This is a genomic window from Mesobacillus foraminis (genome assembly GCF_004340465.1).
GTDB classification, from domain to species: domain Bacteria; phylum Bacillota; class Bacilli; order Bacillales; family Cytobacillaceae; genus Mesobacillus_B; species Mesobacillus_B foraminis.
The window spans coordinates 1-115,343 of record NZ_SLVV01000011.1 but is presented as its reverse complement, the minus strand read 5'-3'; the positions used below and the strand labels follow the sequence as shown (position 1 = coordinate 115,343).

The window sequence follows — 115,343 nt, the reverse complement described above, 5'->3', positions numbered from 1 at the left end:
AGGATACCGCTGCATAAAGGCCGAATATCAAAACGGCAAAATAATATCCCTTTTCGTTCAGTTGCATGGTTGCATTAAATAGGCCAATGAGGTAAGCTGCAACACCTACCAGCAGCGCTGCCCAGGAAGCCCCTTTGAAAGCTGAAGTCGGCTCCCCTTCTCTCCTTTCTTCCTTCATTTTCGAATCATTCTGTTTTCCATTATCTAATAAAACCTCAGGATCATTAGACATTTAAATTGTTCCCCCCATCTTTTTATCAAATACAAATGGAGCACCGCAAAATCACCGTAGTGCCCCTGCTCAAGATTTATTATATAGAAATTTATGACAAATAGTAGCTACTTTATTCTAAATTTTCAATTAGATATCAATACTCCATTTGCTAAAGAGTTGAAAATTGATTTAAGTCATTTTCGTTTAATGAAAAAGCAGTGTGAATCCCTATCGAAACACACTGCTTCTCTGAATTGTTTTAAAATCTTTTACAGAACCGGCTGCTTACCCAAAAGCCCAAGATTTAGTGATAGCCATTTGACTTATTTGATGAACTTGATGTTTTGCTTTTAGGACTGGATTTTCCTTTTTGTTTTGTCCCTCCGCCTTTGTTTTTGGACATCCAAATACCCCCTCCATGATAAATGAGGTTTCCCTCCGGTCTATTTTTTACAGATTCCCACTTATTATTTCAAGGTAAGATAAGGCAGGCAACATAAGCTAGCAGTTCTCTTTTTTACTCGAGAAATAAGCGTTGATTTCTCCACCCAGTATGGTGATGAAGCCGGCAAGGTACAGCCAGATCAACAGGACTATAACCCCGCCAATTGGACCGTAAATAACAGCATACTGCCCAAAATTGCTTACATAGTAGGAAAATCCCAGCGAGACAACAACCCATCCCAAAGTAGAAAAGACCGCGCCAGGGAGGGCACTGATGCACTTTAACTTTTTATTTGGAGCAATCCAATACAGCCCTGTAAAGACTGTAAATAAAACAAAAAAGGAGAGAAACCAGCGCAAAGCATTCCAGAATGAGAGGAACTCACTCTTTAGCCCAAATTGGGCAAACAAAAATTCACCAAGTTCACGGCCAAAGACTGGAAGCAGCAGTGCCACAATGAAGACAAAGATCATGGCAATGGTGAGAATGATTGACATTAATCTTGCGAGCAAAAAAGGCCGTGTCTCACTAACGCGATAAGCCTTATTGAATGCCCGGACTACGGCATTAATCCCATTTGAAGCCGACCAAAGTGTTGCCAGGATTCCAAAAGACAGGAGGGCCCCGTCCTTCCTCAGGACATCTTCAATACTGTTGGAAAGAAAATGGGCAGTCTCCCCGGGAGCATAATCGTGCAGCAGTGTAATCAAATCCTCTTTTGTAATCGGCAAATACGGCAAAAGGGATACGAGAAAAATGAGGAGCGGAAACAGAGAAAGCAAAAAGAAATAGGCCAGCTGGGCAGCCAGGGCCGGTACATCGTCTTCATTAATCCTGTTCCAGATGCCTCTGAAAAAAGTTAAATCAATCATTCCAGGCTCCCCCCTCGCCCCGCCGGCTTGCAGCCGCTCAATCTAGTAATGGCATACACCATTACTGCATGAGATTACTTTTTCCATCTTCACCCATTTTCATAAACGTCTCCTTCGTATCATGAACGAGCTCTGTCAGCTGTGGCGGTACATCCCTGATTTCCTCAACCTTTTCAGCAATAAATGCGACATCTTCCGTGACCTGCTCAACAGTAGTCGTGACTTTTGCTACTGTCTCCCTTACATCATTGACAAATTCATCAGGATGTTTGGCAATATAGCTGACGCTTCCTGACACTTTGCGCAAATCCTCTTTAACGGACATCCTCGTCGATCTGTCAAAAAGACTTAATGCTCCTCCTGCCACTGCCCCCAATACCATTCCAAGCCAAAACTTTCTCGAACTTCCCATCCATGCTCACCCTTTCAATCTGCTGTGTTACTTTATTAATACCCTTGAAGACTAAAGATGATGTGCTGCTTTTATATGATCCAGCAATGCCTGGCAGCCTGCTTTTACAAGATCGTAGGTCTCGTCAAAATTGCCCGTAAAATAAGGGTCTGGAACATCCTTATTGCCTTGGCCGACAGTAAAATCGAGCAGCCTCTTAACTACCGGGCCATCTCCATCGGAAAGCTGTTTGATGTTCTTGATATTTTCCGAGTCCATGCCGATTACATAATCAAACTGGTCAAGATCATCTGCTGTAATCTGCCGGGCTTTTAAGCCTTCTGAGTTTATGCTGTACCTCTCAAGGATTCCTCTGGTCCCTTCATGCGGAGGCTTTCCCACATGCCAGTCCCCGGTGCCCGCCGAATCAACGGAGATTTTTTGTTCAAACCCTTCCCGTTTTACTAAATCACGAAACATGGCTTCAGCCATCGGTGACCGGCAGATATTCCCCAGACACACGAATAAAACATTTATCATTCTTGCAACTCCTCCTCCCTAACATTTTCGTCGATTTTCGGTGACATATGCAAGTTTTGCCTGATTTCTTTTTGGCCGACAGCTGGAATCTGCCCACCAAGCACAATAGATACGGAACCTGAAGGGTCAGAACTTTTCAGGTTAAAATTTGGTTGACTTTTACAAGGGAAAATGGAAAGATGATGGTACATAAAAGCGGGAGGTTGAACACAGTGGACCTATCAGTTAAATCGGTTGAAAATGTAGAGTTTATGATTGAAAAAATTAAAGAGAAGCTCAATGTTTTAAATATGGGCGCAATTAAACCGTCGCACTTTAATGAAGAAATGTACGAAGAGCTAAGGGACATTTATGAAATGATTATAAAAAAGGACTCTTTCAGCATCAATGAAATGCAGGCGATTGCCGAGGAACTGGGAAGCCTTCGAAAATAATCCAAGTTTAAACCGGCAAGTAAAGCCGGTTTTTTACTTTTCTGGTCAAATAGAAGAAAAAAAGACAGCCAGATTCCGGCTGCCTCGCGTGCTTATTCTCCCTGATCCGTTAGGATGACAGGGCCGTCCTTGGTAATGGCGATTGTATGTTCATACTGGGCTGAAAGCTTGCCGTCAATGGTGCGGGCAGTCCAGTGATTAGAATCCATTTTTGTTTTCCATTCCCCGATATTAACCATAGGTTCAATCGTAAAAACCATTCCTTCTTTAATTCTCGCACCTTTCCCTGGCAGTCCAAAGTGTGGGATATCGGGCTTTTCGTGAATAACATTCCCGATTCCATGGCCGATGAACTCTCTCACAACCGAGAATCCTGCTTCCTCCACATACGTCTGGATCGCGTGGCCAATATCACCAATACGATTTCCGGGGACCGATTTTTCGATTCCAATATAGAGGGCTTCTTTTGTTACCTTCAGGAGTTTTTTAGCCTCGGCTGATACATTACCCACTGGATAGGACCAGGCTGAGTCCGCTAGTCCGCCGTTCAGATTTACGACCATATCTATGGTGACAAGATCTCCATCTTTCAATGGCTCTTTTCTGGGAAAGCCGTGGCAAACTTCATCATTTATACTGGCACATGTGGCATACTCGTAGCCGCGGTATCCCTTTTGCTCGGCTGTTGCACCGTGCCGGCTTAAAAAGGCATCGACAAACTGGTCGATTTCCCAAGTCGTTATGCCTGGTTTTATCATCTTGGCAATCTCTTTATGAACAGCAGCAAGCAGTTTTCCCGCTTCATGCATTTTTTCTATCTCTCTGGCTGATTTTAAAACAATCATTCCTTCATCTCCCTGAATTTGTTCTTTCCTCTTCTATATTAGCTTATACAGGAAATGGTGTAAAAAATACTACGATCCCAAAATAAGAAAGCCCTTTTGCACAAAGGCAAAAGGGCTTTCTAGAATTGATTCCTATTTTAACAAGTTTAATGCTTCACGGTTAAATGCCGGGATGTCGTTTGGAGTGCGGCTTGTTACCAGCTGGCCTCCGCAAACTACAACTTCCTCATCCTTATAGTCTACTCCCGCATACTCCATATCTACCTGGATGGACTTATAGCCTGTGGCTTTTCTTCCTTCCAGGGATTTAGCGGTGATAAGCAGCTGAGGCCCATGGCAGATAGCGAAGACTGGTTTCTTATCATCCATGAATGCTTTCGCAAACTGAACGAAGCGGTCGTCAGCTCGGAGCTGGTCCGGAGAAAATCCGCCTGGTATGAACAAGGCATCAAAATCGGATGGACTTACATCATCGATGCCTTTATCTATGGTCGTCTTGATTTCGCCCTGCTTGCCAGTGACGTTCTTTCCCTGTTCTTTTTCAATCGATACTACCTCATGGCCTGCATCCATAAAAGCACGTGTTGGCTCTATATATTCTGAGTCCTCAAACATATCCGTAATGACGCATGCAATTTTTTTACCCATATGGTGTCACTCCTTTCAAAAACTTACCATTATAATGCTTCCCTGTCCTCAAAGAATAAAACCACTTCTTGTAGTATAATGGAGTCTAAACCTCAAGAGCGAAAGAAGGATCCCATGGATAAAGGCTATATGAACGTTATGGAAGAACTTGTTGCTACCCTGGTGAATGTACTGATGATGAGCCCTGACTACCAGACATTCTGCCACTGCCAAAAATGCCGGACCGATATCATTGCCATCAGTCTGAACAATCTCCCCAGCCATTACGTTACGACTGAGGAAGGACGGAAAATGGTATTCGAACAGCTTAATACCAATGAAAACCGGGCCTGGATCAACAAGCGGATTATCAGTGCTATTCATCTCGTCGGAAAATATCCTAAGCATTAAGGTGAGATTATAATAAAAAGCTGCCAGTCCATTTGATCTGGCAGCTCTTTTTGAAAATTTCTTGTTAAAATAACCCTGAAATGGTCGATACTATAAATAGAATATAGGCTGAAAGGATTATTTTTTGTTCTCTCAACGTTCTTAATATGGAACCGCAAACAAAAATTTGTTATGATGAAACTATATGATGTATAAGGTGTGTGAATTTTGTGATTGGTGAAAGAGTTAAAAAGTATCGGCTTGAAAAAAAGATGTCTTTATCTGAACTGGCCGAACAAGCTGGTGTAGCCAAATCTTATTTGAGTTCCCTTGAAAGGAATCTTCAAAAAAACCCTTCTATACAATTCCTAGAAAAAATTGCCTCCGTTTTAAATATCCCCGTCGATCGTTTAATACATGACGAACCAAGCAAAGAATCCGTTGATTCCGACTGGATAGGACTGGTTCGGGAAGCTATGGATTCCGGGATTTCCAAGGAACAATTTAAGGAATTTCTCGAATTCAACAAGTGGAGAAGCAACCAGGGCAAATAGACAATTTTTACTGAAAGGAAAAGCCACCTGATGAGGTGGCTTTTTCACAGAAAAAAAGCAACCCTTATAGAGCTACTCAGCCTTTTGCATATGTACCAAATGGACTTAGCTGCCCACTGCCACTGCGTCAGCTTTGTCACTGTTAAGGAAATCCCTGATCTCTTCTTTATTGATTCCCAATTCTAAAGCTTCCTTGATCAACTTCACCCATTCGGCATCCAATTCACTATGCAATGCTTTTTCCATGTCTCTTTTCCCCCTAAAATACGTTTCGTATTCCAGGCAGTCCGGCTATCATAGCACCATCCCACACCTTAGACCCGTGACTTTGCGCCCTTGACTTTCGACAAGTTTGCCTTTTTCTGTGACAAGCTGCTTACTTTTATTAACAAATCCTATTTTATATGGTTCTTAATAAGGATTTTGTTGAAAATTGTCATAAAGATTTAAAATTCCTAATTTATTTTATGGCAAAAGCTGACATGGTGCATGGAAACAATTCAATCTTTGCTTATATATACACTTCAATTCCCCGTGTGCCTGTCGAATGCTTGTTCTAGTGGAAGAAGTTATAACTATATTTTCCCTCAAATATCCTTGAACAGAGTCGAACTTATTTCAGCACTCTATGATTCTTATCATATACCTGGGTTCTCCATTTCTGGAGAATAATCAATTTCTCAAGAGTTTCTGCGTCAAAGAATGGATAGTTTGTGAGATCATTCCCGCAAACCGGGCAATGCCAGGTCCCTGCCTCACTGCTGCTAAAGGAAGGCCTGCCGCAACGCTCGCAATTTTTCCTGTACATCGTTTATCCTCCCTGCAACTTCCCAATACCTTCTAATAAATGCTTCAAGATTTAATTTGAGTATAGTGCATTGGAACTAATTATGAAAAAGTCCAAAAACCGTCATTTTTTCTTTAAAAAGAACAGTTTTCGTTCTTTATCTAGGTATATCTTGTAATTGCTTACTTTTTGTGTTTTTTACAGAACTGATTTGTTCGTTATAATGAAATTGTATGGACAGCTAAAATAAGGAGAATAAAAAATGGGGGTAGGTCAGCAAATTAAAAGGCTCAGGATCCAAAAAGAATATTCCATCACCGAGCTTGCCGAAAAAGCGGGGGTTTCCAAATCATACTTAAGCTATATTGAACGAGGGATCCAGGAAAATCCATCCCTTCATGTTCTGTCACGCCTTGCAAACACACTCGGAGTATCTCCGGAAGAATTAATGTGCGAAGCCAGCACTGCAGAACATCTGCCTCCCGTAGATCCAGAGTGGCTCGAAATGATTGATGAAGCAATCAAGAATGGAATTCGCAAGGAAGACTTTGCTTTTTATCTCGACTTTGTAAAATTCAAAAACAAGCAAGGAAACTAGGAGAATATGCAGTAAAAAAAGCATCTGAAGAAGACTCAGCCGTAGGGCTGATTTTTTTCAGATGCTTTTATTAGCCGTTTATTAATTTATCGATAATTCTGTTAATAATTGTGTCTAATCTGTGAAAATTAACTTATATTAATACTATCAGGAAGCCCCCTATTATAAGGAGGAGTTGAAAATGACCTTAGTCCATATATTAAATTTCTCAATTCCAATTGCATGCATACTCTTAATTGGAGCAGGGCTAGATAAAATGTGCAAACCAGATGTACCGAAGCAGGAAGGAAAGGACTAGATTCTTTTTATAAATAAAGACACTCTTAGATTTGGAGGTAGCTTGTAATCCAATACCTGAATCATAATAGTTTATATATGTTTCTCCACCCTCAGACTTATCATAGTTTTTAAGAAGGTAGAACCCACGCCCCTGCAATTAATTCAATTGGTTTATTAGAATAAGTTTGCCTAAGTCCTCTCTGCTTTCCACCCGTAGTATTAATCGGAAATACCGTAGAACCTCTTATGTTTTCCCATCTAGTTATAGGCTCATCTTGTGTTCCCTCCCCCCTTGCTTTCCTCTGCTCTCTGGCACGCATTTGCTTTTTGCGTTCCCTCCACCCCATTTTCCACGAGCACGGGCAAACCCCCTTAGCTCCAACAGGGTTCATCTATCATTAAAGATTCTGCCATTAGCATAGGTACCTTCTTCGAAATACTCCTTATTAGTACAAAAAAAAAACAGCCGACAACATTAGGTCCGGCTGCACTTTTACCATATGAAAATAAATCAACCTGCACTCCTTGGCAGAATCAGGATTTCAACCCTTCTGTTTCGGGCTTTTCCCTGGGCTGTGTCATTTGATGCTGCCGGCTGGAATTCGCCAAAGCCTTTGGCGCTGAACCAGCGGGGATTAAGCTCGTCATTTTTCAGGAGAATTTTCATAAACTCTACTGCCCGCATGACACTGAGTTCCCAGTTTGACTCGAAATTGGCATTTTTAATTGGGACATTATCGGTATGACCGCTGATGATGATGTTCCGCGGGGGATTCATTACAAGCAGATCAGAAATCTCTTTTGCTGTTTGCACATCCTCTTGCCGGATGGTTGCCTTTCCCGAAGCAAAAAGAACATTGTCCCGGATGGTGACCAGCAAGCCTTCATCGGTAAGCGAGGTATTGAGTTTATTCTTTAAATCCTTCTCTTTGATATAGGCATTCACCTTGTCCTGAAGCTGCTTAAGCTCTTCCTTGTCCCTGGCCTTCAGGAGTGCCTCAATTTCCTTGGCTTGGTCCTGATCCAGACTGTTCTGCTCGTTTTCTGATAAAGCCGCGACAGCATCCTTTTCCTTGTCCTCGTTCTTCTGATCCTGCAATTCCGTATTTTCTTCTTGTATCGGACTTTGGTATTCCATTATGCCTGTCCCGCCCGTAAAAACTTCGTTGAACGTTTTTGATAATTGCTGGAATTTTACAGCGTCAACGGAGCTCATCGCAAACAACACGATGAAAAGCGCCAGGAGCAAGGTCAGTAAATCCGCATAGGGGAGCAGCCATGATTCATCGACATGATGCTCCTCCTGATGCTTCTTTTTTCTTTTACTCATTATTTCCCACAACGCTTTCTTCCAGGATCTGCTTCCTCTCACCCGCTGGCAAGTAGGCGGCAAGCTTCTGCTCAATCACCCTTGGGGCCTCTCCCTCCAGGATGGAAAGGATTCCTTCAACCATCAGGTATTTAACCTTGGCTTCCTGTTTAGATTTACGTTTGAGTTTATTAGAAAATGGATGCCACAATACATATCCTGTAAAAATTCCCATCAGCGTTGCCACGAATGCAGCACTGATTGCATGTCCAAGCGCTTCACTGTCATTCATGTAACCCAGTGCGGCAATCAGTCCGATAACAGCACCGAGCACTCCCAGTGTAGGGGCATAAGTGCCGGCCTGCGAAAAAATCGCCGCTCCAACGGAATGCCGCTCTTCCATTGCCTCAATCTCCTCCGATAAGATATCACGGATATAATCGGCACTCTGGCCGTCAACTGCAAGGGAAAGACCATTCTTTAAAAATTCATCCTCGATTTCACCGGTTTTAGCCTCCAGTGCCAGAAGCCCTTCCTTCCTGGCAAGCTGTGCCCAATCGGAAAACATCCGGATTAATTCACCCATATCTGCTTCTTCCTGCTCCTTAAAAATAACGCCAAAGAGCTTCGGCACCTTTTTAATTTCATTGGTTGGGAAAGCAATTGTCACGGTTGCCATTGTACCGACCAGTATGATTAATATGGCGGCAGGATTGGCCAGCGCGACAACACTTACTCCTTTAAGGACCATTCCAACCCCAACCGCAATTATGCCAAGGATTATTCCTATAATCGATGTTTTATCCATGCCCGACTCCCCTGTCATCTTTCCTTGCTACCTCAGATAGCCTTTTCTCTTTTTATTTCGACAGAAACCATGAAATATTTAGGAGCTGACCAAAAATTTAAGGAAAATTTCCTTCCTATTAGAAATAGGCATTCACAAGAAGAATCAATATTCACCCTTTTTTTCCCAGATAGACAGAAGAGTATTTTAAAAGGAAGCTGACCAACAGAGAAAGTAAAAATACTCTGCCGGTCGGATACAAAGTGCAAAATATCTTGATGCTGGCAACAACCGAATTAAAAATTGGTAAAAATTCGTTTCATTCAAATGAACTTGCACTCTGATCCTATTTTTGCTATTATCGTTTCATAGCTAACGATTTACCGACTATAAGGTGAGGTGGTTTTTATTCACTCATTTAATGAAGATGGAGAATTGCTCCCTGAAGAGAGGGACACCATCAATGTCTTAGCAAAACTTCCGATGGATTCTATAAACCTGGACGCAATTGCAGTTGTATCAAATATATATCGAATAGCGCAGGGTTTAAGGAACAAAATGGAAAGAGAAGTTTTATCAGAGTATGGCCTATCTTGGACTGCTTTTTCCATTATTTATGATTTATGGATTTGGGAATCAATTGAAACAAAGAAATTGGCTGAATTAAGTGGTGTCAGTAAAGCAACTGTCAGCAATATCACTAAAACCCTTGAAAAAAAAGAGCTTTGTTATCGAAAAGGAGATCAAAGGGATAAGAGAATCACCTATGTTGTTTTAACGGAAAAGGGAAAAAGAGTGATGGAAGAACTGTACCCCCGCTTTCATAAAGGCGAGGTTGAAATCGTTTCTAGTCTGAATGGAGACGAACATAAAAAGATCTCCAGACTGCTGAGAAGAGTCATTAGGGATAATAATTTCTAATGGAAACAACCGAATATTAAAAAGCATTGATGGGAAACTCAGTAGTCGTTATCTCCCTGTTACCCAGAGAGTCGATGGTTGGTGCGAATCGATACAAAGATAACACGAAATACATTCCTGGAGCTTTCTTTGTGAACCCGAAGTAGCAAAGGACGGACGAGCCGTTATTCGTTGAGTGGAAGAACAATGCTGTTCTTCAATAAGGGTGGTACCGCGTGCAAGAGTTAAACCACGTCCCTTTTTTAGGGATGTGGTTTTTTTATATTTATTTTAGGAGGAATACGGAATGAAAACACTAATGGAACAGTTAACAAAGGATCAACTAGCTGAAGTTCAAAGGCAGATCGCCATATACAGCCAAGGCGTGCATGATATAATTCCCGTCGAAGAATTGGAACTCAAAGTGGCAAAGTCGATTGTAGAGAACACCCCGCTAAAGATCAAGCTTGGATTAGATCCTTCCGCCCCGGATGTCCACCTAGGGCATACGGTCGTCTTAAACAAGATGAGGCAATTCCAGGAAAATGGCCATATTATCCAACTTATCATTGGGGATTTTACCGGAAAAATCGGGGATCCAACAGGAAAGTCCGTAGCTAGAAAACAACTGACGGATGAAGAGGTAAAGCATAATGCTAAAACATACTTTGAACAATTTGCAAAAGTAATTGATATGGAAAAGGTTGAGCTGCATTATAATTCCAAATGGCTGTCTGAATTGAAATTCGAGGATGTTATTCAACTGGCCGGCAAAATAACGGTAGCAAGGCTGATGGAAAGGGATGACTTCGAAGAAAGAATTGCTTTTGGCAAACCAATATCCCTGCACGAATTCTTCTACCCGCTTATGCAGGGCTATGATTCGGTTGTCTTAGAATCCGATGTTGAACTTGGCGGGACAGATCAGCATTTCAATGTTCTTATGGGAAGACACTTTCAAGAAAAGTTTAGGAAAGAAAAGCAGGTTGCCTTATTAATGCCTTTATTAGAAGGCCTTGATGGTGTTGAGAAGATGTCCAAATCCAAGAACAACTACATCGGCATAGATGAAAGCCCGCAGGAAATGTACGGCAAATCAATGTCCATTCCTGACGAATTGATGATTAAATACTTTGAGCTGATAACCGATTTTACCCCTGACCAAATTAAAACAATTAAGGATGATCTTGAAACAGGTGTTTTACACCCCAGGGACGCAAAAATGTTGCTCGGCAAGACCATTGTGAAAATATACCATGGAACCGAGGCAGCAGAAAAGGCAGAGCAGCACTTCATCACCGTCTTCCAGCAAGGTTCCATGCCTGAGGAAATCCCTGCAATTGAATGGAAAGGGGAAACGGTAACATCCGTCATAAATTTGCTTGTAGATTTACAATTGTTAAAGTCCAAGAGTGAAGCACGGAGAATGATTGAAAATAGAGGAATTAAAATTAACGGAAACAAGGTTGAAGACTCCCAATTCCAGATTAATGTGACAGATGGTTTAATTATACAGGTTGGCAAACGCAAATTTGCAAAGATCAGGATTTAGCCAGGGAATACTGCACCCGGCACGGTATGTTAATTGCCAGGTGCAGATTTTTAATCAGAAAAGGTGGAAACATGCAGAAAATTATCTTTATGGATGTTGATGGCACGCTTGTAAATGATCATGGGGTGGTCCCGGATTCAGCTAAACTTGCGGTTCAAAAGGCCCGGCAAAACGGCCATCTAGTTTTCATATGTACAGGAAGATCCAAAGCAGAGCTCTTTAAAGATATAATCGACATAGGATTTGATGGCATCATTGGTGCAGCTGGGGGCTATATTGAAGCAGGAGAAGAGGTATTGTTGCATGAACGGGTTAAAGTAGAGGATGTTCAACATCTGGTACAGTTTTTTAACAAACATGGGATCGACTTTTATTTAGAGTCCAATGGGGGTTTATTTGCAAGCAAGAACTGCAAAAAGCATATCCGTGGGATTATTGAACAATTGCTGATTGATAATCCTGGGGCCAGAGAGGAAATCGAGAAAGGATTGCAGCCTTTTCATGATTGTTTAATCGAGGGAGAAGATCTAATACGAGATGATATTAATAAAATCTCCTTTTTAGGGTCAAATCTCGCTATAGAAACCATAAATCAGGAGTTCTCATCAAAGTTCACCGTGATTCCAAGCACTGTACCCTTTTTCGGTGAAAATAGCGGAGAGTTATCAGTGCCCGGTATCCATAAGGCCACAGCCGTTGAAAAGCTCATACGGGATTTGAACATTAAGAAAGAAAATACTTTTGCATACGGCGATGGACTGAACGATATGGAAATGCTTCAATATGTACAATATGGCATTGCCATGGGAAATGCCAAGGAAACCTTAAAGGCGGCGGCCGACGATATCACAGATACACATGACGAACATGGGATCTATAATAGTTTCAAGAAGTATGGGTTGATCCAGGACTAAGTTGTACCCCTGAAAACCAGTGTGAGAGAACCTTTACAACCAACGATTGTTGGGCCAAAATAGGCGGTAATAAACGCCGGATTATAAGAATGCATTTAAAATAAACAAGCAACGTCCCAACGAAAGTGGAAACGTTGCTTGTTTAATTTTTTTAATCTATTTAACCAGCTTCCTTCACATTCTCTTTGCTCTGCTTATCCACCGTTGGCTTTCGGTTCATTCGAAACTGATCAAGTCCAAACTCTTTTGCCTCCTGATTCAGTGATTTAAGCAAGCTGACGACCATTAACACCATAATGGCTGAAAAGGGTAGAGCTGCAATGACCATGGTGTTTTGAAGAGCCTGCAGGCCCCCGGAATAAAGGAGTGCAAGTGAAGTAATCGAGAGTAAGACTCCCCAAGTAACTTTAATTGAACGACTTGGATTTTGTGAGCCATTGGTTGTCATCATCCCTAAAACAAATGTACCAGAGTCAGCCGATGTCACAAAGAACAAAACAATGACCAAAATGGCTAGAAGGGATAAAACCAAGCTCATCGGAAACCCTTCTAACACGCCGAACAGGGATTCCTCGGCAGCTAATGAGGAAATCGAAAGCAGCCCTGAAGTTTCAGTGACAATGGCTGCACTACCAAACGTTGAAAACCAAAGGAATCCAATAAGTGATGGAACGAGCAGCACACACACAACAAACTCACGAATCGTTCGGCCCTTAGAGACTCTGGCAATAAACACACCCACAAATGGAGCCCATGCAATCCACCATGCCCAATAAAAGATCGTCCATCCATTAATCCAGCTGCGTCCCTCTTCGTCCAGGGGTGCAATCCGAAAACTCATGTTAATGAAGTTTTGCATATAAGCCCCAACCGTATCTGTAAATAAGTTAAGGGTGAAAAGGGTGGGTCCAAGAATAAAGACAATCAAGAAGAGGACAGCCGAAAGACCCATATTCCAATTACTAAGGATCTTAATTCCTTTACTTAGACCCGTCAAAGCCGAAATCATAAATAAGACCGTAACAACGAGAATAATGACGGTTTGGCTTGTCATTGTACTAGGCATGTCAAAAAGGTAGGTCAGTCCCCCGTTAATTTGCATGGCACCAAATCCCAAAGTGGTAGCAATCCCTATCACCGTAGAAATGACCGCAATGACATCAATCGCTTTCCCGACAGCCCCATCAGCATGTTTCCCAATCAGCGGTCTTAATGTTCGGCTGATTAGGCTCAGCTCCCCTTTTCTAAAGGTAAAATAAGCCAGAACCATTGCGACGGAACCATAGATTGCCCATGCGTGGATTCCCCAATGAAAGAAAGTAAACCTCATGGCATCCTTAATGCCCTGATCCGTGCCCTCTTGGCCTGTAGGAGAACTAACAATGTAATGGCTGATCGGTTCTGCTGTACCGTAAAAAATCAACCCAATACCCACACCTGCACTAAAAAGCATGGCAAGCCAAGTTGGACGGGAAAACTCAGGCTTGTCCTCCTGTTTCCCGAGCTTAATCCGGCCAATTGGACTTACTAATAAATAAAAACACACAAACACAAACATGGAAACAACCAAAAGGTAATACCAACCAAATGAATCCGTAATCACCGCTTGTGTACTGCTCGTGATCTTTTCTAACGATGCGGGCATTGTGATTCCCATAAAAACAAGACCAGCAACGATTATTAATGATACATAAAAAACAGTTGAAGCATTTTTCATATTAAATTTTAACTCCCATCTTTGATAGATTCGCAGAGGGTCTTACTTCGATTGGTGACCATAAGAATGCAAAGCCACATAGTCAAAGTATTTTTAGTGATGTTTTCCTAACGAAACAAACCCTTATAAATTTCGCCATTTTATTTCCTTTTAGCTACGACCTCCTAAATAACGCAAGACTACCATTTTCCATCTGTTTGGGTATTGGGTAATAGATAAATTGAAAAAGCAGAGGTATTTTAGGGTGAATCAGTTTTACAGGCTTTATGGGGAATGGTTTAACTATAACAAAAAGCGCTAAACCAATCACATGCGAAATACGAGCCTATTTAGGGCTCTCGTCTTCTTATCCTTTCACAGAAGGAATTATCAAGACCTATTCTTAATATCCCTCTCGGATCCTCTCTATACTTCCGATATTCATAAGGAAGCTGTTCATGAAGGATGAAGTTCCTCCTCACTTTAAAGTTTGGTATAGGAGGTTTTGGGAATATTACCCCATTAAGTGACCTTTTTACAAAAAGAGCGAGCTCCATGCTATGGATCTGCGCCGCCCTATTAATGGAAAAATACTGCTCTGCCGGTCAAAAGTAAAAAGCCAAGGTTAAACCTCGGCTTTTATTATTTAAGCAGTTTTTGTTCAATTTTTCGTTCATAATTTTTAAACATGGCTGAATTGGTGTTGATTCCTCGTTTGGAAATCATGCTGTTGTACTTAAGCAGCTTTTGGCTCAGCTCTTCGTTAAGCCTCTCGCGTTCGGAACTGTCATCGCACTTTCTGATTAAACCCTCAATCGTTGCAACTTCCTGGCGCAAGGTGTTTTCTTCCGGTGTAAATCCTGCATTTTTCATCAGCCTGTAGGCCATTCTCAGGTCTTCAGGGACACCTGACAGATCATCCAGCTTCAGCGGCTTCCCAAGCCCCGGAAGATTTTTGAACTCGCCATCCTCATAGGCTTTCTTAATCCTGTCCTCTGCTACAATCATTGAAAAGTCCATTGCCTGCCCCCTCCATCGATCACGAATTGTATGCTGCTTACATTATAGCCCATCGTCTGGTGGAGTCCTATTAGGAAATTCAGGAAAAGGAGACCACTTCACCTTTTCTTTTCCGCGGGGGCAGGCTGGCTGCCATTGGACGGCACCCAGTTGGCCGGCACTCCCTGCCCTGTTTCCTGGGCATATTGAAATGCCTGCAGCAGCCTGACATGCTCGGATATATTTCTGCCGATTTCTTTAGGGTAAACGAACTTCGCCCTGATGATCTGATCAGGACTGATAAAAACGGATGCACGGAATGCAGCACCTGCTTTCCGGTCCAGGACACGGTATGCGGAGCTGATTTCGTGGGTCCGGTCACTGACCAACGGGGCAGCAAGGTTTGTGATTGCAGGAGTGATCTGTTTAAAAACCAGGTGCGCGTAGGCACTGTCCGTACTGATGGCCAACAGCTCGGCACCCAGTGCTTTTATATGGGGATAAAAGGCAGCGACCGCTGCCAGCTCTGTCATTCAGACAGGGGTAAAATCACTAGGGTAAAAAAACAGGATGACCCACTGGCCGCGGTACTCCTCGAGACGAACTTCCCTGATCTGGTTTCCATCAACAACACCTTCTGCGGAAAACATGGGTGCTGCGTCGTCCCTTGTTGCGCAATACCCAGCCGGATAGGCAGCCAGCGTTTTTACATGAAGTTTTTCATCCATTTCCGAGCTCTCCTCCCCTCTTTAAAGCCTGCTTCTTTATTAAGAGTATGCCGGTATTCCACGAAGTTGCTTTTAAACCTCTCATAATCAGCTGGTTTAAGGGGGAAACTAGCTCTGAATAGAAAGGAGGCAATGTGATGGCCAGAGGACAGGGTTTTCAACACAAGAAAAAAGGACATCCCGGCGATTTTCCGAAAGGAACGCTTGTTGAAAAACACACGACCGAAGCACAGGAAGACGAGGAGCTGCTCGTTGTCCAGGAGGCTTTTAAAAACCGGATAGAGGACGAGGAAAGAAGGTAAATCCCAAATCTCTTAAAAAAGCAAAAAACAGTGATCAGCCAGACACGCCCCTGAAGGCTTGTCTGGTTTTTTATCCTGATTCTCTATAAAGATTTCCTGAAATGTGCAATCTGCAAATTTTGGCCTGCAATGGTTTCTCCTGCATAGGTAAAACCAAGCCTTTGATAAAGCTTTACTGCAGGGGTATTGGCTGCACCAGTGGCTACCAGCATTTCGGAAGCATTACCTTCCTTTATAGCCAGATGTTCAATCAGACTTCTGGCAATCCCCTTGCGAAAATGCTCCGGATGGACCATTACTCGATGGATATCAATCTGGTTTTCGATCACTTTGTAGGAAACTGCACCGGCGAGCTCCCCACGGTCAAAATACCCAAGGAACAGCTCCCCGCAGGCCTTAAGCTGTTCAAAGCTTTCCAATAAAGGCGGTATCTCATCGGTGCCAATCAGTTCTGCCTCTTTTTTATAGGAGGCCCACTGCAGCTCGAAGACTAAAGCCGCAGAGAGAGATTCCTGAATATTTATTTCCCTGATGTCCGGAAATAAGCCATATCGATATAGATCATGAACAATCCTCGCCGGCCTGCCTTCCAGTTCCGGAAGGTCATCCATGGAGAAAAAACGGAGTTCTAGGCTCTCCTCATCATTAATCTTCACTTCACCTTCCCAGTCATCCACTTTATACAGGGCAATCGCATTATAAATTTCATCCCCATTGGGGTATTGGAAATAGTATTCCTTTCCAGACAGAAGATCAAGAAACTCAAGGTCCCTCGCCATTAGCCCGGTCTCCTCGTAAAGCCCGCGCCGTGCTGCTTCCTCAAACGACTCCCCTGGCTCCATCGCGCCACCCGGAATTCCCCATTTTTCCGTATCCGATCGGTGCTGAAGCAAAATCTCCCTCCGGCCATTCAGAACAATTACAGCCGAACCAGCCATAATAAACGGGCGGTGGCCAATCAGTCCCCGAATCTCCCTTATATAATCCCCCATGCCACAAACCAGCTCCTTTCCCATACTAACTGCGGGTCAGGCACGCTTTAGTAAACCAAAGCGTGCCTGACCCCCGCTGTTGCGTTAGTGCAACGCAGAGGGTCAGCCCCCTTTTGTTTCAATCATAACAATTTTGCTGAGGAATATATATGAACAAAAAGAAGGTGGTGTCAGGCTATGTCTCATAATGTGATTTCCCGGAGGACCCCTGCTGGCACGATCCACGTTGTTGACCCATCCCCCTTTAACTGGCTTCACGTTCTTGAGAATACGATGGAAGCACCGGTAAAGGCTGATCGAAATGGACGAGTTATCCCCGCACTTGCTGCTGGGCTGAAATGGGTGGACGATTGTATCCTTGAAATGAGACTGCGAGAAGGGGGAGTCTTTCAGGACGGCCAGCGCCTTACATCCAAAAGCGTTAAGGAAAACTTCAAGGAATTGCAACGGTGGCCAAGTCCGCACTCTTTTGGATCATGGCTGAATTTTCATGAAGAAACCAAGATACTAATAGTCGATGAACATACAGTTCAATTGCAATTCCCTTACCCAGACGGCCTTGTGCCGGGAAAACTGCGTTTCTTCCATATTGCGGCTTCAAACTTCTGGAGAAAAATCGGTTTCGGCTATGCCAAACAAGGCACCGGCGATGGCCACTGGAGCATGCTGGATGCGCCCGGACCCTGGGGCAGCGGTCCTTTTTCGCTCACAAACGGCCACTCGTCGATCCTCAGCCAGACAGCAATCATCTCTAAGAACCCATTTGCCTCTGCCTGGCTGACGGTTAGAGAAGACAGATCTCCTTATATTGTACTTCAGGCCAACCAAAACTACTGGAATCCAATTAACAGCGCAAAACTGGAGCGAGTAATTTTCAGAAACGATCTGAGCTATGATCACGCCTTGCGCCTCTGTACTTCGACCGAAGGACAGGTGGATCTTGTAACAGGGGTCCTGCCCAAAGACGCGGAAAAAGTCGTCCAGTCTCCCTATACAAGGCTTGTCAACGAAAAAGGGAATCAGGTTATAGCCGGGATTTTCAATTTATTCCGTCGGGATGTCAATTTCAGCGACAGGAAACTCCGTCTCGCTTTTAACCTTGCTATAGACCGTGAAGAAATCGTCAGGAAAGGATTTAAAGGCTATGCAGACCTTGTTCCTGCTTTGACTCCCTTCTGGGCAGCTGATTTCCCCGAGAATCTGCAACCGAGACAATTCAATCCGGCAAGGGCGAGCCAGCTTTTAAAAAATGCCCGGTGGAGACCAGGAAGGCCTGTTAAACTGGCCAGCACGGAAAAATACCAAACAATCGCCCGCCTGATCGCCTCCCAGTTGAGGACCAATCTGCAGATTGAGGCTGAAGTCACCATTGTTCAGACAGATCAGGAGCTAAGCTTCCTTAAAACCATTGCAGAAAAAAAGCTCGTCCCAAGCTGGGATATCTTCCTGACAGATGCGACTGCCTCGTTTTCTGAAGATACACCTTTTTATGTCCACCGGGAATTCTTTGGCAGGAGCGGCGCATTAAGGGCCGGCCCCGAGCTCGTGGATTTTGATCAGCTATATAAGCGGATGGTCATCCAAACTGACCGAAAAACCCGGATCAACAGGGCAAAAGCCATCGACCAGTTTATATTTGAGCAAGCATATGCCTTATTTCTCTGCATCCCGCAGTCCCTCTATGCCGTCAACAAACAGGTACATTTTACGCCATATAAAACCATGCTTGATCTGGCGGAAACGGAAGTAACCGAAAAACACTGGTCCAGACGACGTTAAAAGGCCGACAGCTTCTGCTGTCAGCCTTTTTCATCGGGTCGCCTGCTCTTAATTGGAATGCGAATGCGCCGGCCGGCCTTTTAAAAACCAGTCTAATACGTCTGGATGTATAGATCGTCTCCTGGTTCATATTCCGCGTAGCTGATCTCCTCCAGCCGATCGTATCCTTTCGTTTTTAGCTGATGTTGAAGCCATTCCTGGCTGACCCCTGCATTTTGCAGATTATCCTTCAATACAACTCCATCACTAATAACGGTGTATGGCAAAATCCGCTCTTTTCCCTGGATATTCAAATCTCCGCATGTGGCCTGGTCTGCCTCCGTCTTCCGCAAAACGCTGACTGCACCATTATTCTCAAGGATGGCGTACTCCACATCTTTTAGAGCAAAAATATCCTTTGAGCGCAATAATTGCTGAAGCTGATCCAGGTCAAGATGGTTCCTCTTCATTTCTTTCCAATCCAGTTTTCCCTTATTAATGATCACGGCCGGCCTTCCCTCTAACGTGAAACGGAGCTTCCGCGATTTTTGGGTAACCAATTCTGTCAGGTAAATCAGCGCGCCCCATATAAGGACTCCTGTAACAATCATTCCAAATCCAGCCTCCGGGTCGTAGATGGCACTCCCCACCAGTTCCCCCATTACCAGGGCAGAAATAAAATCAAATGGGGAAATTTGGCTTATCTGGGTTTTCCCTAATAGTTTTACAACCACAAAAAGGAGCAGATAGCCTCCTAGTAACTCTAAGAATATACTCAAATACAACAGCAGAACACCTCACCGATTAGTTCATTACTATCTTTATTGACATTATTTAACCGGCTTAACCAGACCATTTGGTGATTGGGTTTTAAAACTTATTCTAACTTGAACACCCTAGACTTTTTCCCGCCCCATGAATGATGCGGACGGTTACGGAGAAGATAAACTTAACATTCCCTGATTATACGGAAATGTGTTAACGGGAGCCTGTGAAGAAAAACAGATTAGGAGAGGTTTCAATGCTTTCAAGAACACCTGAAAACCCTGGCGACACCATAAAGTGGCTTTCGCAAGAGTTAAAGCCTTCCTTTGACTTAGTTCACAAACCTTTACATATGGATGAAAAACATGCGGAGCTTCTATATATTAAGACCGTTGTAGACGGAACACAGCTTCAGCAGCTCGTCATCAAGCCCTTCTTTGAGTTAGCCACTGATCAGCACGTAGAAGCCTATTTGAATTCACTGCCCAACCAGCAGGACATCACCTCCAAAGAACAAATGCTGCTTGAAATGACGAAAGGCAGCGTCGTTATTCTTATCAGGGACCATCTCCTGCTGATGGATATCAAAAAGGTCAATACAGATACAGTTCAGCAAACCAGTATTGAGCCGACAATCCAAGGGCCTCAGCTGTCCTTAAGTGAGGATATTGCAACAAATGTTAACCTGATTCGCCAGCGTTACCACAGGCCATCGCTCGTAATTGAAACAATGGAGCTGGGTGAAAAGAACAAGCAGACATTAGCGATTATTTACGACGAAGAAGTGGTCCTCAAGGACGTTCTTGAACAGGTAAAAAGAAAGCTCAAGGCAATAAAAATTCCCATTATTCAATCCACAACAGAGCTTCAGCGTCTAATGAACGATAAAAGAAGGTCCTTAATGCCGACCATGATGATGACAGAGCGCACAGACAGGGTCGTCTATAACCTTGCCAGCGGGAAAGTTGCCCTTTTATTAGATGGCGGCCATTCCGTTATCCTTGCACCTGCGATCTTTTTCGACTTCATGACATCCATGGATGACAAATACGGATCTTATTGGGTGACAAAATCCCTGAAGTTCCTTCGTTATTCAGGATTATTTGCCTGTTTGACACTGCCTGGCGTCTATGTTGCAGCTACCTCCTATAACCCCGAGGTCTTCCGGGTCGAGCTTGCCCTTTCCATAGCAGGAAGCCGGATCGGGGTCCCATATCCTTCGTTCATCGAGGTTCTTTTCATGCTGATGGTTATGGAGCTGCTGACAGAGGCCAGCATCCGTCTCCCAAAAGCTGTGACAGGCACGGCCACAACAGTTGGAGGTTTAATTTTAGGAACCGCTGCAACAGAAGCTGCCCTTGCCTCCAACATCATGATCATTATTGTAGCGGCTGTTGCAATATCCACCTTTGTCATTCCCATAAATGAAATGAGCTTTGCCATTCGGGTCGTCCGCTATATCCTCCTGGCGTTTGCCAGTTTAGGAGGACTGGCCGGACTGGTCTTCGGATTAATCGGAATCCTGATGTATTTAACCCAGATGGAGAGCTTCGGAGAACCGTATTTTAAAATGTACTGGCAGACCAAAAGGGCAGAAACGAGGAAAATCCAAACATGAGCCGCTACTTTTTCTATCTGGTGTTTGTCAATATGATTGCCAATGTTGTAGCCTCTGTTCCCAAAATACTGATCTCTCACCGGGAAGATGGAGCCATTGTTTCCATGATCCTGTCCTTTTTTTCAGGACTGGTTTTCTGCTATATCGTGACACGTTTTTTTAACCTGTTCCCCGGCCAGGGCCTTCCTGAACTAACCAGAAAATACTTGCCTCGCTGGGTTTCGTTTCCGGTTTTACTTTTAATCGCGGGCTCCTGGTACATTGCGGGGCTCATCACACTGGTGACATTTTCCTTTCTATTAAAAAGGTTTTTGACACCCGACATGCCCTTGCCCTGGATCACCTCAACCTTTTTGCTGTTCCTTACCTATGGAATTTTAATGAAAAGCCGGAGTGTTCTTTACACAATTGAGTTCGTGCTGCTATGCTGCCTGCCTATCATTTTTGTAATAACCCTAAAAGCCTACACAACACCGGAGCTTCGATGGGATTTCATTAAAGAAGCGGTTATGCATATTTATCATGTTCCCGATTTTTCGGCATTCTCGGCTTCTACCTATTTGCTGCTGGGAGGATTCAACCTCATTATCTTTAACCGCCTTTTTAAAAGAGAGCAGCACATCAACTGGAAAAATATGCTGTTCATTGGTCTTGCCGGCGGGGCATCGCTTGTGACTACGTACTTTGTCCCCATTGGCATTAATGGTTTTGAATCGATTGGAGGGATCGTATATCCCTGGATTACGACTAGTGATGCCCTCAGGCTTGAGTTTTTCGTTGTGGAGCGGGTACTTTATATCTTCCTGCTCCTGTACCTGGCCATTTCGTTCCTGAGTGTCCTAATTCATTGGCATGTAACCCTGGAGCTTTTAAAAAGCATAATTTGGTTTAAAAGATTGAGATGGAAAAAACGGAATTTGACCCCATTCCTGTTCATCGGGCTGTTTTGGTTCGTCAGCTTAGAAATTGTCACCTACCTGACCGAATACCAGCTGATAGAGTATACAAGATACTTCCTGAATTATTTGCTATGTTCTTTTGCAGTAATGTTTGGCCTTTTCTTATTTATTAAAAGGAGGGCGGAGGTTTGAAGAAGAAGATTTTGCGTTCCGGAAGACCCTTAATGGCTGCACTTATTGCCCTATCTCTAATTTTTCAGAGCGGGTGCGGATTTAAAGACATTGACAAAAGAATATTTGTCCTGTCCATAGGGATTGACCATACAGATAATGAAAGAAAACCATTTAAAATAATTCTTAAGCTCGCTGTCCCTTCTGGTTCATTGAAGCAATCGGGAACTAAATATACGTATCTCACAAAGGAGAGTGAATCCCTCGCTTCCGCTATCAGGCTGTTAAAGACCCACGTGGATAAAGAAATAGATTTTGGCCATGCAAAAGTCATCGTGTTTGGTGAGGGAATTCTCCACCACGATTTAAGAGAAGTAATGGACTTTTTTATCCGGAGGAGGGATATCCAGAGGGTCTCATGGGTAGCAATCGGAACACCCACTGCGGAAAGTATCCTTAAAGCGGAGCCGGCCTCCGAGATGGCGGGCTCTCATGCTTTATTCAACCTTTTTGACCAAAATGGGGTGGAAAGCTCCTATATTGTGTCCACCTTCCTTTTCGACTTCAGGAGAAGGGTGCTGGAACGGGGAATTGATCCAATTTTGCCAAACATAAGCTCCAGCAAGGACAAGATGAAAATAATCGTGAACAGTTCCACCCTTCTGGCCAACAGCAAGAAGCCATTAAAACTGACCCCTCAGGAAACCAAGCTTTATAACTTAATATCCAATAATGTTCAACGGCTGGATTTAATTATAAAGAAAGACAAACTTCTATATACCGTGTCAATTGATTCAGCAAAGACAAACTTTAAAATCATCACCAACCCAAAACATAGACCCGTGATTAAAATGGATGTCACCATGGAAGGGATCATCGAGGAATCCAATCAGCACATGGACCCTCAAAAACTAAACCTGTACAGTAAGCATGCCAGCAAAGAGGCAGAAAAAAATATAACCGCTTTTTTAACCAAGCTCCAGGAAAATGGCGCGGATCCTTTAGGATTCGGTGTGAGGTATGAAGCAACCAGGCTGCATACGAAAGATACTTTTAAGGAATGGAAAAAACTCTATCCTGAAATGACCTTCGATGTTTCAGTGAAAGCCTCCATCATGAGTACAGGGATAGTAGAATAGCCAGACCTGTTTTCATCCAGGGAAGTGACGGGTATAAAAGGAATGCAGGCGAGAACACTAACGACAAATGAATGAAGATATGGGGGTAATACCTTTGGATAAAGAAGCCCAATACGGCGGCGACTATAAGTTTATTCCCGCTACATCTGTCGCCAGCGGTATGCAGCTCGAAATTGCGCCAGATATTTTCTCTTTCACTGTTCAAATTGTCAATCTTTGCTTTGTGGGAACTCCCGGTCAAAAAGAATTTGTGATTGTGGATGCGGGAATGCCAGGATCTGCCGAGGACATCATCACAGCTGCACAAGAGCGGTTCGGCGGTGACAGCAAACCGAAAGCAATCATCCTTACCCACGGGCATTTTGACCATGTCGGAGCGGTTATTGAATTAGTCCAGCATTGGAATATCCCGGTTTATGCCCATGAAGCAGAGCTTCCATATCTGACAGGCAAAACCAGCTACCCTGAACCTGACGCCACTGTTGAAGGCGGTCTGGTAGCAAAAATGTCTCCGATGTTTCCAAACGAACCAATCAATCTGGGCAGTGATGTCCACCCGCTGCCAGCTGACGGAAGTGTTCCGCATCTTCCCGGATTCCGCTGGGTTCACACACCCGGCCACTCCCCGGGCCATGTCTCTCTTTTTAGAGACAGTGACAGAGCTTTGATTGCAGGAGATGCCTTCGTTACCGTAAAACAGGAATCACTCTACAAAGTACTGACTCAGCAGCAGGAAATCAGCGGTCCGCCTAGGTACCTGACTCCGGACTGGAAAGCGGCATGGGACTCCGTGAAAAAGCTGGAAGCCCTGAAACCTTCCGTAGCCATTACGGGCCACGGTGCACCGATGGCCGGCGAACTGCTGGCAGAAAGCCTCCACAGGCTTGTTCAGGAATTCGATACCATTGCCATTCCTGATTACGGAAAGTATGTTGATGGCGAATCGCATTAGCCCAATACATGTAAAAGAGCCGAAGAAATTCGGCTTTTTTTCATGCGCTCCGGCTTGATTCCTAAGGAACGCGGGGTTATAAATAAAGGACACTTTCATGCTATACTGTGTAGGGAAGTGAAAAGCAATTCCGTTCTTGAAATGAAAGGAGCACGTATGAAATCACTAGTTCTTGCAGAAAAACCAAGTGTTGCCCGCGAGCTTGCCAGGGTGCTTGGCTGCAATCAAAAAAATAAAAGCTATATTGAAGGAAACCAATATATTGTCACTTGGGCCCTTGGCCACTTAATCGAACTCAAAATGCCCGAGCATTATGATTCAAAGTATACTACCTGGAGGCTTGAAGACCTTCCAATTATTCCTGATAAAATGGGCCTTAAAGTCATCAAACAGACCAGTGCCCAGTATAAAGCGGTCGAGAGCCTCTTAAAGCGAAAGGATATCAAGGAAGTCATCATCGCCACCGATGCGGGGCGCGAAGGAGAACTCGTAGCCAGATGGATTCTGGACAGAGCCGGCTGGAGAAAAACAATCCAGCGCCTCTGGATTTCTTCCCAGACAGACCGTGCAATAAAGGATGGTTTTAAACAGCTGAAGCCTGGGAAACAGTTTGAGGCCCTCTATGATTCTGCCGTCTGCCGGGCAGAAGCCGACTGGCTCATCGGCCTTAATGTTTCAAGAGCCCTTACAACGAAATACAAGGATCCCCTCTCTGCCGGGCGAGTACAGACACCAACCCTGGCGATGACGATCGAACGCGAAAAAGAAATCAATTCTTTTGTCCCAAAAGAGTACTGGACCATCCAGGCCGAAGTGGGTCCCCTAACCGCCGAGTGGGAACATAAAGGAGAAAAACGAATCTTTGCAGCTGACAAGGCAGAGCAAATTAAGAAGAAGCTTGCAGGACAAAAAGCAGTCCTTCAATCAGTGGACCGCAAAAAGAAAAGCGAACCGCAGCCTCTTCCATATGATCTAACCGAGCTGCAGCGAGATGCCAACAAGCGGTTCGGCTTCTCGGCTAAAAAGACACTCAATGTCCTCCAGGGCCTATATGAACAGCACAAGCTGGTCACTTACCCACGTACCGACTCCCGCTACCTTACAACCGATATGGAAGCGACGATGAGCGACCGGCTGCAGGGCATCCTGTCCGGCTATAAGGAAGAAGCACGCCCTGCCCTGAACCAAAAAGGCAAAGTATTGGCACGCCGCGTCTTTAACAATGAAAAGGTAACGGACCATCACGCCATCATCCCGACCGAGGAGCGCCTGAACCTTGGAAGCCTTGAGGCAGATGAACGAAAGCTTTATGACCTGATTGTCCGCAGGTTCCTGGCCCTATTTTACCCTGCCTATGAATTTGAAACGATTCATGCTTCCTTCGATTGTGACGGAGAAACGCTGACGGCAAGAGAAACGAATGTCCTTGAAGCCGGCTTTAAAAAGGTGACAGGCAAGGAGGATGACGGGGAGCGGAAACAAAGCCTCGGCCAGCTGGCAAAAGGCAAGACCTTCTCCGTAAAAGAAGTTCATGTGAATAAAAAACTGACAGAGCCGCCTCTTCGTTATTCAGAGGCTGACATCCTTGGCAAAATGGAGAAGTTCGGCCTCGGAACACCTGCTACACGAGCCGAAATTATCGAACGCCTCATCTCGTCCGAAACAGTTGAGCGCCAAAACGGCAGGCTTTACCCGACGAAGAAAGGGAAGCAGCTGGTTGATCTCGTCAATGACGAACTCACCTCTCCAGAGCTGACAGCCAAATGGGAAAAAGAGCTGGAGGAAATCGCGCGCGGCAAAGGCAACCCGAAAGCCTTCAAGGAACGGATACGCAACCAGACAGCCCAGCTGGTCTCTGAAATAAAAGCAAGTGAAAAATCGTATCGGGCCCATAACCTGACAGGCTCAAAATGCCCGGAATGCGGCGAACTCCTGAAGGAACGAAAAACAAAGGATGGCCGAATCCTGGTCTGCTCCAGCATAGAATGCAGCTTCCGCAAGCATAAAGATCCAAAGCTGTCGAACCGCCGCTGCCCGCAGTGCCATAAGAAAATGGAAATTCATAACGGAAAGGCCGGCACCTACTTCCAATGCCGCCGCTGCAACATCGTCGAAAAGGCCGAAGAACGTAAAAAAGCTGTTACAAAACATGAGGAACGCAAACTCAAGCAAAAATACAGCCCCGAAGAATCCTCATTCGGAAACAGCCTCGGCGATTTACTAAAAGCAGCCTTGAAAGAGAAGGAATAACAATAAAAAGCGGCCTCGTGCCGCTTTTTTAGTTGTGTGAGAGGAGGAAACTGGAAGGGAAAACGCAGTTTCAGCGGGCCCCTGAAAGCCAACGGGCAAGCGGGTAAGATTAAGCCTTTTGTTCCATCTGCCTCCTCTATAATTGGGTTTTGGGGTACGTAGAGACCTTCTAGCTTCCCTCTTTCCTCTTTTTTCATGGGCTTGGGGTACGTAGAACTCTTCTAGCTTCCCTTTTTCCTCTTTTTTCACAGGCATAGTGCACGTAGAGCTATTCTACCTTCCCTCTTTCTTCTTATTTCTCGGGCATAGGGCACGTAGAGCTATTCTACCTTCCCTCTTTCTTCTTATTTCTCGGGCATAGGGCACGTAGAGCTTTTCTACCTTCCCTCTTTTTCTTTTTTCACGGGCATAGGGCACGTAGAACTCTCCTACCTTCCCTCTTTCCTCTGTTTCCCTGGGCATAGGGCACGTAGAGCTCTCCTACCTTCCCTCTTTCTTCTTTTTTCATGGGCTTGGGGTACGTAGAACTCTCCTACCTTCCCTCTTTCTTCTTTTTTCACGGGCATAGGGCACGTAGAGCTCTTCTACCTTCCCTCTTTTCTCTGTTTCCTCGGGCATAGGGCACGTAGAGCTCTTCTACCTTCCCTCTTTCTTAGGTAGAGCTCCTTGTACCTCCCCTCTACCTTCTATCTTATCGGGTACGGGGTACGCAGAACTCTCCCCTTTTATCTAAGGGATTAATCACGTATTTTTCTTTCGTGACCTCCCTCCCTGCTTTTCTACGCCACCGGGCACGCATCTCCCTTTTGCGTGACCTCTCCCCCTGCTTTTCCCCGCAACTGGTCACGCACAGTATCCCACCTTCGCCGTAACCTCCCCCACCAAAAAACTTATTTCCCTCCCCGAAATATCTTGTAAACCCGCGCCCCGCAGTAGTATGATACACTTTGGAAACGCCGCCAAAGGCCTCCGCCTGGATCACCATTTCCCTCTAAACCAGGGAGCTGCGGAATGCTGGCGCAAAGGCCAGCGAGGCGGCACTGGCTATAAATACACATAAGGGGCAGCATAGCATCATGAGAATTAGAGATTGGGACCGAAATTTAAAGGTTCGCCTATTTGGCGAAGCGTTAATGAACATCACCTTTTGGATGTTCTTTCCGTTTTTAACGATTTACTTTGCAGAAAGCTTTGGCAAGGGGAAAGCGGGATTCCTCATTATTTTTTCACAGATTTTTTCCGTCGCAGCTAACCTTTTGGGAGGATATTTCGCCGACACCTTTGGCCGGAAACGCATGATGGTGCTTTCTGCCTTGGGCCAGGGCGCGGCTTTCCTGCTGTTTGCTGCTGCAGTCTCACCATGGTTTACCTCGCCGGTCGTGGGCTTCATCTCTTTTACCATTGTTGGGATGTTTAGCTCCATTTACTGGCCGGCCAGCCAGGCGATGATTGCCGATGTGGTGGAGGAGAAGGACAGGAGTTCAGTATTTGCTGTCTTTTATACCTCCATCAATATTGCGGTCGTCATTGGGCCAATCCTTGGGGCAATATTTTATGTAAACTATCGATTTTACCTGCTGCTGGCAGTGGGTATCATTTGTATCCTCCTGGCGCTGGTGCTTGCTAAAATGACAAGGGAAACCCTGCCTCCAAAAATAAAAGCGGACCAGACAAAGGAGAAATGGTATGCCTTCCTGCTGAACCAGGTGGCCGATTATAAAGTCATTATCAAGGACCGGGTCTTCTTGCTTTTCATCGTGGCAGGTGTACTGTCCGCACAGACATTCATGCAGCTTGACCTCCTTTTCCCTGTATACACTGAAGAGAAAGTCCATAACCAGACGCTGTTTGATCTTGGAAACTGGAGCTTCTCCGTAAACGGCGAGCAGGCTTTCGGGCTTATCCTCTCTGAAAATGGCCTCTTGGTTGCCCTGCTCACTGTATTCGTGACAAAATGGATGACCAAGTACAGAGAACGCGATGTATTCATCCTCTCTTCACTTGCTTTCGGGGTATCCATGATCATGTTCAGCCAGACAACCTGGATCTGGGGATTAATCACAGCAATGGCAGTGTTCACGCTGGGAGAGCTGATGACAGCTGGCCTGCAGCAAAGTTTCATCTCCAGCCTCGCACCCGATAATATGAGGGGACAGTACTTCGCAGCTGCCAGCCTTCGCTACACGCTTGGCCGGACAATAGCTCCAATTTCCATTCCGCTGACAGTCTGGATTGGCTACCAGTGGACCTTTTATATCCTCTGCTTCCTTGCTGTAATTTCGGCCTTGCTGTACGGCTGGATGTTCAAGCTGCATGAAAAGAACAGAATAACGAACTCAAGCACTACCTGAATTGGGGTGCTCTTTTTAAAAAAAGGACCTCATTGCACAGCTTAATGCATATGCTATCATTCGGGGCTCTAAAAAGTTTCTTTTTCACCAAGGAATGGTAAAATATAGACAAAGTTTAAAAAAGGAGAATGTGAAGATGAGCGATTTCCAAAGGAATCTCGTGAAATACGCCGATTTGGCTGTTCGCGTTGGGGTAAATGTCCAGAAAGGCCAAACCCTCGTCGTAAATGCAACACTTGACGCGGTGGAGTTTGTCCGTCAGGTTGTGAAGAAAGCTTATGAAGCAGGGGCTAAAAATGTGGTTGTCAACTGGACAGATGATATCGTTTCCAGGACCAAATATGAACTTGCACCAGACGAAGCCTTTACTGAATATCCAGAATGGCGGGCAAAGGAGTTAACAGAGCTTGCCGAGCAGGGAGCCGCATTTATGTCGGTTGTATCTTCAAGCCCTGACCTGTTAAAAGGCATCCAGCCAGAGCGGATTGCCAACTTCCAGAAGGCTGCAGGAAAAGCACTTGGTGCCTACCGCCAATATGCCATGTCCGATAAAGTAAGCTGGACAGTCGTATCTGCTCCATCCGAAGGCTGGGCAAAGATGGTATTCCCCGATGAGCCGGAAGAAACCAGAGTCCCAAAGCTTTGGGATGCCATTTTCAAGGCAATCCGGGTGGACACGGATAATCCCGTTGAGGCATGGAAGCAGCATGATGCCAGCCTTCATGAAAAAGTAGATTACCTGAACAGCAAGCGTTATAAAAAGCTTCATTACATAGCACCAGGCACGGATCTTACCATTGAGCTTCCAGAAAAGCACCAATGGGTTGGCGCTGGCAGCATCAACGAAAAAGGATATGAATTCATGGCGAATATGCCAACCGAGGAAGTTTTCACCGTTCCGCATAAAACAGGCGTCAACGGCTACGTTTCCAGCACAAAGCCGCTGAGCTACGGCGGAAATATCATTGACAAGTTCAAGATTACATTTGAAAACGGCCGGATCACCGACGTCCAGGCAGAGGAGGGGGAAGAAATCCTGAAGCAGCTTGTGGCTACGGATGAAGGCTCCCACTTTCTTGGCGAGGTGGCTCTCGTTCCACATAACTCGCCGATCTCTCAATCAAACATCCTGTTCTTTAACACGCTGTTTGACGAGAATGCCTCTAACCATCTGGCTATCGGCCAATCCTATGCGTTTTGCCTTGAGGGCGGAAAGAAAATGTCCAAGGAAGAACTGGCAGAGCATGGCTTGAATGAAAGCATCACACATGTTGATTTCATGATCGGTTCAGAGCAAATGGACATTGACGGCATCAAGGAAGATGGAAGTGCAGAAGCTGTCTTCCGGAACGGCGACTGGGCATTTTAAGAACCGGAAATAAAGGGCAGTCCCGGTGGCTGCCCTTTATTTTTATGGAATCCCACCTCTTTTTTTGCTATCATGCAAGGGAATATGTACATAAAAATCATAGTCATTTTGAAAAGCTGGGGGCGAACAGGTTGGTACAATGGCAACTTATTGTAAAGGGCAGAGTTCAGGGTGTAGGTTTTCGTTATTTTACCCAAATGAAGGCAGTCCAGTATGGAATCAATGGCTGGGTCAGAAATCGGGAAGATGCATCGGTAGAAATACTGGCTTCAGGGAAAGAAGAAGAGCTGAACCAATTCATCGCGGACATCAAAAAAGGCAACCCGTTTTCCAAAGTGGACCATGTGGATATCCAGGAAGCTGCTGGCAGTGAATGCTGTCACTCCTTTAAAATAAAATACTGATAAAGCACTGGCAGAGTATATGACGCTCTGTTTTTTTGTGTTCCTCTCCCCCCTTGCATTCTTTCTGGCAAAACAGCAAAATAAAAGGCATGGACAGATTTGAAGCAGGAGGATTATCTAACTATGTGGAATGAATTTAAAAAATTTGCCCTAAAAGGAAATGTAATGGACCTGGCTGTCGGGGTCATAATAGGCGGAGCCTTTGGAAAGATTGTCTCCTCCCTGGTGAATGATATCATTATGCCGGTGGTCGGGATTTTACTTGGAGGCATAAAAATTTCGAACCAGAGCTACTCTTTCGGAAGTGCAGTATTGAAATATGGGGCCTTTCTCCAGACAGTTGTCGATTTCTTCATCATTTCGTTTTCAATCTTCCTGTTCATCAGGATTTTAAGCAGGTTTAAAAGGAAAAAAGAAGAGGAAACCGTCGAGGAAATCAAAGCAGATGTTAAGGAAGAGCTGCTCATGGAAATACGTGACCTTTTAAAAATGCAGGCCGAAGCCGGCGGGGCCATAGGCACCCGGGAGCACACGGACCGTTCATAAATCGGCTTCCCATTGGACAAACCTTCCGCCTTCTTCGGGTTTAGCTTCCCTGTGAACGGGCTATTTAAGTAGTACACTCGTTTTAGGAGGTCGTTAACATGGAAGAGAACCATATGATTCATAAAAATGGTGAAGTTGATACAGATAAAGTTGATGAAACGCTGAACCGCATGGACAGCGAAAGAGCGGACGAGATTCTTGGGAACTTTGATGAATTCAAATCCTACCTGAGCAAAAGAATCCAGCTTGGGAAATCCGCCGGCTTAAATGAAGAACAGCTTGCCAATACCGCCCAGCAAATTGCGGATTACCTGGCTGACAATGTGGAGCCGCGGAACCGCGAAGAGCAGCTGCTGAGAGAGCTGTGGAAGGTTGGCAACGAAGAAGAGCAGCATAAGCTTGCTCATATGCTTGTAAAGCTTGCCCAATAATCAGAGTGAAAGTGGGAAACCTAAAACCTGTCGCTAATGACAGGTTTCTTTTTTATGTGAATGGTTAAAGAATTCCTGGAGGCTGCTTAAGGAATTCCCCTAACCTCGCAAAGCCTACGAATTACTGTATCCATATTCACCAGGCTTCCCGCATACATCGGCAACCCATAAGCTGATAGTTTGACGATGCATGGCAAAAAGGTGTAAAAATGCTATATTCAAGCAAAACTTTAAAACCTGCAGGATAGAAAGGAAGATGCAACATGCCCACACTATTGGATTCTTTTGAGCTAAAAGGCCTAAAGCTGAAAAACAGGATTGTCATGCCGCCAATGTGCCAGTATTCCGTGACGGCCAAGGACGGCAAGCCTAATGATTGGCATTTTACACATTACACCAGCCGTGCCGTCGGCGGTACAGGGCTCATCATCATGGAAATGACAGATGTGGATCCCGATGGCAGGATTACGGATTACGACCTTGGATTATGGTCAGACGATCAGATCCCTGCTTTTAAAAGAATTATCGAAGCATGCCAGGTTTATGGCGCAAAGGTCGGCATCCAAATCGCCCATGCCGGCAGAAAAGCGGAGGATGCGGAGCAGCCTGTATCATCGTCACCCATCCAATTTTCCGACCAGTATAAACAGCCAAGAGAACTGACGACCAAAGAGGTGGAGGAAATGGTCCACAAGTTCGAAGCAGCCTTCAAACGGGCTGTAGAGGCGGGAGCAGACACTATTGAGATACATGCTGCCCATGGCTATCTGATCCATCAGTTCCATTCTCCGCTGACCAATAAAAGAGAAGATGTGTACGGGGAAGATAAGGCCCGTTTTGGTGTGGAAATTGTTAAGGCCGCACGCCGTGTCATGCCTGAGTCCATGCCGCTGATCATGAGGATTTCTGCTGTAGAATATGGCGAAGGCGGATATGACCTTGATTATTCTATTGAGTTGGCGAAAAAATACCAAGAAGCTGGCGTCGATATGTTCCACGTATCATCCGGTGGCGAAAGCACATCAGGACCGGCAAACGCTGGGCCAGGCTATCAGATTGACCTGGCTGAAGGAATAAAAGAAGCCCTCAACATCCCAACGATTGCTGTCGGCAGGATGGAAGATCCGAAATTAAGCGACGAAGCCATCCGCGAAGGAAAGGCAGATCTAGCGGCCGTGGGCAGAGGCATGCTGCGCAATCCTTTCTGGGCAAATGAAGCTTCGATTTCCCTTGGCGGCGAACCGCTGACTCCGAAGCCTGTTGCCGCTGCGTACAGCATTCGATAGCACAAAAAACAACGCCCCTTGATGAGCAAAACTAAGGGGTGTTGTTTTATTGAAAGAACGTATTTTTCTTTTTTGTTTTTAAGACATCTCCTGTCCAGCCCTTTCTCCATAGATAAATATAGAGCGCCACAGTCGATAGGATAATCAAAACAATGGAGGCAGGATAGCCATACCGCCATTTCAGCTCCGGCATCACTTCAAAATTCATGCCCCAAAGTGCTCCTAATGCTGCCACAGGGGTAAACAGGATGGTTATCACGGTGAGTGTTTTCATAATTTCATTTCCGCGGTGTGAAGATACCACCTCTTCAAGATTAATCATTGTATCAATTTCCTGCTGGTATTCCCTGATCAGGGTGCGCCCTCTTTCAATCCGCTTGCAAACCCGCTTGAATTCTTTTTTCTCTGCGATGGATTCCCCAAAGGCTTCTTCAGCAGCAATTTTCAGTTCAATGATGGGAATCATCAGGTTTTTCCAGATCAGGATTTCATGCCTGCTCTCGGCAATTTTCTCAAGAATTTGTACATTATTTTGCTCTTTAATCTTCCAGATCAGATCCGTCAAACTTTCTTCAAAGATGTCAATCCTGGATAAATAGTAGCCGACAATTTCGCCAAGCAGGATAAAAAAACCTTCAATCGCATTATCGGCCCGGTCCATCTGATCATAGACCGCATCCGAATAGTTCGATCTCAAGTCTTCCAGATCAATGCCTGCCGTAATAAAACAATCCTTTTCCACATAAAAGTGGAAGGCCTTTTTATCCTCCCGGCTGTCAATGTCCTGCTGATAGACCAGAGAGCCAAAAAGATGTTCCTTGCCTTCAGCCCTCGTATCAATCACAAGGCTGTTGCCGTAGTCGTCTTCTAGTTCTTCCAGCCACTTCTCAAAGGAAGGCCGTTCCTGCATCACCTCTTGAAAGGCATCAAGCCTGTCTTCGCGGTGCTTTTGCCATACCCAGCTATCTCCATTGAATGAATGCTTCATCGTAATGATCCTTTCCAAACATAGTTACTTTCCATACTTCCCTATTCCCTGTCCGCCAAAACGAAACATGTAAAATATGGAAGTTTCCTACTTTTATTAAAGGGTAACGTAATAGAACAGCATGTTCTAAAGACCCATCATGAAAAATGATTTTAAGGAGGAATATGAATATGCAAACCAATACACTAAAATCCTATTTACTAATCGGGGCCGGGGCCGCTGCCGTCTGGATGGCCTTAAATCCAAAGCAGAATGTCAATAAAGTAAAAAATATGACGGCAAGCATTAAAGACAAAATCACACCCACAAAGTTTAAAGAAACCGATGTTGTCCCCGTAATGAAGGCGGGCAATCCCGACCCGCTTGACCTTGAAGACAATAAAATGGTCAGTGAAGGGTCCATGTACGGTGTTGATTACTACAACGAGAATCTTCAGCAAACCCGATAAAGCACCCTGGGGACCATTTTCCCCAGGTTCTTTTTCATGTAATAGACAAAAGGAAGGATATTATGGGTTACTTATTTGTTTTAGTTTATTTGGCCATTGTACTGGCTGTTATAGAAATCAATGTGGTCCTGTTTACCGCGACCGGACTGGAGCGGACCGTAGCGCGGTTCCAGGTGATTTCCATGCTGACCGGGACCGGATTTACAACCGGAGAATCCGAGCTCATCATCGACCACCCGATCCGAAGGAAGCTTGGGGCGTTTTTGATCCTGTTCGGCGCCTTTTCCCTGGCCGTTATTATATCCGCTATCTCGAACTTATTGTCCGACAGTTTCTTTACACTTGAAATCGCGTATATCGCAGGATTTCTCATTGTATCCATCTTTATTTTAAAAACACCTTTAGTAAAAAAAAGACTCTCAAACCTCTTTGAAAAAGAACTTGAAGAGCATTACGAGCTTGCCGACCTGCCGATCGCGGACGTCTTGCTGACCAGCAAGGAAGATGAAATCGTAGAAATCGCCATCGATGAAGACTCCGGATTTGCAGGCAAATGTTTTAAGGATATCATTTCCAGCGATTCAGATATCATGGTTCTTTTTATCATCAGGGGGGACTTAAAAATCAGAACTGAGGGATACACCAAGGAGCTTCAGCCCGGGGACAAAGCACTTCTGTATGGAAACGGCAAGGCGATAAGAAAAAAATTCGAAAAGAATATTGTCCAGCACCAGCACACTTCCAATCCCGGAAGAAGTTAAAAGCTTGCAATCGGCCTAGATTGCAAGCTTCCTTATAATTTACCAATATAAAAGTAAATCACCCTGAAAATTAACGGACTACGGCCACGGGTTCTTTCTGCTCCATTGACTGATAGCACCAGTCAATCACCCTCATATTTTGAAGAGTGTTGTCCACCCGGTAAATAGGCTCTTTATTTTCAAGGATGGCTTGGGCAAAATGAGAAACCTGAAGTTCGTAGATATCGCCATAAAGCTGTTCGGTACGTTCTCCCTCCTCGGTCTGTACGATTACAAGACCTTCTCCGCCATCTACATCCGTCCGGAAAGCTCTGGGAACATGGATTTTTCCTTTAGTCCCAACTACTTCATACTCATGTCGGAACGCCATATCGAAACTGCAGTCAAAAGAAGCCTGGATGCCGTTTTCAAACTTTAGATGGCCAAACGCCGACAGGTCAACCTTCCTCTCGGGATCAATTACCCCTTGGACGCTGACTTCCACCGGTTCCGCTCCGAGAATGTTCCGGATGGCATGGATTGAATAGCAGCCCACATCATAAAGGCTTCCGCCGCCCTTTTCCTTAGCGACCCTGATATTGGTCTCCCTGTCATCCAGGTAAAAAGAAAAGCTTGATCTCATCAGTTTTACATCGCCAATCTCCCCAGACTGGATGATCTCCCTTACTCTCTGATGCTGCGGGTGAAATTGGTACATGAACGCTTCCATGAATGTAACACCATGCTCCCCGCAAGTGTTTATCATTTCCTTTGTCTCTTCATGAGTCAGAGCAGCCGGCTTTTCACATAGAATATGCTTGCCGCTTCTGGCAGCCTCCATCACCCATTTTTTATGAAGGTGGTTTGGCAGCGGGATATAGACGGCATCTATTTCCGGATCCCTCAGCAGTGCCTCGTAGCTGTCATAAGCTTTTGGGATATTGTACTCCTCCGCCGCCTTCTTTGCCTTGCCGCTCTCGCTGGCGATCGCCAACACCTTCCCATTTTCCGACCTCTGAATGGCAGGCAGTACTTGGGTAAGGGCAATATTGGCTGTACTTAAAATTCCCCATCGTATGTTTCCCATCATGTTCCTCCCCATCACCAATTAATAAGGTCCTCTAATAGAGCTTTTGACCTGTTCTTCATAGAACGCAGTTAGCGCTTTTAACTCTTTCCCGGTAAACGGCCTCTCATCCAAAGCCTCCAAATTTTGAAGAACCTGCTTTTCATTTTTGAACCCTGGGATAATGCAGGAGACTTCCTCCTGATCAAGAATCCACCTTAACGCTGCCGAAGCCATGGATTTCCGTCCTTCAGCGATCCATCCCAGCTGATCTGCCAGTTCCACCCCTTTAGCAAATCCAAGGCCTGCAAAGGTTTCGCCTACATTGAAAGCCGCACCATGTTCATTAAAATTCCGATGGTCATCTTCTTCAAAAACATGATCCTTCGTAAATTTGCCAGTCAACAATCCACTCGCCAGCGGCAGCCTGACAAGAATGCCGACTCCGTTTTTCTTCGCTTCGGGAAGCAGGGATTCCAGAGGCTTCTGGCGGAAGATGTTGAAAATCACCTGCAGTGCTTTGACATTCAGATTTTGCAGGCACAGCAAGCCTTCTTCAACGGTCTCCACGCTGACTCCGTAATTCCTGATTTTCCCTTCCTGCTGAAGCTTGTCCAGAACCTCGAACACCTGGCCATCCTTAAGGATTTCAATGGGCGGGCAGTGAATTTGATATAAATCAAGCGCTTCCCTGTTCAGGCGTTTCAGGCTTGCTTCACAATAGGCCGCAACCCGGTCATAAGTATAAGTCTCCGGATCATGAATATCCCCTGCCCGGCAAAATTTGGTCGCAATGTGGATCTTGTCCTCTTTGCCTTTCGTTGCCTTTGCAAGCAATTCTTCACTGTGGCCGTCACCGTACACATCAGCAGTATCAAAGAAATTTACTCCTTCGCCAATGGCCCTTTCCAGGGAATTGAGGGCCTCTTCATCGCTCGTTTTCCCCCAGGATCCGCCGATTGCCCAGGTCCCAAAACTGACTTCGCTTACTTTTAAACCTGTATTGCCCAATGCTCTGTAATTCATATGTACTGGCTCCTTTTAATAGATTTCCAAGCTGTAAACTTCGAATATTCTCAAAGATTACTATATAAAATAGCACTTCCCCCTTCCCATACCGCAGAAAGGGGATAAAGCAGCATAGTGTTAAAACACTCTAGTATCATCTTACAACACTTAGTATACCGGGTAAAATAAGTAACACAGCCCACTGTGTAAGCAGCAGGTTTCCCCTACATTTTAGATATTTCACAATAAAAGGACGGGCCTTTGGAAAAACAAGTACGGAAAAGATAAAGTTAAGCAAAACTGGCCCACGGCTGCCGGCTCACCTTTACGGTTTCACCTGTTGCAATCGCCTCCTCTATCTTGAAGCCGATATAGCAATCCTGGGATGCATCGGGCAAGCCATAAAAATCCGGACCCCCGGAGATATAATCCGCCATCTTCTGCAGGCAGGCGGCAATGGCAATTTCATCGTCGTAGAGTCTGGCAGGAGCAAACGGATTTCGGTACACCCAGCTTTCGCCGGCAATGATCCCTGCCAAATAATAACCTTCCTGATTCTCACCTTCTCCTCTGTTAATGCGTTTCAGTTCAAGGGGAAGCGGTGTCGCAAAATCACTCAATAGTTTCACCTGACTATCAAACAGCTCCCCCTTTACACCTCTGACGGATAGATGATTGGAGCGAATCCAGGACCGGTGCTGATCTTTGGTAAAATCATAGATTCCAAGCTTTTCCCCAAACTGGATCCAGGCGAGATCACGCTCTGTAAATAAAGTTTTCTCCTCCCTTGGCGGCCCCATTCGGTCCGGTCCTGCCAAAATGGGAGAGGTGAACCTTATCGCTTTTATTTCTGCCTCCTCAAATTGGATTCCAAGCATCTTCCGGATCAGGCTGGCTCCATGATACATATGAGAGACAGAGACCGTTGCCTGAGTAATCTCCCCCAGGCGGCCCGAGTCAATCAGCGCCAGCCTCGCCTGATTCAGTGGATGAAGATGATATTGCTCCGCTACCTGGACCATTGCCCCGTTGACTGTCAGCCTTTCATGAAGGGCCAGCAGGTCATCCAGATTCTGGCCTGGCGGCGTCTCAGTCAGAACAGGTATACCAGTGTCCGCTAATTGAAATAAGGACTGCGCACACTCAGAACCACTTACAGACAAAACCACAAAGTCCGGCTTCTCCTTTGTAAGGAGCAGTTCCATATTCCTGTAGGTCTTCACTCCCCACTTCCGCTCCATTTCCCCGCCTTTTTCTCCATCTCTCACCACCATGCCGGCCACATGAAATAAATCCGGCAATGCTTGTGCAATCCTTAAATAATATTGGGCCCTGAAGCCGGCACCGCCAATGATGCTGAATGAAATTTTCCTAAGCATATCTTCCCTCCCAATTTTCAAAGCTGCCAAAAGTCAGTGCTGCCTCTCCGTTCATATGGAATGAACTTGCTGACTTTGTTCTCTGTACTATTTTTCATTCTGTGCAATGTTCGGCTCATTAAATGTTAAATCAATCCAGTGCCTATACAATCCCAAACATTGAAAAATACCCCAAAGTCTCTGACTCTGGGACACTAGTTTGCTGGCAATATAGACCTTTATGTGGCGTTCAAGTTTATCAGGAGGCTTTTACTCTCCGGTTTGAGATGCAAAAGGAATACTTAGATCTTTATTTTAGATTAAAAAATACTCAAGCCTTTTCCTTATACGGCCTGTAAGCTTCCCTCAGCTCGGCAATCCCTTCCTTGCAGACGCCATACTTCAGCCATGAACAATTTTCACACAAATAGTCAAGATCATCCGGAGACACCCTTTCAGCGGTCCGTGTGAGGAGGGCCGATTTCGCATAAGCTTTTCCTTCCTCCAGCCCAAGATGATGAATCACCTTGCGATCCATAAAAAGGACGTGCTCATTTGAACCTTCACTGGCTTCACACTCCGTTTTCCCCTGGTGAGGGCAGGACATGCAGGCATCATCAAAGGCAGCAACCACTTTGATCGGGAAATCCTTTTCCCGGTCCCTGACATCCTTCACAATCCCCTCCATTTTCTTGATAAAACCCGGGCTGTACCCCATCCCCCTGAAGCCATGGACGCAGAGGAGATGGTGCCCGCGCAGGACCTTATCCACGCCGGTCACCCCCTTCAGTTAAGCATTTCGACAATAACATGGAAAAACCTTTAAGTATTTTTCGGTTCTGCCTTCGATGCCCAGGCCACGCCGATTTTTTTACAGACTGTAAGAAAATGCAGCAGCGTCAGCAGAACCGTGCCTGCATTCATCCCGACAATGACTCCTGCCATCTGCCACTCCGGCTGCGAGCCAAGAAGATAGATGGTGGTGTAGGAAACAATGGTCGCCCAGACGGTATGGATAAACGCATCCTTCAGAAGGCCAAGGCCAATCAGATAAGCCTGCATCGGGATTATAAAATAATGCAAGAGAAAATACGGCCAGAGCAGCTGCAGGTAGTACGCTGCATTGTCGGAATGGAAAAACAGGCTGGTCAGCGGCTCGGCATAAAAATAGAACACCCCCACTGCCGGGACTCCGTAAAACAAGGTGAGCAGCATTACATGCTGGAGAAGCTTCTGCAGTTTGCCATGCTCTCCGGCGGCGTGGTGCTTGGCCACGGTGGGGATCAGGATCACCATAAAGGAATGGGCAATAAACGCCGGGAAGAACCCAATGGACATCGCGACCCCTGCCAGCATTCCAAACTGGTCATTTGCCGCTTCCGCCGGTACCCCCGCCTGGATAATAGCCGCTTTAATCAAAAACGGCTGCACCGCATGGGTCAGAGAATGGAAGATTCTCAGTGCCGTCGTCGGCCCGGAAATTGCCACCAGATCCTTCCTGAGCTCTTTCCTTCCAAGACTTTCCCTCGGAAGGACCTTCAAATTCTGATAGCTTACGATAAAAAAATAAAACAAATATAAGAAAACAACAAGCTCGCTCGCTGCCAGGGTGAAAAACGCCACAAGAAGGGCTGTCGGCCTCTCAAACTCAAAAAACTGATAGACCCCCACCAGCAGCAAAAGCTGGATCAGCCTCCGCAGCAAATTGGCAAGGGCAATTTTCCCCATGTCCTCTTTCCCCATAAAATAGCCTCGTGCAATCGATGAAAAGGAAACAAGGGGAATCATGAACAGCACCATCCATTTCAAAAATGGAGGGTATGAGTCAAAGATCGGCACAAACGGCATTCCGACCGCAACAACAACAAACAAAGCAGCAGAAAGGACGATCGTAAGATGCAGGACATCCCTGAGCATCTTTTGATGGTACTTCGCATCCTTTTCAGCTACGATTTTAGAGATGGAAACCGGGAGTTCAAAGCTCGCGAGCATCATAATCAAGAAAATCAGCGGAAGCACCGTCATGTAACGGCCCATGCCGCTTTCCCCCAGCTCCCTGGCCAGAATCATATTAATCAGAAACTCTGCACACTCACTGACAAAGGCTGCCAGTACCAACACCATTACGCCTCGCAAAAATAACTTCATGCCGTCTCCCCTCTGCACTTTTAGCCTTCTTTATACATATGAGACAAGGCACAGTTTTATTTTTAAAAATTGGTACAAGATTTAATCGGGAGCCAGTCATGTTTGTTTTCTCAAACAAAAATAGGCCCCAGAATCACCAGAGGTTGAAGGTATTTATTATTTTTTTGTCGGACCAGTTGTTTGCCCCTCTTTCACGGTCTGGTTAAAAATTTGTTTTTCGTTTCTAGTCGAAAACTGATTTTTGTCCCCTTCCCCTCTTGTTCCTATTTTTCTTTTGGCAATACCATTCGTTTTCGGCCGAACCAATCAGTTTTGGCCTCATTCACTATATGGTTAAAATTTACTGTTCTTACAAAACCTTAAAGGAAATAGACTGGAAATAGGCTTGTCAATAGCGTTTATGAACGCCCAGCAGGCGGGTAATGTGATGATAAGAGAAGGAGTGGGGCCAATGCACAAAAAACTCGAACTATCTGACTACCAACTATGGATGTGTGAAAAAATTAAAGAAAAACTTTCCGAGGATCATAATACTGCGGATGCAGCCTTAACCTTTGGCGGAGATGTCGCCGAACGCGAAGTGATTTCCCTCGCCCTCAGCGAAATGCTCTACCGGCTGGGCGGGCTGGATCCACAAATGAAACGAATAGATTAAAGAGGCTATAAATTGGCCTCTTTTTCTTATGAACAGCGGATTTCCACGGGATTATGAAGGGTTCGGAAGGGGGGTCCGAGTGGTGCGGCGGTCTTGCTCGGGGGAAGCTCCGAATACTTAGGAATGAAGGTGAGATCTGTTACATTCTGTATTTTTAAGGTTCGTTGGATGTTATAGAAATATAGTAGTTCAAGTGACTTATTAAAGCAGCATATGCTGCTCAATGCAAATGTTTTTCGAGCACTCTGCGGACGTACTCCGAGCCCTTTTTTTCCAAACCAGGCACTTTATTTTCGAAATCCCGGTTTCCTATCCTAATCTGCTGTTTTATTTTCCAAAGGGACCATTTTATTTTTCAACCAGAGCCTTTTATTTTCCAAGCACTTCGTGTCCGAATCCCAATCCTTTTTTATTTTCCAAACCAGGCACTTTATTTTTCAAACTCCCGGTTTCCTATCCTTATCTGCTGTTTTATTTTCCAAAGGGACCATTTTATTTTTCAACCAGAGCCTTTTATTTTCCAAGCACTCCGTTTCCGCACCCCGGTCCTTCTTATATTCCAAACCAGGCACTTTATTTTTCAAACTCCCGGTTTACTATCCTAATCTGCTGTTTTATTTTCCAAAGGGACCATTTTATTTTTCAACCAGAGCCTTTTATTTTCCAAGCACTTCGTGTCCGCACCCCGATCCTTCTTATTTTCCAAACCAGGCACTTTATTTTTCAAACTCCTGATTTACTATCCTAAACTGCCGGACTAATTTCAATAGGACATGTTCCCAGGCGTTATGAGGCTCCCATGGTTGCCTCCCCATAAAAAAAGGCCGCTATGAGAATTCATAACGACCTTTGGTTATTTTAAAGGTATTGTCAAAGTGGTAACTGTAGCCACTAAACCGGGCCAGCCTACTTCACAAGCGAATGCTTAAAGGCATAAATCACCGCTTGCGTCCGGTCCTGGACCTGCAGCTTGCTGAGGATATTGCTGACGTGGGTTTTCACGGTTTTTAAGGCGATGAACAGATCATCGGCAATTTCCTGATTGGTTTTTCCTTCGGTCATAAGCAGGAGGACTTCCATCTCGCGCTCGGTGAGTTCCTCGTGAAGGTCCGTTGTTGGTTTTTGGCGCATTTTCATCATCATTTTCCCGGTCACTTCAGGCTCGAGGACCGGCTTTCCGCTATATGTAGCTCGTACGGCGTTGGCGATATCGCTGGCTTTTGAGGTCTTAAGCATATAGCTCGTTGCGCCGGCCTCCAGAGCAGGATATACCTTTTCATCATCCAGGAAGCTGGTAACGACAATAATCTTGGCTTCCGGCCATTCCTCGATGATCCTTCTCGTCGCCTCGATTCCGTCCATTTCCTTCATGACCAGGTCCATCAGGATGATATCCGGCCTCAGCTTCAGTGCGAGCTCTGCCCCTGTCCGGCCATTATCGGCTTCCCCCACGATCTCGATATCAGGCTGTGCCGATAAATACGATGACACCCCGATCCTCACCATTTCGTGATCGTCGACAAATACAACTCTAATCATTGTCCCCACCTGCCACATTTAAAATTGGAACCTTCACTTCCAGCTTGGTTCCTTTATTTTTAATTGAGATAATCTTTAGCGTGCCGCCAATTTCACCGGCACGTTCGTGCATATTCTGGAGCCCGTAGGAGCCAGCCCTTGATTCCTCAACATCAAAGCCGATGCCGTCATCGGACACCCGCATAATGACCATTTCATCTCTCTTGATGAGCAATACGTCTAATTTGGAGGCTTGTGAATGGCGAAGTGTATTTGAAACAGATTCCTGGAGAATTCGGAACAAATGGTCCTCGACTCCCTTATCAAGCGGGAACGCTTCCACCTTCCAGAGGATATTCATGGTGACTTTCTGTGTTAATTCCATCATCAGTTCTTCAATTCCTGCCTGCAGCGATTTCCCTTTCAAATCGGCCGGCCGCAGATGCAGGAGCAAAGCTCTCATTTCCAGCTGCGATTTGTGAATCATTTCCTCGACCATCTTTAACTGCTTGGCTTCCCGTTCCTGAGCCGGGGTCGTTTCTTCACTTTCGGACAGCGCTTTCGTTTCTAAAATGGCGGACATCATCATGGATGCCGCGAACAGCTGCTGGCTCACAGAGTCATGCAGCTCGCGGGCCAGGCGGTTCCGTTCCTGCGAAATCATCTCCTGAATCCGCGTTTCCTGCTCCTCGGCCTTTTCCGTCGCCAGCCGCTGGGAGAGCATGGCCTTTTCAGAAATTTGTTTCCGGACTCTTTGGACCCTTCCGGAAATGCCGCTGATTTCAGGAGGCAGCGCTGACTGGCCAGGATCCGGCTGCCGGCCTTCCTCCAGCTGAAACAGCCAGCTGTCCACCGTTTGAAGCTGCCGGCGCCAATAAACACCGGAAACCACGCCAAAAAGCATGCCGGAGCCCAGGCTTACCGTTGCAGTAAACAGGATGAACGGAATATCCATCAGCTCCAATTCCCACAGTTCCATCCAGTTCTTGAGAGGATGGACAAAGAAATAGGAGCCCGTCAAAAAGATAAAAAGCAAGAGACTGAGGGAAAATCCCCATAAAATTTGACGCTGGACACCGCTCATATTCTTTTCACCTCTATATCACCAATCAGCATTGAGGTGAAAATTTTAATTTTCTGTTCCGCCTGCTCATACCCGGGAGTTTTTAAGACCAGTGACTGGTTAAATGCCCGGTCCTGGTGATGGTCAAGCACATCGGCGGCGCCGGCCAGTGTTGAATGCCGGATATTTACTTCCATATCATATGGAACAAAGATTTTTATATTACCAATGATATTCCGGATAAAAATAACGGTCTCGCCTTTTGGAAGCACAGTATAGCTTAAATCAATGATACTGTCTCCCACTCCGGCAAGAATATTGATGTCATCCCATTCGTATACATGTTCAGGCGTTTTCTGGTGGCCGAAAAATGTATTTTTAAATAATGGGGACTGTTCCACCAGCGTTGTTTCCGGTGAAACAGGCTTTGGCTCCTCTACGACCGGACGAATCACTTCAGGATTCTTCTTCGACTGGGCAAACTGGATGAGGATATAAATCAGGATGGCCAGCAGGAAAAATCGGAACGTCATCATACCAATCACACTGGTTCCTAAAATAAACAACCCTACCCAAAACAGGAGCTTCCCAAAGGATCGGCGCCTGGCCTTCCGCCCCATGTAGATCATTGCCCCCGACACAAAGAGGGAAAAGATCAATCCTGTATTAAAGAAGGAGATTTCAAGCAGCAGAAGCAAGGCTCCAAGCAAGACAATCCAGCTGATATAATCATTTTTCATTTTGCCTAGCACGATCTTTTCCTCCTTTCTGGCGAGGTAAAATGGAGATAAAAGGCGCGGACTGGGCCTGCGCCTCTTTTAGCATACCATGTTTGGATATTAAGAAATAGAATGTGTTTCTTGTTTTTTCAGCTCTTTTTCAAGCTCGGCAATCCGGCCGTCAATGGTGTTGCGGTAGTACGAGCTGTTCACTTGGTTCTCAATCTTGTCAAGATAGGACTCAATTTCTGAGAACTTGGAGTAAGCTTTATCGGAATAGGCATCATTTTCAATCACCTGATCCATTCGCTGATGGGCGCGGCTCACATTTTCCCTGCCCATGAGTTCGAGGCGTCGGATATGCATATCCTTCAGCTTGTGCTTCATATCCTCATACTTATGCTCCAGTTCATCCTGCTGTTTTGCCGCATTGGCAAGAGCTTCTTTCAAACGTGACGCTCTTTCTGCATATTGATTCTGTTCCTGGGATGCAAAGCTTGCCAGCTCGGTTTCTCCAGCTTTCTGGGCAATATCTGCCTGACTGCTGCGTTTCTCAGCCATTTCCAGTGCTTGAAGGTATTCTGCATTAAAGCGGTCTTTCAGCTGGTGCTGGCGTTCAAGCAGCTTGCGGACTTTCTCGGTTTCCAGCTCGCATTCACGAAGGTATTGGTTCAGCATCGCAATCGGATCTTTTCTTTCCTTCATATCAAGTGCTTCATTTAAATCGGCTAATACAGTATTTTTAATGCGAGTAAACAGGTTCGTCATGTGACATCTCTCCTTATTAGTTGTTTTTTTTGTCTTAGGAATTTTTCAGTTCTGCCCATTGCTTTTCAAAATTGGCAAAAGGGTCATCACTTTTGGAGCTAGGTGTGTTGTCTTCATTCCACTTTTTATAAACCAGGTAAAGGACATAAGCTGCGGCTATGGCAAGAATCGCGGGAACATTGGAGGCAGTGGCCATCAGGATGAATAATCCCAGCACACCCCAGGCAATTTTCTTAAAAGTGGAGTCTGTTTTCAAAAACTGTTTCACGATGAAGTAGAGGACCGCAAGACTGACCGCCAATCCAACAAGCGGACCAAGGTTTGAAACAAGCACCAGCGCCGCAATACCTCCTGCAAGCAGTAAACCAAATTTTTTCATGTTCATTTCCTCCTTTCTTGATATCATCTTACCTCGAAAGAAGAACTCTCATAACGAGCCTGAGCTTGATTTTCAACTAGGACCTGAGGCGGAGGAAGGTATGGTACTAGGATACTTAAAGGGGAATTGGTTCTGAATAGACCTAGTTTCCACATGCTGTTAAAGGGTTGGCAATCAGGGGTTTTGGCCAAGTCACATAAGTCGGACTCACAGCGGTAATGACAGTACCGGTCGCTTTTAAAAGGAATTTGACTTTCATAAATCAGTGAGTGCTAGCCTCCAGTTATTTTCAAAGGAAATTGATGCGGGAAACGGAGAACTTCGAGAGGTAATTGGGGATCCGCCCCAATTAATTTTAGAGAAGTTCTTTCTATAAAGCGTGGTAAAAAGATGGGTTTTTAGATTAGGCCAAAATTGATGGATTTTGAAAGGCAAATTACTCTTATTTTCTGAAGGTACCGGGACATTCTTCGCCCCAATTTCACAATCTGGACACTGGTTTTTCAATAAAATCAAATAATCAATTCATAAATTAAATTTATCGATACATAAACCAAAATAATCGATGCATAACCCTCCGTCATCGATGTATAAATGTATTTCAGGCAAAAAATCAGCCACTTTTACCCGGAAAACTTGGAATATCAAGCTTCAAACAGGCGGTTTCTTTTAAAAAACTAAATTTCCCCGCTAAAAACAGCACAATTCACGCAAAAAACAACGCACCCCCCGCCCCTGTTCACCTTTTTTCAAACTAAACATTTACATTTACGTCCAGCCAGTTTCCGCACGTGCGCCCGAGGCATCCCGAATACAGTAGTTGGGTCCCCTGACCTTTTCAACATGGAATGACCATCCACCTCGGTCAGTCCGGACATTCCTTGCCCCGCTTTCACAATCTGGACACTGATTTTTCAATAAAATCCAATGATCGATTCATAAATCAATTTTATCAATGCATAAACCAAAATAATCAATGCATAAACTAAAATAATCAATGCATAACCTTCCGTCATCGATGTATAAATGTCTTCCATTGACCAATTAACCCCATTTCACTTCAGGAAACATGGCTTTTCCCTCTTCAAAAAGGGCAGTCCGCCCAATAAAACTATATTTCCCGCTAAAAACGATGCTCTCCACGAAAAAATACACCGGCGATCCCCGCCGGTGCTCTCTCCCACCTTATTTTGCAATGAACATTTGTGTCCAGTAGTGCCCGTACGAACCGCCTGATGCATGCCCGACACCGATATGAGTGTAGGAGCTGTTCAGGATATTGGCACGGTGGCCCGGGCTGTTCATCCATGAATTGACGACTTCCTGCGGCGTACGCTGGCCAGCCGCAATATTTTCACCAGCACTCCGGTACGCAATGCCGAAGTTTTTGATCATGGTGAATGGACTGCCGTAGGTCGGGCTTGTATGCGAGAAGTAGTTCTTGTCCCTCATGTCGGCCGATTTGTACCTTGCAACCCGCGAGAGCTCCCAGTTGGCGGCAAGCGGCCTTAAGCCGTGCTTGGCCCGTTCCTGGTTGGTCAGCTGGATAACCTGGCTCTCAATGTTTTTAGTCGCAGAAATGTCAGGGATGTTGACTCTTTGCCCAGGATAAATAAGGGCTGGATTCTTAAATTGCGGATTCGCGCTGATCAGCTCGGACAGCCCCACCTGGTACCGGACCGAAATCTTCCACAGGGTGTCACCGCGCTGGACCGTATACACCTGCTGCGCAAATGAGACCGACGGAACGGCGACTAATAAAATCAAGGTTAATAAAAATTTCTTCATCATCTCATCATTCCTCCTCCAAAATAGGATGAGGAATTTCGTTCATTTTATACAGTTTTAAAAAAGTTTTCCTTTCGAAAGGATGACCCCATCGCCATCAGCATACACATGGGATTCTGGTGTCCAGTCGATGTTTCCAAAGAAGACAGGAATCTGCCTCTCCCCTTTGCCGTCTTTCTTGCTTCTCAGAGGATTGGTGCCAATCGCGAGAATTCCGATATCCAGCTGGCCAAGGTCTTCACTGTCCCGGACACAGCCATTAATGATGATCCCGGCAAGCTTGCGGTCCTGCGCAATTTTCCCAAGCCGGTCCCCCATCAGGGCGCATCGGCGGGACCCTCCGCCGTCGACAACAAGGACACTACCCTCCGGAACGGTCTCCAGCGATTCCAGGACAAGGACATTATCTTCAAACACTCTGACAGTAGCAACAGGACCGGAGAATTTGGACCTCTTTCCATAGGATTTAAACTCCAGCTGGCAAACTTCAAGTTCATTCCCAAATTCATCGCATAAATCAGCCGTTTTAAAGTTCATTCCCAGGCACACTCCCTTTCATCCTTTTCCCACTACTTCTGGAAAGAATGGCGTAATCCCTTTATTTCATGCAAAAAAGACTACACACTGATACAGTGGTCATAGGTTTTAATAAAGAATCCATGAGAGGCGGACCACTCGGCATAGTAGATATCTTTAATATCGGTTATACCCTCTTTCTTAAGACCTTCCATCAGCCATTCCCTGTCTTTTTCTACGGCTTTTAAATTATGTTCATGGATTTTCCCTTCATCCACCACCAAAATGGCCGGTTCTATTTCCTCTACCTCCTGCTCTTCTCCATCCTCTTTCACCGCCGAGGACTTCTGGTATTTCAACACGCTTATCTCCCCATTGGTTTCCAGAAAGACATATTTAACTTCCCTCAAGGAAAAGACATCCTTTTGCCTTAACAGGGACCGCAGCTGCTCGAGTTCCAAATTGGCCCGCTCCAGTTCCTTGATGGAAATTTTCCCATCCTTGATCAGCACCTGGGTGCTGCCTTTTAAGGGGCCCCTGAGCCAATCGACTTTTTGAGTCAGTTTTTCCACCGTATAGATTAAAATCCCCCAGACGGTGATGGAAAAAATCATTTGGGGGATGGTATGGTCAGCGTGGTAAATTGTTTCCTCCACCATTCCTCCTAAAATAAGAGCATAAACAAAGTCAAATGGTGTCACCTGGGACATATGCTTTTTCCCGAGAATTCTTGTGACGATGACAAGGGCAGCAAGCCCAATCAAAAGCTTCAGTGCCATTCCTGCATAAAACAATTCAGTATCCCCCTCAGTTCCTTGCCTTTTTGCTTCCTATTCCCTTTTTAGGCTTAAAGGAACCTCATGGTGCAAACTTCCAAGGGGATTTCCCCCATAAAAAAAGAACCTGTCGTCAGGCTCTTTGTTACCCTTTCTGGCAGTTGGGACAATAAAACATCTTTCTTGTGGAAATCATTTCTTTAACAATGGCCGTCCTGCACCGAAGGCATGGCTCCCCTTCCCGGTCATACACCAAACATTGGTCATTATAGCCGCCTGTTTTGTGGTCATTTTTAAATAAAGGCATTTCCATATAGCCCCCAGCATGTATCGCCCGCTGAAAGACAGTGTGCATCCCGGTGAAGAGCCCCTGCAGCTCCCGGGTTTCGAGCTCAGTGAATTTACGGGAAGGCTTCACGGCTGCTTCAAAGCAGATCTCATCGGAATAGCAATTCCCGATTCCTGCAATTACTTCCTGATTGACAAGGGTGGTCTTAATCCTGCCCTTTTTCTCGCTAAACAGCTCGCTGAATCTGGCAAATGTAAATTCAGGGTCGAGCGGCTCCGGTCCCAGGTCCGACAGCTCCGCTTCCAGGCTCTTCGCATCATGAAGATGAAGATAGCCCAGCCTCAGGCCGATAAAATAGAGCTTTAAGTCGCCGAAGGCAAGGATGACCTGCTTGGTTCGCTTAGGATTGTCCTGGTCATTCCCCAAATACATCAAGCCTCCCAGCATCAGATGGAGTAAAAGGCTTTTCCCGGAGTTCAAGTGGAAAATGAGATGCTTGGCGCGGCGGTTCACAGCTACAATGCTTCTCCCTTTCAGCTCCTGGATGAATTGCGCAGGAGGCAGATTAATACTTTTATCCCGGTTCACTTCAATGTTCGTGAGCGGCTTTCCAATGATATGCCCGCCAAGCAGCCTTTTGTAGTTTTCCATTTCCGGAAGTTCTGGCATGGTCCCGCAGCTCCTTTTTTGATTCTCTATTTTCTTAGTATGCTTGAAGGGCTGTGTTACATGCAGAATTGGAATGCAAAAAACAGGCTCCCGTACTGGAAGCCTGCATTTATTGTTGTTTACTCTTTTAGATGTTACTTAAAAATCTCTTGGATTATCAAGACGGGTATTAGCAGGGTTATCAGAAGTCAGAGTGTCATTATAAGGGCGTCCGCCTGTGATGGTACCGCCTGTTAGAGTCTGATCGTCTGAGGCATCAAATGGCTCCTGTACCCTGTCTTCACGGCGTTCTACCACAACAAGGATTTTCCCTTCCTTCACGTAGCCTTCATAACGGTCTGCATCCTCTTCAGGAATTCCCATCCCGATAAGAGCCCCAGTAAGACCGCCTGCTCCAGCACCGACAGCTGCCCCTGTAAGAGTTGCCGCAATTGGACCCGCTGCGACAATTGGCCCGATTCCGGGAATCGCCAGGGCACCAATCCCTGCAAGCAATCCAGTCAAGCCTCCGAGCACACCGCCGGTCGCTGCGCCGGCTGCAAGGCCTTCCTCTGTCTTCGTACCAGTTGCATCGTTAATTTCTTCAACTTCCTCGTTGTTTCTGCCAATAACGGAAATATCCTCTGCTGCATATCCCTGACGTTTTAAATCCTCAACCGCGGAAATAGCTTCCTGTTCATTATCATAAACGCCAACTATGTGTTTTTCATGTTCGTTCAACATCGTATCTTCCTCCTTTGGACGAGTAGTCTTTTTTAAAGATACCCGCTACAGAGGTCTATAAACTTTTCTCTGATAAGTTAGTTAGCTATTTGGTTCGGGATCCAGTAGATCCCACGGCGTGATGACACCCTTTGGCTTGCTGTCCTTTTCCCCGTTCTCTGTGAGGATCACGGCCTGGAGCTTCTTATCCTGGGTATGATACTCATCAAACCGCTCCTCCACTTCGTACAGCGTTGCTTTTTCCGATACGAAATCCACATAGTAATTCTTATCCTTTGTCAGTACCTCGCCAACTTGTACATTTTCCAGTGAAATGACATCGCTGGAGAACTTCCTCCCCATCCAGCGGATAATGTCAGTGGAGGTAAGCAATCCTCTGTATTCATTGTTTGTGCTGTAAATAGGGAAGCGGGTAAACTCGAATTTATTGATGGCTTTCAGGACATCCTTCAGCAGGGCATCCTCATAATAATAAAAAACGGGAGTGGAAGCAGCAGAAATCGCTAACGGGGGCTTTTCAAAGTGATCCGCAATCTCCTCAATCCTGGCCACAACCTCTTTGTGAGGCTCTGCAATATAGTAATCAACATCCACCTTCTCGTGGACAATCGCATTTCTCAGCTTTGCAAATTGATATAGTTCGTTTTTGTATCTTCGGATGATCGAATGGTTTTTAAAGCCTGTGTTCAAGAGCTCTACAAAGGCATCATTGGACGCATTCTTTACCATCTCTTTCAGGCAGCGATGGATTCGGTTAAAGGCCACTTCAAACTGGCCTGACTGGCCCCGGTCATTCTTCTTCTCCAAGTGTGTTCCCTCCAATAGTTAGTCATACAGCTTTTATACCCATTTTATCTAAAAAAAGAACAAAACCATAAAAGGCGCCCCATGAAGGGACACCTCTTTTATCAGTCTGTATGATTGATTTGCTTTGTGTTTTTTGCGCCGGTTGTCCACTCCACCAATTCTTCGCTCGTCCGGTTTCCTTTTTTTACGTTATTGTTCCGGTTTGCATTGGCATTTCCGAATTTTTTCCTGCCCATCGCTGATCTGCTCCTTTTTTTACAGGTTCAAGAATAGTATGAGCGCGAAGGAAATACCTTATGCCCGCTTGCCACGCATGGAGGCAACTTCCAGTACAGGCGGCTTCCGCACTTTGGTCGCCTGCTCAAACGCGTAGGCAAGCCGGACCAAAATCGGCTCACTGTAGACTGTCCCGGTAAAAGTAAGGCCAAAAGGCTCTCCATCGGAGGTATAGCCGGCAGGCACCGTAATCGACGGATACCCCGCCCTTGCTGCAAGGTCACTGCCATGATCATGAGGGAAAACAAGCGCCTCGACGCCGTGAACCTTTAAAGCAAAGTCAATTCCCTTTTCTGTGGACATGTATTGGTCATGCTCCAGGGCACTGATATATTCCTTCTCTTTCAGGCTTCCACTCGTTTCCTCTGATTCAAGCAGAACCTCCTGGCCATATTTCAGCGTACGTTCCATGTGATGTTTATTAAAAGCAATCACATTCGCCAGAGAGCGCACTTTTACCGTCGAAGGCAGCTGGCTGAGATAGGCATTTACACCCGATTTAAACTCATACGTCAGGACATCGTATCCCCATTCTGCCTCAGCAGAGGGAATCCCCACATCCTTCAGCTGTGCCCCAAGCTCCTTCAGCTGATTAAGACACTGTTCGAACAGCTCCTGTTTTTCATCACTTAACTCCTCAAGATAGGCTGGATCGCGGGGTACCCCCAGTTTCGCCCCCTGCAGGCCGTCTGGATCAAGATGGCGGGAGAAATCTTCGCCCCTCAGGCTGGTATTGGTTAAGGTAACAGGGTCACGTGCATCAGTGCCAGAGAGTGCTGATAAAAGATAAATGGCATCTTTTACGGTTCTAGCCATTGGCCCCGCCGTATCCTGGGTATACGAGATTGGAATGATGCCGCGCCGGCTGATCAGCCCGACTGTTGGCTTGATTCCAACAAGGGAATTCTGGCAGCTGGGGTTCAGGATGGAGCCTGAGGTTTCCGTGCCGACCGATACAGCGGCAAGATTTGCGGCAATGGCAGCGCCCGAACCAGCACTGGAGCCGCCAACATGGAACCTTCCCTGCCCGTACGGATTCAGGACCTGCCCGCCCCTTGAACTATAGCCGCTCGGCATGCCAATCGCCATGAAGTTGGCCCATTCGGTCATATTCGTTTTTCCAAGAATGACAGCCCCTGCCTTCCTCAGCTGCGAAGCCACGAAGGAATCCTCGGGGGCAATTGAATGCTCAAGGGCCAGCGAGCCGGCACTCGTGTGCATCTTATCATGTGTATCAATATTATCCTTGAGCAGCACCGGTATTCCATGCAGCGGCCCCCGTGCTCCGTGCTCCCTTCGTTCCACATCCAGCGCAGCCGCGATGTGGAGGGCATCCGGATTGAGTTCCAGGACCGAATGGATGGCAGGGTCCACTTCGGCAATTCGATTCATGTATAAAAGGACAAGCTCTTTTGAGGAAAGCTCCCCGTTCTCCATCTTTTCCTGCATGTCATCAATGGTAGCTTCCGGCAGCCAATCGTTCAGAAGACTGCGCAATTTCGGATTTTCCATCATGGATCTTTCCTTTCCCGAAAAGGTTTTCTACCTTTTAATTTCTTTTCATCTTAGACAATTCCCTGCCATCGCAAGAAAAAAAGCCATGGCTCGCTGCCACAGCTTTACACGTATGTTATTTCCGGTCAGTCCCAACAATCTTTCCTTTATAAAAACCCTTTTCCTCCGGCACAAATCCTAATTCCTTGCAAAACCTCTTCAGGTCGCGCAGCTCGCGTTCATTTACAATCGAAATGACGGTTCCCTCTGCGCCAAAACGGCCTGTCCGACCAGAACGGTGGATGTATTGCTCAAGGTCCCGCGGAAAATCATAATGAACAACGTGGGTGACACCCTTGATATCAAGTCCGCGAGCCGCCACATCGGTCACAAGCAGCATTTCATTCTTTCCTTCCCGGAACTGCTTCAAGTTTGCCTGCCGCTGCTGTTTGGTCAGTTCACTGTGCAGCATAGCTGCAGGGATATCATTGTAATTAAGCCTTTCCGCTGCTACCTGAAGGCTTCCAATATCCTTCATGAACACAAGCCCCTTAAACGAATCAAGCCGTGACAGCTTCTCAAGAATTTTAATTTTATCCCGCTGCTCGGAGATAAAATAAATATGTTCCACATCAGCCGACTCAATGGTCGTATCCTTCTTAATATGAAAGACTTCAGGATCCTTGGCCAGCTCTTTCGCAGCCTGTTCCGTATGCTTCGGAAGGGTTGCCGAAAACAGGAGCACTTGACGGTCCGCCAGCGTCGCCTTCACGATATTCTGTACCGTGGCCTGATGCTCGGCGACCAGGAGCTGATCCCCTTCATCCAGGACAACTGTCTTCACTTCATGCATTTTAATCTTCTTTTGTTTGATCAGCTCATAGATCCGGCCGGGCGTCCCTACAATAATGTGAGGGCTTTTCTTTAATTTCTCGAGCTGGCGCTTTGGGTTGGCACCGCCAATAATCGAAGCTGAGCGGATTCCGCTGCCTTCGCCCCATTTTTGAACCTCCGATAGGATCTGCATCACAAGCTCCTGCGAAGAAGCCAAAATAACTGCTTGGGCATTTCGCTTATCCGGATCGATTTTATTTAAAACCGGCAGCAGGTACGCCAGCGTTTTCCCTGTACCCGTCGGCGATTCAGCAATCACGTCTCCACCCGCTAAAATCAGCGGAATTCCCTGCGTCTGAACATCCGTCATCGTCGAAAACCCTGACTTGTTCCAGGCCTCCTGCAAAAACGGCTTCAACTCATTTATAATCGATTGATTTTCAGTCATTATAATCTCCTTTAAGACACATTTTCTCCTAAAAAGAATACTAGCTAAAACCTTATAATAAGTCCAGTATGCCCTGCGTGAATCGAAATCTTTTTAAAAGGCATTCTCATTTTACTGATTTAGTTGGAAATGCCTGGGGTTTTCCTGCTCCGTAAGAATCCTCATTTAAGTAACCTTTAAAAAAAGAAGAAGGTTTTTCCGTTGTTTTCACAGCTTGGACACAGTTTTTTCAATAAACCAAAATAATCGATCCATTATTTAAATTAATCGATGCATAAACGGGAAGAATCAATCGATAACTCAGAAGAATCGATGTATAAATGATCAAACTGGCTTTTTTCAAGATAACAATTCATTCATTAAGGTACCAGCAGCATACTTTTTGGCAAATCCTTTTACCTATTTACATAAATAAATATAGTTTAAGCTTCCTCTTAAAAGAAAGAAGCCTATTTTTCAGTTGTTTTCACAGCCTGGACACAGTTTTTACAATAAATCGATGCATAACTGGAAAAAATCGATCATTAACATAGAACAATTCATTTTTTAATTATCCTCAGCAAGGTTCTAAGGAGGGTACGCAGATCTCTTCTATCTGCCCTTTATCTTCTTTTTCCCAGGGATTATCCATGTAATTTTATTTGCACGGCGACGGTTATAGTTATTAAACTTTGAACCGGATACAATACATAGTTAACCGGATATTCCTTGTTTTCAAAATCCAACCCACTTAATTGACCCTAAAATGGTTGAAAAGCCTGCCTTGTGGTATGGACTAATGAAGACCTTTTTAGAGGAGGCTGGATTATGGAAGACGTCAAGACTTTGCTGAGAGAGATGCTCCTCATTGACAGCTCCCATATCGACGGAGCCAACCACACGGTCGATTTCTGCTGTCAATGGCTGAAGGAGCATGGACTGCAGACACTGGAACTGGAGAACAACGGCTATAAAATGCTGCTTTGCGAGATCGGCAGCGGGGAAAAAACGATTGTATTTAACGGCCACGTGGATGTGGTCAGCGGCAAGAAGGATCAGTTTATCCCTCGCGAAAAGGATGGACTGTTATTTGGCCGCGGGGCTGCTGATATGAAGGCCGGTGTAGCCGCCATGATGTGCGCCCTGGCAGAGCTGAAGGACGAGCCCCTTGGAGTGAAGATACAGCTGCAGATCGTTTCAGATGAAGAGGTTGGCGGCTACAACTGTACGGGATATCTTGTAGAGAACGGCTACACCGGCGATTTTGTCATCTGCTCGGAGCCTACCCAGCTGGGAATTGCCCTTCAGGCAAAAGGCGTACTCCATCTCGATATTGATATTAAGGGTAAACCGGCCCACGGAAGCCGACCATGGGAAGGCGAAAATGCCATCATAAAAGCCTGCAGGCTGCATAAACAAATACTCAAGCTTCCATTTATGAGCGAAAGCTCCGAGTTTTACCCTTACCCATCCGTGAACTGGGCAAAAATCAAGGGCGGGGATGTCTACAATAAGGTTCCCGAAAGCTGTACAATCTCGTTCGATATCCGGTATCTGCCCGGCCAGGACGCAGATACGATCACATCCCAGATTCAAAGCATCACCGATGGAGAAATTACTGTAAAGGTTGCGGGGCCGCCGGTTGAAACCAAAGAGAACGATGAGTTCGTAAAAAAACTCAGTCCCATTGTTGAACAACATACCAAGCACCCTGTCGAATATTTCGGACAGCACGGCGCAGCGGATACCCACTTTTTTGCTTCGAAAGGCATCCCGGCCATTGAATTCGGGCCGAGCGGTGCAAACTGGCACGGCAATGAAGAATATGTAGTGATCAGCTCGCTAAATACTTATAAGAATATGCTCGTGGATTACGCACGAAAATGGTAAAGACAGCTCTACAGCTGTCTTTACTGGTTTAAGCGATATTTTTTCGACCATGAATAAAACAACAGTCCAAAGACGAGGATAAATTGCAGCAAAAAGATCAGCGCATCCCAAAACAACAGGGTGCCGGGGTGATGACTGAGGCCCGTGTAAATATAGGACCCGGCAAAAGCCAGCTGCGGAACCGAATAAGCCGCAGCAAGGACCAGTGTAATAATAACCCCCAGCAGATAAAAAACAGCATATGGGCGAACCAGCTTCTCCTCGCCTGAAAAGGCCTCGGTGTACGGTTCACCGGGCAGAAAGGACAGTGTGTTCTTAAGGAAACTTTGCCCATTCTCCATCAAATTATAGCAGCCCGTTTTATTTTCAAGCACATAGTAAAAGTCTGTTTTCATGTAGATGCAGAACTGATAGATGATGCGAATGACCGTATTAAGCACCACCACCCCGGCGATCCCCATAATCACTTCATCATCACTAAACACCAACTTCGCTGCGAGCGCTGCCAGCAGCATGACAGCATCAAAATACAGCCCCGCAAGATACAATCTGTTCCTTTTTTCGGGAGGAAGCGACCAAACCCGGCTCATATCCGTTTCCAGGACCACGAACACAAGCCGGTGCCCAAGCTCAATCCTTGTCGGCAAACCCTCCGAGCGAACCGCAAGTACATGGCCCATTTCATGGACAAGCACCAGCAGAAACGTCACAAGCAGGACAGCAACGATATTGTACATCATTAAATCAAACGGGAAGATATCCTGATATCGAGGCCAAAGCTCAGGCCGGACAAGAAAAATAACTACGCAAAGAATCATTGCCCCAATATACCCTCTCGTCATGAACGAGTTAAAAAAGAACTTGCCGACCCGAGGGGAAATCCAGTTAAAGCCTTCAGGCTCTCCACGTTTCTTTTCCGTCCGGGGAACCTCCTCCCCATCCACGCTTTTAACAAGGCCCAATGCAAAAAGCTGCCCTGCAAAATCAGTCATATCAACCTCTTCATCAGGATATCCGGAGGTCAGCACAGCCTCAATCTCGGAAAGCATCTTCCCCTCATTAATCATTTCAATAGCATCTATGCAAATCTTCGGCATTTCATAAAACTCACCCGAAGAGAGGTCTTCCACAATATAGTTTTTCTTGTCTTTGCGGATGTGAAGGGAGTGAAGAGTCAACTTGGAATATGCGCCTGTCTTCATAAGTTAACCGCCTTTTTATTAAAAATAGGGATGCAAAGCTTATGCCCGCATCCCCTTTTTCCATCAGGTTTTCCCATAGCCCGGTAACAAAACACACCACCAGCAAGTTGTTTTCACTTTTTTAAGCTTGCGGATCTTCATTCGGACACCTCCTTCCCATTAACATTATGTTGAAGGGGGGCTTCATCGGCCCATTTATAGGACTGATGGAACTTAACCCAATCAGGAAAGACTGTTTGAAACACTTCTACCAGTTTCGGATCAAACTGGGTTCCTTTTCCCTCAATAATCCGTCTATAAGCATCATCCAGGGCGAGCGCATTTCGGTAGGATCTGGAGGAAGTCATCGCATCAAAAGCATCAGCAATGGCCACTACTCTCGCCAGCAACGGAATTTCCTTCCCTGACAGCTGTTCAGGATACCCCTGTCCATCCCAGCGTTCATGATGATATTTAATCACATCGATATCCATCTTCAGCCCGTCAACCTTTTGAATGGCTTCAGCACCACTTACGGGATGAGTTTTAATTACTTCATATTCTTCAGGTGTCAGCCGGGTCGGTTTCATCAAGATTGAATCAGGAATGTTAACCTTTCCAATATCGTGCAATAAACAAGCATAATTAAATGCATTTAATTCATTCTGAGAAAACCGATTCAATGCCGCAGCAAGCGATTTGGCATAAAAGGCGACTCTTTCACTGTGCCCTCTTGTATAAGGATCTTTTAATTCAATGGTGGCGATTACGCCTCGCACAATTCCAGTTAACTGATTATTATAGGAGGTCTCAATCGCTCCCACATAGACTTGAAATCTTCTTAAAATTATATAGGACACACCTGATATAACGAATACCAATGATAAAGGAAACAACGCTTCGGAAGAATGGAACAGCAAGCCGGCAACTCCATACTTCAGCCCTATTCCTATGGAAACAAACCAGAAGAAGTGGCTGTTGACAAAAATAGGGGCAAACAAGACCAAAACAACTTCGACAACATTTCCACTTTGGTACTCCATACCGCTGTTGAAATATATATAAATTTCATTTAATAGAGCTATACACAAATAACTAGCTACAAAAACATATTTTACAAGAAATAATTTACCCTTTTTTACAAGAATTTTAGAAACAGGCAGAAGGAGAATCATCAATATATAAATAACATAATTCCAGGCACTTAAAGATGCAGAATCCTCATCTCGATATGGAATATAAATAAATTGAAAATAAAACTCATATAAGAAAAAGATGATATAAAACATTCCAAGGAACCATTTGAGCGTCCGATTTTCTGTATTGGTTAACGCCTGATCGTTTAGCATCCCATCCATATTAATACCTCGCGAGTTATTCGTTTCATTATATTCCTTTACGTTCATATCGCCATAATTTCTCATAAGTTTACAAAATCCTCTTCTTTTTAATAAAAATGAGCCTAAATACCTATATGTAAATCGTCAAAAATCGACACATCTTCCTCATTATAAACCAAAAGGACTATCATAAAAATAGACCTTTTGGTTTAAATATTGTTTGAACCAACTATCGGACCTGCAGGCAAGGAGACATCCACGGTTGTCCCCTTGTTCTTAACGCTTTGAACTCCAATTTTGCCGCCATGCTCTTCAATAATTTTTTTTGTCACCATAAATCCAAGTCCCGTTCCGTTTTCCTTCGTCGTATAAAAAGGTTCACCAAGTTTTTCGATTTTATCACTTGGAATCCCAACCCCTTCATCCTTAATGGAAACCACCAATGAGTCTTTGGCAGCTTGCACTATTAAATAAATATTTCCCCCATCTGGCATGGCTTCCACTGCATTTTTGAGGAGGTTGATAAAAACCTGTTTTAATTGATTCTCATCACACAAAATAGGCGGAAGATCGCGGTCCTTCTGAATATGAATCTCGACTCCCTGCCTTACTGCTTGCGGTTTAATGATAGAAACGACATAATGAATAATATTACCAATTTCTGCTTTATTCCTTGTCGATCCATTGGGTTTTCCAATAATCAATAGATCCGAAACAATCATATTGATACGGTCAATCTCATTCAGCATGATTGGATAAAAGTTATCTTTAGACATATCTTTTTCCTGCTGGAGCTGTGTAAAACCTTTGAGAGCAGATAAAGGGTTCCTGATTTCATGAGCAATCGAGGCTGCCATTTGCCCAATCACAGCAAGGTTTTCCTTTTGACGGGAATTTTCATATGCCTTAATCATTCCATTAATGTAAGAATTAAAACGCGTTAGCAAGATATATCCTACGATGGAGAAAAACAGCAGCAAGACTACCGGCAGAATTAAGCTGGGACTTTTAAACAGCAGTCCATAAACAATGTATTTCAAGATCATTCCAATTGATACCAGCCAGAAGTACCCTTTATTTACAAACAAGGGAGCAAAGAGGACAATCAAAATTTCAACTATGTTCCCGGTCTTAAATTCATTACTGGTTCCCCAATAACGCAGGATACTATTAATAAAATCAAGAACCAAAAATGAAAAAAAGTAAATATATTTTATGGAAAAGGGGTTCCCTTTTTTTGTAAAATAATAGGCAACCAGAAGCAAAAGAAGGTGGAATAAATAAGGGAAATAGCCTAACCCTTCATCTGGAACTCCCATTTTCCGCTCTATAAATAATGGCAGAACATAATAATAGATGAAATCATATCCAAAATACATGAAATAAAATAGATACAAATATAATTTTGTCGCTTTAATTTCCTCTATTTTTAATGCTTCTACCCGGGTATGATCAATCATGTTCCAAGGCTCTCCTTTAATCATCGATACCCTAAAGTTATATCGATATAATGTTTCTTTTTTTAATATCGGCCATTTTCGTTTGACCTTTATTCAAATCATAAAAGTTTAAGATATACTGCAAGACAATCATTCTATTATAAACCCGATCTCATAATGTTACCAAGTACAGAAACTCTTTTTCCTGCATATGGAGCAGCTGTGTCTATTTACCACTATTCCAATCATCATTTTATAGCATTAGGTAAAAAGTCACAAATCTGACACGGCGGATTATACATTTTTCTATCAAAATTAGAACTAGGAGGCACCCGAAGTGGTCCAGGCCATCCTCTCCAATCTGGGAATACTTCTTCTCATGCATTTGATGATCAACACATGTCTGTATTTAAATCAGACCAAAAAAATTCATGATACTCTTATCCCGATCATCCATATTGCCATTGTGACAGGAACAGTCATCACGATGTTTTATTTTCCGATAAGCTACCATGGACTGAAATTCGATTTTCGTTTAGTCCCGCTGATTTTCCTGGCTCTATTTCATGGGTGGAAATATACGGTTCCGGTTGTTCTCCTTGTTTGCGCGTACTTCAGTCTGGCCGAAGGATACACGAATTTCCAGGAACTCATATTTACGACCGTTTTTCCGCCATTGATGGCAGTGCTGTCTTATCCGCTTAATGAAAATAAAATGGACTACCTAAAAACGTTTTGGATCATCGTCGTATCGTGGCTGGTTTCAGACCTGGCGATCGTTCTCGCTTCACCTAACGGACTAGCCATTTTTCGGGAACTCGTCTTAATCCGAGCAACTTCCATCCTGCTATGCTCGTATATTTTATATTTCTTTATTTACTCCGGGACAGCCCACCTTCAGCTGACGAAGCAGCTGCAAGTATACGCAGAAAGGGATCCGCTGACGGGCCTGTACAACATGAGGAAATTCGAGAAAGTCCTTTCTTCCTTCGAACCCGGTTCAAAGAAAATGTTTATCGCCATGGTGGATATTGACCGTTTTAAAAAAATAAATGACATGTATGGCCACCAGGTCGGGGATCAAGCCATTTACAGCGTAGGAGATATTATTTGCCGGAAGCTGCAGAAGGACATGTTCGCTGCCCGGTATGGCGGAGATGAATTCATTATCTTTATTGCTGCCGAAACTCGGGAACAAGCGGTAGACCAACTAGAGGAAATCCGTTTGGAGATTGACAACCAATCCTTTTTTAGAGGACACAGAGAAATTTCACTGCCCATTTCATTGTCTATTGGGGTTGCGGAATTACTGCAAATTCCTGATTTGAAGTGTACGATCGAGCAAGCCGACCAGCAGCTTTACAGGGCGAAGAAGATGGGAAGGAATTGTGTTTGTGGGTGAGGGGGTATAGATACCAAATGACAGGGCTTAATTAGGCAATAAAATTTATCAAATGACGATACAAATCCCCCCTTTTTTAAAAAAGGGGGATTTATGCTTTAAGCTGATTTTCGGATATATATAAATTCATATTTCACCTTTGTTCTATTTTAAGAACAATATGTTTGTTATATAATTAAATAAAAGGTGGTGAAAAAAGATGATTAAGGAGCGAATTGTAAAACCACAAGTATTAAGCCATACTCCTATTAGATTTGAAACACAGATAAGCGGAAGTACAAATAAGCCATTTCCTGGATTGGGTTGGGGCGTCGATGGTATTCCTGCTAAAGAGCGTGGTGAATTTCCAGGCGGAGGGGCTACAGGGGGTGTGTTTCCTGGAAAAGGGAAAGGTCCTAAAACTGGAAGACGCCCTTAAAGGTTGTAGGAATTGCTTAAAAACATTTCAAAATAAAGAGGCGGGTGGAAAGTTTTACTTTTCACCTGCCTTTTTCTATATTAACTGAGTCCCAGAAGTGGATTGGTTACTATTTATATGGCAAATGAAAAAAGCAACAGTTCCTTTATTTAACCGCTAGTTTAAACTATGGCATCTATTACCTAAGTTTTTAAACCCTTGATGTCTTTTGGAATAAACTTAAAATCTTTCAAGGCTCGTCCCAAATCCCCCACAACTCGATATCCTATGGCATTCCCTTAAACTTAGAGATTAAGGGATTTGTAATTTTAGTAATTATTGTTTAGTCACTAAAGTTACGACCATACTCATTACAGATCATACTATTACACAGCCTAAAAGGATTCCATTCAAACACAAATATTATTGTTCAATTCACTCCTTGGTTACGTCATAAGAAAGATTCTTACCCTTGCTGTCAGCGAAATACCTACGGGCAATTACTAGAAACAAAAAAGCTGCCAAGGAGTCCAATAACACATCAGACACTAATGCTGTTCTCCCGGGAACCAGGGATTGATTATATTCATCAGCTATCGCAAACAGAGTTGTTACTCCCAAAGGCAAGAAGAAGAACCTCCGTTTAAGCATAAAATAAATAATAACCGCCAAGGTACCAAAGATAAACACATGGGCACCTTTCCGTACGAAGGCATTTAAGACTTCAGCCTGGTTGTAATCAAGCCCAAACAGAATCTGAATGTACATTAATGTATTTTCGCCGTTATAGAATCTGGAAGAGGCGAATGCAAAAATGATTATACACCATATGCCCACTAGTAGAATGTAGCGTTTTTTCATGCTGACACTTCTTCAACCTGTTTGGTTTTATCGATCCACTGTTTTGTTAAGTATTTCCCAAATTTAATTGATTGCTTTTCAATAAGATGATACATGAGAGAAGCTAACATTAGCGAGGCAGCAAAAGCCACTACACATACTACCCATGTTGGAAGAACATTATATAAAAGATGGAAACTAGAAAATAATACAGGTAGATGAATTAAATAAAGACTATAGGAAATTTTACCGATGTAATTCACTAACTTTTTATTTAAAATTTCCGAAAAAAAATTACCTGAAATGGCAAACATTATAATAATACTGGCACCAATCGAAGTAAACCAAGTGTCAATTACCGCCCTTAAAAATGGGTCAAACCCGGGCTGTATTATATTTAATATAAAGGAAGGATGGGCATACAAAAATAAAATTACTCCAGTAAAAAACAATAAGCACTTCTTTGGCATATTAAGCTGTAATAGATGCTGTTTTAAAACAGTATGATACTTACTCAATAGAGCACCTACAACAAAGATTGAAGAATAATGTAGTGTAGCATAAAGCTCCGTTCCCAAAAACTGAGCTTCAAATACTATTGCATAAACGACACTTATAATTGACATACTAATACAAAACATAATACTCTTCTTAATATTTAATCTTATTAAAATAAACATAATTAGGGGAAATACAAGTGAAATTCTCATTTCATGAACTAATGACCATACCACATTATTCAAATTACTAGTAAAGGTTGATATTAATAAAAGATGTTCTTTAAAAGTAAATAGCGTAAATGGCTGCGACCAATTAACGTTAAACCATTGAGATAAGCCAATTATCTTGTTAGTAAAAAACAACTCTCGGAGTACTAGTGTAATAATAATAGCTGATATATAAGGGATATAGATTCTACATAATCGTTTTATTGTATATTTTCCATAGCTGAATCTTCGTTTCGTATAAAAGGGCAACGATAATACAAATCCACTTAAAACAAAAAATAATGTTACTGCTTCAGAACCAGCAACAGTAAATCTTAATGGTCCATATTCAAACAACAGCGTAGTGACATATGATGAATTGAAGATTAAGAGCATATGACCGAATAGAACGGATAATGCAGCTAATCCCCTTAATGAATCTAATTCTTCAAAACGTTTTTCCATACGACATCCTCCTGCATCTATGCATACTATCCTATTTAACTTACGCATAAGTTTAGAAACCCTTCATTTGGCCTTAACCATTCTATCTATTTCTTAAATGCTTTATAAAAGACATATTTAAGTATAAATACTAGTAATTAATCCCTGGTTTACTTTACACAAATAGGAAACCGACTTTAATAACGTTAAAATAAACAATACTGGACAGATAGAAAAGACAATAAAGACAATAAAGACTTTTACTCGGTGAAAAGTGCGTATAAACTTTTGTTAATTTTTTGTTTTAACCCACTTCACTAGTTCCTGAAGCCTATGTCCCGCAGTATCATAACTTAAAAATTGGTAATCAATAAAATCCATATACCTTTTATACTTTTTACCTCCAAACCCTTTTTTTGCATCATATTCTAAGTAGCTGGTTGACCGCTTATACGGAAATGGTTTTAACTCTTCTACAAATGGACACTCTTGATAAACAACAGAAAGGGTTCTAATCATTCTTTTTAATGTTTTATGATTATTAGCATCTTGCATAAGCCTTGAATAATCAATTTCATTTCCAATCTTATGGATCAGCTGAATGATATCCAAATAATATTTAGGAGAATCAAGGTTATGCCTCCAGCCATGGATACAAATCATGTAGAAGGTGTGATAATTCGATAATTCCCTAACATGTACATGTGTATCAACCGGGAGTGACTCGTCCCAAAATTTATTTATTTCAAATGATGCAGTACTCTCTTGTAATAGATTCCAATGAATTTCGATAGTTAAAGGTATCTTGGACCATGTTTGTATCTTACTAAAGCTGGTATGGAAGTGGTCTTCAATTCCAGCGTGTTCAATGTCAAATCCCAATGATTTAATACACTCAACCGCATTGTTTAAATCTTGAGGTTTGATCAATAGATCAATATCTGAAGTGGGCCTAGCACCAAGGTGGTTAAAGTATTTTTCAGCGAATGTAACACCTTTTAAAGGAATCACATCAATACCCACTTTCTCAAAGGTTTCAAGTATAATTTCAAGTTCGCTTTTAATAAACATATTTAAATAAAGTGATTGCGAGAAACGTGCCTTTAATTTTTCCCGGAAGAAATCTGGGGTCTGATTTAATCTATCTAGCATTTTTAAATGAGAGTAAACTTGAGGACCAACTACTAGGAAATCCTTGTCCTCCAATAATTGTTGGTAAAAATCTTGATCATCTGGTAATATATTTGACTTATTAAATAGGGTTTTTAAAAACTCTAAACTCACTTCAAGCCCTCCTATATTTTAGTGAATTTTGAAACTAGTTATTTTTCTTTTTTGGCCAAAATATTATAATGTAATTTTTTGTATAACCCCGTTTGATTGATTAATTCATAATGGTTTCCAAATTGATCAATTCTCCCTTCTTTCATAACAATAATGAGATCGGCATCTTGAATTGTAGATAGTCTGTGCGCGATGACAAGTGTTGTCTTGTTTTTCATTAAGTGATCCAAAGCTGTTTTCACATGGTACTCTGTTTCACTGTCCAAGGCGGAGGTGGCTTCATCCAATAGCAGAATAGGTGCATCCTTTAAAATGGCCCTCGCAATGGCCATTCGCTGTTTCTGTCCGCCTGAAAGCTTAATCCCCCGCTCTCCAATTGCAGTATCATATCCAGCTGGCAAGGAAGCAATAAAGTCGTGAATTTGGGCTTGTCGACAGGCTGTAACTATATCAGCTTGTGAAACATTTGGACGGGCAATCATTAAATTCTCCTTAATAGTTCCACCAAATAAAAAGGTTTCCTGTGGTACATGGGCGATAGCACTTCTCAATTCTCCCAAAGTTAAATTATCGGTGTGCTGCCCATTGATCAAGATGTTCCCCGATTGCGGCTGATAAAATCCCTGCAATAAATTAAACAAAGTTGTTTTCCCTGCACCACTTGGTCCGACGAACGCTACAACCTTTCCTTCAGGGATATCCAAAGAAAACTTATCGAAGATCTTCTTATTCTCATCGTATCCAAATGAAATGTTCGAGAATTTTATAGAGTGGATCTCTTGAACCATTGGAGTATACGATGGCAGTTCTAGTGATGCTGCTGGCCTCTCCAACAGGTTAATCAGCCTTTCAATAGCTGTAACCGACCTTTGGAATCCTGCCCACTGTCCCGCAATCCCGGTTAAGGGGGAAACAAGATAGCCGACTAAGTTCGTAAAAGTAAGCAGAGAGCCAACCGTCATGCTGCCTTTAGATACAAAATAGGCACCAAGGCACAGGCTAACTAAAAACACCACTGAATTGATTAGATAACCTCCGGAGTAATACCACCCTTGCAGCTTCGCATTCTCCAATTCCAATCTAAAGTATTCTTTATTCTTTCGTGAGAAATGTTTGAATGTGTTCTTTTCTAAGGTAAACGAACGAATGACCTGAAGACCTTGGAAGGTTTCAGCCAAAAGGCTATTGACCGTTGCTACAAGTTCATGCAGCTTTCTTCCATTCCGTTTGAGCAGCAACCCAAATACGGCGCCAGCTGCAATCGCAATCGGAGCAATAACCACACTGATTAAACATAAGACCCAGTTGATTTGAAATAAATAGATGAGGACGGCGATATAAACTAAAGGAAGCCGAATAAGACTGATCAAGCTGCCTCCGATGACTCCATCTACCGCATGGATGTCATTGTTGAAATAGGACAGAAGGTCTCCGGAGCGAAGACTTGATGTCTGGCCAGCGGGCAAGCGGAGGATATGATGAAATAAATGCTCTTTTAGTTCATTCTTCACACCATTTGTAGCAATCGTCTCGAAGTAAATATCGCAAAAATTAGAAGTAATACTTATTAGGGTCAACCCAATCCCTATCGGCATCAACTTTTTTAATTCTTGAAAGTCACCATGAATCGCAGCATTAGTCAATTTGCCAAAGAACCATGCGAAAGCCAATGTAAAAAAGATATCCACGGCCAATAATGAAAAAAGGACTACATAAGCCTTCCACTGCGTTAAGATAAACGGCTTTAACATCCGAAAGGTTTTAGGAAAATCTTCCGTTATAAAATATGGTTTAATGATTCGAGTGAGTTCTTCTTTTGTTTGTGCAATCATAGAGGACACTCCAGTGAATTAAAATTGGTAGTGCGTCTTGCAATTTAAGTATTTTCGCAAGATCCCAGAAAGAGCTGGTATCGCAATCACAAGCTTCCCCCACAGGTCTAAAGCAAGACCATTAGAGTGAACATCCCGATCACCCTTTTGAATGGAGACTAGTTTTCCAATGATCTGATGTTCTTTAATTGGGGCATCAAATCCAAGGTTGGTATCTCCCTTTAAATAGAAGTAGCTCGTATCGTTCATGAATTTCATTTCAACAAAACGGTGGGCAATGATCTGGCCCGTTTTCGAGTAATATAAAACAACGTCTCCCTTTTTCATTTCTACAGCCTGGCATGAAACAAAACGGCACAGATTCCCTTGCTGGATCAGGGGGAACATGCTGTTCCCCATAGAAGGAAGAATAAGATATCCATCCTTTTGGATAGTACTTTTAAAAAGTTCAACAGTCGACTGATCAAACAGCATGCTGAATCAGCCCATATTCCATTAATTCATATAAAAAAGCTTCAATATCTTCTGAAAGATTGTCACTGGCCCGCCCGAATTCTTGTTCAATTGCCTGGCACAAAGAATCTACTGTTTGGGCATCTTTCATCATGGACCAGCAAAAACCGCCGATTTCATTAAGCTTTGTCACAGTGTATTTATCAGTATTTAAAACAACCCACTCGCCGTCAAATTCAGCAGTCTCATAGTCATTTACTTGAATGTACTGTACCATTACGAAATCAACTCCCAAAACGTATTATCCTTTTTAAAATAAAGCTCATATACCGGGACATTGCTGACCAGGGTTTTAAGCAAGCCCATCACTTTCTTTGATTCTTCCGGACTGTGTGCCCAGTAAAATACCTTATCCACCAGATTTATAAGGGCATCTGTCTTTTTTAGTTGTTCGCGTTTATTTTGGATAGACTGATGCAAAAGCTGGATGCTGGCTAAAGGAGCTGCTTGACCATTTCCCTCAGAATTGAGTTCACTTCTGAATGGTGAATCAAAAATGGTTACATTATCGCTGGTGATTTTAACAATCGATGCTTCATCGGATAAAAGTTCTCTTGGCTCCGACAGACTGGCTGCTGTAGACTTCCCTGCTCCAGAATGGCCGGAAAAGATATGGGCTTTTCCTGTCTCTACAGCACAGGAGGAATGAATCAACAGGCCCCAGTTGTGGTAAACAATATATGAGCTGTACAGATTCATAAGGGCGTGTTTTAATGCCAATTCATCGTGCACATAAACTATCGCAGATTTATAGTCTAAAGATGCTTCGATTAAATAGTCGGCGCGTTGAAAATTGACTGTTTTAATTCCTTTTAATACTCTTACTTCATAATTTGTAAATGGATTGCCATAGCCCTCATGGATTGTAATATTTAAATCTACTTGTGCTGCATTTTCTTTTACAGTGAATTGTCTCTTAAAGAAATTCATTAGATTAAGGGATGTACAGCTTACCCTGGCTGAATGGTCACCTATTTGAAGTTGTAGTTCTTTCATTACGAACTCCTTATGTTTTTCGAAGACAAGCCAATGGATTTCACCACTGGCCCCTCCCTTGGATTTTATTTGTTTCCTTTTCCAGGTTCACCTGCTCCTCCCGGAGTAAAATTTGGATTTTTTTTACTGTTCATATTATCACCCTTTTCTTTCTGTACATTATAACGAACATTTATCACAAAAATTTTTACCTAAAAATTATTAAGGTGGGCAGTATTAAAAACGATTTTTTGCCCTTTCTATTGAATTATATTATATTTTTAATTCTTTTTAAAGAACATTTCGTTCTTTTTATTTGTACAAAAATATGGTGATTTTGACCATGTAACTAAACTGTTGAGTGGATTTGGTGATCAACCCTTTGTTGATTCTATCCATTTGGAAGGATGACCACGGACGAAAAATGCTCATGTTCATATTATTACTTTTTTTGATTTCACTTGTGGAGGATTGAGATTATAGAAGTATATATTGAACGTTATGCTGGGTGTTTAAGACAACCGGGACCTTTCCCACCTTGACCAAAAATATCTTCCGTTTATTGTTTTCGAAAGGTAACTTAGGAAATCAAATGTAAGGACAGAGATTGGCCAAACATAATTTCAAAGTGGATACTACCGCCATACTTTTAGGAATGTCAAAATTAGATACAACTCACCAGCTGGGGTTAGGCTTTAATCAACTTTGTTGGTTGTTTGGATAGGAAGGAGGAACCTTCCTTCATAAATGAAGAACACCTGAATAGGTAGCATTTGATTGGTCTTACCCCTGTCAAGTAGACAGCCCTAAAAAAGACTAAGCAGTCAATGTGAGTTGGTATTCACCCGGGGCACACTGGTTTAGTTTTTTCTGAAACCTTTTATAATTATAGAGATACATGTTTTGGAAGCCTTGATCTGAATACAGGATCACTCCATGCACGTTTCTTTTTGTGTTAATTGATCAAGTGTACTAAGTAAGAATTCTGAGTCATTCTCTTTGAAATACTCCAGGCAAGAACTTCATTATTGTAAAGGTCGAGAATAACCGAAAGGTAATAAAATGAATTTCCCAATTGAATATGGGTGAAATCTGTAACGTACTTTTCATCAGGTTTTAGAGCCTTAAAGCAGTTACGGTCTAATAAATTAGAATAGATAACGGAAGGCTTCCTGCCAAAGAATTTCCGCTTCTTCCAAATCTCAGCTTGAATGTTCATATCCTTAATCGGTATACCTTTTTTTGATTCATATGAAGTCCTTCGTCTTTAAAAGTTATTTTCATAAGGGGATATCCATAAAAAGGGTACGCATAGTGAATAGACCCGACGTTGAAACCTGCGCAATCTCAACTAACCAAGTGATAGGATAACGTAAATTTGGATATGCTTTTTTAGGTATTCAACCTGAGCCTTATAATAATCTCTTTCCTCTTCAATACTCTTAAAGTTCGTCTTATGGCGCCCTTTAAGTAGGTTGAGCTTCAAAGGCCCAGCTCTTCTGACATTGTTTGATGACTTTTGTATCCTTCTTCGTATACTGCCTTTTTTTAAATTCCTCTGTATATATTTGGTTCGATCTTCCCGTTTTGCCCATGAAAAACCCCCTCCAAGTTAAGTGTAACGCCATTTTTTAGATGGTCTTTTTACACTGTCTAATTGAAGGGGATAATATCAAATTTAGGGCTTCTTATTAGTTTATAAGAGTTTGTTATTAAGGTTGATATCTTTGCTAGATAGATATAGTTTAGCATTATAAAGGGTGTTATCCTCAACTAAATATGGAGGTGCATCAACACCAGCATTAGTGGTTTCGATTCCAGGGATGGATGTTTTTGTATAGATTGTGTTCTCTTTAATAGTTGCGTTGAATATGGTTGTAGGCTTAGGGGCTCCATAAGGCCCTAATTTGATCAAAGGGGTGGCATTTGTATTGTTAGGTGCAAGAATTTTACTATTTATTATTTTAATATTTTGGGCACCAAGAATATATATTGCAGCACCATAGCCTATATTCTCTGTTATTTCTAAAATTGACTGTTGTATAGTTACGTTTCCTTGTTGACTATTTACTGTAATAATATTCCCTTTATCCTTCATAAAACATGAAGTAAATGTATATGCCCCTCCCCTATTAATCGTGAGAACGCCAGCCTCAAAGTTACATTGGTTATAAACTCCAGCCGGCAAAATTGTGCCTTTTTTATCTATATCTTCTATCAGAAACCTATCATAAATACTTTCGTTGTTTCCGTTCCCAAAAATCAGTCCCTTTCCTTGGGTCTTTGCATTTACATTTATATTATTAAATTGAACCTTATAATTTCCAAAATACAATATACCTGGGCGTATACCATTATGTTGGATTGACACATTTGTTATTATTTGACCTTCCTGATTTCCTGAACTTAAGCTTGTATCAAAAAGAGATGCATTTGTAAAGGTAATATTCTTCCCAACTAAGTTTACTTCACCATTTGAAAATTTATTATTAGATACTTGAACATTTTCTGGATGAAGTGTAAGTCCTGAACCACTAAAGATATTATCACTTATTACTATTTCTCCTCTAAAACCAGCATGTCCATGAACCCCTACATTTCCCTGTCCTGTCTGTTCAAAGTAATTCCCCTTAATTAGTACATTTTCTCCATCTGCCATCACAATTTGTATTCTGTTCTCAATAAATTTATTTCTTTCAATAGTAGTATTCCTTCCCGGAAAAAAGCCTGGTTCGATGTCAATACCACTCTGTGGGGCAGTTCCATTAGTATGATGAATAATATTTTCTAATATTTGAACCCCGTCTGAACCAACTAGACTTATACCCTGCCTTCTATTATGACCAATATCATTATTTTTTATAATAATATTCTTTGAAATTGCAACCGTCATACGATTAACTACAAAGCCTTTAGTGGAAGGGGCCTCAAATACAGCTCGAAAGTAATCGGCACCATCCGGAATAATAGATTCGCCAGAATAGTATCTAATTTGCTTATCTGATTTAATAAATGTTCCATCTTTCCTATAATAAAATACGTCTACTTTACTATTAGGAGTAATCCCTTGTGGCAGCCAAAAATATATATTACGGTAAATATTATAAGCTGAGTGATCAAAATTGGTAACACTTCTATTATTTGTCCGGATTTTCCCATTAGAAGGAATAGGATTTCCATAATCATCAAGCCCCCCAGTTTCAACGCTGAGTTCTGTTATCGCAGAACCTGTTATAGTTGAAGCATTAATAGTAATTCCATCTCCTGTAAATTTTTCCAACTTTAAACCTTGAATTTCTACATTTTCAGCACCAACTATATTAATACCAGTCCCCCACTCATGAGTTCCCCCCGTGTAATCACCCTTAATTGAATAATTATGAGTATCCCTATCACCACGGTAAGTCCCCCCTTTGATCGTTACATTTTTAACTCCCGTCCCTAGATAAAGAACTGAGTATATTTCATAATGATTTGTTTCCTTTTGAAAGACAGCCTTGTCACTCAGTAGAAAATCCATTTCACTTACTAAATTAACTCTGGCCTCTGAATCCCCCGGCTGTGTTCCTTTGGCAATAAGATACGTTCCATCTGGTACCTTAAAAGTCTTATACCCATTTTCTTTTGCCCATTTAAGTGCGGTATTAATTCCTCTTGTCGTTTCAACAGGATGAGTCCCGTCATTATAAACACCCCACCTCGCCAACTCCAGTTCATAGATTGGAGTTCTCAATACTTTCATCTCCTTTATTATTTTTTTACAGAAATAATCCTGTACTATTATTTATGTAACTAATCAATAAAGGATTGTACAATTTATCGACAAAGTTAAAAATGAGAAGAATGCGGAATTACTAAAAAAGAAGAAGGGGAAGGGGAAGGTTACAGGGGATTAAGAGTAGCATCATTGAATGCTACCCCTTATAAGGAATGTTTCTTAGGGAATACTACCCCCTTTGAAATAGAGATATTTTGATATTTTAAGTTTATTTAAAATAAGAATTACCTCGAGACAACAGACATGACTCTTATCCTAAACTTTGTCAAAACACTATTTATAATATTTAAGATATATTTAAACTCCTCGCTTCTATAAAATAAAACAAAATAAAAAATAAAAGGGATAATTAAACAAATTAATCCTCTTCCTATTAAAGAAAGGAAATTACCTCCAGATATAAGATTATTACATGCAAGCGTTGTAATCATGCAAACTAAAACCATAATCATTGAATATGTTCCATATTTTATAAAGTAGCGTGTAAAAGGGATTTTAAAAACATTTTTATATACGATAACTGGCTGTGTCCAGAAAACAGTTAATAATGTACTTACGGTAGTTCCCATGAAAATTCCTGCTAACCCATAATACTTAAATAGGATTAACGAAGTTATTAAATTGATTAATCCCTCAAATATAGGTGCATACTTATCTTGTGTAAATAATCCTGCTTTATTTTTAAATGTAGCAATTGCTGTTCGCATACCGGTAAGATAAAAATTTAATAATATAAAAAATAAGGATAGATTGTTTAGAATATATACATCTCCAATCCACCAACTTATAAAAGGATTAAGTAAATTAAATAATAAAATAACGCAGAATGAATATATCCAAAAACTAACCAAGAAATAAACTTTGAAAATAGAATAACTTTTCTCAGTACTTTCTGTGGCAACTAAGTTACCTATACTTGCATCGATTCCTCCTAGTACTGGAGCTACTAGTGCCGAAATTTGTTGAATAATCATTGTATAGTTTGAATAAAGGCCTACTGTCCCTACACTAATTAACGAAGAAATCAGAATATTATCCGTCCCGAAAACCATAAATCCACCAATATTATGAAGGAACATTGCTTTTATATTCTTTACCAAATTCTCTTTTGTATTTAAATCAATAGAGAACTTTTCTTTAGTGTTTATATACGGGTATTTATTGTTAACAATTCTCCCGCTATAAATGGTTTGAATCAAATATAATAGAAGTTCTATTACTAGATACAAAACATAGCTATTTGTAGTAATAAGAATTATTATTCTCGCTACCATTGTGATAATTTGGAATATGAGGTTTATTTTTGTTATTATATAGCCTCTTTGATCTGCATTTATCAATGACCACTTGTGTGCATTTAAATAAGAAATCATATTTTTAGAAACGAAGAGGAAATAAATAAACGTTAAATGTTCAATATTCCCTCCATCTTTCATTAGAAATCCCAAGAAGGGATATAAACAAATACTAATTGCAAGTACAATGAGGGCTAAAAAACTATATGCTTTTTTATATAATTGTACCAATGCTATAACTTTCTTTTTATCTCCATCTGCCAAGGGTTTATACAGATTGTAGACGATGCTAATTCCTATCCCGCTTTCAACTAATGCCATTAATGATAATACATTAGTTAAAAGTCCGTTAATCCCTAAATAATCAATCCCGAGGTTATCTACAAATATTTTTCGCGATATAAATCCCAATAAAACAAGTACAATCTGAGATACAACACCAATATACATATTCTTTAATGAATGCTTAGTTCTCATTATTAACCTTCTTCATCACATTACTTTAGCGATAATTTCATTCTTATATCTTTGATCTAAAATTCCCTGGATATTTGTTCCGTTTGGTATTTCACCAATATATTTATTTTTAACAGGTACCTTTTCCATAGCTTTTTTTAAGAACCATTCATATTCTATATCTATATGCCCAATATCTAGTGCTTGATATTCCATCATTAAGAGGTCATATGATAAAACTGTGGCCGTAGGACCTAAAGCTATTAGGATAAGTTTATTTTTATTATGCTTTTTTATTTCTTTTAAAATTTCATCGTATCTGGCAAATGCATTTATAGATGGACACAGGATCCTTTCAATTGATAATGCATTAACAAACAAGTCATTCCCTATTCCAAGACGACTTTTATCACCTTCCACTATTACAATATGCCTATTTTCCCATAATTGTTTTAGTATTTTAAAACGTTTTTCTGTTATACTTTTGTCCTTATGATCTATATATAATCTCGTCACAAGAGCATCGTAGTATTCTTTTTTCATGTCCAGTTTCTTGTAAATATCACTTCTATTATTGTTTAAGTATTTTGTCCAATACTTTTTAGCTTTTTCTGTACACCATTCAACCGTAAAAAAAACATTTGGAATGCAAACCAAATGTTTTTCTTGATTACTTTTTATTATTTCCTTTAACCTTCTTCCTAACTCTGGATGATAAGGCTGAAAGAGTATTCCCTTTCCATTCATTAAAGCAAATTCACCATCACCGAATCTACTGATTGAATAACTCTCCTTAATTATTTTTGCTAATGTTTCATCAGTTGTTCGTACTGAGGGGGCTTTTATTAATTTAGAAATAATTTTATTCTTAATAACCCTGGTTAACTCATAACCATCTAAAAGTTTGTAATAAATCGTTAGAAGAATTTTCTTCATATCGCTTGTCTCCTTGATAAGCCATTAATAATAATCTTATAAAACATAGGGTGGCACTTTAAAGCTGATAATAAAACTTTTACATTCTTAGGGAATACATTTAATTTAATAATTTCACCATAATACCTATTTAATATTTCAGCAACTTCATAATACTGTATTTTATAGCCTTTAAAATTTGGATTATTAGAAATTAAATTTAGTACAACCATAGCACTATTCGCTAGTTTATATGCGACCATGTCCCTTAAGTCTGGATAGTTTTCTTTCATAAATTGATACATTTGATCATATATTATTACTGCATCAATTCTTATATTTTTAATAGCACTATCCATAGTGCTATTGTCCCTTTTTATATAATGATACTTAGGCGCACCTATACTGCATACCTTGCTGCTTTTATGAATTATCTTATAAGTAAAATCAGTGTCTTCATATACAGCGCCTTCCTTAAATCGAATATCTCCCAATAAACTCCTTTTAAATAATTTTGTCCATACTACTTCATCGTAGAGCTTTCCCTCGAGCATAGCTTTCATTGCTTCTTGTCTATTATGAATTATCAATGAATGTGTCCCATTTTTAACTGTTTTATTTTTAAAGTAAATAACGCTTGTGCAGTTGGCTATCTCACATTCATATTCTAAACACATACCATACAATAACTCATACATATTTGGTTCAATCCAATCATCACTATCAACAAACCCTATATATTCCCCTTCAGCTATATTAATCCCTGCATTTCTAGCAGATGCCAATCCACCATTTTTTTTATGTAATACTTTTACTCGGGAATCTTTTTTAGCATATTCATCACAAATATTTCCACAATTATCAGGTGAGCCATCGTTTACCAAAATAAGCTCAAAATCTGATAGTGTTTGTTCCAATATTGAGTTAATACATTTATGTAAATAATTTTCCACCCTATATACTGGTACAATTATACTTATTTTTGGATACATACTGCATACTCCCTTTCACTAAATAGGAAATTCAAACACCTTAGCTAGCGTTTCTCCTTTTTTCGATAGATTTTCACTAAATTTTCTTCGAATTTCACTATTATCTATTAAATTTTTAACCCCTCGATAAATTTCTTTGTCATTCATTTGTACAATAAAACCATTTTCACCATCTCTTATTTGTTCGTATGCACCAATAAAATTTGTAGTTACTATAGGTTTTGCCAAACATTTAGCTTCCGCAAGAGTTAAACAATATCCTTCATGTCTAGAAGTCTGTACATAAATATCTGCCTTTGCAATATACGGGTATGGATTAGAAGTTGATCCTAAAAGAACAAACTCCTTCTCAAGATTGTGTTCTTTTACCATCACTTCTAATTGTTCTCTATATTTCCCCTCTCCGATACAATACCACCTAACATCGTAACCTAGTTTTCTCAACTTTGATAACGCCAGTATTGCAAAGTCTTGCCCCTTCTCCACCGATAATCTGCCTACTGTTAAAATTTTAATTCCTTTATAATTATCATCAAATTCAATTATTTCTTTAGACATGGATTGAATAACTCTTGTTTCAACTATATTTGGAAATACTTTAACCTTGTTGGATATACTGGGAAAGAGGTTAATAAGCTCTTTCCTAGCCAATTTTGAGACAACGTTTAATTGGTCAAACTTACTATAGAGCTTTAGATATAAATTTTTATTAATATAATACTTTGATACATCAAAATGAACCCAACTAATTTTTTTCCTAGCTTCAACCTTGTTTGCTATATAAAAGTCAATAATATCTGTAGGTCCTTGATAAGAAATCGCTATATCGTATATGGTTTTATTGTTGGGGATATTCTTAATGACATGTTCATAGTAGGTGTATCTATCATCCAGATACTTTGAAAGTAAATAAGCTGTTATAAAACCTGGTACACGTTGAGGCTGAAGATTTTTTAAGTAACCTTTAACTGTTTGGTGTGGTGATTGCATTATGATTGGCTTAATAGATGTATACCATTCGACCTCTTCTATCTTTACCCAGTTTGGGATAAGTTCGAGAAAATCTCCTTTTTTCTCCAACAATAAGAGGGTCACTTTGTACTGATTTTTAGGAAAAGTCGATAATAAGGATAAAAATGATTTTTCTACACCTCCAACGTTCATACTACTAAGCATAAATAAGACTTTCTTCATTATTCACCCTCCAATCGTCTATCACTTAAAGTGTAATTATTTAAAATTCCCCAATAGTATGAGGCTCACTATTGTAATTCTTATTTTCATTTTGCAGATTTGTTTTAAGTTTCATTTGAACCTCTTGATTGGTTACAATCAACTTTATAGCGTGATATATTTGGTGATCATCTACTTCTACAATTAGTCCTGTTTGGCCGTGGGTTAACTGCTCTTTAGCACCTGTAAAATTTGTACTTACTATTGGTTTATTGAAACACTTTGCCTCTGCTAATGTTATACAATAACCCTCGTGCCGTGAAGGTTGGATATAGATATCACAATGTTTCATAAATGGATAGGGATTTTGCTTAGATCCTAGTAAAATAAAATCATCCTCGACATTATTAATCCTTATCAACTCTTCATACTCTTTCCTTGCATATCCTTCTCCAATACAATACCAACGGATATTAAAACCTTCTTGTTTTAATTTAACTATGGTGCGTATAGCTAAATCTTGACCTTTTTCTTTACTTAGTCGTCCTACAGTTAGAATTCTACTGCCATTAAAGTCATCTTTAAAACTCTCCCCATTATCAGCTAATTCTTTAATCTTTTTACTATTTAAAACATTTAAGAATACTTCTGTTTTCCTTTTTAATTCGGGTAAAGCATCATTTAGCATATTTTTCCCTTCTTCGGAGACGACCAAGATTTTATCAAACATCTTATAGTATTTAGATGAAAACTTATGATTAAATCCAATCTTTGTTATATCAAAATGAACCCATTGGATTCTTTTTTTAGCATTAATTTTTTTTGCAACAAAAAAGCTTATGAAGTCCATTGGACCTGCATAAGCTACAGCTATATCATATTCTTCCTTTAGCTTATAACCTCTCAAAAGGTAACTAAACAACATAGTTCTATCTTTTTTTAATCGAGAGATTAAAAATAAAAAAAATAAAATAATAGCCTTAAAAAATTTCAAACTTTTAATATGTTCAAACAATACTTTAGTTGGGGATTCGTTAATAATCGACTTTATATTTTGATATTGTTGAAAATTTTTTACTTTGACCCATACTGGTACACTATCTAGAAATCCCCCACTCTTTTCTAATAATAAAATTGTGATATTATATTTATCCTTCGGAAAAAGTTCAATCATATTTAATAATGCCTTCTCAGTGCCACCTACATTCATACTAATAACCATAAATAGTAAATTTTTCTTCATATTACACCATAACGAGTTCATTATTTTCTAAAAAATCATTGAGCTTTTCAAACTGGCTTTTAGCGCTAACCTGTATCGGACCTAGATTGAATTTATTTATTAATCCTAGATTAATCATATCCTCATTGTACTGTAGATGGAGCTCGTTCATATTAATCAGTAATTTATCTGCCTTTATATCTTTTAGCATATTGGTTGTCTTTTCACTATATATTATTGGCATAACACCAATTCCTAACAATAACGCTAGGATATTTGCATGAAATCTACTTGCTACAAATAACCTCAAAGTAGAAATTGTATGTAAAGCTTCTTTTAAATTACCCTTGTATTCATATATTAAGACGTATTTTTTAGTGTCGTCACTAAGTCTACTTTTAATGCATTTTATAACTTCATGATCCCCTTCTGCTTCACAAAAGGACATTAAACAAGTTTTATACCCTTTTTTTGAACAAAGTTCTATCGATTTAACAGTAGATTCAATATAGTCGTTGTACATTTTTGAAAGACCTTGTTTATGCCTTACATCTATTATAGAAAATCCAATAGTATTTTCAGTTGAAACCCTGGTAAATTCACTTGTGTCCATTTGAAATACTATGTCTGGCGCATATCTGACCTGTGGTAATTTATTAAATAATTGATAAGAATATTTATCTCTAAAACAAACATCATCACACATTTCAAAGAATTTACGATAATCGGTTATAAACTCATTGGATTGGTACGGTCCAAAGTTAGCACCAAGCACAAATACTGGTTTATTTTTATCTTTAAATTCACTAACAATTTTAATCCTTTCATTATATAAAGAGTGATGATATTCTTCTTCCCTAAATATCGATCCACCTATAAAAAGCAATGCATCAAATTCATTTGCCAATTCATTATAATTTGTAATAGAATCGGTAATTTTTAACCTTTGACCTATTTTATTTAATAATGTATATTTTCTTCTAGTCACATTTTTATATTTTGAGAGAAAGTCATCATAATTCTTTCCCAAATGGTTTACAGTGAATTTACATTCTGGGTATTTTTTTGCAAGAACATCTAAAAATAAATCATCCCCTAAATTGAATTGTAAATAGATATCCACCAAAATTTTTTTCATTATACCCACCGCACAATCTTAGTTTAGTAATTCGTAAAATTTTTCCAATTGATTAATCGAGCTATACGGCTTTCCAAATCGTAGTTCATCTATAATCTTTTTCTGGAAGTATTTATCATCGAGATATTTCTTAATCCCCATGTATACATTCATTACTCCGTGTTTAACTATTAACCCATCAATATGGTTATTTATAATCTCGCCAGCAGTTGGGAAATCTGTGCATACTATAGGCTTTTTCAATATTTTAGCCTCACATACTGTGAGCCCAAATCCTTCTTTAATAGAAGTTTGAACATATAAGTCACAATTTTTCATAAATGGATAAGGATTTATTTTCTTCCCAAGCAACACAAAGTTATCTACCAAATCGTATTTTTGTATTAGATATTCCATTTTATCTCTTTCAGTACCTTCTCCTATTACATACCATTTAAATTTATATTTATCCTTTTTTAATAAACTGGCCACTTCTATTGCCGTATCATACGATTTTACAGAGGCTAACCTTCCAACTGTTAATATATTTATTATTGATTTATCAAATTCTTTTACATTAAAGTCATCAGCCATTTCGTAAATCATCTCCGGATTGATGATGTCTAACATAATATCTACTTTAGAATAATACTCTGGTCTAATTTTCCCTACGGATTCTTTGGTATTTTGAGAAACAGTAATTATTTTGTTAAATTCTTTATATGATTGGTAATCAAGTTGTTTATCGTAAAGTGTATTTACATAATCAGTATTTATCCACGCTAATTTTTTTTTTGCATTTACTTTATGTGCAACAAAGTATGTTGGCATTCCTTGGCTGTATGCTATGGCTGCATCATATCTTTTTTGGATTTGGGGAATAGCTTCTTTTATATTTTTAAATACAACTTGCTCACTATGAAGAACATTTTTTTTATACTGATTTAACCTCAATTGAATGGAAGTTTTTAATTTATATAAAGAATATTTTATTTTTTTTGATATATGCATTTTTTCTCCACTTGTATATCTAAAATACTCAGGGACAGGTAGAAGTGTAATCCCACTTGGGATGTATTTCTCCAAATCTCCACCTTTTTTAAACAAGATTAGTTCTATTTCAAATTTAGTAAGATCTAAAATATTTAGCAACGACACTAAACTTTTTTCAGCCCCTCCTATAACTAGAGAATCAATAACTATTAATAACTTTTTTTTCATATGCTCCCAGCCTTTTAATTTTCCATTTCCTTCTTAAACTCTTTAAAAAGGTCAAAATGACTCCATATACAATACTTAATTTAATTAACTTATTTTTCAAAAAGAAGACATAAGGTTTATTAATTAAATTATTAGAATTAAATTCTTTTACATATCTTTGTATAAATCTTTTGGATAACACTTTATTAATATTATTTACAGATGTGTTAATCCCTATAGTGTGTAAGTTTTTACTTTGACTCTCTACTATGTTGAGAACAAATTCTTGAACTTTCTTTGTAATAAGCTTTTCTAAGTTAAAATCTTTTAAGGATAAAGGCTTTAAAGTTGTAATTATTTCCTCCCATACTTTTACGTAATTATCCATATAATCGATTGAGATATTACAACTAATGCTCTTTTGGTTAAGTCTATTATAATTATATAAATATTGAGGTATTGCGTTAAAATTTTTGCAGTATGTTAGGTATTGTAAAACAAAAATTAAATCCTCCGACATAAATAATTTTTTATTCATTCTTAAATTATTGGTTTCGATAATGTCTTTTTTATATATTTTGCTCCAAAGTACGCCCCCAGTACCATGGCTAGCCATTTTGATATAAGCGGATAAAGAGTCCCCTTTTTCGACTTTGAAGTCTGTATAATTTACTATTCCATATTCAGATATATCTTTATAACCACAACAAACAATATCTGACCTTGTAGCCACTATCGCTTTTAATAGGCTTTCAACATAGCTGTTATCGATAGTATCATCTGAGTCAACAAAAACCAAATATTTACCGTTTGAGTTAGTGATCCCAGTATTACGTGCAGCTGATGGTCCACTGTTTTCCTGATAAAAATATACTATTCGTTTATCCTTCTCCATAAATTTTTTAATTATAGATTCACTATTATCTGATGACCCATCGTTTACAAGTATAATCTCAATATTTCTATGTGTTTGAGATACTATACTTTCTAAACAGTTAGAGATATACTGCTCACAATTAAAAACCGGAACTATAATACTAACCTTGAATTTATCCATAACGTTATACCTTCGCATTTTTTCATTTATATTGAATGATATTTAATGCCACTTACTTACGTTAATTTAAGAAGTTCATATAAATTAATTAATTCCACCTTACTACTAAAATCTAAATTTCTTAAGTTTTCTTTGAATCGTTCTCTTACATCTTTGGAATCATAAAGGTGTTCAATCCCAGCTACTATTCCATCTATGCTAAGATCACATATATCCCCATCAAAACCTTTTTCTATCTGGCTATGAGCCGTTGAATAATTTGTTATTAAAATGGGCCTCCCTAATATCTTTGCTTCAGTTACAGTTACTGCTTTTCCTTCATATCTAGAAGGCTGAACATAAAGATCGCAGACTTTTAAATAAGGATATGGGTTTATTTTTTTTCCTAAAAGGATAAAGTGATCTTTTAGGTTATATTTAGTTATTAACTCTTTAATTTGGCATTCATCTCCGCCGTAGCCAACAATATACCAAACTACATCCTTATATCCACGTTCTATCAATATTTTTAATGCTTTGACGGCATTATCGATACCTTTAGCATGCGAAAGGCGAGCTATTGTTAGTATTTTAAAACGTTTATCTCTCTGCATTATGTTATCAACATTCTCATTACTCATTTTACGAATAAATACTGGGGAAGTAATATTTTCAATTACCTTAGTTTTATGCTCCAACTCACAATATCTTTTAAGAAAAGAAGATTTACATGCCTCTGAGACTGCAACAATATGATCAAATTTTTTCCAAATTTTTAAATCCTGTTTTTTGTCTGTTTCAACCACAGAATAATCAGTATGGATCCAGGCGATTTTTTTCTTTGCCTTTACCTTATCTGCAACAAAATAATGTGGCCAAAGATAACTTATAGCAATATCGTACTCTTTGTTTAACCTCGGTAAAATGGGGAGTGAGTATTTCCACATTGCCTGCATCTGATAATATCCAGGTTCCTCCAAATTATTAATTTTTTGATAAAGGGAAGTATTAACTTTTGCAAGAATTCTTGATATTCCCATCATATAATATCCTTCCTTTATTACTTCCCCAATAGATTTTCTAAATGTTGAGTATAGTGGTAATTCTGGCAAGAGATTTGGTGAATTGGGCACTAAACTCATAAAGTCACCTTGATGACGATATAACATTAAATCTATGTCATATTGCTCATAATCAAAATTTTCTAACAGACTTATTAGACTTCTTTCTACCCCACCAACCTCCATATCGAAAGAGGCTATTAATATTTTTTTCTTCATGTATATCACCTAAACTCTCGTTACTACTTTTCTAATTCTAGCTATATTGTCTCCACCGATAATTTTTGAAATAAATAATTTTAAGTTGCTTTTAAGCCTTGCCTTAGGTGGTAACCAACTTTTGTAAAAGTGATGCATCGCATAAGTGTCCTCATTAATAAAGTTTCTACAATTAATATAGTCGTAAGGAGAAAAATAGGTTTGTGGATAAAAGGTTCCTATGCCGCTTAATTCTTGATATTGTCCATCCATATGTAGCCCTATACTTTTAAGTATTTCTGTAATGATAGCTACATTTGTTAAGTCATTAATAGAACCATCATCCTTGATAAACTTTTTACCTGCATATGAGTCTAAGAATGTTTTAATTAAAGCATTACCTTTAGTGGCCCCAATCGTACTGGTTGCAATATAGTTACCTTGCTCAAACCCCCAAAAAGAGTCATGATGTAGTATATTATTAAAACTTTTAAAAACCTCCACATCAGTATCCAGGTATATTCCACCCTGATGGTAGAGAGCGTAGGCTCTTACGTAATCACTAACAAACGCAAACTTGTTAGATTCATAAGCTTCCTTAACATAAGTATTAGAATCTATTGGGAAATTCTCTTCATTCCATTCGATAATTTGATAATCTGGTAAAATCCTTTCCCAACTTTGAATACATTTGTTAACAATTTCTGGTTTATTTCCTCTTCCAAACCAACAATAATGGATAATCTTTGGGATACTATTTTTGCCCATCATTACATTTCCCTTTAATTATTATTTAATTTAATATTTTGATTTTGCCAATTGATAAACTCAATGAGTTGCCGATACTCTTGAATATTATCTTTTTCAATCCCGGATTTTTTCAATTCAGATATAAAGTCAACCAATTCTTGATCAGTTTGTTGCAGTTTATTAAAGTTATTATCTGATTCTAATAGAACATTCAGATCTACCTTCAGTACTGATGCCACTTTTTCTAAAATTTGAATGGAGGGATTCTGATTTAAACTTCTTTCAATATTACTTAAATATGATTTTGATATTCCTGACTGATGTGATAAGTCGGATAAGGATAACCCTTTCCTTTTTCTTAATACATTGATATTTTTCCCGATCATTAATTTCAACCTCTTTATCCTTATGGTATATCGGAATACACTACTCCTTGCATAGTTCCCTTTAAAACACTCTTTATACAATTAATCACTCTCATTTGGTCCTCAAAATCCATGTTAGAACCGGATGGCAAACAGATGCCTGTTTTAAATAAGCTGGCTGATATATCTTCCTCATGAGGGTAATATTTTGAATCATGAAATAAAGGCTGCATATGCAACGGCTTCCAGACAGGCCGTGCTTCAATATTCTCTTTTGCTAAGGCTGACAATAAATCAGCTATTCTAAGACCCGTTTCTTTTTCATCGATTAACATTGTGGTAAGCCAACGATTGGATAAGGTATCTTCTAATTCAGGCATAAACATAACACCTGGGATGGGAGAAATTGCTTGAAAATATCTTTCAAAGACCAACCTTCTTGCCTGAACTCTTTCCTCTAATACTTCTAATTGAGCCCTCCCAATTCCAGCTAGAATATTACTTAAACGATAGTTATATCCTTGTTGGCTATGTTGATAATGAAGTGCATTATCTCTTGCTTGAGTAGCTAAGAACCTTGCATTTTCCAATGCTTGTATATCGTCTGATATCAGCATGCCTCCACCAGAAGTGGTAATTATTTTATTGCCATTAAAAGAATAGATGCCAAATTTCCCAAAAGTTCCACTCTGTCTTCCCTTATATGTGGAGCCTAAGGATTCTGCTGCATCCTCGACAACCGGAACCCCATACCTTTCACAAATTGACATAAGTTCATCCATCTTTGCTATTTGTCCATAAAGGTTGACAATGACTACAGCCTTAGGTAAATACCCGTTAAAGGAAGCCTCTTTTAGAGCACGCTCTAATGCTTGAGGAGACATATTCCATGAATCTGGTTCTGAATCGATAAATACTGGTTCTGCTCCCTGATATAGAATCGGGTTTGCACTAGCAACAAAGGTAAGACTTGAACAAAATACTTTATCTCCTTTTTTAACACCAAGCAATGTAAGTGCCAGATGAATAGCAGAAGTTCCAGAACTAACAGCCACCGCTCCTTTAGTTCCAGCAAAAGAAGCAATTTCCTTTTCAAAGGCATCAACATTAGGCCCTAATGGGGCTATCCAATTCGTCTCAAAAGCTTCTTTAATATATTTTTGTTCTTTTCCGCTCATATGAGGTGAAGAGAGAAAAATTCTTTTTTTATTAGATTTACTTTCCATTCATACTTCTCCTGTATTTCTAAGTGATTTTGCAGGAACTCCAACTGCTAAACTATAAGAAGGAATATCCTCTATTACTACACCACCTGCACCTATAATCGCCCATTCTCCAATGGATTTCGATGGTATAACTGCAGCACCCGCCCCTACTTGAACACCATCCCCAGCTTTTACATTTCCAGTTAATGTTGCATTGGGGGAGATATGAACATAGCTGCCAAGCATGTTATCATGTTCAATAACAGCATTTGTATTAATAATTGAATGTTGCCCGATTTGTGAATCTGTATTTACTACAGCTCCCGGCATAACGACTGTTCCATGTCCAATTATGGCACGCTTGCTAATTATTGAAGATTTATGAACCAACGTAGCATAAGAATCTGCGGGAAGATTTAACTTTTCAACAATACTTTTCCGAGTTCGATTATTCCCAATTGCAACCAAGTACTTAACATCGCAAAAATATTCATGCATCTTTAATGAGGTTTGAATAGGTCCAAAGTAACATTCATCCTTGAAAAATTCCTGTTCATACTGATCATCAAAATATCCTATAATCTCCCATCCAGCCTGTTCACTTATCATTTCTTGAATTACCTTGCTGTGACCGCCTATTCCTATAAGAGCAATTTTCATTTCTTTCCCTCATCACATTGAATTTGTTCCCTTAAATCTTTCAATGGTGGCATTTCCAGGCTGATTTATCCCCTCTGCCCTTACCACTTTATCCACTGTAAGGATTAAAATTTTAATATCAAGGAAAAATGATTGATTGTTTACGTACCAAACATCCATTTGAAATTTTTCTTCCCATTCAATATTATTACGCCCGTTTACCTGGGCCCAACCCGTGATTCCTGGACGGACTAAATGTCTTTTTGCTTGCTCACCGGTGTATAAAGGAAGATATTCCATTAACAAGGGTCTAGGCCCTACGAGACTAAGATCACCCCTTATCACATTGATCAATTGAGGCAATTCATCAAGACTAATGCGTCTTAGAAACTTACCTAAAGAGGTTAATCTTACGTTGTCTGGAAACAGATTCCCAAATGAATCCGTTTTGTTATTCATAGTTCTAAATTTATAAAGATAAAAAGGTTTCCCATGCAAACCTGGACGTTGTTGTTTGAAAATGATGGGAGAGCCAAGTCCTAAACGAACGGTTATCCCAACGATCAACATCACTGGAATAAGAGCAAGAAATAAACCTAGCGATATAACTAAATCAAAGAGCCTCTTCATCTTATTGCAACTCCTAAATAAACAAATAAAAGCATTATTACGCTTGATTACTTTCAATAACATTGATTAACTTAGTTTTAATCTCACTAATCATTTCATTTATCTCAATAGAATTAGAATCTTGCCCTTTTGTAAAAATATCAATTAACAATGCTTTAAACTGTTCTTGCTTTTCCTGTAAATTGTCCATTTCACTCCACCCACTTAAAAAAATACATAAAAAAATCCCTATCTCCTTGAGAACTGGGATTCCTACTTTTCTATAAATGCTAACTCTTTATGGTCATAACCGTTAGGATTATTAATTTGCCAATTCCAAGAATCGGCACACATTTCCTCCACACCATACTTGGCAATCCAATCGAGTTCTTTTTTGGCTTTTTTTGGATCCGCAAAACAGATCGCTGTATCGCCTGGCCTAGCATTAACAATTTTATAAGGGATGTCTATACCTGTTACTCTTTCAAATGTTTTTATCATTTCCATTACACTATAACCCTTTCCTGTACCAAGGTTATATGCTTCGATCCCTTTTGCATTTAATGCTCTACCAAGTGCTTTTACATGTCCTAAGGCTAAATCGAGTACATGGATATAATCTCTGACACCTGTTCCATCAGGAGTTGGGTATTCTTTCCCAAAAACATTAAGATACGGTAACTTCCCAACTGCCACTTGACTTATGTAAGGCATGAGATTGTTCGGGGTTCCATTGGGATCTTCCCCAATCCTTGAACTTTTATGCGCCCCTACTGGATTAAAATACCTTAATAAAGTAATGCTCCACTCAGAATCAGATGCATAGAGGTCACTGAAGATATCTTCAATCATTAATTTTGTTCTGCCATAGGGGTTTAAAGCTCCTAATGGGAAATCCTCTGAAATTGGACAACTATCCGGGATTCCGTATACTGTTGCAGAAGAACTGAATACCAATTTTTTCACATCAAATTTGTTCATTACCTCACTGAGAACAATAGTACTCACTATATTGTTGTGGTAGTACTTAAGCGGAAATTCAACGGATTCACCAACAGCTTTTAATCCAGCAAAATGGATTACCGCTTCTATGTTATTTTCTGTGAAAACTTTTTCTAAATTATCTCTGTCCAATAAATCGATTTCATAAAACATGAACTGCTTTCCTGTAATTTCAGTAATACGCCTTATCGCCTCTGGTTTACTATTACTAAAGTTATCAAGAACTACAATTTGGTAGCCGCCATTTAATAACTCTACACAAGTGTGACTCCCGATATACCCAGCTCCTCCAGTAATAAGGATAGCCATTCACAACACCTCCAATATATTTCTTTAATTTTTTTAGTTAAAAAGACATTAATCTTTTATGGTATATTAAAAAAATTGCTTTTATATACAATGTTTAAACTAATAACACATTCATAATAGTAATAGAGAAAATAACAAACAATTATCCCGTAATAAACAAATCGTTGTTGCCTTTCACTAAAAAGCTTTACTATCCAGCCAACCAATATTATTTGATACAATTGAAAATAAATAGCTAACCTGGCAAATATCCAGTTTTGAGTAGCAATTAACATAATGGCTAAACCTATTAAAGACAAATTTACAATATAGTCACTTTCAGGGAAGATTCTCCTTAATTTCTCTCTCCCCATGTAAGCAACTATAATGGGTACACTGCAAACCCCTACCCTTAGAAAATTGGCCCCACCTTCGGCAAAGCTTTGATATTCCCCATATTGGGTATCCTTTATTGTTGAAAAAAGGAATGAGGAAAACCATTCAAATCCTAAAACAATAAGTAACGCAAAAGCTAATAGAACAAGAGTAGCTTTTGACCAAGCGCGGTATTTTACAAAAAAATAGATTGGAATGAGAACTAGTGCACTAATGTGAAAAGTTGATGCAAAGATGACAATCAAAAAATATTTAAGCGTACTTCTTTCAATTAAGAAATTGGTTGCAGCAAAAACAATTGAGGCTGCCAAAAATTGCCTAAGCCCATTCATGGAAACTAAAAACAAGCCACCTGTAATGTAAAAATAAATACTTATCTCAAATAACCTAGAGTACTTATACAAAACAAAAATAATAAGAATATTAGTAATCGCAGCCGTAGTAAAAATGAGAATTTGTGCATCATTCGATTGCAACCTTAAAATCATTTGAAGAACACCAAAACCTATATCCTTCTGAGATAATATAAAGTCCCACGTAAAATCATGCATTTCAAAGGCATGCATATAAAAAAAAGTATCACCAATATTCGTCCTTAGACCTGATACAAGGACAAAACACAACATGGTTCCCAACATTAAGATTTTGCTTGGCCGAATAGTTGCTGGTATATAGGTTCCAGTTGGTATTAAAGCAAAATAGCGTGCAAAATAAGAAAGTAGAAAGACTAAGGCAAGATTAATCCATAATATAGTCATGTAGGAATTACCCTTTCAATTACATTGGAATTGCTTCACTCCAATAAAAAACTACCTCAGGCAGTTCGTGTTTTAGATGAAATATATAGATATAACAAAATACCTAAAGGGATAGCAAAGATTGTCATTGTTTTTTGGGGTGTTTCCTTCAAGAACTGCCAATTCTTTGTCATAATGCTGCTTGATACAAAATGAATGGCCTGACGGAATCTAAATGAATTGCTTGCAAACGGCAGCTTCATCAACTCTTTCCTATAAAAAGCAAACCCCTTTGGATTTTTGAGGTATTGCCTGAGCATATTTAGGGATGAACCGTCTTCTAGGTATTCAACACAACATAGAACTTCATTCATGAGCAACATCTTATATTTTTGGTCCAGTTTGTAATACTTATATGCCAGCCCAACGTATTTTTCGCCCTGAAAAAGAGGGTAAGGATACAGTTTTGTAAGCTCAGTTCGATATACAAGTTTTTTATCCCCAGTGACTCCGTACTTATTGTAAAGCTCAAAGAGAGTTGATGTTTCTATTTGTCCTGGAAGCTTTGTTCCGATAATTGTTCCCTCAGTATGGGCATCTAGGCCAATTAATCCACTGATTTTATTGCTTCCGTCCTTTTCCCACATAGAAATAATTTTTTCAACCGCTTGCTCTGGCATATAATCATCAGAATCAATACACACATTTAATTCAGTATCTATTAGCTCATAGGCGGTATTATGCGCACCATGCATCCCCATGTTTTGCTGCCAAACGTATTTAATATCAATTTTATTTTCCTTTTTCCAACTCTCTACCAATTCTTTTGTTCCATCGCTTGATCCATCGTCAATTATTAACCAAATGAAATCTTTACAGGTCTGTTTCACCAGGCTTTCATAGCACTTTCCCAAGCAATACGCCCGATTATAAGTAGGTGTAAAAACCGTTAATTTCTTCATATCGTTATACCTTCAGCCTTTAAATAAAATTCTTCCAACTTATAGGCACTTTCTTTAATGTCATACCCTTTTTCTATGAAGCTATTGGATTTAATACTACGATTGTTCCTGTTTTCAGCAGTCATTTTTATTTTTTCAACCCAACCATTCGCGTTATCTAAAGGGGCGTACTCAATTAAATTCAATCCAAGATCCACTTCACGAGAAACTTCGCTTGATATAATGCATGGCAGGCCAGAGCCCTGTGCCTCAACAAGTGAAACAGGCAAACCTTCGTGTAAAGAGGGAAAGACAAATAAATCAAAGGCTTGGAGCAATCTATGAATATCACTTCTTACTCCCAAGAAAAGAATCTTATCTACTAAACCAAGCCTCCAGGCTTTTTGCTTGATCTCTTTTCTCAGCGGCCCCTCACCTGCAAGGACAAGAATTGATTTCTCATTAGTCTGTTGGAATTCTGCGAATATATCTAAAAGATATGTGTGATTTTTTTGCAAACAAAATCTTCCTACATGCCCGAGCACAAAAAAATCATCTTGAATGTTTAACTCGCCCCTAACTTGCTTACGTGTATTTGGCGAAAAGGCAAATTGTTGATACTCTATCCCATTCTTTAAAACAGTTGTATTCTTCGTGTTTTTGGGAAATAACCATTGTGCGGCATCCCGGGAACAGGCAAAATAATTTGTTGCATTTGGAAGGATAAGCTTGCCAGTGTACCATTTATATAGTTTAGCAGCCAGCCCACCTTCACTCTGTGTATTATGGCTGTGGGAAATTCTTATTAAAATTCCGGCTTTTTTCGCTTCCCGAAGAACAATCCCACTCATTTTATCTAGGTGGGAATGGACAATTTTATATCCGTTGTTACTTGAAAAAAATTTGTTTAATTCCTTAATATAACCAAAATGACCAACATCAGAAATATAAGGAATTCGGTAAACTCTTCCCCCCATATCCTTAATTTCCTCATCAAAAACGCCTTCTTTACTTGTTAGAAAGTCGAATTGGATTTTGGATCGATCAATATTACGGTATAGATTCATTAATAATGTTTCTGCCCCGCCACGGTTCATGTTGACCACCACATGCAATATCCTTAAGGGATTGCCCATACTGCACCCTCCCCTTCTGCCATATATGATTTGTATAATAAGCTCTTTTCTTCAAGTATTTTACTAGTACTGTATTTTTGAAGGATCAGCTTCCTTCCATTGGTTCCAAGTTTGGAAAGAAAACTGCGCTGATTCGCAAGAAGTTTGATTTTATTTGCGAATTCATAAACGTTTGCATCCTCAATAATCCATCCATTCTTGTTATTAATGATCAGTTCTCTATGCCCCCGATTATCGGAGGCTATGACTGGAAGAGCAGTGGCCATTGCCTCCATGATATTGACTGGAAGTCCTTCTCTTCTACTCGAGGCAACAGCTGCATCAGCTAATTTCAACAGCTGTTCTATATCCTTTCGGTACCCTAAAAAATCAACCATGGAATCTACTCTAAGATCTTTGGCTAGTTTTCTGCATTCCTCTAAAAGATTTCCTTCCCCTGCAAGCAGCAGTTTTGCATTCGGGATATCATTTTTAATTAAAGAAAGAGCTTCAATAAGTAATCTTTGATCTTTATTTTTATTAAACTCTGCCGCATAAAACAATATGAAATCCTCGGGTTTATAGCCGTAGGCTGCTCTTAGGATCTTTTTACGTTCTATGTCTACCGGCTTAAATTTATCCGTATTCACTCCTACCCCATGAACATGCTCAATTCTTCCCGCCCTAAATTTATCATCTATTGCTAACCTAAAGTCTTCCTCATTAATGGTTATAAGGCAATCTGTTAGACTGGCCAGCCACTTTTCAACTGGATAGTAAATAAGCCAATTTATAATTGGGGCACCGCTGCAAAAATGGAAGCCATGAGCTGTATAAATTACTTTTGACCCTTTTTTTCTTGAATCTCTGGATGCCAGCCTTGCAAGCACGCCTCCAACAGGTGTATGGCAGTCTACAATAGAATATTCATTCTCGTCAATAATCCGTTTCAATCGCTTAAATGCTTCAAGATTTTTAGGGTTAAGTGGTGACCTCACTATAGGTAAATTATACTTTTTATCAACAAAAGGGAGGTCCATGTCACCGCTGGCAGCTACATGGACCTCCCACCCTTGTTCTTTGAACCATTCCATATATGGAAGATGAAAAGCTTTAAAATGGTAGTCAACCGTTGCACAAAACAAAATTTTTTTATGCATGATAGTATCTTCTTTCATCGTTATTTTAATGTTTGGACTTCTTTATCCATAACTGCAATGAGATAGTTTAATAAATCGTTTCTTAAATCCTCGCGTTGGAGCGCGAACTCTATTGTTGTCTGGATGAAGCCCATTTTCTCGCCCACATCATAACGAGTACCTTCAAAGTTAAAAGCATGGACGGCTTCAAATTGATTTAATGCTGCTATTGCATCCGTCAATTGAATTTCTCCGCCCGCACCAGGCTTTTGGCATTCCAGAATTTCAAAAATCCTTGGGCTCAGTATATATCGGCCCATGATGGCCAGATTGGAAGGGGCCTCTTCTTTAACCGGTTTCTCCACAAGTTCCATTACACTATAAAAACGTTCATCTATTTGGTTTCCACCTACGATTCCGTACCGTGAAACTTCATCAGGATTTACTTCTTGGACACCGAGAATGGAGGCATTGTATCTTTCATATTGTTCAATCATTTGTTTTAAACAAGGTTTTTCCGCTTGGACAATGTCATCCCCAAGAAGAACGGCAAATGGTTCATTCCCAATAAATTTCCTTGCGCACCAAATGGCATGCCCAAGTCCTTTCGGTTCTTTTTGGCGAATATAATGGATATCCACCAGCTTTGAGGATTTCTGTACCTCTTCAAGAAGTTCATATTTTCCTTTCTCAAAAAGGTTTTGTTCAAGCTCAAATGAATGGTCAAAGTGATCTTCGATTGCCCTTTTTCCTTTTCCAGTAACTATGATAATGTCCTCAATGCCTGATTCGATTGCTTCTTCAATGATATATTGAATGGTTGGCTTATCTACAATGGGCAGCATTTCCTTTGGCATTGCCTTGGTTGCAGGAAGGAATCTTGTCCCAAGTCCTGCTGCTGGAATAATGGCTTTTTTAACTTTCAAACTTTACACCCCTAACTTGGTATTGAGAGAACTTGTACTGCAGCTGACTTTCTATTTGCGAGCTCTAAGAGTTTTTCTCTTAACTCTGTTTTTTCCATAGTACTAAATGATTCTAATAAAATTTCAATTTCTTCTATATAGAGCTCCGATGTTTTTCCGATATAAATTTTTGGATAGACTTGTTTATCATGTACTTCATCTTCTTTTAACAACTCCTCAAACAGCTTTTCACCTGGTCTCATTCCAGTGAACTCTATCCCGATTTCCTCGAGGGAATTCCCAGAAAGTTTGATAAGGTTTTTTGCTAAATCTACGATTTTCACCGGATCTCCCATATCCAGAACAAAAATCTCTCCGCCCCTTGCCAGGGATCCTGCCTGGATTACCAGCCTTGAAGCTTCAGGGATGGTCATAAAATAACGAATCATTTCAGGGTGAGTAACCGTTACAGGGCCACCTTTTTCAATTTGTTTCTTAAATAACGGGATGACGCTCCCACGGCTACCAAGAACATTTCCAAAGCGGACCGCAACAAATTTAGTAGCGCTCTTTTGGTCCATTGCCTGAATGATCATTTCAGCCAGCCTTTTTGTTGATCCCATTACACTGGTAGGGTTAACAGCTTTGTCTGTGGAAATCATCACAAAGGTTTTAACTCCATTCCAACTGGCGGCTCTTGCGGCATTGAGTGTTCCTAATATATTATTTTTGACCGCTTCCTCCGGGTTTCTTTCCATGAGAGGAACATGTTTATGGGCAGCTGCATGGTAGACCACATCCGGAGTATAAGTACTCATGATTTGATCCATTTTATCTCCATCCTGCATATCGGCGATTTCGGTAATGAACAGGATGTCAGTGTTCCCAAAGCTCTCTTTCAACTCCATTTCAATGGAGTAAATACTGTTTTCACCATGACCTAATAAGATAAGCCGGGCGGGATTAAATGGGGCAATCTGACGGCATATTTCTGACCCTATTGACCCTCCTGCCCCTGTTACAAGCACGGTTCTCCCAGTAAGATATTCTGATATACTCTCAATATCGAGCTTTATAGGCTCTCTGCCCAGTAAATCCTCTACTTGAACATCTCGGAAATGACTTACGGATATCTTTCCAGTAACCAAATCCTCGATCATCGGAAGAATCTGTGTCTTTGCATTCGTCTTGGCACACTCCTGGAAAATTATGTTCAACTTCTTCTTACACAGAGACGGAATGGCAATGACAATGTGATCAACCTTCATTTCTTTTACAAGGAATTCAATTTTTCTGACTCCACCAAGAACAGGTATCCCCAGGATATCAAGCTGATGCTTTTTCTTGTCATCATCAATAAATCCAACAGGGAGCAACCCAGCTTCCTGGTTCTTCAAAAGCTGACGGGCAACCATCGTTCCAGCGGATCCCGCGCCAACAATCAATGTCCGCCTTTTATTTGTATTCTTGTTCATATACAAATCGCGATACATTCTCCAGCAAAATCTAGAACCACCGATTAAAGATATATGCAGCAGCCAGGTAACGGACAAGAGCCTGAAGTAGATTTCATGAATGATCAACTGCTGAAATATAGCTGCCAGTAGAATGGAACTGGTGACAACTTTAAATATGATGATTAATTCTCCGATGCTTGCGTATTCCCATGCTTTTTTGTATAAGTTCAATTTTAAAGATAAGATATGATGACTGCACAAGATGGCAACAGCCATAATCAACATGGGAGCCGTAATGACATTTAGTGTGCCGTTCACCAAAAAGCGGCTGAAAAATACAGCAGATAAAACAATACAGGAATCAATAAAAATAAATAAAGACAGCCTTTGCTTATAGGTCATAATCTCTTTCCTTTCCCTTCAAGTTCGTATCCTTTTATTATTTTAGACTGGCTGTTCTCTTCTTGATGTAATCAATGGCTTCCTAATTTCCTCAAGCCCTTTTCTCGTGGCACCCTGCTTAATGTATCTAACCGCCTTCCTGATCGATTTAGGATAATTATCGACATTCATTCCTTTTGCACCCCTTATTTCGAAATAAATTAAAATCTTTCATTTTAAGGCCGTCCCCAGACCTGAAAATGAAAGATTTTAATTAAATAGGGGGCATTCAACCCCTCCTCACACCACACTTTCGACGACTGGCGTCTAAGGTTTTTCAAACCCACAGCATGACCGAGTGCCTCCATTGATACCGGCAAGGAGACATCGCCAAATTTCTTTTATAGCACAATATATTCTTAATAAAGAACAAATGATTAAAAAATAATACCAATAAATTTTTATTGGTTACAATAACTTATTTCATTTCATTTATAATTACTCCGACGATATTTGCCTGGGCAAACTCAAGAGCTTTTTTTGCTTCCCATGCTTTTTCGTGCCCAGTCGAACTTGAACTAACAACCAGTATGACCCCATCACATTTATTGGCTAATACTCTAGAATCAGCAACCTTCAGTACTCCTGGAGAATCTATTAAAATCACATCATATTTTGTCATAGCTTCTTGCAATAGGTCTTTCATTCTTTCTGATTCCAGTATCTCAGTTGGATTTTTGGGGCTTATGCCCGCAGTGAGGATTTCTAGTCTCCCAATTTCTGTACGATAAGCGGCATCCTCTAAGGAAGCTTTACCTACAAGTACATCGGTCAGACCTACTGAATGTGAAATCTTAAAAATATAATCCAAGGCGGGTTCCCTTAAGTTTGCATCAATCAATAGAACATTTTCTTTTTGTGAAGCCATGGAAACAGCCAGATTGGCAGCAGTAGTAGACTTGCCTTCTCCTCCAGCTGGAGATGTAATTAATAATACAGGACACTTTCCTTTTTTTGTTACGAAGGAAATATTTGTTCGAATTTCCCTAAATTGCTCAGCAATCAGCGAATCAGGATTTGAGTATGTAACTAAGTTCCTTCTTTGTCTTGTAGCTATTTTTCGTTTACTTAGTAACACTGCTCTCACCCCCCATATTTACTGCAGATTGTATATTACTTTTCATGTTTATATTTTTACTGTTCATTTTGGATACTCTGCCTAAGACAGGTAATTCCAGCAATATTTCCACTTCCCTATTTGAACGGAAGCTGTTATCTAATGAATCGAGTAAGAATACAAAACCTATTCCTGCAGCAATACCAATAATAAAAGCTAAGATTACTGGCCGATTTGACTTCTCGTTAATTGGATTTATTGGGACCTTTGCTTCGGATAATTCTTTCATAGCTTTAAAGTCAACAATATCAGGCGCCTCTTTCCGGAATATTTCTGCAGTTGTATTTGCTATATTAGCAGCAAGGTTTGGGTTTTGATCAATAACACTAATGCTGATTACCTGGGATTCTTCTACATTTTGTACCGTAATTTGATTGGCTAATGCTTCTGGTGTTCGATTCAGCTTTAAATCCTCTACAACTTTTTCTAAAACAGAGGAATCTTTTATAATAACTTGAAGGGTCTTCATTAGACTTGCACCTTCAGCATCAATATAAATCCTTGCAGAAGTAGAATACAGATAGGTGGTTGAGGAAGAATTATAAACATAACCTATTCCAGTAGAAATAATTGTAAGCAAGAAAATGATCCAAGCTCTTTTCTTTAAAAGGATAAAAATTTCTTTTAGGTTAATATCTTTTGCTTTATAATTCGGCTCGTTAAAATTAACCATTTTACCACCTTACCTTCATTTTTTACCCCCCGCTCTTTGTTCTCCACACAGAACAAACAAAACAAAAAAAAGGGTATATTTTTTAGATGTATTATAGAAATGATTTGATCATTAGATGTATAGAAATGATATGATCATTAAACTTCATACCCTTATTTTAGTTCTATATATAGAACATGTCAATGACTTACTGACAATTCATAACATATTTAGAATTAATTACACGGCATTCATTTGCTGCTCTAAAAGGTGATTAAATATTCCTTCTTTATCGGAAGCTAATTGATTGTATCCCCCTTGTTGAATAATCCGCCCTTGGTCTAATACTATAACTTGATCGGCATTTTTTATGGTTGATAAACGATGAGCAATAACAACAATTGTCATTTCGCCTTTTAATTTTTCCAGTGCAGCCTGAATTTTGGCTTCATTGTCCGAATCCAAGGCACTGGTTGCTTCGTCCAGTACAAGAATTGATGGTTTCCTTAATATTGCTCGAGCAAAAACTAGGCGTTGACGTTCACCTCCAGATAGTCTAATACCACGATCTCCTATAAGGGTATCAAGCCCTTTAGGAAGCCCTGAAACAAACTCAGCTGCAGAAGAAAATTCTAATGCCTTCCATAATTGTTCATCCGTAGCATGTGGTTCAATCATAAGTAAGTTTTCCCTAATACTTCCATTAAAAAGGAAAGGATCTTGCGGAACATAACTTATTGAACGTCTGAGTGGTAGTAAATTTTCCCCTTTTACAGGAATCCCGTCAATTAATATTTGACCTTCTTCTGGTTTATTTAGCCCCATTAACAAATCAATTAATGTACTCTTTCCTGCGCCTGAACGACCAACTACTGCTGTCATTTTATTTGTAGGAATCTTTAGATTTATATCCTTAAGAGTATACAGGGATTGATCTATATTATAGCGAAAAGTTACATCTAGAAATTGTAATCCTTTTTTTATTTTAATCGCACTAATATTAGTATTTTCGTTACCATGTATTTCCTTGGCTTTTTTACATTCTTCTTGTATGGAGATTAGATACTTAAAAGATGGTTCAATTTCTCCCAATTGCTCTAAATTTGATTGAATACCACTTAATCTTGGCCAAATTCTAGTGAAAATAACGACTATCAACATAACCTGAGCCGGTTGTGCCTGAAACATTTTAACTGAAAAATACACAAATCCTGCTATTAAAAAAGCAGAAACAACTTTAAAAATTAGTTGTGATTTAGTCTTTAATTTTATTAAATTGACTACATTTTTTTCAAACTTCAAGCTAAATGATTGCATCCAATCTATATGCGATTCTTCCAATGAATTACTTTTAATATCTTTGATTCCGTTAAAGTGATCAGATATTCCCGCCATATAGATTTTCGATAATAAAATAGTTTCTTCTCCTATCTTACTTGACTTTTTTATAAATCTTTTCGAAAAAAAGATAAGTACGAAACCAAAAATCAAAACCGTAATTGTCATTATTGGGGACAACCAAAATGAGATGGTTACCTGAATCAAAGTAAAAACTAAAGCAGCTACAAAGTTTAGAAACAAATTAGTTCCACTACTTACGCGAATAATCTCTGTAGTCATTACATTGATAATATCTGATTTTCTATTCTTTAAGTAGAATCCCCAGTTTGTCTGCATGAGAACCTTATAGGTTTCATTTCTTAAATGACTAAGAAACTTTTGTTGTATTTGTGTGTTTAAGATTGTTTGATTTCGTTGAAAAAAACTATGTCCAATAATTATACCAACATAGATTGCCAATATAATTGCCAACCTAATCTCTTGAGGAATACTATCAAATATATTATCAATCCAAGGTACTTGGGATTTATTTTCTAACCCGACATTTAAAACACCTGTGTACTTTATAAAAGGAACTAAAAGAAGAATTCCAATACCCTCTAATAACCCTATTAATATCATTCCAAGTAGGTTTAAGTATAAGATTCTTCCTGAAAATGAAAAAATATTTCCCACAAAAAATAATAAATGTTTCATCTATATCCTCCCAGGAAGGCAAGAATTCTCGCGGCTTGTCTATAAAGCGTAAAAATGAATCATGGTTTGAATTATCTACATGATTTTATTTCTGAATCTTTTTGGCAAACTTGCTGACTACTACAAACTGGTTCATTACTTCTGCCCCAGTTATATAATAGGGACCACTGCGGAGCCAGGCATGCGCAATTAAATTACCATTAGCGTCTTTGGCCGTACCAAAATATATAGTGCTTTCAATCTTTCGCTTTTCAAGCATTTTCATGGCAGCAATCGCCTTAACAAGACACATACTTTCCCATAAGGTATAGCGGCTCATAATATTTACAGCATTAGAGACATTCTTAAGCGTTTTTTTATTATAATCATTAATTTCTAAAGATGTTTCTTTCATATGCTGACCTAATGAAGGTACAATATTAGAAAATGGCAGGGTTTTAAGAAACCTAGCCCATCCTAGAAGTAAAAAAGCTTCTAGAAATAATAATTTTGTTTTCATATCGTACGATAAAAATATCCTAACCTTTTTCACTTTTCCTTGGCCTCTTTAATTTGAATCAATCCTTCTCTTGTTAATAGTTCTAAAAATGACATTACTTGTGCCTTACATTTGCTATAATCCACATTATATTCGCTTAACAATAATTCAATTAATTCACTAACAAGAATCGGTGATTTGAGCATAACCCATATGTTTCCCCCTACTTCACCCAAATTGTAGTATTTTCCATTATGAATACTAAGCATTACTTTTTCCCCATCCATCTCACTAACAATGTTCCCTTCACCTTGTACAACGTTTGATTGCAATGATAGCTTAACTGTATTTAACATTTATTTTTCCTCCTTATTTAGGCAATTTAATATGAGAGATACCAGTTGATGAGCGGTAAAACTATTAATGGGTCTTTGCAATTGAAACATCCTAGTTTGGCTAACAATACTAGTAGATATATTAAAGTGCCATTCCAGTAGTCCAAGGGATGGAATTAGAAAATTCCGATAAGTGTTATTGAACAGAGTCTGTAACCGATCAAGTCCTTCAATTTTTATTAAGTCCAAGCTCTCACTTTCTGATCTAACTAATTCAAAAATACCAGCTAGTGGTAATGGATCACGATAGAATTGTGTTGGTACAGGAACAGCAAATTTAGTTTCCCGTTGATAAACCTTACTATACGTAGAGAATTCCATTCCAAATTCTTTTAAACTCTCTTGCCACAATTTTTGCTGTGGATAAGATGGTGTAATTATGGGGAGGCTACTTTTAGAAATAGATAATGCAATTACATCATCAGTTAGAAGTTGATAGCCCCTTTTTAAGAAAGCCGAAGCCAAAGTCGACTTTCCTGCACCTGATTCCCCAATAATAGCATAGGCTTTTCCATCAATTGCAATCGCACTTCCATGTAAAGGTAATATTCTCTTCTGCATTAATAGGGCACCCATACAAGTACCTAGTATAAATAAGCGCATCATGTCTTCTTCGTAATTTTTTGCAGGGCTAACAATAATTCTTTTACCATCTTGAATGGCAAAAATCGCAAGATTAGGCACTTTAAACATTACTAGATTTTCTTTAACCACAAATTGACTTTGATTATCTGTCATTTTAATCCATGGTTTTGATAAATCTTCTATTAGCACTTCAATGTCTGCTGTCCCCTCTCCACTTTCTGATGGTGACAAATCGGACAAAGGGATTTCGCTATTGATTGATAAACCAAATGCTTTATATAAGGTTTTATTTTTTATACTTAACATTTTCCCACTCCAATGTACCTAATATGATATTAAAAGCCCTTATGCTCATTGAGCTATAAGGGCTTATTAGAGAAGTAGTTAATACCCTAAAATATTGTTTTTCTCCTACAGTAAGCAACGTTATCAAAATACTAATAATTGCTTAAATAGATGTTTTTTAGCTTAAAGTTAAATCTCCTAAATCAGTTCCTGAAGGGAAGTCATTATCTAACTTTTGACCCTTAGTTGTCAGCATTGTATTATTTACATCTAAAACTACTAATTCAGGTGTCTGCCATTCTTTTTTCATTTTCTCACCCCCTTTCAAGCGAACTTTTTGATAAAACGATATACAATTAAGCTACGCATTAAAATTCTATAATCATTATCTGTATCATTTTCAGGCTTAGGACCATCCTCTATCTTTAAATAGGCAGATCTAAGTACTTGACCATCCATTAATTCTAATATTCTTTTATCGTTAATAAGAGCTCTAGATTCTTCTTTAAAGTTATCCCAAAAAGGAATTATTCGATGAACCCAATCTGCACCTTGCACACCCCTAGTTCTTTGGTTTAACCTAACAAAGTTAGGAAGATATGATTCAGTGGATCTTCTTATAAGAGCTCTATCTAATCCATTTTGTACATATTGTTCGTCAGGTAAAGATAGACAAAAACGAACTACCCTAATATCATTTGTTGGATCACGTTTCCATAAGGAATAACGTAAAGAGAGTTTCGAAGTTAGGGTATTTCCTGCATTCCATGGAAAAATATCCTCCAAAAGTACTCTTCTTTGCTCATCTAAATTAGGGGAAGACAACCACCCTGTTTGATCTAAACCGTAATCCTTAAGTTTATTTAAAACACCCGTTCGTTCGGCAAAATCTGGGTTGATTAGAATTGGATTTATATCATTAGTATTAGATTGAAGGAGTTTATTAATAACCGGAAACCCCAATTTAGCAATTTCAGGTAATCTTCGAAGCCTTGGACCACCTACATTTTTGCTGTATTTGTTAATTTCATCAAAAAGTCGTAACCACTTTAACCTTTTTAAAAGTTTCGAATAATAGTTCAGTGCATTCCCCCATGAAATTGTAAAGTTTCCCCTATCTCCATTGAGTAATACACCAATCCCTTTTTCATGAGCTTTCTCAAACATACCTTTAAGCCAAAATGAGTTTTCAAAAAATTTGTACGGCATCTCCATTATCTCAAGATAATCTTCTATATCTGAGTATGAGTCTTTCCCATCAAAGTTAAAATAATGATCTGAAATTCCTCCTACAAATTTTACTGTTTCCTTTATATAAGGTCTTTCATCAGGGAATAATCTTTTTGGTGTAAAATCTATGAAGTCACTCGCAGGGATATAGCTAAATGTATGTAATGATTTATTCATTTCACTCAATGCTTTTGCTGCAAATCCAACAACTGCACCTGAGTCTAATCCCCCACTTAACTGAGATCCAATTTTACGGTGTGTACGCAACCTAGCAGTAATAGCTTTTTTAAAAACATCCTGAAATGCTTCTACATATTCATTATCCGACTTAAGGTTTAAACGCTCCCCTGTAAAAAATGAGGTATATCTGTGTAGTTTTATCTCATTTATAGTTATTGAAACAGTATGTGCAGGGGGAATTTGATTGATACCTTTAAAAGGTGTCATTACAGCGTCCACACTATCAATCGTTCCTGTAATAGCTAAATATTCTGCTAACCATAATTCATTTAATTTTTTTTCAACATAAGGTATTGTTAGTACTGAATTTATTGTTGTACAAAAAGCAAAGCGATTTGCGTTTGAGTCATTGTAATAATAAAGAGTGCGGTATCCAGATATGTCCCTAGCCCCAAACAGCTTCTGCTTCCTCTCATCCCAAATCATATAGGCAAAATCACCGACCAGATGCTTGGGACTTTCTTCTCCCCACTTATAGTAAGCTAGCAAAATTAACTGGCTGTCTGGCATTGTTTTTCTTTTGGTCCGGTCAACTTGCAGCTTTTCGAACAATTCGTCGCGATTATCGATAATGGCATCAGCCGTGATGGCACACTGCCTTTCTGTATCGTAAAATGGAAGTGGTTCGCCAATTGATTCTGGTGTGATCCATTGAGCATGGCATCCAAGGAAGACATTATCTTTCTGGAATACTCGGATATCATCAGCCGGAAACTTCTCTAGGGCTTTCATCATATTCAGGCTGTAGTCTCGATTGATTGGTTCTTTATTGAAGTTGATGATTCCGGCTATTGCACTCATGGGTTCCTCCTGTTTGGCAGACACTTATTTATCATGATCAAAATGCTTTTTTTAAAGAATAGGTTGTTCATTATAGAGAACGATCTGCTAAAATAAAAATACCACCTCCCTTTGTCTGTGTCAATGTAACGTGGATAAATATTTAGAACTTTCAATCGACAAAATCCACCATTAGATTTCGACTAGAATATCCCAATTAAAAAACCTAGAGAATATTATTCTCCAGGCATAACTCTTAGATATTCAAATACCCCCTTGGATCCACACTATTACTCTTCGTGATATTCCACAATCCTTCATGAATCTCAAAGTGCAGATGCTTGCCGAAGCTGTGGCCGGTGTTGCCCATGTAGCCGAGCAGCTGCCCCTGTTGAACTTGCTGTCCGCTTTTAACAACGCGGTTTTCAAGATGGGCGTAGACGGTGGTGTAAGTTTCGCCGCCCAGCTGGTGGGTGACGAACACACAGTTCCCGTAGGTGCTGGAATAATAGGACCGGATGACGGTTCCGCTTGCTGCGGCTACGACTTTGGTGTCAGCGGTTTTGTCGGCGATGTCGATTCCTGCGTGGAGGGTGCCCCAGCGCTGGCCGTACTCTGATGTAACACTCCCTGTTGTCGGTTTGATGAAGAGCTCGGCTTCTTCTTTATCTTGGGAAGGTGTTTGCTTATTTTCTGGCTCTACCTTTGGCTCCTGCTCTTCCTTCTTCTTTGGATTTTTCCTTTCTTCGATTTCTTTCAGAATGGCTTTTTCCTGCGCCTCGATGAGTTCCTGAACCTCGGATATATCAAGCAGGTCCGCTTCCACTTCCTGCTGGTCTGCTTTTAGGGAGGCCATTGCCTCGTTCTTTTCCGCCACCTTAGCCTGCTGCTCTTTTTTTAAAGCTTCCAGTTTGGCTTGGTTTTGTTTAAGGGCAGCCAGTTTTTTCTGCAGTTCCTTTTCTTTGCTGGCTTTCTCCTGCTGGTCGCGGTAATGGACCTCCAGCATTCTTTTGTCTGCATCGAGAATGGCAGTGGTAGCTTTGGCAGCATCGATAAAATCTCCAAAGTCTTCCACTCCAAGAAGGACATCCACATAGGAAATCCCTCTCCCTTGCTTTTGCAGGGTTCGAAGGCGTTCCTTAATCACTATTTCCCGCTTAGCAATGATTTTACCTGCATCATCAATTTGAACTTTCAGCTCTGTTATTTCATTATTAATAGTCTTCATTTGTGGCTGAAGGCTCCTGATGTCTTCATTGACCTTCGCAGCTTCTTCGTCCAGCTTCCTGATTTCGTCCCTGATCTTCTGCTGCTGCTTATCCAGGGTGGTCTTTAGCTTTTCTTTATCTTTCATTTCTTTTTCATATTTTAATTGGTCTTTGCGCACTTCTTCCAAAAAGTCTTCAATGGTCGGCTTCTGCTTGTCTGCCTCTGCTGCTGCAGCCTGGGGCAGGACGCCGATTGTGACAGCCGCCAGTGTTATTAAAGAGAAATACCGAATTCCTTTCACCATCTGTCCCCCAAACCCGCACTCATTTTAAAAAAGGCTTAAGAGCCCTTACCGATGTATTCTAGCTGGAGCAGCCGTATTCCTTCTCTTTGAATATATGCTTGGCAAATTAGGAATATTTGCCTACATGCATAAAAAGACAGCAAGTCCGAAATGTTCAGTCCTTGCTGTCTTCAACCTCGCTGTTTTTGTTTGACCGTTTTAATTTTCGCTGCGAAATAATAATACTTGTAAATCACAATCACTAATAGTATTAGCCGTACTGCGAGAATGTCAACGGTGAAGAAAGCAATCGCAATCATGGCATCCGCAAACAGATTAAGGGTAATCTTTTGCCTTAAGGTCATGGCCCGTTCCCGGAGAAAGCCTTCGAGATGCTTTTTATAAATGCTGGTCCCTTTAAACCAGACTTCGAAGCGCTCCGATCCTTTTACAAAAAAGAATGAAGCCAGAAGCAATAAAGGAGTGGTTGGCAGGACCGGCAGCAGGATGCCTACGATTCCCAGGCCTAAAAATAAGAATCCGGCAGCTATATATAGAAGCTTAATAACTTTTTTTATAATGGGTGCCTCCTTGAATGCAGGTATTACAATTCTATTATAACATTTCTCGTTCGCTGCCTAAGACTTTCTTCATAAGGTAAGCAAGCGACTTATTTAGCAAAGCTAGGATTAAATATGTAGTTTAATGGGTATAAACCTCTTATCCATAGAAATCCGGCTGATTTGTTTTCCTTTTTTATACAGCCGGAAGTTATTTCTCACAACAAACAACTTATATGTTATAATAGGGTTGTTACTTTTTAACTAGAGAGATACAGAGACTAACAGGAGGTATGGAATGATTACGTTTGAAAATATTACAAAAAAATATAACCGCAAGACAGTGATCGATGACTTCAGCCTCAATATTGAAGCTGGACAGCTGGTTGTTTTTATCGGGCCGAGCGGCTGCGGGAAAACGACTTTGCTGAAAATGATTAACAGGCTGATTCACCCGTCATCCGGTAAAATCTTTGTTGATGGCAAGGATATTTCGAAAATTGACCCGATTGAATTGCGCCGGAATATTGGCTATGTGATTCAAAACACCGGTCTCTTCCCGCATATGTCGATAAAAGAAAATCTTGAACTTATTCCGAAGCTTAAGGGCGAAGATCCCGAGGCAATCGAAAAGAAAACCGTTGAACTGCTTGAGCTTGTTGGCTTAAACCCTGAGGAATACATGCACCGCTTCCCCAAGGAATTAAGCGGCGGACAGCAGCAGAGAGTTGGGGTAGCACGCGCCTTCTCTACTAACTCCGATATCATCCTGATGGATGAACCCTTCAGCGCACTAGATCCCGTTACCAGAAGTTCCCTCCAGGAAGAACTTTTCAATATGCAGAAGGAATTGAATAAAACCATCATTTTTGTTACCCACGATATGGACGAGGCGTATAAAATCGCCGATAAAATCTGCCTCTTAAAAGACGGAAATATCCTGCAATACGATACACCCGAAAACATTCTTAAGAACCCGGCTTCCGAGTTTGTTGAGAGCTTTATCGGAAAGCGCCGTGTCTGGAATAACCCTGAGGTGCTGAAGGCGGCCGATATCATGATTTCCAATCCTGTCAAAGTGACGCCAAAACGGAATGTCCTGCAGGCGATTGAAATCATGAAGGAAAACAAGGTCGACAGCCTGATGGTGACCGACCGCCAGAGCACACTTCTCGGTCTTGTTACCCTGAAAAACATCAAGCTTCAGGAGCGGACTTCCCTGATTGATGATGTGATGGAGCAAAATGTTTTCGCCGTTTCCGAGGACGATAACCTGATAGAAGTTCTTAAAATCATGAATGAACATAAAATTGGCTATTTGCCAGTGGTGAACAGTGGAAATAAGTTGACTGGATTGATTACCCGCAGCAGCATCCTGTCTGCCTTAAGCAGTCAGCTGCTTGATTTGGAGGTGGCATTTTAATGGGTGAATTTTTAAATTATCTTAAAGGAAATTATGCTCAGATTCTGGATTTACTTGGACAGCACCTGTACTTGAGTGTTGTTTCCGTACTGATTGCCATTGTCGTCGGGGTGCCGCTTGGCATTCTCGTTTCTAAAAATAAACAACTGTCGAAACCAATTATCGGGACAGCGAACGTTGTTCAGGCAGTACCAAGTTTGGCCCTGCTCGGTTTCCTGATTCCTTTTATAGGGATTGGCAGTACACCGGCCATTGTCATGGTTGTGCTCTACTCCCTCTTGCCAATTGTGAAGAATACGTACACTGGCTTGACCAATATTGAACCAGACATCTTGGAAGCTGCCAAGGGGATTGGATTGACGAAAAGTCAGACCATGCGGAAGATCCAGCTGCCGCTTGCATTCCCGATCATCATGGCAGGTGTCAGAATATCCGCCGTAACAGCTGTCGGCTTGATGACGATTGCGGCATTCGTCGGTGCCGGCGGTCTTGGATATCTTGTATTTTCTGGAGTTTCTACCGTTGATAACAATATGATTCTTGCCGGCGCGATCCCTGCTTGTATTCTTGCGCTTTTGATCGATTTTATTGTTGGACGTCTGGAGTCGAAAATTTCTTATACGAATCGTCAAGGAAAATCGGGTGCCCCTGCGAAAGGTAGCTCTAAAGCCAAGAAGGTAATCGTTACGGCTACCGCAGCAGTCTTAATTTTAGGTATCGGAATGGCTTATGTTTATCCGATGGTCAATGCCAAGGATAAAATTACGATCGGGTCGAAGAACTTCAGCGAGGCGGTTGTATTAGGTCATGTATTGGCCGACTTGATTGAAGATAAAACAGATTTGCAAGTGGAAAGAAAACTGAACCTAGGCGGAACACAGGTAGTCTTTGGCGCCTTGAACAAAGGCGATGTTGATATGTACGTAGAGTATACCGGAACGGGTCTCGTCAATATTTTAAAGAAAGAAGCCATGAACGACCCTGATCAAGTATATGATATTGTCCAAAAAGAATTCAGCAGCAAATATAATATTAAGACATTAAAGCCGCTTGGATTCAACAACACGTATACATTGGCTGTCAGACAGGATACTGCCGATAAATACGGATTGGAGACTTTCTCCGATCTTGCGAAGGTAAGCAATGAATTGAAGCTTGGCGCGACGATTGAATTTACCAACCGTCAGGACGGCATGAAAGGTCTGGCCGATGCTTATAATATGGAATTCGCCGGTACAAAAGCGGTTGATGGCGGATTGAGATATACTGCACTAACCAGCGGGGAAACAGATGTCATCGATGCTTTCTCAACAGACGGCTTGCTTGAGGAATTCAAGCTCAAAGTACTGGAAGATGACAAGGGCTTCTTCCCGCCATACTATGCGGTGCCATTTGTAAGAGAAGATACTTTAAAAGAATATCCAGAGCTCGAAGGTGTCATTAACCAGCTTGCCGGCAAGCTGACCGAAGAAAAAATGCGCGAGCTTAACTATAAAGTCGACAGCCTGAAGGAATCACCTGAAAAGGTAGCAAAAGAATTCCTGGTTGAAGAAGGCTTGATTGGAGGCAAGGTGGAGTAATTCCGCCTTGTTTTTTTATTAGGGTGAAGTGTGAGCAAGGTTCGTATAGTAGTTTTTTTGGGAGTGTTGTCTTATTGGGTTGGCGAAATGAGCCGGTGGTTTCCAGGTTTATTGGCTGCGCCTCCCATATGGACTCATGACCTTTGCGCCTGGTCCCAAACTCGTCGCTGTAATGAGGGGCAGAATCCACCTTGTGCATCCTCGGTTCAGCTGTTGATTTTTAGTTTAAAAATAGTCACTTTTTACAGGTTTTTAGATAGATTAGCCCCGTTTTACTCTCACTTGGTCATATTCCAGCTGTTAACATCCGATATCTAGACAAATTCCTCTTCTTACAGCCTATTTCCCACGTTAAACACCGGGTCCCCCAAATTTATGCATCGATAAAATTAATTTATAGATTGATTCCCTGCTTTTATGGATTGATTATTTTTACTTATGCATCGATTATTTTGATTTATTGAAAAAACGGTGTCCAAATCGTGACAAAGGGGCCCATTACAGCAACCTGCCAATGCGCCCCGCGTTACTATAATCTCGCCCGTCCCCCGAATTACTCCTTCAAAAAATTCATTACCCGGTCATAAGTCTTTTCATCCCCGATGATGAGCAAAACGTCGCCTTCCTGGATAGTGGCATATGGACCAGGCGAGAGCACGATGTCCCCCTGCCTTTTAATGCCGGCAACGGTTCCCCCAGTATTTTGCCAAAACTTTACCTCAGAGACCGTCTTGCCTATATGGCTGCACCCGGCATTGATTTCGACTTCAATTGGGGTTAGCGGGTTCGTATGGCGCAGCTTTCCGGAATAATCGATGATCTTATCGATGGTTTGATTCAATTCATCGTCCAGCCTCTTCCTTTCCTGCAGAAGGCTGTTCACCTGTTTTTCCAGGTCCTTGATGCTGGCAAGGCTGGAAAAGCGGTTGATGTATTTGAACGCATTCTCCCTAGAGGAGATGACCACTCCGCTGCCCTTGGTCGATTTCACAATTTCTACATCTTCCAATATCTTGACCGCTTTTCGCACCGTTTCCGGAGATACGTTATACTCACTGGCCAGTGTGGAGCGGCCATGAATCTTTTCCCCGATCTTAAACTTTCCATTATAAATCCTGTTTGCAATATCAATCGCGATTTGTTCATAGATAGGCATTTTCGTCCGCTGCATTCATCTTCATTCCTTTTGGGGTTTTCATTCGCTAAAGCACCGACGCGTGCCTGACCCCCGTTTTCGCGGTAAAGCACTGATGCGTGCCTGACCCTTAGTGCTTTTATTTTATCAATTGTTTGTTTTATTTCATACAGTATTCACCAGTAAATACCTTCCAAAAACATTTCGGCACAATAGCCGCTGCATTGGCGCGGAATTCCATTACACTCACAAATGTTTCTCCACGATTATTCCCCCGCTTCCATTGTCCTCAACTTGCCGACGGATCCGGCTATAAGCACTTGCCTAAAATACATAGACATTGGGTATTGTAAACAAAGAACAAGAAATGGTGCGGAATGAAAGGGGACAGCCATGACCTATGAAACAATAGGAAACCATATTTTAGCCGATTTCTGGGGAGTGGATTTTGATAAGCTTAACGACATAGAGTTCTTGAAAAAGGAGATGGCAGCTGCCGCTGAAGCCAGCGGGGCAAAGATCGTTGCCATTCAAGGAAAAGCCTTTGAACCAATCGGAGCTACGGTACTGATCCTTTTATCCGAAAGCCATTTGTCAATCCACACTTATCCGGAAAAAGGCTATGCGGCTGTAGATGGATTTACATGCGGCGAGAAGGTCGCTCCTGAGAAGGCCATCAGCCATTTAATGGGTGTTCTTGACCCTGAAAAGGCCTTTATGAAAAAGGTTGTACGCGGAACCGGAGAACTGGAAATCACGCCATTGAATATGGAGTAAAAAACCATCGCAAGCTGGGACCTGCGATGGCTTTTATCCATACTATTGATTTAAGATCATTTTTACCTTTCAAGTGTCATTCCCGCCGGATTCCCGAAGTCCAACCTTCTTCCCTGCATGTCACTTAAAGATTATCTGCTACTATACTCCGGTCCATCCCTTCCCCCTAAAGGTTCACATCCACCTTAACCAGATGCTTATCGTTCCGATCAATCCCCAAATAGCGGAGGGTTTCAGTTGGGGTGGTGTGGTTATAGATTGATTTTAGGATGGAGATGGCGATTCCTTTCCGGTAGGCATGGTATCCAAAGGTTTTTCGAAGGGTATGTGTGCCGATCTTACCGGTCACCCCCACCTCCATCGCCGCGTTGTGGATAATGCGGTAGGCTTGCTGCCTAGTAATGGGCTGGTCATTCTTTTTTGACTTGAAGAGGTAATCACAGCCCTTGAAATCTGTCTGCATAAAATAGTTGTTTAATTCGGTCCTTACACTTTTATTCAGATAAAAAGCCTTCACTTCATCATGCTTGGTGTCGTTTATATATAAAAACTCCTTAAAGTCTGTTCCATCCCATACATCTTCGACTTTAAGCGAAAGCAGGTCACTCACCCGGATCCCGGTGTTGATTCCCAGGACAAAGAGCAGCAGGTCCCGCTGCGACTGCTTCCTTAACAGCTTTTTCATTTCCATTATTTTATCGATATCTTTAATGGGATCCACGTACTCCACGTAAATTGCCCCCTATTTATTCATGCTAAGTACGATACTATCACACCGCATTTGCTGATACAACAGCTCCCTGTCTAAAAAAGGACTGCAAGCACTTTTTCGTTTTTTCTGCCCCTCGTGATACACTGTTTAAGGAGAAAATGAAGTAAAGAGAGGATTTTAAGATGAATCGAAAAATTGGTTTTATCGGTTGCGGCAGCATGGCAAAAGCGATGATTGGCGGCATTGTCAAATCGGGAATTGCCAGTCCTGAACAGATTTATGCTTCCAATCGCAGCAGGCCGAGCCTCGATGAAATGAACCAGATTTATGGAATTCACGTTACGCAGGACAATCTTGTGGTTGCAAGGGAATGCGAGATCGTCTTTTTAGCTGTAAAGCCTGACTTATATTCACAAGTTATTGACCAGATAAAGGATGAAGTTCAAGAAAATGCGATTCTCATTATGATTGCAGCCGGGCAGACGATCCAGCAAAATGAAGCCCGTTTTGGCCGGAAAGTAAAGCTTGCGAGAACCATGCCGAATACCCCGGTGCTTGTGAGAGAAGGAATGACGGCTGTAGCCTGTAATGAACAGATTACAGAGGAAGATAAAAGAGAGATTCAAGCCGTTCTCGAGAGTTTCGGGAAGGCTGAGTTTGTGGATGAATCATTGATGGATGTGGTTAGCGGGGTCAGCGGCGCTTCTCCCGCCTATGCCTATATGTTCATTGAGGCTCTTGCGGACGGGGCTGTTTTGCAGGGCATGCCAAGGAAGCAGGCCTATTCTTTTGCCTCACAGGCTGTTTTGGGCGCCGCCAAAATGGTACTTGAGACAGGGATTCACCCTGGCGAACTGAAAGATCAGGTTTGCTCGCCTGGAGGGGCAACCATTGAAGCGGTGGCGAGCCTGGAGGAAAGCGGCCTTCGCTCGGCGGTCATAAAAGCAGTTGCAGCCTGTGTGGAAAAGTCAAAAGGGATGAGTGTTTAGGGAATTCCAAAACCAGATGTATAAAATCCCCTTAAGCGGGAACCCTAGTAATGTATTCCCCCTTTTGTTGAAAAAGCATCTGCCCAGGGCAGATGCTCTTTTTTTATTCTTCGCCCACATTTTCTTCAAGTGGCCTGAAAATCTCTACTTTAATTTTTCGGATTCTATGGTTATCTACTTCCTGGACTATGATATTCAGGTTTTCATATTCGAAACCTTCCCCTTCTGCAGGGACTCGTTCCAGGCTTTCAAAAATCCATCCGCCAAGGGTGTGGTAGCCAGTTTCCGGAAGCGGCACACTGAATAGTTCGGCAAAATCGTCCAGCGGGTACTGAGCATCAAATTCGTAAAGCGTGTCACTCAGCTTGGTCATGATATTGATCTTCTCATCATGTTCATCCCAAATTTCTCCTACCAGCTCTTCAAGAATGTCTTCAAGTGTAATCAGCCCGGAGGTTCCGCCAAACTCATCGACAACAATGGCCATATGGCTTTTCGTCCTCTGCAGTTCAGGCAGGAGAGCAGCAATCTTCATCGATTTCACGACAAACATCGGCTTACGCAGCAGCTTTTCGATATTGACTTCGTTATGCTGTACAAGCTCCGCGAAAAATTCCCGCTCTGATAAAAGTCCGATAATATTATCTATATTGTCCTTGTAGACAGGAATGCGGGAGAACCGCTCTGTCAGGAAGATTTGTTTAATTTCTTCGATTGGCTGGTCAATGTCAATCGTAATCATGTCCATTCGATGTGTGAGCACTTCCCCGATTAATATCTCATTAAATTCAAGGGAGCGATGGACAAGCTCTTTCTCATTTTTATTAATGACGCCTTCTTCTTCACTGATATCCACCATGACCTTAATTTCCTCTTCCGTCACCGAGGGAACCACTTCATTATTTTTTGAGAAGGTCCTCGAAACAAATGACTTCAGTTTACTGAAAAGATAATTGATCGGGGTCAGAAGCCGAATCAGGAAAAGCAGGACGCCCGAAATTCTCAGGGAATAGCTTTCCGCATTCTCTTTGGCAATGGACTTTGGAAGAATTTCTCCAAAAATCAAGATCAGTATTGTCATCCCAAACGTACTGATGATCAGCCCGCTGCTTGCGCCAAAGATATCGGTTGCCACCTTGGAGGAGATACTCGCCGCGGCAATGTTCACGATATTGTTCCCTACCAATATAGTAGATAATGCGTCGTCGAAATTTTCAGAAATGAATAAGGCCTTTTTACTGCCTGCTCGATTCTCACTGACGTAATTTCTTAGCCTGATCTTGTTCACACTTGAGAAAGCCGTTTCTGCCGATGAGAAAAAAGCAGATAAAAGAATTAAAAATCCTAAAAAAATAAACCAACCTATGGGCACTTCAGCCAAAAAAATTCACACTCCGAAATAATATATTTTTACACTATTAATTTTACCGACTGCATCAGGATAAATCAAATTACAACGTGCCTTTTTGCCAAATAAGGCTTTTTTTGGCGAATAAGTGGGGGGCCATCTTAAAAACAAAGTATTAATTATAGGTTCAGCTTGTTCTTCCCGGTTCTGTTTTTTTCCTTATAAAAAGATCATACTACTAAAAGAAAGGAGGAATCGCAGTGACAGACGAGAAAAACTCCCAGCAAAAACAAAACACGTCTTCTCAAAAACAGTATAAAGAAGAAATGAGCATGGAAATGCTTGCTGAACGCGCTCTGGCTGAAACCCTTCGGGAAGGCGGCGCGTTTGCCCGGCAGAATGATGAGCGTTTTAAACAATAAAGCTGATGATCCGATAACTCACCAGAATTGGTGGGTTTTCGTATGTAGAAAAGGGTATCTCCTCTTTTGCGCCGGCATTCTCCATTCGTACGGCCCCTGGCAGATCAAGGGGTTCCATCTTATATTAATTAGTCCATGAGCTGTGTCCTATTGACCCCCTGTACCATGATCCTCTCTCCAATGGATTCCTTTGGTTAATTTTCCCCCAGATATAGAAAAGGTGAAGCCGGCCCCCAGCTTCACTTTTTGCAAGTTACTTCCTGACTACACTGTAAACAGCGGCGCCGACGAGGTCTCCTACTTCTTTTAAACGTTCTGCACTTACATGCTCAATGGTATCAAGCGGAGTATGATAGTAAGGCTCAAGGGCGGCTGTGCCTGGTTCGCGGCGAATGAAGTTTACCGCCGGAATCCCTGCATCGTAGAAGGAAACATGATCAGAGGCTCCCCGCTGATAAACGATCAGCTCTGACGGAGTTCCAATCCGTTCGGCAGCGGCCTGTGCAGCTTCTGTCACAATATTAGCCTTGCCGTCAAGGGTGTTCATGTAAATGGCTGTGGCGTTCTCCCAAGACGTCCCGACCATGTCCATGTTAAAGTTTGCGATGCTGCGCCCTATTTCCTCTTCACTCAGCTGGCTGACATAATGCTGCGAGCCAACCAGTCCAATTTCTTCGGCCCCGACAAAGACGAATCGCAGCTCTTTATCAATTGGATAGCTCTTAAGAACACGGGCCAGTTCAAGGGCAACTGCGGTTCCTGAAGCATTGTCACTTGCACCTTTCGCAAAAGGTACACTGTCAAAGTGGGCGGAAACATGTACGATTTCATGGTCTTTGCCCTTTTGCGGCTTCCTTGTCGCAACGATGTTCTGCGATTTTGCATTTGCAATCCGTTTTACATTGAGGGTAATGGTTTTGTTTTGGGCCACAATATCCTTCAGCAATACTTCGCCACTTTCCTTTGTAATCCCGCCGACCGGAATCGCCACTTCCCCGCCGCCAAGGGATGGATTCAGCGGACCTGGCTGGTCTACATTGTTATAGATCAACACTCCAATCGCACCCGCTGCAAGTGCGTTATCCACCTTCTGCTTAAATGCCAGGCCTTCCCCGCGGGAAATCAGGGCAATCTTGCCTGCAGCCTCCGCGGTGAAATCGGCTTCCCTTCCAAACCCGCCATCGAACACCTGGGCAGTGATGCCGGCAGCTGGTGTATCCCCCGAACCGGCAGGGATGTTCACCAATACCTCCTGCTGGTCGCTCGTATGTAAATCGCCCACCATTTTATCCGGAATGCTGAATTCCTGTGTTTCTACTTTATATCCGTAAGAAGCCAGCACTTGTTTAATGTATTCCGCTGCCTGCTGCTCTTCCTCTGTTCCAGTCACACGCGGGCCAATCGTTTCTGTGAGATGATAAACATCCTGATACATCCGCTCCGCATTGATCCGGGCAATTACCTTTTGGTCAAAAGCCTTGCTGCTTGGGTTCACCTCAGTCTGGGCAGCATCCACTGACTGGCCTGGCAGCGGAGCCGGAGCAAAATAAAGGCCTGATGTTACAAGAATGGTAGAAAACAAAACAGCACTTCGTTTTTTCAAAACAAATACCTCCCTGTTTTTTATTCCTGAACAGGACGTATTCGCTTTCATTTTAGGCAAATCCTTTTCTATAAAATAAAACAGTTCTATCATCCTATTAATTGATGACAGCGAAAGTTGCTTCCGGGTCTAAAGCAGCAGCCCTTTTGCACACAGCAAAAAAGCGGCAGCGGCCGCTTCCAGGCTGTCGAGAAACTCTCGACAGCCTTTATTTTTAATCTTTTACTTTAACTATTCACCGCGTTAATTTGATATAATATAAGTACTACTAACTT

Annotated in this window: 119 protein-coding genes, 1 pseudogene, 1 riboswitch and 1 other annotated feature (1 of these 122 running past the window's edge); of the genes and pseudogenes, 31 read left to right on the top strand and 89 right to left on the bottom strand. The window is 41.2% G+C overall.

Going from position 1 to position 115,343, the window contains the following annotated elements:
- The 4 genes from yiaA to EV146_RS19990 form a co-directional block, all read right to left on the bottom strand.
- Nucleotides 1–232, bottom strand: partial view of an inner membrane protein YiaA gene (yiaA, locus tag EV146_RS20005; protein WP_132010049.1) — the 5' end (the start) only. It extends 239 nt beyond the left edge of the window; 232 of the gene's 471 nt are visible here — the first part of the coding sequence; its start codon is at nt 230–232; its stop codon lies off the left edge, out of view.
- Nucleotides 233–715: 483 nt separating this feature from the next.
- On the bottom strand, nt 716–1,531 hold the full coding sequence (locus EV146_RS20000; RefSeq protein WP_132010046.1) for a YihY/virulence factor BrkB family protein: 816 nt from the start codon (nt 1,529–1,531) through the stop codon (nt 716–718).
- A gap of 61 nt (nt 1,532–1,592) precedes the next feature.
- Nucleotides 1,593–1,943, bottom strand: coding sequence for a YtxH domain-containing protein (locus EV146_RS19995; protein ID WP_132010043.1), 351 nt, complete (start codon nt 1,941–1,943; stop codon nt 1,593–1,595).
- Between the two features lie 51 nt (nt 1,944–1,994).
- A complete protein-coding gene (locus EV146_RS19990) occupies nt 1,995–2,462 on the bottom strand; it encodes a low molecular weight protein-tyrosine-phosphatase (RefSeq protein WP_132010040.1) in 468 nt (155 codons plus the stop codon).
- Nucleotides 2,463–2,674: 212 nt separating this feature from the next.
- Between EV146_RS19990 and EV146_RS19985 the strand changes: the two genes are divergently transcribed.
- Nucleotides 2,675–2,896, top strand: a complete 222-nt coding sequence (locus tag EV146_RS19985) for a DUF1128 domain-containing protein (RefSeq protein ID WP_132010037.1) — start codon at nt 2,675–2,677, stop codon at nt 2,894–2,896.
- Between the two features lie 92 nt (nt 2,897–2,988).
- Here EV146_RS19985 and map read toward each other — a convergent pair whose 3' ends face one another.
- Together map and EV146_RS19975 are read right to left on the bottom strand one after the other, a co-directional pair.
- Nucleotides 2,989–3,741, bottom strand: a complete 753-nt coding sequence (gene map / locus EV146_RS19980) for a type I methionyl aminopeptidase (protein ID WP_132010034.1) — start codon at nt 3,739–3,741, stop codon at nt 2,989–2,991.
- 132 nt (nt 3,742–3,873) lie between these two features.
- Nucleotides 3,874–4,389, bottom strand: a complete 516-nt coding sequence (locus tag EV146_RS19975; protein WP_121610032.1) for a type 1 glutamine amidotransferase domain-containing protein — start codon at nt 4,387–4,389, stop codon at nt 3,874–3,876.
- A gap of 114 nt (nt 4,390–4,503) precedes the next feature.
- On the opposite strand from EV146_RS19975, the gene EV146_RS19970 reads away from it, so the two are divergent.
- Both EV146_RS19970 and EV146_RS19965 read left to right on the top strand, forming a co-directional pair.
- Complete coding sequence (locus tag EV146_RS19970; RefSeq protein ID WP_241993984.1) at nt 4,504–4,779, top strand: late competence development ComFB family protein; 276 nt, start codon at nt 4,504–4,506, stop codon at nt 4,777–4,779.
- A 209-nt stretch (nt 4,780–4,988) separates the two neighbouring features.
- Entirely contained in the window at nt 4,989–5,312 is a 324-nt protein-coding gene (locus EV146_RS19965) for a helix-turn-helix domain-containing protein (RefSeq protein ID WP_121610033.1), read from the top strand.
- A gap of 105 nt (nt 5,313–5,417) precedes the next feature.
- Here EV146_RS19965 and EV146_RS19960 read toward each other — a convergent pair whose 3' ends face one another.
- Together EV146_RS19960 and EV146_RS19955 are read right to left on the bottom strand one after the other, a co-directional pair.
- Nucleotides 5,418–5,558: an anti-repressor SinI family protein gene (locus EV146_RS19960; protein ID WP_132010031.1), complete on the bottom strand. Its 141-nt coding sequence runs from the start codon at nt 5,556–5,558 to the stop codon at nt 5,418–5,420.
- Between the two features lie 32 nt (nt 5,559–5,590).
- Nucleotides 5,591–5,679, bottom strand: a riboswitch (cyclic di-GMP riboswitch).
- Between the two features lie 246 nt (nt 5,680–5,925).
- Nucleotides 5,926–6,120 carry a hypothetical protein gene (locus EV146_RS19955; protein WP_121610034.1) on the bottom strand — a complete coding sequence of 65 codons (195 nt, stop codon included), beginning with the start codon at nt 6,118–6,120 and terminating at the stop codon, nt 5,926–5,928.
- 241 nt (nt 6,121–6,361) lie between these two features.
- Between EV146_RS19955 and EV146_RS19950 the strand changes: the two genes are divergently transcribed.
- The gene (locus tag EV146_RS19950; protein WP_132010028.1) at nt 6,362–6,697 is read left to right on the top strand and encodes an XRE family transcriptional regulator; all 336 of its coding nucleotides are present in this window, start codon (nt 6,362–6,364) and stop codon (nt 6,695–6,697) included.
- Nucleotides 6,698–7,487: 790 nt separating this feature from the next.
- On the opposite strand, the gene EV146_RS19945 is transcribed toward EV146_RS19950, so the two are convergent.
- Together EV146_RS19945 and motA are read right to left on the bottom strand one after the other, a co-directional pair.
- Entirely contained in the window at nt 7,488–8,306 is an 819-nt protein-coding gene (locus tag EV146_RS19945) for a flagellar motor protein MotB (protein WP_132010025.1), read from the bottom strand.
- Nucleotides 8,299–9,093 (bottom strand): flagellar motor stator protein MotA, encoded by a 795-nt coding sequence (gene motA, locus EV146_RS19940; RefSeq protein WP_132010022.1) that lies wholly within the window; start codon nt 9,091–9,093, stop codon nt 8,299–8,301. The genes EV146_RS19945 and motA overlap by 8 nt, the downstream gene beginning before the upstream one ends.
- Before the next feature lie 462 nt (nt 9,094–9,555).
- Between motA and EV146_RS19935 the strand changes: the two genes are divergently transcribed.
- From EV146_RS19935 to EV146_RS19925, 3 genes are all read left to right on the top strand, one after another.
- On the top strand, nt 9,556–9,993 hold the full coding sequence (locus EV146_RS19935; RefSeq protein WP_132010321.1) for a MarR family winged helix-turn-helix transcriptional regulator: 438 nt from the start codon (nt 9,556–9,558) through the stop codon (nt 9,991–9,993).
- Nucleotides 9,994–10,010: 17 nt separating this feature from the next.
- Nucleotides 10,011–10,235, top strand: a binding site (T-box leader).
- Between the two features lie 44 nt (nt 10,236–10,279).
- Nucleotides 10,280–11,524: a tyrosine--tRNA ligase gene (gene tyrS, locus EV146_RS19930; RefSeq protein WP_132010019.1), complete on the top strand. Its 1,245-nt coding sequence runs from the start codon at nt 10,280–10,282 to the stop codon at nt 11,522–11,524.
- Between the two features lie 71 nt (nt 11,525–11,595).
- On the top strand, nt 11,596–12,438 hold the full coding sequence (locus EV146_RS19925; protein ID WP_132010016.1) for a Cof-type HAD-IIB family hydrolase: 843 nt from the start codon (nt 11,596–11,598) through the stop codon (nt 12,436–12,438).
- A gap of 160 nt (nt 12,439–12,598) precedes the next feature.
- Here the strand turns inward: EV146_RS19925 and EV146_RS19920 are convergent, their stop codons facing one another.
- The 3 genes from EV146_RS19920 to EV146_RS19910 form a co-directional block, all read right to left on the bottom strand.
- Nucleotides 12,599–14,155, bottom strand: a complete 1,557-nt coding sequence (locus tag EV146_RS19920; protein WP_132010013.1) for a glycine betaine uptake BCCT transporter — start codon at nt 14,153–14,155, stop codon at nt 12,599–12,601.
- 621 nt (nt 14,156–14,776) lie between these two features.
- Nucleotides 14,777–15,154: a DnaJ family domain-containing protein gene (locus tag EV146_RS19915; RefSeq protein ID WP_132010010.1), complete on the bottom strand. Its 378-nt coding sequence runs from the start codon at nt 15,152–15,154 to the stop codon at nt 14,777–14,779.
- A gap of 98 nt (nt 15,155–15,252) precedes the next feature.
- Nucleotides 15,253–15,783 (bottom strand): peroxiredoxin, encoded by a 531-nt coding sequence (locus EV146_RS19910; RefSeq protein WP_241993993.1) that lies wholly within the window; start codon nt 15,781–15,783, stop codon nt 15,253–15,255.
- Nucleotides 15,784–15,998: 215 nt separating this feature from the next.
- Here EV146_RS19910 and EV146_RS27650 point away from each other — a divergent pair, with 215 nt between their 5' ends.
- Nucleotides 15,999–16,163 carry a hypothetical protein gene (locus EV146_RS27650; RefSeq protein WP_162990137.1) on the top strand — a complete coding sequence of 55 codons (165 nt, stop codon included), beginning with the start codon at nt 15,999–16,001 and terminating at the stop codon, nt 16,161–16,163.
- Nucleotides 16,164–16,246: 83 nt separating this feature from the next.
- Here the strand turns inward: EV146_RS27650 and EV146_RS19900 are convergent, their stop codons facing one another.
- Together EV146_RS19900 and EV146_RS27645 are read right to left on the bottom strand one after the other, a co-directional pair.
- Complete coding sequence (locus EV146_RS19900) at nt 16,247–16,645, bottom strand: GNAT family N-acetyltransferase (RefSeq protein ID WP_338419224.1); 399 nt, start codon at nt 16,643–16,645, stop codon at nt 16,247–16,249.
- Between the two features lie 84 nt (nt 16,646–16,729).
- Nucleotides 16,730–17,155: pseudogene (locus tag EV146_RS27645) on the bottom strand (NUDIX hydrolase); the annotation flags it as partial.
- Between the two features lie 177 nt (nt 17,156–17,332).
- Here EV146_RS27645 and EV146_RS19895 point away from each other — a divergent pair.
- Nucleotides 17,333–18,934, top strand: coding sequence for an ABC transporter substrate-binding protein (locus EV146_RS19895; protein WP_132010004.1), 1,602 nt, complete (start codon nt 17,333–17,335; stop codon nt 18,932–18,934).
- 92 nt (nt 18,935–19,026) lie between these two features.
- Here the strand turns inward: EV146_RS19895 and EV146_RS19890 are convergent, their stop codons facing one another.
- On the bottom strand, nt 19,027–19,701 hold the full coding sequence (locus EV146_RS19890; protein WP_373566087.1) for a YetF domain-containing protein: 675 nt from the start codon (nt 19,699–19,701) through the stop codon (nt 19,027–19,029).
- Nucleotides 19,702–19,934: 233 nt separating this feature from the next.
- Between EV146_RS19890 and EV146_RS19885 the strand changes: the two genes are divergently transcribed.
- The 5 genes from EV146_RS19885 to EV146_RS19865 all read left to right on the top strand — a co-directional run bounded on the left by EV146_RS19885 (nt 19,935) and on the right by EV146_RS19865 (nt 26,707).
- Entirely contained in the window at nt 19,935–21,296 is a 1,362-nt protein-coding gene (locus EV146_RS19885) for a spore germination protein (protein ID WP_132009998.1), read from the top strand.
- A complete protein-coding gene (locus EV146_RS19880) occupies nt 21,293–22,387 on the top strand; it encodes a GerAB/ArcD/ProY family transporter (RefSeq protein ID WP_132009995.1) in 1,095 nt (364 codons plus the stop codon). The genes EV146_RS19885 and EV146_RS19880 overlap by 4 nt, the downstream gene beginning before the upstream one ends.
- On the top strand, nt 22,384–23,505 hold the full coding sequence (locus EV146_RS19875) for a Ger(x)C family spore germination protein (RefSeq protein ID WP_132009992.1): 1,122 nt from the start codon (nt 22,384–22,386) through the stop codon (nt 23,503–23,505). Before EV146_RS19880 ends, EV146_RS19875 begins: the two co-directional genes overlap by 4 nt.
- 94 nt (nt 23,506–23,599) lie before the next feature.
- Nucleotides 23,600–24,457 carry an MBL fold metallo-hydrolase gene (locus tag EV146_RS19870; RefSeq protein ID WP_132009989.1) on the top strand — a complete coding sequence of 286 codons (858 nt, stop codon included), beginning with the start codon at nt 23,600–23,602 and terminating at the stop codon, nt 24,455–24,457.
- A 156-nt stretch (nt 24,458–24,613) separates the two neighbouring features.
- The gene (locus EV146_RS19865) at nt 24,614–26,707 is read left to right on the top strand and encodes a DNA topoisomerase III (RefSeq protein ID WP_132009986.1); all 2,094 of its coding nucleotides are present in this window, start codon (nt 24,614–24,616) and stop codon (nt 26,705–26,707) included.
- A gap of 273 nt (nt 26,708–26,980) precedes the next feature.
- Here the strand turns inward: EV146_RS19865 and EV146_RS19860 are convergent, their stop codons facing one another.
- Nucleotides 26,981–27,169, bottom strand: coding sequence for a hypothetical protein (locus tag EV146_RS19860; RefSeq protein WP_132009983.1), 189 nt, complete (start codon nt 27,167–27,169; stop codon nt 26,981–26,983).
- Between the two features lie 614 nt (nt 27,170–27,783).
- Here EV146_RS19860 and EV146_RS19855 point away from each other — a divergent pair.
- The 6 genes from EV146_RS19855 (at nt 27,784) to EV146_RS19830 (ending at nt 33,094) form a co-directional block, all read left to right on the top strand.
- The gene (locus EV146_RS19855) at nt 27,784–29,058 is read left to right on the top strand and encodes an MDR family MFS transporter (RefSeq protein WP_132009980.1); all 1,275 of its coding nucleotides are present in this window, start codon (nt 27,784–27,786) and stop codon (nt 29,056–29,058) included.
- Nucleotides 29,059–29,194: 136 nt separating this feature from the next.
- On the top strand, nt 29,195–30,427 hold the full coding sequence (locus EV146_RS19850; RefSeq protein ID WP_132009977.1) for an aminopeptidase: 1,233 nt from the start codon (nt 29,195–29,197) through the stop codon (nt 30,425–30,427).
- Nucleotides 30,428–30,558: 131 nt separating this feature from the next.
- Nucleotides 30,559–30,831 (top strand): acylphosphatase, encoded by a 273-nt coding sequence (locus EV146_RS19845; RefSeq protein ID WP_181215945.1) that lies wholly within the window; start codon nt 30,559–30,561, stop codon nt 30,829–30,831.
- A 123-nt stretch (nt 30,832–30,954) separates the two neighbouring features.
- Nucleotides 30,955–31,377, top strand: a complete 423-nt coding sequence (gene mscL, locus EV146_RS19840) for a large conductance mechanosensitive channel protein MscL (RefSeq protein WP_132009971.1) — start codon at nt 30,955–30,957, stop codon at nt 31,375–31,377.
- Between the two features lie 98 nt (nt 31,378–31,475).
- Nucleotides 31,476–31,808, top strand: coding sequence for a DUF3243 domain-containing protein (locus tag EV146_RS19835; protein ID WP_132009968.1), 333 nt, complete (start codon nt 31,476–31,478; stop codon nt 31,806–31,808).
- 263 nt (nt 31,809–32,071) lie between these two features.
- Nucleotides 32,072–33,094, top strand: coding sequence for an NADH:flavin oxidoreductase/NADH oxidase (locus EV146_RS19830; protein WP_132009965.1), 1,023 nt, complete (start codon nt 32,072–32,074; stop codon nt 33,092–33,094).
- A gap of 46 nt (nt 33,095–33,140) precedes the next feature.
- Here the strand turns inward: EV146_RS19830 and EV146_RS19825 are convergent, their stop codons facing one another.
- A complete protein-coding gene (locus tag EV146_RS19825) occupies nt 33,141–34,100 on the bottom strand; it encodes a magnesium transporter CorA family protein (protein ID WP_241993983.1) in 960 nt (319 codons plus the stop codon).
- Between the two features lie 152 nt (nt 34,101–34,252).
- Between EV146_RS19825 and EV146_RS19820 the strand changes: the two genes are divergently transcribed.
- Together EV146_RS19820 and EV146_RS19815 are read left to right on the top strand one after the other, a co-directional pair.
- Nucleotides 34,253–34,531, top strand: coding sequence for a hypothetical protein (locus tag EV146_RS19820; protein WP_132009959.1), 279 nt, complete (start codon nt 34,253–34,255; stop codon nt 34,529–34,531).
- Between the two features lie 62 nt (nt 34,532–34,593).
- Nucleotides 34,594–35,292, top strand: a complete 699-nt coding sequence (locus EV146_RS19815; protein ID WP_132009956.1) for a TrkA C-terminal domain-containing protein — start codon at nt 34,594–34,596, stop codon at nt 35,290–35,292.
- 70 nt (nt 35,293–35,362) lie between these two features.
- On the opposite strand, the gene EV146_RS19810 is transcribed toward EV146_RS19815, so the two are convergent.
- The 5 genes from EV146_RS19810 to EV146_RS19790 form a co-directional block, all read right to left on the bottom strand.
- Nucleotides 35,363–36,361 carry a Gfo/Idh/MocA family protein gene (locus EV146_RS19810; RefSeq protein ID WP_132009953.1) on the bottom strand — a complete coding sequence of 333 codons (999 nt, stop codon included), beginning with the start codon at nt 36,359–36,361 and terminating at the stop codon, nt 35,363–35,365.
- 18 nt (nt 36,362–36,379) lie between these two features.
- On the bottom strand, nt 36,380–37,363 hold the full coding sequence (locus EV146_RS19805; protein ID WP_132009950.1) for an aldo/keto reductase: 984 nt from the start codon (nt 37,361–37,363) through the stop codon (nt 36,380–36,382).
- Nucleotides 37,364–37,635: 272 nt separating this feature from the next.
- Entirely contained in the window at nt 37,636–38,724 is a 1,089-nt protein-coding gene (locus tag EV146_RS19800; RefSeq protein WP_132009947.1) for a Gfo/Idh/MocA family protein, read from the bottom strand.
- Between the two features lie 310 nt (nt 38,725–39,034).
- Nucleotides 39,035–39,421, bottom strand: coding sequence for a DUF1284 domain-containing protein (locus tag EV146_RS19795; protein ID WP_132010317.1), 387 nt, complete (start codon nt 39,419–39,421; stop codon nt 39,035–39,037).
- Nucleotides 39,422–39,525: 104 nt separating this feature from the next.
- A complete protein-coding gene (locus EV146_RS19790) occupies nt 39,526–40,851 on the bottom strand; it encodes a polysaccharide biosynthesis protein (protein ID WP_132009944.1) in 1,326 nt (441 codons plus the stop codon).
- A gap of 451 nt (nt 40,852–41,302) precedes the next feature.
- On the opposite strand from EV146_RS19790, the gene EV146_RS19785 reads away from it, so the two are divergent.
- Nucleotides 41,303–41,506, top strand: a complete 204-nt coding sequence (locus EV146_RS19785) for a hypothetical protein (protein WP_132009941.1) — start codon at nt 41,303–41,305, stop codon at nt 41,504–41,506.
- Nucleotides 41,507–42,412: 906 nt separating this feature from the next.
- On the opposite strand, the gene EV146_RS19780 is transcribed toward EV146_RS19785, so the two are convergent.
- The 16 genes from EV146_RS19780 to EV146_RS19720 form a co-directional block, all read right to left on the bottom strand.
- On the bottom strand, nt 42,413–43,045 hold the full coding sequence (locus EV146_RS19780; RefSeq protein ID WP_132009938.1) for a response regulator transcription factor: 633 nt from the start codon (nt 43,043–43,045) through the stop codon (nt 42,413–42,415).
- The gene (locus EV146_RS19775; protein ID WP_132009935.1) at nt 43,038–44,108 is read right to left on the bottom strand and encodes a sensor histidine kinase; all 1,071 of its coding nucleotides are present in this window, start codon (nt 44,106–44,108) and stop codon (nt 43,038–43,040) included. Before EV146_RS19775 ends, EV146_RS19780 begins: the two co-directional genes overlap by 8 nt.
- Nucleotides 44,105–44,839 carry a cell wall-active antibiotics response protein LiaF gene (liaF, locus tag EV146_RS19770; RefSeq protein ID WP_181215944.1) on the bottom strand — a complete coding sequence of 245 codons (735 nt, stop codon included), beginning with the start codon at nt 44,837–44,839 and terminating at the stop codon, nt 44,105–44,107. The genes EV146_RS19775 and liaF overlap by 4 nt, the downstream gene beginning before the upstream one ends.
- Before the next feature lie 87 nt (nt 44,840–44,926).
- Nucleotides 44,927–45,574 (bottom strand): PspA/IM30 family protein, encoded by a 648-nt coding sequence (locus tag EV146_RS19765; RefSeq protein ID WP_121610068.1) that lies wholly within the window; start codon nt 45,572–45,574, stop codon nt 44,927–44,929.
- 34 nt (nt 45,575–45,608) lie between these two features.
- Nucleotides 45,609–45,953, bottom strand: a complete 345-nt coding sequence (locus EV146_RS19760) for a lmo0954 family membrane protein (RefSeq protein WP_121610069.1) — start codon at nt 45,951–45,953, stop codon at nt 45,609–45,611.
- Nucleotides 45,954–46,721: 768 nt separating this feature from the next.
- Nucleotides 46,722–46,871 carry a hypothetical protein gene (locus EV146_RS27640; RefSeq protein WP_162990141.1) on the bottom strand — a complete coding sequence of 50 codons (150 nt, stop codon included), beginning with the start codon at nt 46,869–46,871 and terminating at the stop codon, nt 46,722–46,724.
- On the bottom strand, nt 46,868–46,990 hold the full coding sequence (locus tag EV146_RS28215) for a hypothetical protein (RefSeq protein WP_258236027.1): 123 nt from the start codon (nt 46,988–46,990) through the stop codon (nt 46,868–46,870). Before EV146_RS28215 ends, EV146_RS27640 begins: the two co-directional genes overlap by 4 nt.
- 148 nt (nt 46,991–47,138) lie before the next feature.
- Nucleotides 47,139–47,741, bottom strand: a complete 603-nt coding sequence (safA, locus tag EV146_RS19755; protein ID WP_121613802.1) for a SafA/ExsA family spore coat assembly protein — start codon at nt 47,739–47,741, stop codon at nt 47,139–47,141.
- 57 nt (nt 47,742–47,798) lie between these two features.
- Nucleotides 47,799–48,278 (bottom strand): ribonuclease E activity regulator RraA, encoded by a 480-nt coding sequence (gene rraA, locus EV146_RS19750; protein ID WP_132009932.1) that lies wholly within the window; start codon nt 48,276–48,278, stop codon nt 47,799–47,801.
- Nucleotides 48,279–48,358: 80 nt separating this feature from the next.
- Entirely contained in the window at nt 48,359–49,051 is a 693-nt protein-coding gene (locus EV146_RS19745) for a DUF421 domain-containing protein (protein WP_241993982.1), read from the bottom strand.
- Nucleotides 49,052–49,178: 127 nt separating this feature from the next.
- Complete coding sequence (gene mutM / locus EV146_RS19740) at nt 49,179–49,991, bottom strand: DNA-formamidopyrimidine glycosylase (RefSeq protein WP_132009929.1); 813 nt, start codon at nt 49,989–49,991, stop codon at nt 49,179–49,181.
- A gap of 138 nt (nt 49,992–50,129) precedes the next feature.
- Nucleotides 50,130–50,714, bottom strand: a complete 585-nt coding sequence (locus EV146_RS19735) for a general stress protein (RefSeq protein ID WP_132009927.1) — start codon at nt 50,712–50,714, stop codon at nt 50,130–50,132.
- 81 nt (nt 50,715–50,795) lie between these two features.
- On the bottom strand, nt 50,796–51,521 hold the full coding sequence (locus EV146_RS19730; RefSeq protein ID WP_241993981.1) for a CBS domain-containing protein: 726 nt from the start codon (nt 51,519–51,521) through the stop codon (nt 50,796–50,798).
- Nucleotides 51,522–51,622: 101 nt separating this feature from the next.
- Entirely contained in the window at nt 51,623–51,757 is a 135-nt protein-coding gene (locus tag EV146_RS28210; protein ID WP_258236026.1) for a hypothetical protein, read from the bottom strand.
- A gap of 58 nt (nt 51,758–51,815) precedes the next feature.
- Entirely contained in the window at nt 51,816–53,309 is a 1,494-nt protein-coding gene (locus EV146_RS19725) for an amidase family protein (RefSeq protein WP_132010309.1), read from the bottom strand.
- A gap of 118 nt (nt 53,310–53,427) precedes the next feature.
- Nucleotides 53,428–54,573, bottom strand: a complete 1,146-nt coding sequence (locus tag EV146_RS19720; RefSeq protein ID WP_132009924.1) for a DEAD/DEAH box helicase — start codon at nt 54,571–54,573, stop codon at nt 53,428–53,430.
- 807 nt (nt 54,574–55,380) lie between these two features.
- On the opposite strand from EV146_RS19720, the gene EV146_RS19715 reads away from it, so the two are divergent.
- Complete coding sequence (locus EV146_RS19715) at nt 55,381–56,442, top strand: M20 family metallopeptidase (RefSeq protein ID WP_132009921.1); 1,062 nt, start codon at nt 55,381–55,383, stop codon at nt 56,440–56,442.
- Nucleotides 56,443–56,462: 20 nt separating this feature from the next.
- On the opposite strand, the gene EV146_RS19710 is transcribed toward EV146_RS19715, so the two are convergent.
- From EV146_RS19710 to EV146_RS19700, 3 genes are all read right to left on the bottom strand, one after another.
- Nucleotides 56,463–57,644, bottom strand: coding sequence for a hypothetical protein (locus EV146_RS19710; RefSeq protein WP_132009918.1), 1,182 nt, complete (start codon nt 57,642–57,644; stop codon nt 56,463–56,465).
- 137 nt (nt 57,645–57,781) lie between these two features.
- Nucleotides 57,782–59,029 carry an HD-GYP domain-containing protein gene (locus EV146_RS19705; RefSeq protein WP_241993980.1) on the bottom strand — a complete coding sequence of 416 codons (1,248 nt, stop codon included), beginning with the start codon at nt 59,027–59,029 and terminating at the stop codon, nt 57,782–57,784.
- Nucleotides 59,030–59,172: 143 nt separating this feature from the next.
- Nucleotides 59,173–60,423: an ATP-binding protein gene (locus EV146_RS19700; RefSeq protein WP_158287151.1), complete on the bottom strand. Its 1,251-nt coding sequence runs from the start codon at nt 60,421–60,423 to the stop codon at nt 59,173–59,175.
- A gap of 316 nt (nt 60,424–60,739) precedes the next feature.
- Between EV146_RS19700 and EV146_RS19695 the strand changes: the two genes are divergently transcribed.
- Together EV146_RS19695 and EV146_RS19690 are read left to right on the top strand one after the other, a co-directional pair.
- Complete coding sequence (locus EV146_RS19695; RefSeq protein WP_132009912.1) at nt 60,740–61,804, top strand: GGDEF domain-containing protein; 1,065 nt, start codon at nt 60,740–60,742, stop codon at nt 61,802–61,804.
- 199 nt (nt 61,805–62,003) lie between these two features.
- Nucleotides 62,004–62,222 carry a hypothetical protein gene (locus EV146_RS19690; RefSeq protein WP_132009909.1) on the top strand — a complete coding sequence of 73 codons (219 nt, stop codon included), beginning with the start codon at nt 62,004–62,006 and terminating at the stop codon, nt 62,220–62,222.
- A 414-nt stretch (nt 62,223–62,636) separates the two neighbouring features.
- Here the strand turns inward: EV146_RS19690 and EV146_RS19685 are convergent, their stop codons facing one another.
- From EV146_RS19685 to EV146_RS19495, 43 genes are all read right to left on the bottom strand, one after another.
- Entirely contained in the window at nt 62,637–63,062 is a 426-nt protein-coding gene (locus EV146_RS19685; protein ID WP_132009906.1) for a VanZ family protein, read from the bottom strand.
- On the bottom strand, nt 63,059–64,213 hold the full coding sequence (locus EV146_RS19680) for an acyltransferase family protein (RefSeq protein ID WP_158287150.1): 1,155 nt from the start codon (nt 64,211–64,213) through the stop codon (nt 63,059–63,061). The genes EV146_RS19685 and EV146_RS19680 overlap by 4 nt, the downstream gene beginning before the upstream one ends.
- Before the next feature lie 270 nt (nt 64,214–64,483).
- Nucleotides 64,484–65,476, bottom strand: a complete 993-nt coding sequence (locus EV146_RS19675; RefSeq protein WP_132009900.1) for a nucleotidyltransferase family protein — start codon at nt 65,474–65,476, stop codon at nt 64,484–64,486.
- Nucleotides 65,477–65,514: 38 nt separating this feature from the next.
- The gene (locus EV146_RS19670; RefSeq protein WP_132009897.1) at nt 65,515–67,308 is read right to left on the bottom strand and encodes an ABC transporter ATP-binding protein; all 1,794 of its coding nucleotides are present in this window, start codon (nt 67,306–67,308) and stop codon (nt 65,515–65,517) included.
- Nucleotides 67,309–67,326: 18 nt separating this feature from the next.
- The gene (locus EV146_RS19665; RefSeq protein WP_338419223.1) at nt 67,327–67,707 is read right to left on the bottom strand and encodes a signal peptidase I; all 381 of its coding nucleotides are present in this window, start codon (nt 67,705–67,707) and stop codon (nt 67,327–67,329) included.
- A gap of 64 nt (nt 67,708–67,771) precedes the next feature.
- A complete protein-coding gene (locus EV146_RS19660; RefSeq protein ID WP_132009891.1) occupies nt 67,772–68,038 on the bottom strand; it encodes a PqqD family protein in 267 nt (88 codons plus the stop codon).
- Nucleotides 68,038–68,817: a hypothetical protein gene (locus EV146_RS19655; RefSeq protein ID WP_132009888.1), complete on the bottom strand. Its 780-nt coding sequence runs from the start codon at nt 68,815–68,817 to the stop codon at nt 68,038–68,040. The genes EV146_RS19660 and EV146_RS19655 overlap by 1 nt, the downstream gene beginning before the upstream one ends.
- Before the next feature lie 934 nt (nt 68,818–69,751).
- Nucleotides 69,752–70,015, bottom strand: a complete 264-nt coding sequence (locus tag EV146_RS28410) for a DDE-type integrase/transposase/recombinase (RefSeq protein ID WP_373566084.1) — start codon at nt 70,013–70,015, stop codon at nt 69,752–69,754.
- A gap of 247 nt (nt 70,016–70,262) precedes the next feature.
- A complete protein-coding gene (locus EV146_RS28205) occupies nt 70,263–70,391 on the bottom strand; it encodes a hypothetical protein (protein WP_277873228.1) in 129 nt (42 codons plus the stop codon).
- Nucleotides 70,392–70,492: 101 nt separating this feature from the next.
- Nucleotides 70,493–72,538 carry a right-handed parallel beta-helix repeat-containing protein gene (locus EV146_RS19650; RefSeq protein ID WP_132009885.1) on the bottom strand — a complete coding sequence of 682 codons (2,046 nt, stop codon included), beginning with the start codon at nt 72,536–72,538 and terminating at the stop codon, nt 70,493–70,495.
- A gap of 260 nt (nt 72,539–72,798) precedes the next feature.
- Nucleotides 72,799–74,346, bottom strand: a complete 1,548-nt coding sequence (locus tag EV146_RS19645; protein ID WP_132009882.1) for a lipopolysaccharide biosynthesis protein — start codon at nt 74,344–74,346, stop codon at nt 72,799–72,801.
- A gap of 15 nt (nt 74,347–74,361) precedes the next feature.
- Nucleotides 74,362–75,261 carry an SP_1767 family glycosyltransferase gene (locus EV146_RS19640; protein ID WP_132009879.1) on the bottom strand — a complete coding sequence of 300 codons (900 nt, stop codon included), beginning with the start codon at nt 75,259–75,261 and terminating at the stop codon, nt 74,362–74,364.
- Complete coding sequence (locus tag EV146_RS19635) at nt 75,258–76,232, bottom strand: glycosyltransferase family 2 protein (protein ID WP_132009876.1); 975 nt, start codon at nt 76,230–76,232, stop codon at nt 75,258–75,260. Before EV146_RS19635 ends, EV146_RS19640 begins: the two co-directional genes overlap by 4 nt.
- A gap of 18 nt (nt 76,233–76,250) precedes the next feature.
- Nucleotides 76,251–77,426, bottom strand: a complete 1,176-nt coding sequence (locus tag EV146_RS19630; RefSeq protein ID WP_132009873.1) for a glycosyltransferase — start codon at nt 77,424–77,426, stop codon at nt 76,251–76,253.
- 40 nt (nt 77,427–77,466) lie between these two features.
- Nucleotides 77,467–78,648, bottom strand: a complete 1,182-nt coding sequence (locus tag EV146_RS19625) for a glycosyltransferase (RefSeq protein ID WP_132009870.1) — start codon at nt 78,646–78,648, stop codon at nt 77,467–77,469.
- 1 nt (nt 78,649) lies between these two features.
- The gene (locus EV146_RS19620; RefSeq protein WP_219916417.1) at nt 78,650–79,765 is read right to left on the bottom strand and encodes a polysaccharide pyruvyl transferase family protein; all 1,116 of its coding nucleotides are present in this window, start codon (nt 79,763–79,765) and stop codon (nt 78,650–78,652) included.
- 18 nt (nt 79,766–79,783) lie between these two features.
- On the bottom strand, nt 79,784–80,965 hold the full coding sequence (locus tag EV146_RS19615) for a glycosyltransferase (protein WP_132009864.1): 1,182 nt from the start codon (nt 80,963–80,965) through the stop codon (nt 79,784–79,786).
- The gene (locus EV146_RS19610) at nt 80,937–82,001 is read right to left on the bottom strand and encodes a glycosyltransferase family 2 protein (protein WP_132009861.1); all 1,065 of its coding nucleotides are present in this window, start codon (nt 81,999–82,001) and stop codon (nt 80,937–80,939) included. Before EV146_RS19610 ends, EV146_RS19615 begins: the two co-directional genes overlap by 29 nt.
- A 56-nt stretch (nt 82,002–82,057) precedes the next feature.
- On the bottom strand, nt 82,058–83,260 hold the full coding sequence (locus EV146_RS19605) for a glycosyltransferase (RefSeq protein WP_241993978.1): 1,203 nt from the start codon (nt 83,258–83,260) through the stop codon (nt 82,058–82,060).
- A 9-nt stretch (nt 83,261–83,269) separates the two neighbouring features.
- Nucleotides 83,270–84,010: a glycosyltransferase family 32 protein gene (locus EV146_RS19600; RefSeq protein WP_132009858.1), complete on the bottom strand. Its 741-nt coding sequence runs from the start codon at nt 84,008–84,010 to the stop codon at nt 83,270–83,272.
- Nucleotides 84,011–84,021: 11 nt separating this feature from the next.
- Nucleotides 84,022–84,375 (bottom strand): helix-turn-helix domain-containing protein, encoded by a 354-nt coding sequence (locus EV146_RS19595; RefSeq protein WP_132009855.1) that lies wholly within the window; start codon nt 84,373–84,375, stop codon nt 84,022–84,024.
- 20 nt (nt 84,376–84,395) lie between these two features.
- Nucleotides 84,396–85,580, bottom strand: a complete 1,185-nt coding sequence (locus EV146_RS19590) for a DegT/DnrJ/EryC1/StrS family aminotransferase (protein WP_132009852.1) — start codon at nt 85,578–85,580, stop codon at nt 84,396–84,398.
- The gene (locus EV146_RS19585) at nt 85,581–86,219 is read right to left on the bottom strand and encodes an acetyltransferase (protein WP_132009849.1); all 639 of its coding nucleotides are present in this window, start codon (nt 86,217–86,219) and stop codon (nt 85,581–85,583) included.
- Nucleotides 86,220–86,231: 12 nt separating this feature from the next.
- Complete coding sequence (locus EV146_RS19580) at nt 86,232–86,828, bottom strand: sugar transferase (RefSeq protein WP_132009846.1); 597 nt, start codon at nt 86,826–86,828, stop codon at nt 86,232–86,234.
- Nucleotides 86,829–86,865: 37 nt separating this feature from the next.
- Entirely contained in the window at nt 86,866–87,018 is a 153-nt protein-coding gene (locus tag EV146_RS27175) for a YwzD family small protein (protein ID WP_158287149.1), read from the bottom strand.
- Between the two features lie 62 nt (nt 87,019–87,080).
- Entirely contained in the window at nt 87,081–88,118 is a 1,038-nt protein-coding gene (galE, locus tag EV146_RS19575; RefSeq protein WP_132009843.1) for a UDP-glucose 4-epimerase GalE, read from the bottom strand.
- Nucleotides 88,119–88,174: 56 nt separating this feature from the next.
- Entirely contained in the window at nt 88,175–89,251 is a 1,077-nt protein-coding gene (locus EV146_RS19570) for an EpsG family protein (RefSeq protein ID WP_132009840.1), read from the bottom strand.
- Between the two features lie 56 nt (nt 89,252–89,307).
- Nucleotides 89,308–90,192, bottom strand: a complete 885-nt coding sequence (locus EV146_RS19565; protein WP_132009837.1) for a glycosyltransferase family 2 protein — start codon at nt 90,190–90,192, stop codon at nt 89,308–89,310.
- The gene (locus EV146_RS19560; RefSeq protein ID WP_132009834.1) at nt 90,189–91,307 is read right to left on the bottom strand and encodes a glycosyltransferase family 1 protein; all 1,119 of its coding nucleotides are present in this window, start codon (nt 91,305–91,307) and stop codon (nt 90,189–90,191) included. Before EV146_RS19560 ends, EV146_RS19565 begins: the two co-directional genes overlap by 4 nt.
- The gene (locus tag EV146_RS19555; RefSeq protein ID WP_132009831.1) at nt 91,292–92,446 is read right to left on the bottom strand and encodes a glycosyltransferase family 4 protein; all 1,155 of its coding nucleotides are present in this window, start codon (nt 92,444–92,446) and stop codon (nt 91,292–91,294) included. Before EV146_RS19555 ends, EV146_RS19560 begins: the two co-directional genes overlap by 16 nt.
- 20 nt (nt 92,447–92,466) lie before the next feature.
- Nucleotides 92,467–93,351: a UTP--glucose-1-phosphate uridylyltransferase GalU gene (gene galU / locus EV146_RS19550; RefSeq protein WP_132009828.1), complete on the bottom strand. Its 885-nt coding sequence runs from the start codon at nt 93,349–93,351 to the stop codon at nt 92,467–92,469.
- An 11-nt stretch (nt 93,352–93,362) separates the two neighbouring features.
- Entirely contained in the window at nt 93,363–95,189 is a 1,827-nt protein-coding gene (locus tag EV146_RS19545) for a polysaccharide biosynthesis protein (RefSeq protein WP_132009825.1), read from the bottom strand.
- A 42-nt stretch (nt 95,190–95,231) separates the two neighbouring features.
- Nucleotides 95,232–95,360 (bottom strand): hypothetical protein, encoded by a 129-nt coding sequence (locus EV146_RS28200; RefSeq protein ID WP_258236023.1) that lies wholly within the window; start codon nt 95,358–95,360, stop codon nt 95,232–95,234.
- Between the two features lie 286 nt (nt 95,361–95,646).
- Complete coding sequence (locus tag EV146_RS19540) at nt 95,647–96,306, bottom strand: CpsD/CapB family tyrosine-protein kinase (RefSeq protein WP_132009822.1); 660 nt, start codon at nt 96,304–96,306, stop codon at nt 95,647–95,649.
- Nucleotides 96,293–97,018 carry a YveK family protein gene (locus EV146_RS19535; RefSeq protein WP_132009819.1) on the bottom strand — a complete coding sequence of 242 codons (726 nt, stop codon included), beginning with the start codon at nt 97,016–97,018 and terminating at the stop codon, nt 96,293–96,295. The genes EV146_RS19540 and EV146_RS19535 overlap by 14 nt, the downstream gene beginning before the upstream one ends.
- A gap of 219 nt (nt 97,019–97,237) precedes the next feature.
- The gene (locus EV146_RS19530) at nt 97,238–99,034 is read right to left on the bottom strand and encodes an ABC transporter ATP-binding protein (RefSeq protein WP_132009816.1); all 1,797 of its coding nucleotides are present in this window, start codon (nt 99,032–99,034) and stop codon (nt 97,238–97,240) included.
- An 85-nt stretch (nt 99,035–99,119) separates the two neighbouring features.
- Nucleotides 99,120–99,533 carry a lasso peptide biosynthesis B2 protein gene (locus EV146_RS19525; RefSeq protein ID WP_132010303.1) on the bottom strand — a complete coding sequence of 138 codons (414 nt, stop codon included), beginning with the start codon at nt 99,531–99,533 and terminating at the stop codon, nt 99,120–99,122.
- Between the two features lie 29 nt (nt 99,534–99,562).
- Nucleotides 99,563–99,868: a lasso peptide biosynthesis PqqD family chaperone gene (locus EV146_RS19520; protein WP_132009813.1), complete on the bottom strand. Its 306-nt coding sequence runs from the start codon at nt 99,866–99,868 to the stop codon at nt 99,563–99,565.
- Nucleotides 99,869–100,798, bottom strand: a complete 930-nt coding sequence (locus tag EV146_RS19515) for a phosphoenolpyruvate carboxykinase (ATP) (protein ID WP_132009810.1) — start codon at nt 100,796–100,798, stop codon at nt 99,869–99,871.
- A gap of 157 nt (nt 100,799–100,955) precedes the next feature.
- Complete coding sequence (locus tag EV146_RS19510) at nt 100,956–101,087, bottom strand: paeninodin family lasso peptide (protein ID WP_132009807.1); 132 nt, start codon at nt 101,085–101,087, stop codon at nt 100,956–100,958.
- Nucleotides 101,088–101,101: 14 nt separating this feature from the next.
- Nucleotides 101,102–103,048 (bottom strand): lasso peptide isopeptide bond-forming cyclase, encoded by a 1,947-nt coding sequence (locus EV146_RS19505; protein ID WP_132009804.1) that lies wholly within the window; start codon nt 103,046–103,048, stop codon nt 101,102–101,104.
- A gap of 235 nt (nt 103,049–103,283) precedes the next feature.
- Nucleotides 103,284–104,540, bottom strand: a complete 1,257-nt coding sequence (locus EV146_RS19500; protein WP_132009801.1) for a murein hydrolase activator EnvC family protein — start codon at nt 104,538–104,540, stop codon at nt 103,284–103,286.
- Nucleotides 104,541–104,710: 170 nt separating this feature from the next.
- The gene (locus EV146_RS19495) at nt 104,711–105,070 is read right to left on the bottom strand and encodes a YbaN family protein (RefSeq protein WP_277873235.1); all 360 of its coding nucleotides are present in this window, start codon (nt 105,068–105,070) and stop codon (nt 104,711–104,713) included.
- A 307-nt stretch (nt 105,071–105,377) separates the two neighbouring features.
- Here EV146_RS19495 and EV146_RS19490 point away from each other — a divergent pair, with 307 nt between their 5' ends.
- Both EV146_RS19490 and EV146_RS19485 read left to right on the top strand, forming a co-directional pair.
- A complete protein-coding gene (locus tag EV146_RS19490; protein ID WP_132009795.1) occupies nt 105,378–106,502 on the top strand; it encodes an ABC transporter ATP-binding protein in 1,125 nt (374 codons plus the stop codon).
- Entirely contained in the window at nt 106,502–108,082 is a 1,581-nt protein-coding gene (locus tag EV146_RS19485; protein WP_132009792.1) for an ABC transporter permease/substrate-binding protein, read from the top strand. The genes EV146_RS19490 and EV146_RS19485 overlap by 1 nt, the downstream gene beginning before the upstream one ends.
- A gap of 553 nt (nt 108,083–108,635) precedes the next feature.
- Here EV146_RS19485 and EV146_RS19480 read toward each other — a convergent pair.
- Nucleotides 108,636–109,253 (bottom strand): GntR family transcriptional regulator, encoded by a 618-nt coding sequence (locus tag EV146_RS19480; RefSeq protein WP_132009789.1) that lies wholly within the window; start codon nt 109,251–109,253, stop codon nt 108,636–108,638.
- A 357-nt stretch (nt 109,254–109,610) separates the two neighbouring features.
- Here EV146_RS19480 and speD point away from each other — a divergent pair, with 357 nt between their 5' ends.
- Nucleotides 109,611–109,994: an adenosylmethionine decarboxylase gene (gene speD, locus EV146_RS19475; RefSeq protein ID WP_132009786.1), complete on the top strand. Its 384-nt coding sequence runs from the start codon at nt 109,611–109,613 to the stop codon at nt 109,992–109,994.
- Nucleotides 109,995–110,160: 166 nt separating this feature from the next.
- Here the strand turns inward: speD and EV146_RS19470 are convergent, their stop codons facing one another.
- The gene (locus tag EV146_RS19470) at nt 110,161–110,724 is read right to left on the bottom strand and encodes a tyrosine-type recombinase/integrase (RefSeq protein ID WP_121610120.1); all 564 of its coding nucleotides are present in this window, start codon (nt 110,722–110,724) and stop codon (nt 110,161–110,163) included.
- A gap of 164 nt (nt 110,725–110,888) precedes the next feature.
- Here EV146_RS19470 and proC point away from each other — a divergent pair, with 164 nt between their 5' ends.
- Entirely contained in the window at nt 110,889–111,695 is an 807-nt protein-coding gene (gene proC / locus EV146_RS19465; protein ID WP_132009783.1) for a pyrroline-5-carboxylate reductase, read from the top strand.
- Nucleotides 111,696–111,798: 103 nt separating this feature from the next.
- On the opposite strand, the gene EV146_RS19460 is transcribed toward proC, so the two are convergent.
- A complete protein-coding gene (locus tag EV146_RS19460; RefSeq protein ID WP_132009780.1) occupies nt 111,799–113,076 on the bottom strand; it encodes a hemolysin family protein in 1,278 nt (425 codons plus the stop codon).
- Nucleotides 113,077–113,303: 227 nt separating this feature from the next.
- On the opposite strand from EV146_RS19460, the gene EV146_RS27170 reads away from it, so the two are divergent.
- Entirely contained in the window at nt 113,304–113,465 is a 162-nt protein-coding gene (locus EV146_RS27170; RefSeq protein ID WP_158287148.1) for a hypothetical protein, read from the top strand.
- Between the two features lie 253 nt (nt 113,466–113,718).
- On the opposite strand, the gene EV146_RS19455 is transcribed toward EV146_RS27170, so the two are convergent.
- A complete protein-coding gene (locus EV146_RS19455) occupies nt 113,719–115,068 on the bottom strand; it encodes a M20/M25/M40 family metallo-hydrolase (RefSeq protein WP_241993977.1) in 1,350 nt (449 codons plus the stop codon).
- Nucleotides 115,069–115,343: the final 275 nt, after the last annotated feature.

Bases quoted from the DNA above. Each gene is read 5' to 3' on its own strand.
- EV146_RS20000 (WP_132010046.1), bottom strand. From the start codon at position 1,531: ATGATTGATTTAACTTTTTTCAGAGGCATCTGGAACAGGATTAATGAA.
- EV146_RS19995 (WP_132010043.1), bottom strand. From the start codon at position 1,943: ATGGGAAGTTCGAGAAAGTTTTGGCTTGGAATGGTATTGGGGGCAGTG.
- EV146_RS19990 (WP_132010040.1), bottom strand. From the start codon at position 2,462: ATGATAAATGTTTTATTCGTGTGTCTGGGGAATATCTGCCGGTCACCG.
- map (WP_132010034.1), bottom strand. From the start codon at position 3,741: ATGATTGTTTTAAAATCAGCCAGAGAGATAGAAAAAATGCATGAAGCG.
- EV146_RS19975 (WP_121610032.1), bottom strand. From the start codon at position 4,389: ATGGGTAAAAAAATTGCATGCGTCATTACGGATATGTTTGAGGACTCA.
- EV146_RS19970 (WP_241993984.1), top strand. From the start codon at position 4,504: ATGGATAAAGGCTATATGAACGTTATGGAAGAACTTGTTGCTACCCTG.
- EV146_RS19960 (WP_132010031.1), bottom strand. From the start codon at position 5,558: ATGGAAAAAGCATTGCATAGTGAATTGGATGCCGAATGGGTGAAGTTG.
- EV146_RS19955 (WP_121610034.1), bottom strand. From the start codon at position 6,120: ATGTACAGGAAAAATTGCGAGCGTTGCGGCAGGCCTTCCTTTAGCAGC.
- EV146_RS19950 (WP_132010028.1), top strand. From the start codon at position 6,362: ATGGGGGTAGGTCAGCAAATTAAAAGGCTCAGGATCCAAAAAGAATAT.
- EV146_RS19945 (WP_132010025.1), bottom strand. From the start codon at position 8,306: ATGAGTAAAAGAAAAAAGAAGCATCAGGAGGAGCATCATGTCGATGAA.
- motA (WP_132010022.1), bottom strand. From the start codon at position 9,093: ATGGATAAAACATCGATTATAGGAATAATCCTTGGCATAATTGCGGTT.
- EV146_RS19935 (WP_132010321.1), top strand. From the start codon at position 9,556: ATGGATTCTATAAACCTGGACGCAATTGCAGTTGTATCAAATATATAT.
- tyrS (WP_132010019.1), top strand. From the start codon at position 10,280: ATGAAAACACTAATGGAACAGTTAACAAAGGATCAACTAGCTGAAGTT.
- EV146_RS19925 (WP_132010016.1), top strand. From the start codon at position 11,596: ATGCAGAAAATTATCTTTATGGATGTTGATGGCACGCTTGTAAATGAT.
- EV146_RS19920 (WP_132010013.1), bottom strand. From the start codon at position 14,155: ATGAAAAATGCTTCAACTGTTTTTTATGTATCATTAATAATCGTTGCT.
- EV146_RS19915 (WP_132010010.1), bottom strand. From the start codon at position 15,154: ATGGACTTTTCAATGATTGTAGCAGAGGACAGGATTAAGAAAGCCTAT.
- EV146_RS27650 (WP_162990137.1), top strand. From the start codon at position 15,999: ATGGCCAGAGGACAGGGTTTTCAACACAAGAAAAAAGGACATCCCGGC.
- EV146_RS19895 (WP_132010004.1), top strand. From the start codon at position 17,333: ATGTCTCATAATGTGATTTCCCGGAGGACCCCTGCTGGCACGATCCAC.
- EV146_RS19885 (WP_132009998.1), top strand. From the start codon at position 19,935: ATGCTTTCAAGAACACCTGAAAACCCTGGCGACACCATAAAGTGGCTT.
- EV146_RS19880 (WP_132009995.1), top strand. From the start codon at position 21,293: ATGAGCCGCTACTTTTTCTATCTGGTGTTTGTCAATATGATTGCCAAT.
- EV146_RS19865 (WP_132009986.1), top strand. From the start codon at position 24,614: ATGAAATCACTAGTTCTTGCAGAAAAACCAAGTGTTGCCCGCGAGCTT.
- EV146_RS19860 (WP_132009983.1), bottom strand. From the start codon at position 27,169: ATGCCCAGGGAAACAGAGGAAAGAGGGAAGGTAGGAGAGTTCTACGTG.
- EV146_RS19855 (WP_132009980.1), top strand. From the start codon at position 27,784: ATGAGAATTAGAGATTGGGACCGAAATTTAAAGGTTCGCCTATTTGGC.
- EV146_RS19850 (WP_132009977.1), top strand. From the start codon at position 29,195: ATGAGCGATTTCCAAAGGAATCTCGTGAAATACGCCGATTTGGCTGTT.
- mscL (WP_132009971.1), top strand. From the start codon at position 30,955: ATGTGGAATGAATTTAAAAAATTTGCCCTAAAAGGAAATGTAATGGAC.
- EV146_RS19835 (WP_132009968.1), top strand. From the start codon at position 31,476: ATGGAAGAGAACCATATGATTCATAAAAATGGTGAAGTTGATACAGAT.
- EV146_RS19830 (WP_132009965.1), top strand. From the start codon at position 32,072: ATGCCCACACTATTGGATTCTTTTGAGCTAAAAGGCCTAAAGCTGAAA.
- EV146_RS19820 (WP_132009959.1), top strand. From the start codon at position 34,253: ATGCAAACCAATACACTAAAATCCTATTTACTAATCGGGGCCGGGGCC.
- EV146_RS19815 (WP_132009956.1), top strand. From the start codon at position 34,594: ATGGGTTACTTATTTGTTTTAGTTTATTTGGCCATTGTACTGGCTGTT.
- EV146_RS19810 (WP_132009953.1), bottom strand. From the start codon at position 36,361: ATGATGGGAAACATACGATGGGGAATTTTAAGTACAGCCAATATTGCC.
- EV146_RS19805 (WP_132009950.1), bottom strand. From the start codon at position 37,363: ATGAATTACAGAGCATTGGGCAATACAGGTTTAAAAGTAAGCGAAGTC.
- EV146_RS19800 (WP_132009947.1), bottom strand. From the start codon at position 38,724: ATGCTTAGGAAAATTTCATTCAGCATCATTGGCGGTGCCGGCTTCAGG.
- EV146_RS19795 (WP_132010317.1), bottom strand. From the start codon at position 39,421: ATGGGGTACAGCCCGGGTTTTATCAAGAAAATGGAGGGGATTGTGAAG.
- EV146_RS19790 (WP_132009944.1), bottom strand. From the start codon at position 40,851: ATGAAGTTATTTTTGCGAGGCGTAATGGTGTTGGTACTGGCAGCCTTT.
- EV146_RS19785 (WP_132009941.1), top strand. From the start codon at position 41,303: ATGCACAAAAAACTCGAACTATCTGACTACCAACTATGGATGTGTGAA.
- EV146_RS19780 (WP_132009938.1), bottom strand. From the start codon at position 43,045: ATGATTAGAGTTGTATTTGTCGACGATCACGAAATGGTGAGGATCGGG.
- EV146_RS19775 (WP_132009935.1), bottom strand. From the start codon at position 44,108: ATGAGCGGTGTCCAGCGTCAAATTTTATGGGGATTTTCCCTCAGTCTC.
- EV146_RS19765 (WP_121610068.1), bottom strand. From the start codon at position 45,574: ATGACGAACCTGTTTACTCGCATTAAAAATACTGTATTAGCCGATTTA.
- EV146_RS19760 (WP_121610069.1), bottom strand. From the start codon at position 45,953: ATGAAAAAATTTGGTTTACTGCTTGCAGGAGGTATTGCGGCGCTGGTG.
- EV146_RS28215 (WP_258236027.1), bottom strand. From the start codon at position 46,990: ATGGAAGACATTTATACATCGATGACGGAAGGTTATGCATTGATTATT.
- safA (WP_121613802.1), bottom strand. From the start codon at position 47,741: ATGAAGAAATTTTTATTAACCTTGATTTTATTAGTCGCCGTTCCGTCG.
- rraA (WP_132009932.1), bottom strand. From the start codon at position 48,278: ATGAACTTTAAAACGGCTGATTTATGCGATGAATTTGGGAATGAACTT.
- mutM (WP_132009929.1), bottom strand. From the start codon at position 49,991: ATGCCAGAACTTCCGGAAATGGAAAACTACAAAAGGCTGCTTGGCGGG.
- EV146_RS19735 (WP_132009927.1), bottom strand. From the start codon at position 50,714: ATGTTGAACGAACATGAAAAACACATAGTTGGCGTTTATGATAATGAA.
- EV146_RS28210 (WP_258236026.1), bottom strand. From the start codon at position 51,757: ATGGGCAGGAAAAAATTCGGAAATGCCAATGCAAACCGGAACAATAAC.
- EV146_RS19725 (WP_132010309.1), bottom strand. From the start codon at position 53,309: ATGGAAAATCCGAAATTGCGCAGTCTTCTGAACGATTGGCTGCCGGAA.
- EV146_RS19720 (WP_132009924.1), bottom strand. From the start codon at position 54,573: ATGACTGAAAATCAATCGATTATAAATGAGTTGAAGCCGTTTTTGCAG.
- EV146_RS19715 (WP_132009921.1), top strand. From the start codon at position 55,381: ATGGAAGACGTCAAGACTTTGCTGAGAGAGATGCTCCTCATTGACAGC.
- EV146_RS19710 (WP_132009918.1), bottom strand. From the start codon at position 57,644: ATGAAGACAGGCGCATATTCCAAGTTGACTCTTCACTCCCTTCACATC.
- EV146_RS19705 (WP_241993980.1), bottom strand. From the start codon at position 59,029: ATGAACGTAAAGGAATATAATGAAACGAATAACTCGCGAGGTATTAAT.
- EV146_RS19700 (WP_158287151.1), bottom strand. From the start codon at position 60,423: ATGATTGATCATACCCGGGTAGAAGCATTAAAAATAGAGGAAATTAAA.
- EV146_RS19690 (WP_132009909.1), top strand. From the start codon at position 62,004: ATGATTAAGGAGCGAATTGTAAAACCACAAGTATTAAGCCATACTCCT.
- EV146_RS19685 (WP_132009906.1), bottom strand. From the start codon at position 63,062: ATGAAAAAACGCTACATTCTACTAGTGGGCATATGGTGTATAATCATT.
- EV146_RS19680 (WP_158287150.1), bottom strand. From the start codon at position 64,213: ATGGAAAAACGTTTTGAAGAATTAGATTCATTAAGGGGATTAGCTGCA.
- EV146_RS19670 (WP_132009897.1), bottom strand. From the start codon at position 67,308: ATGATTGCACAAACAAAAGAAGAACTCACTCGAATCATTAAACCATAT.
- EV146_RS19665 (WP_338419223.1), bottom strand. From the start codon at position 67,707: ATGGGGAACAGCATGTTCCCCCTGATCCAGCAAGGGAATCTGTGCCGT.
- EV146_RS19660 (WP_132009891.1), bottom strand. From the start codon at position 68,038: ATGGTACAGTACATTCAAGTAAATGACTATGAGACTGCTGAATTTGAC.
- EV146_RS19655 (WP_132009888.1), bottom strand. From the start codon at position 68,817: ATGAAAGAACTACAACTTCAAATAGGTGACCATTCAGCCAGGGTAAGC.
- EV146_RS28410 (WP_373566084.1), bottom strand. From the start codon at position 70,015: ATGAACATTCAAGCTGAGATTTGGAAGAAGCGGAAATTCTTTGGCAGG.
- EV146_RS28205 (WP_277873228.1), bottom strand. From the start codon at position 70,391: ATGGGCAAAACGGGAAGATCGAACCAAATATATACAGAGGAATTTAAA.
- EV146_RS19650 (WP_132009885.1), bottom strand. From the start codon at position 72,538: ATGAAAGTATTGAGAACTCCAATCTATGAACTGGAGTTGGCGAGGTGG.
- EV146_RS19645 (WP_132009882.1), bottom strand. From the start codon at position 74,346: ATGAGAACTAAGCATTCATTAAAGAATATGTATATTGGTGTTGTATCT.
- EV146_RS19640 (WP_132009879.1), bottom strand. From the start codon at position 75,261: ATGAAGAAAATTCTTCTAACGATTTATTACAAACTTTTAGATGGTTAT.
- EV146_RS19635 (WP_132009876.1), bottom strand. From the start codon at position 76,232: ATGTATCCAAAAATAAGTATAATTGTACCAGTATATAGGGTGGAAAAT.
- EV146_RS19630 (WP_132009873.1), bottom strand. From the start codon at position 77,426: ATGAAGAAAGTCTTATTTATGCTTAGTAGTATGAACGTTGGAGGTGTA.
- EV146_RS19625 (WP_132009870.1), bottom strand. From the start codon at position 78,648: ATGAAGAAAAATTTACTATTTATGGTTATTAGTATGAATGTAGGTGGC.
- EV146_RS19620 (WP_219916417.1), bottom strand. From the start codon at position 79,765: ATGAAAAAAATTTTGGTGGATATCTATTTACAATTCAATTTAGGGGAT.
- EV146_RS19615 (WP_132009864.1), bottom strand. From the start codon at position 80,965: ATGAAAAAAAAGTTATTAATAGTTATTGATTCTCTAGTTATAGGAGGG.
- EV146_RS19610 (WP_132009861.1), bottom strand. From the start codon at position 82,001: ATGGATAAATTCAAGGTTAGTATTATAGTTCCGGTTTTTAATTGTGAG.
- EV146_RS19605 (WP_241993978.1), bottom strand. From the start codon at position 83,260: ATGAAGAAAAAAATATTAATAGCCTCTTTCGATATGGAGGTTGGTGGG.
- EV146_RS19600 (WP_132009858.1), bottom strand. From the start codon at position 84,010: ATGATGGGCAAAAATAGTATCCCAAAGATTATCCATTATTGTTGGTTT.
- EV146_RS19595 (WP_132009855.1), bottom strand. From the start codon at position 84,375: ATGATCGGGAAAAATATCAATGTATTAAGAAAAAGGAAAGGGTTATCC.
- EV146_RS19590 (WP_132009852.1), bottom strand. From the start codon at position 85,580: ATGGAAAGTAAATCTAATAAAAAAAGAATTTTTCTCTCTTCACCTCAT.
- EV146_RS19585 (WP_132009849.1), bottom strand. From the start codon at position 86,219: ATGAAAATTGCTCTTATAGGAATAGGCGGTCACAGCAAGGTAATTCAA.
- EV146_RS19580 (WP_132009846.1), bottom strand. From the start codon at position 86,828: ATGAAGAGGCTCTTTGATTTAGTTATATCGCTAGGTTTATTTCTTGCT.
- EV146_RS27175 (WP_158287149.1), bottom strand. From the start codon at position 87,018: ATGGACAATTTACAGGAAAAGCAAGAACAGTTTAAAGCATTGTTAATT.
- galE (WP_132009843.1), bottom strand. From the start codon at position 88,118: ATGGCTATCCTTATTACTGGAGGAGCTGGGTATATCGGGAGTCACACT.
- EV146_RS19570 (WP_132009840.1), bottom strand. From the start codon at position 89,251: ATGACTATATTATGGATTAATCTTGCCTTAGTCTTTCTACTTTCTTAT.
- EV146_RS19565 (WP_132009837.1), bottom strand. From the start codon at position 90,192: ATGAAGAAATTAACGGTTTTTACACCTACTTATAATCGGGCGTATTGC.
- EV146_RS19560 (WP_132009834.1), bottom strand. From the start codon at position 91,307: ATGGGCAATCCCTTAAGGATATTGCATGTGGTGGTCAACATGAACCGT.
- EV146_RS19555 (WP_132009831.1), bottom strand. From the start codon at position 92,446: ATGCATAAAAAAATTTTGTTTTGTGCAACGGTTGACTACCATTTTAAA.
- EV146_RS19545 (WP_132009825.1), bottom strand. From the start codon at position 95,189: ATGACCTATAAGCAAAGGCTGTCTTTATTTATTTTTATTGATTCCTGT.
- EV146_RS28200 (WP_258236023.1), bottom strand. From the start codon at position 95,360: ATGAATGTCGATAATTATCCTAAATCGATCAGGAAGGCGGTTAGATAC.
- EV146_RS19535 (WP_132009819.1), bottom strand. From the start codon at position 97,018: ATGGTTAATTTTAACGAGCCGAATTATAAAGCAAAAGATATTAACCTA.
- EV146_RS19530 (WP_132009816.1), bottom strand. From the start codon at position 99,034: ATGAAACATTTATTATTTTTTGTGGGAAATATTTTTTCATTTTCAGGA.
- EV146_RS19525 (WP_132010303.1), bottom strand. From the start codon at position 99,533: ATGAAAACAAAATTATTATTTCTAGAAGCTTTTTTACTTCTAGGATGG.
- EV146_RS19520 (WP_132009813.1), bottom strand. From the start codon at position 99,868: ATGTTAAATACAGTTAAGCTATCATTGCAATCAAACGTTGTACAAGGT.
- EV146_RS19515 (WP_132009810.1), bottom strand. From the start codon at position 100,798: ATGTTAAGTATAAAAAATAAAACCTTATATAAAGCATTTGGTTTATCA.
- EV146_RS19510 (WP_132009807.1), bottom strand. From the start codon at position 101,087: ATGAAAAAAGAATGGCAGACACCTGAATTAGTAGTTTTAGATGTAAAT.
- EV146_RS19505 (WP_132009804.1), bottom strand. From the start codon at position 103,048: ATGAGTGCAATAGCCGGAATCATCAACTTCAATAAAGAACCAATCAAT.
- EV146_RS19500 (WP_132009801.1), bottom strand. From the start codon at position 104,540: ATGGTGAAAGGAATTCGGTATTTCTCTTTAATAACACTGGCGGCTGTC.
- EV146_RS19490 (WP_132009795.1), top strand. From the start codon at position 105,378: ATGATTACGTTTGAAAATATTACAAAAAAATATAACCGCAAGACAGTG.
- EV146_RS19485 (WP_132009792.1), top strand. From the start codon at position 106,502: ATGGGTGAATTTTTAAATTATCTTAAAGGAAATTATGCTCAGATTCTG.
- EV146_RS19480 (WP_132009789.1), bottom strand. From the start codon at position 109,253: ATGCAGCGGACGAAAATGCCTATCTATGAACAAATCGCGATTGATATT.
- speD (WP_132009786.1), top strand. From the start codon at position 109,611: ATGACCTATGAAACAATAGGAAACCATATTTTAGCCGATTTCTGGGGA.
- proC (WP_132009783.1), top strand. From the start codon at position 110,889: ATGAATCGAAAAATTGGTTTTATCGGTTGCGGCAGCATGGCAAAAGCG.